Below are 101,637 nucleotides of genomic sequence, written 5' to 3' on the forward strand. Positions count from 1 at the left end.
TCCTCATTCCGCGCCTGCGCCAGTTCACCGAGGCCTACCCCGAGATCGACCTGGCGCTGCAGGTGTCCATCCCGCTGCTGGACGTGGTGGCCGAGGACGCCGACCTGATGGTGCGCTTTGGCCCCGGCCACTACGCCGACGTGGAGCATGTAGAGCTGGCCCGCGACGTGGTCACGCCCCTGGCCTCGCCCGCGTTCGTGCGCGAACACGGCCCGTTCGACCGGCCGGAGGACCTGGAGGGCGTGCCCCTGCTGCGCAGCCCGCTGGAGCCCTGGCGCACCTGGTTTGCCGCCACGGGCCTGGACTGGGCCGAGCCCAGCGAGGGCTCGCAGTTCAACGACATCGGCCTGATGTGCGACGGCGCCGCCGCCGGCATGGGCGTGGCGCTGGTGCGCCTGAAGCTCGGGGCCCCGTGGCTGGAGAACGGCACGCTGGTGCGCCTGTTCGACACCGATACGACCAGCCCCCACGCACACTACCTGTGCTGGCGCACGGGCACCATGGACCGCTGGGAGTGCGCGGCGTTCGCCGAGTGGCTGCGCAAGACCATGGCCTGAGCCCTCGCCGCATTCAAGGCCATTCTGGCCTCCAGCGCTTACCTACAAAGCGTCAATAGCTATACATTTTATAGCACACCGGATCCACCCCGCCCTCCCCTGTGGCGCGCAGGGTCCCAGATTCACGCAGCCCGCCTGACGCCGTCACCCGGCACGCGCCTCTCGCCTGTCCTGTCTCTTGACCTCTCCACCATCTCACCACGCCGTGCCACAAGACACCCACTTCAAGAAGAGATACCCCACGCTGGAGCAGAACGCGGTGCTCAACGCCACGGCGAGCGCGGTGCTGGTCAACGCGCTCGCGGGCACGGGCAAGACCACCACCCTGGCCATCAAGGCCGCCGACCTCCTGCGCACCCAGGGCGCAAGCCGCATCCTGATGCTCGCGTATTCGGAGGCCGGGCTGGCCGCCATTGCGCAGCGCCTGGAAAAGCTCGTTCCGGCCATTCCGCGCCAGGTGCAGATCATGACCGTGGAGCAGCTGTGCGCCACCGTGCTCAAGGAACAGGGCGACGAGCTGGTGCGTGTCACCGAGCCCCTGCAAAAGAACCTGCTGGTCCGCCAGGCCCACACCGCGCTGCTCCAGGACCCGGCGCTGGACAGGGCGCCCGAGGCCGGCGACTTCCTGTCGCGTGAACTGGACGTGCAGGCCTTCGCCGACTTCGAGGCCCGGGCCAAGCAGCAACTGCTGCTGCGCGACATGGACCGCTCGGACCTCGGCGCCCTGCCCTACTGCCGCGAGCACCAGCTCGACTACGGGCTCTACCAGCTGCTGGCGAAGTACGAACGCCTGCGCCGGGGGCTGAACCACGAGCCGCATTTCTACGCACCGGGCGACTGCACGTATGAAGTGGCCACGCAGCTCGGGGAGCTGGATTTCGGCGATGCCTTCGCGCCGCTGCAGGGGCGCTTCGATGCGGTGCTGTTCGATGAGCTGCAGGACCTGGACGAAGCCGCCATGCTGGTGCTGCGGCATCTGGTGCAGGGCGGCAACGGTCTGTTCGTCGGCGCGGGAGACTTCAACCAGCACATCCTGCCCGGCGCGTTCTCCGTCTTCGGCGACAGCCTGGCCCGCATCCGGCAGGAGCTGCCCGCGGACACCCAGGTGGTCGCCCTCAACACCACCTACCGCTTCGGCAACGCCATCTGCCAGGGGCTGAACCCCCTGTTCGGCGTGGAATTTGCCGCGCACTACCCCACCAAGCCCTCCGCGTTCGAGCGGCGCAGCTACACCGACGACGAGGATTGCGCCCGGCAACTGCTGGCGATCCACGACGCCGTGCTGCACCAGCAGCCCCCCGCGCCCGGCGGCACCACGCCCCCTCCTTGCCTGAACGTGGTGCTGCGGTCGCCGGAAGACTCCATCCTGCTGGAATGGATGTTCGCCCACGAAGGCGTGCACTACGCCTGCTTGGGGCTGAAGCGCTTCTACCAGCGCCGCGAGATCGCCCTGGTGCTGGCCATCATGGGGGCCATGCAGGGCTGCGGCACTGGCGTGCGGCTCACGCAGGGCATTCTGAGCAGCGCCATGGAAGGCCTGCTGCGCTACGTGCGGCGCGGCAGCCAGCCGGACCAGGACGTGCTGGCCAACGGCGCGTTCGACATGCAAGCGCTGGTGGAGGACTCCCCCGTCGAAATGGACACCCGCGCCGTGGCGGCGGAACTCATCGGCAGGCAGGACCTGGTGCGCCGGTTCCTGGTGCGCGCCAGCTTCAACCCCCAGGCCCCGGTGGCGTCCCCCGTGTGCGAACAGTTGCTGGCCTTGCCCCCCGAGGCCTGCGCCGACGCCGGGCAGCTGTGCGCGCACCCGCTGGTGCACCGCTTCTTCGCGCAGGCGCCCATCAGCCCGCAGGAGCTGCGCTACTGCAGGGACAGCCTGGCGGCGCTGGCCCGCATCTGCGCCGGCTTGTCCGTGGACGAGTTCCTGGGCCGGCTCACGCTCATGGTGCAGGCCAGCATCCACCAGCACACCCAGCAGGAAGCCTCCAGCCTGCAGCTGCTGACGGTGGAGCGCTGCAAGGGGCATGAATACGACCATGTGGCCGTGCCCCTGGTGGAGCGCGGGCGCTTTCCGCGCAGTGCCGCCCGGCAGGAGGCCTATCGCGAACGCAACATGCTGTATGTCGCCATGACGCGCGCCAGCAAACGCCTGTGGCTTCTGGAAGGCAGCCAACGCCCGGTGAGCCCCGGGCCAGTGTGAGGAGGAGGAGGAAGAGGAGGGGGGGCTGCGGGCCGCCCACCGGCCCAATTCAAGACAAAGGAGCCTCCAGCGCTTTGCCCACATGCGCCAGCCGCTCATTGATTGATAGCAAACGGCCACACCCAGGCCATTTCACAGACCGCTGCAAGAAAACTCACGCTCCCGCGCGCGGGCTTCCTCTACAGTGGCGGCCATGAACACTGCCGCCGAACCCACCACAGCCCTGTCCGAACGCGCCGCACGCCAGGCCGAGGTTGTCCAGGCCCTGAGCCGCGTGGTGCCCGCGCACGCGCTGCTGTGGCACGCCGAAGACACCACCCCCTACGAATGCGACGGCCTCACCGCCTACCGCCAGCGCCCGCTGGTGGTGTGCCTGCCCGAAACATACGAGCAGGTGCAGGCCGTGCTCAAGGCCTGCCACCACCTGCAGGTGCCCGTGGTGGCGCGCGGCGCGGGCACGGGCCTGTCGGGCGGCGCCATGCCGCATGCCCTGGGCGTCACGCTCTCGCTCGCCAAGTTCAACCGCATCCTCGACCTCGACCCGGTGAGCCGCACGGCCGTGGTGCAGTGCGGCGTGCGCAACCTGGCCATCAGCGAGGCCGCCGCGCCCTACGGCCTGTACTACGCGCCCGACCCCAGCAGCCAGATCGCCTGCACCATCGGCGGCAACGTGGCAGAGAACTCGGGCGGCGTGCACTGCCTGAAATACGGCCTCACGGTGCACAACGTGCTCAAGGTGAAGGGCTTCACGGTGGAAGGCGAGCCGGTGGAGTTCGGCAGCGATGCGCTGGACACCCCTGGCTACGACCTGCTGGCCGCCGTGATCGGCAGCGAAGGCATGCTCGCGGTGATCACCGAGGTGACGGTGCGCATCATCCCCAAGCCCATGCTGGCGCGCTGCATCATGGCCAGCTTCGACGACGTGCGCAAAGCGGGCGACGCCGTGGCGGCCGTGATCGCCGCCGGCATCATCCCCGCCGGCCTGGAGATGATGGACAAGCCCATGACCGCCGCCGTGGAAGACTTTGTGCACGCAGGCTACGACCTCACGGCCGAAGCCATCCTGCTGTGCGAAAGCGACGGCACGCCGGAAGAGGTGGAAGAAGAAATCGGCCGCATGAGCGACGTGCTGCGCGCGGCGGGTGCCACCGCCATCTCGGTCAGCCAGGACGAGGCCGAACGCCTGCGCTTCTGGAGCGGCCGCAAGAACGCCTTCCCCGCCAGCGGCCGCATCAGCCCCGACTACATGTGCATGGACTCGACCATCCCGCGCAAGCGCCTGGCGGACATCCTGCTCGCCATCCAGGAGATGGAAAAGAAATACCAGCTGCGCTGCGCCAACGTGTTCCACGCGGGCGACGGCAACCTGCACCCGCTGATCCTGTTCGATGCGAACGATGCCGACCAGCTGCACCGCTGCGAACTGTTTGGCGCGGACATCCTGGAGACCAGCGTGGCCATGGGCGGCACGGTGACGGGCGAGCATGGCGTGGGCGTGGAGAAGCTCAACAGCATGTGCGTGCAGTTCACGGCCGAGGAGAACGCGCAGATGTTCGGGCTCAAGCACGCGTTCGACCCGGCGGGGCTGTTGAACCCGGGGAAGGTGATTCCCACGCTGAACCGGTGTGCGGAGTACGGGAAGATGCTGGTGCGCGGGGGGGCGATCAAGCATCCGGATTTGCCGAGGTTTTGAAGGCTGAAACAAGCACAGCCGATTTCTGAACAAGAAGAGGACGCCCCCCAGTTCAATTCTGGGAAGATTGCCCAAAGCACCCCCACCGCCCAAATACTGCGGCCCACGTTACTCTAGGTCGACCATGACAGATGACTCCCGAACCGAAGCTCTCCGCGAATGGAATAGCCTGGCGCGTGAAAATACGGAAAACGCCGTCGTTTCCTCGATGCTTGAAGCCGCGCTCACGGCCAGTGAGCCGGTCGAGACATTCAGCACTTGGCTACTCGTCGCGACCGCTGCTGTCGCGTCCTTTCTGATCGCCAATGCGGAGACACTCATGCCTTTTATCTCGAGGGCTGGGTTCGTCACATGTGGTGTGTTCCTGTGCGTCTCCTGCATCTTCGGTCTGTTCTCAAAGGTGTTTGCCGTGCGCTGCAAGATCGGCGTCGAAACGGGCAATGCAGTGCGCAAGACCTTTAGCGAGCACTTAGCCAAATACCAGGCTGAGGAAGAGAGAATTCAGAAGGGGGCCGCATTTTGGGGAATTGATCTGCAGTCGGGCATTCGCATTGAGCGAGTTCTCGAAGAATTCTTGCAACCATTCCCGAGATGGGTTCGCTGCATCGCGCAGCGTTACTTGAAAAAACATGCTGGCAATCCACAGATCGGCTACATCTCTCAAATGAGAAGTCTCTACGTACAAGGAGCTGCAGCATTCTTACAGGCACTGTGCTTTCTTGGTTTTTTGGGGACGGGGTTTATCTTTGCGGCAGCAGCTTAGCCTTCCATCGAGAAGACATTCAGCACTCATCTGTGCGGGCTATTGGCCGCTTCACATTTAAAACGTCGACGTCAGCAACGCAACCCGTTTTACGGCAACTCGGTGGTTATCGATTGCGATTCAAATCGGGCGTTCTGTGACGGTTTTTCTCGCGTCCGCCGCCAACTCGTGGTTGATGGCGGCAAACAAACCCCAGCAATCCACATCCCCAACATCCTTCTTTCCAAGCCCCATGATCTGCGACTCTCCTACCACCCTCCTCCAATCCGGCAACGCCCTCGTCGCCCAGGCACAGGCCGTAGCGACGCAAGACTTTGCCGCAGCGCGGGCGCTGTGGCGGGAGGCAGGCGTGTTGTTTCAACGAGCGCATGACGCCGACCCTTCGCAGCACGCTGCCGCATTTCGCCTGGGGCAGGCATTTGTGGCCGAGGCCCATGCGCTGCAGAAAGAAGGATCAGAGGATGCGACGGCGATGTGGCGCCAGGCGGCTCTGCAGTGCGAAGTGGCCTTTGCGCTCGACCCGCACCATGCGGTGACGGCCATGCACATCGCCAGTTGCTATGCCTGGGCACAAGACGCCGAGGCCAAGCAAGCCTGGGCGCAGATTGCGCAGCATCTGCAGGAAGAACACGCGGCCTACATGGCGGCGGATGAGGCGGCACGCTAGCAGCGCAGCCCCGCCGCGGCCGAGCAACGCGATGGCCCGTGTGGCTGTTCGGCTGTCTGGATGTTCGGCTCCCCACCCCTGCTGGCTGCGCCTGCGGCGGGGCGGTTGCGGGGTGGCACGCGCGTCGGAGCGCGCGTGCTTCGTGAACTGACTCGCCGTGGCTGTCCGAGCGGCGCGCGCCAGCGCAAAGCGAGTTCCACGGCGCACCCCGCAACCGCCCCGCCGCAGGTTTGCCCCGTAGCGAAGCGCAGGGGTCGCAGACTGGGGGTCGCCTTTTCTTTGGTGACTTTCTTTTGGCGAAGCAAAAGAAAGTTACTCGCACGCCGGGCGACTCCCGGCCTCCGCCCCCAACACCAGCAAGCTTGCCAACCAGTACGCCCCGGCTTCGACAAGCTCAGCCCGAACGGATGGAGTGGCGCCCTGGCTTCGGCAGGCTCAGCCACCCACCACCGCCCGCCAAATCTCCCCCGCGTGCGACACCGCAAACAGCACCAGCCCGATCAACCCACCCACCACCGTCCCGTTGATCCGGATGTACTGCAGGTCCTTGCCGATGTTCAGCTCGATCAGCCGCGTCATCTCTTCGGTGTCCCAGCGCCGCACCGTGTCCTCGATGTGCTGCGCCACGAACTGCGACACCTCCGGCGCCAGGCCCCGCACCCACTCCTCCAGCCGCGCATTGAGCGACTGCCGCAGCGCCGCATCCCCCGCCAGCGACTGGCCCAGCCACTGCCCCAGGTTGCGCACCTGCCGCGCCAGCACCGAATCCGCGTCGGACAGATCGCGCTGCAGCGCCCCGCGCAGGTCCTGCCACAGCGCCTGCACATAGCCACCCACCGTGGCATCGGTCTGCAGCCAGGCGCGGATCTCTTCGCCCTTGCGCGCCCAGTCGGGGTCGCCGCGCAGGCGCCCGATGAAGCGCTGCACCGCCGCGTCGAACTGCGCGCGCAAGGCGTGCTGCGGGTTGGCGGCCACATCGGCCATCACGCTCTCCAGCGCGCGCGCCAGCAGGGCCGAGCCCTTGTCGCCCAGCCAGTCGCTGGGCAATAGCCTCTCGGTGCGCGGGTGGTCCTTCTTGAGCCAGGCCACGATGGTCTGCGCCACCCAAGCGCGGGTCTGCTCGTTCTGCAGCAGCTCGATGAGCTTGCCCAGCACGTCGTCCAGCAGCGCCTGGTGGCGGCCGTTGTGCGTGAGGGTGCCGAGCACCGCCGCCAGGGCCCGCGACATGTCCACCTGCCCGATCAATGCGCGCGCCGCCTTCTGGATAAAGCGCTCCACCTGCGCGTCCTGCACCGTCTCGAGCGCGGCCGACGCCAGGCGGGTGGCCTGGTGGCCCAGGAGCGCGGCGTTGCCGGGTGCCGTGAGCCACTGCGCCAGCCGCTCGGCGGGGTCGTGCCGGCGGATCAGTGCCACCAGCGAGGGCACGTCCAGGAACTTGTCGCGCACGAAGACCGCCAGGTTGCGGCCGATGCGCGCCTGGTTGCGCGCGATGACCGCCGTGTGCGGGATCGGCAGGCCCAGCGGGCGGCGAAACAGCGCCACCACCGCGAACCAGTCGGCCAGCGCGCCCACCATCGCGGCCTCGGCCACGGCCTTCAGGCAGTTCAGCCACAGGCCGCGCTCCACCACGCTGGTGGCCACGAACACGGCCGACACCAGCACCAGCAGCCCGAGGGCGTGGCGCCTCGCACGTTGCAGGGCAAGGGCTTGTGGCAGCGGTTCGGACTCCTGGGTCATGGCATCGGACAGGCAGCATGCGGGCGGGCGGGGGATTCAAGATGCATTCACCCTACCATGCCCGGCCCCGGCGCATGCCCCGTCTCCACTCGCGCCCCGGCCGTCCAGGCGCACCCACTGTCATTCGCGGGGCGCGGGCTCCCTGGCCAGGATGCCGCGCGCGGCGCGCTCCTCCTCCCGCAGCTCCCGCAACCGCCGCACGTTCACCAGGATCATCTGCCGCTGGGCGGGCGTCAGGATGAGCCGCTGGCGTTCACGGTCGTCCACGGGCGGGGCGGGCACCACTGCCGCCACCGCCGCCACCGGCCGGGCGCCGTCCTGCGGGCAGCCCCCCACGGGGTGGTCCCGCCCTGCGCAGGGCGGCAGCGATCCTTCGCGGGGGTGGCGGGGGCCGCTGCTGCACACGTCCCGGCCCCCTGTCAGTGCGGCAGCCCGCGCACCGCGGACGTCACCGCCACGCAAGTACATGGGTGACTGTGGCGCAATGCAGAACCCCGCACAATGGGCCGGCGGCCGGGCCACCCGCGCGGCCGCCGCCCGCCCGGCAGGGCTGCCGCGCGCATGCAGGCACCGGGAAACCAGCCCACCCGCTCCCGCCGGGCTTCCCAGGTTTCCATCCTTCGGTGTTCGACAGCCACGCCACCCTCCTTGCAAGGCCGCTCGTTGCCCCTGAATTGGCGGGCAGACCCGCTACGTAACCAACGAGCAAATTGATTGCGTGACTATATACAAGAATCACCGCGGCTCCTGCGCGCCTTTTTAGTGTGACTGCATGCAGGATGCAAAAAGACAGTTTGCGGACCGGTTACGCAAGGCGATGATGGACGCAGGCTATGAACCCAGGCCGGCGGTGCTGGAGCGCGAGTTCAACACCCGCCACTGGGGCAAGCCCATGACGCTGCACGGCGTGCGCCGCTGGCTGCTGGGCGAGACCATGCCCGACCACAAGAAGCTCACCACCCTGGCCGAATGGCTGCAGGTGCCGGTGCAGCAGCTGGGCTACGGCGATGCAGAGCCCCTGCGCGTGCGGGAGCGGCAGGCGCAGTGGCATGCGGGCCTGGGCTACCAGGACCGCGAGCTGTTCGACATCTACCTGCGCCTGCCCGTGCCCAAGCGGCGCCTCGCGCGCGACGTGATCCTGGCGATCGCGCGCGCCCACGCGGCCGAAGAGGCCGAGCGCGAAACCCAGGCCCCCTAGGGATTCTCTGCACAAGCGAATCACCGCGCCGTGTGCATCCGCGGTCTCGGGCGGTCCGCGGCGCGCACTTGCCGCCCGGTGCGTGCCGAGCCCCCAGGCACCGCCACCGCGCCCGCCACCACGAAAAAAAGCCACCCGCGGGTGGCTTTTTTCAAGAGGCCCGCGAAACACGGGCGGCGGCCCGGTTCAGCCGCGCGGGGCCACCTGGTCGAGCGCGGTGCTCAGGTGGCCCACCGTGCGGTCCACGTTGTGCCACTTCTCCAGGCCGAACAGGCCGATGCGGAAGGTCTTGAAGTCCGGCCCCTCGTCGCACTGCAGCGGCACGCCGGCGGCGGTCTGCAGACCCACCTCCATGAACTTCTTGCCGTTCTGGATGCCGGGGTCGGTGGTGTAGCTCACCACCACGCCGGGGGCCTTGAAGCCCTCGGCCGCCACGCTCGGGAAGCCGCGCGACTCGAGCAGCGCGCGCACCTTGGCGCCCAGCTCGATCTGCTCGTCGCGCACCTTGGCAAAACCGTATTCACGCGTCTCGGCCATCACTTCGGAGAGGCGCACCAGCGCGTCGGTGGGCATGGTGGTGTGGTACGCGTGCTGGCCCTTTTCGTAGCCCTCGGCGATCTGCATCCACTTCTTGAGGTCGCACGAGAAGCTGCTGCTCGTGGTGCCGTCGATGGCCTGGCGCGCGCGCTCGCTGAGCATCACCATGGCGCAGCAGGGCGAGCCGCTCCAGCCCTTTTGCGGGGCCGAGATCAGCACGTCCACGCCGGTGGCCTGCATGTCCACCCACATCGCGCCCGAGGCCACGCAGTCGAGCACGAACAGCGCGCCCACCTCGTGGGCCGCGGCCGTCAGGGTGCGCAGGTAGTCGTCGCTCAAGATGATGCCGCTGGCCGTTTCCACATGGGGCGCGAACACGACCTTGGGCTTTTCGGCGCGGATGGTGGCCGCCACTTCCTCGGCCGGGCACGGCGCCCAGGGCGCCTGCGGGCCGCTGCCCTGCGGGCGCGCCTTGCACACCACGGAGCCGCCGCCCAGGCCCTTGTCGGCGTCGAAGATCTGCGTCCAGCGGTAGCTGAACCAGCCGTTGCGCACGATGAGCACCTTCTCGCGATTGGCGAACTGGCGCGCCACGGCCTCCATGCCGAAGGTGCCGCTGCCGGGCACCAGCACGGCGGTGTGGGCGCGGTAGACCTCCTTGAGCGTGGCCAGGATGTCCTGCATCACGCCGGTGAAGCGCTTGGACATGTGGTTGAGCGCGCGGTCGGTGTAGACCACCGAAAACTCGAGCAAACCATCGGGATCGATATCGGGCAGCAGTCCGGGCATGGTGAAAAGTCTCCGTCAAACAGGGGCGCCGCCCCGGCGTGGGGCGGGCAAGGCGGGCCAGCTTAGCATGCAGCGCGCGGCCCGCGCGCTGCCCTACCAGGTGTCCACGAACCGGTGCCCGGGCGGCGCCACCTGCGCCGATGCCAGGCCCCGTGCCAGCCATGCGCGCGTGTCGGCCGGGTCGATCACCGCGTCGATCTCCAGCGTGGTCGCCATGTGCAGCGCCTCGCCGTTGGCGTACGACCTGGCCAGCAGCTTGGCGAACAGCGCGTCGCGCTCGGCGCCCTCGGGCAAGGCCTCCAGCTCCTTGCGGAAGCCCAGGCGCACCGCGCCTTCGAGCCCCATGGCGCCGAACTCGCCCGTGGGCCAGGCCACGGTGAACACCGGCGCGTGAAAGCCCCCGGCCGTCATGCCCATGGCGCCCAGGCCGTAGCCCTTGCGCAGCACCACGCTGAAATACGGCACGCGCAGGCTGGCGGCGGTGACGAACAGGCGGCTCACGTGGCGCACCTGGGCCGTGGCCTCCACCTCGGGGCCGACCATGAAGCCGGGCGTGTCCACCAGGCTCACGATGGGCAGGCCGTGCGCGTTGCACAGCTGCATGAAGCGCGCGCCCTTGTCGGCCGCGTCGGCGTCGATGGCGCCGCCCAGGTGCAGCGGGTTGTTGGCCAGGATGCCCACGGGGCGGCCCTCGATGCGCGCCAGCGCCGTGTGGATGCCCGCGCCGAAGCCGGTGCGCAGCGGCAGCAGGCTGCCGTCGTCCACCAGGCCGCCCATCGCCGCGCGGGTGTCGTACACGCGCAGTCGGTTCTCGGGCACCACGGAGCGCAGGGCCCGTGCGTCCGGCGCCGTCCAGGCACCGGTGCGTCCCTGGAAGAACGACAGGTAGTGCCGCGCGGCCGCCACGGCCCCGGCTTCGTCATCGACCAGCACGTCGATCACGCCGTTGGCATGCTGCACGCGGCTGGGGCCGATGTGCTCGGGCTTGAACACGCCCAGGCCGCCGCCCTCGATCATGGCCGGGCCGCCCATGCCGATGTTGCTGCCGCGCGTGGCGATGATCACGTCGCTGCAGCCCAGCAGGGCCGCGTTGCCCGCAAAGCAGCGCCCCGCCGCGATGCCGATCACCGGCACCTGGCCCGAGAGCGCGGCGTAGCTGGCGAAGGTGTGCACGTGCAGGCCGGCCACCACGGGCATGTCGGTGTCGCCCGGGCGGCCGCCGCCGCCTTCGGCGAACAGCACCACGGGCAGCTTCTGCGCCAGCGCCACGCCCAGCATGCGGTCGGTCTTGGCGTGGTTGCGCGCGCCCTGGGTGCCCGCGAGCACGGTCGCGTCGTAGGACATGACCACGGCGCGGGACTTCTCGGGCCCGAACAGCGCGCCGTTGATGCCGCCGATGCCCGTGACCATGCCGTCGGCGGGCGTGTTGGCGATGAGGTCATCCAGGCTGCGGCGGCGCGTCTGCGCGGCGATGGCCAGCGTGCCGTATTCGATGAAGCTGTCCGCGTCGCACAGGTCGGCGATGTTCTCGCGCGCGGTGCGCCCGCCCTGGGCGTGGCGCCTGGCGATGGCCTCGGGCCGCGCGGCGTCGAGCGTGAAGGCGTGGCGGTCCCGCACGCGCTGCAGGTCGGGGCGAATGGCATCCAGGTCCTGCTGCGCGCCCTGTGCGTCCTGGGCGGCGTCCGCCCCCTCCACGGCATCGAGCACCAGCAGCGGCTGGCCCTGCACGAGGTAGCCGCCCGGCACCGCGAGCAGCGCGCGCACACGGCCCGCATGCGGCGCCAGCAGCATGTGCTCCATCTTCATGGACTCGAGCACGGCCAGTTCAGCACCCGCGGCCACCACGTCGCCCTCGGACACGCTCAGTTGCACGAGGCGCGCGGGCATGGGAGCGAGCACGGCGCCTTCGGGTGCGGGCGCTGACGGATTTTGGGGGTCTTGAGCGCTAGCGCCCGAATCACATGCACCAGCAGCTATATTTTTGGTAGCAACCAGCAGTTCTGGCAGCACCGACTCCAGCCAGCGCGTATGCACCTGCTGGCTTTCCATTTCGGGCCGCGCGGCCAGGGCCTGCAGCAGCGCCAGATTGGTGGCCACGCCCTCAATGCGGCACTCGGCCAGCGCGCGTTGCGAGCGGCGCAGCGCATCGGCAAAACGTGGGCCGCCCGTGTGCACGATGAGCTTGGCCAGCAGCGTGTCGTAGTGCGGCGAGGGCGTGGCGCCCGCTGCGCCGTGCGTGTCCACGCGCACGCCGGGGCCGGTGGGAAGGTCGAAGCGGGTGAGCGTGCCGCTGCCGGGGGTGGCACCGCCCTGCGCGTCCAGCGTCTCGGCGTTGATGCGCCACTGCACCGCAAAGCCGCGCACGGCGGGCGGCGCGGCGGGGTCGAGCCCGATGTCTTGCAGCCTGCGGCCGGCCGCCAGCGCGATCTGCGCCTGTACCAGGTCCACGCCGGTCACCTCTTCGGTGATGGTGTGCTCCACCTGCAGGCGCGGGTTGCATTCGATGAACACGAAGGGCACGTCGCTGGAGGCCAGGTCCACCAGGAACTCGAAGGTGCCCAGGCCCTCGTAGGCCACCGCGCGCGCCATGGCCAGCGCGGCGGCGATGATGCGTTCACGCAGCGGCGCGGGCAGCGAAGGGCTGGGCGCGATCTCCACCACCTTCTGAAAGCGCCGCTGCAGCGTGCACTCGCGCTCGCCCAGCGCGACCACGTCCTGGCCGTCGCCCAGCACCTGCACCTCGGTGTGGCGCGCGTTGGACATGAGCCGCTCCACATACACGCCGTCCACGCCAAACGCGGCCTGCGCCTCGCTGCGGCAGCGCGCGTAGGCGGCGGGCAGGTCGTCCTGCGCCTGCACGGCGCGCATGCCGCGCCCGCCGCCGCCGCCAATCGCCTTGATCACGATGCCGGCGCCGCCCTGCTGCGCGAAGAAGGCCTGGGCCTCCTCCAGCGACACCGCCGCCTGGGTGCCCGGCATGAGCGGCACGCCCTGCTGCAGCGCCAGCGCGCGGGCCTGCGCCTTGTCGCCGAACAGCGCGAGCTGCGCGGGCGTGGGACCGATGAAACGCAGGCCGGCCCCGGCGCAGGCGCGCGCGAAGTCGGCGCGTTCGCTCAGGAAGCCGTAGCCGGGGTGCACGGCGTCGCAGCCCTGCGCCTGCGCGATGGCGATGATGCGCGCGCCGTCCAGGTACGCGGCGGGCCCGGTGGCGCCCAGGGCGACGGCGGTGCCCGCGGCCTGCACGTGCGGGCTGGCCGCATCGTCATCGGCAAACACGGCCACGCTGGCGATGCCCAGGTCATGAAGGCCGCGCACGGTGCGCAGCGCAATCTCCCCCCGATTGGCGACAAGAACTTTGGTGAACAGAGCGGGCGATGGCATGGGGTGTTGCTATGGTTGGTGGAGCTGCCAGCGCAGGATGGGCAAGCGCTGGAATCGTTTCTGGTTCAGAGGTCGCGCAGCAGGCGGCGCAGCACCTTGCCGGCGCCCGTGGCCGGCAGCGCGTCGATGAAGCGCACCTCGCGCGGGGCCTTGTAGGGCGCCATGTTCTCGCGGCACCAGGCCACCAGGGCAGCGGCGTCCACGTCCTGGCCGGGTTTCTTCACGATGAAGGCACGCACCACCTCGCCCTTTTCCGCGTCGGGCACGCCGATGACGGCGGCCTGGGCCACGGCGGGATGCTTGATGAGCAGGGTCTCCACCTCTTCCGGGAACACGCTGTAGCCGGAGACCTTGATCATCTCCTTGAAGCGGCCGATGAAGGTGACGTAGCCGTCGGCATCGATCTTGCCCATGTCGCCGGTGTAGACCCAGCCCTCCCGCAGGGTCTTGGCCGTGGCCTCGGGCTTGTTCCAGTAGCCCTTGAAGTTGCCGGGGCCGTGGATGGTGATCTCGCCCACCTCGCCCGTGGCCAGCGGCGCGCCGGTGTCGGGGTCGACGATGCGCAAGGTGTTGCCCGGCACCGGCTTGCCCTGGGTGCCCCAGCGGATCGCGTCCACCGGCATGGCGGTATCCACCGTGTGGGTTTCGCTCAAGCCGTAGGCGGCCTCGTGCGCGATGCAATGGGGCGCGAACTGCCGCCACTGCTGGGCGAGCGCCTCGGTGAAGGTGATGCCGAAGCTCGTGACCGGGTTGCGGCGCAGCGCGCTCCAGTCCATGGCGCGCGCGCCCGGCACCTGCATGAGCGCGCCGTTCATGGGCGCGATGCTGTACCACCAGGTGATGCGGTGGCGCTCCAGCGCCTGGGCCACACCCAGCGGATCGAAGCGGTACAGCAGCACGGCCGTGGCGCCGGTGTAAACGGGCAGGTTCACGCCCATCACCATGCCGGCGATGTGGTACAGCGGCGCCACCGCGAGCAGCGTCTCCTGCTGCGTCATGCCATTGCAGTCGGCCGACGCGGCGGTCTTGAAGGTGGCGTTGCCGTAGCTCAGCATCGCGCCCTTGGGCAACCCCGTGGTGCCCGAGGTGTAGGTCATGAGCGAGACATCGTCCATGGACAGCGCCACGGGCGCGGGCCGCTGCCCGGTGCGCGTGGCGGCCAGGAAGTCCTCGCAACCCGCGGGGGCTGGCGCCATGGCGGCACGCATGGCCAGCAGCTCGGCGGGCGCGTCGATGCTGAGCGCGCCGTCGGGCAGCAGCTCGGCATAGCGCACCACGAACACGTGCCGCAGCGCCGTGCTGGCGCGCACCTTGTCCACCACGGGCAGCAGCACGTCGGCCGCGACGATCACGCGCGCCTGCAGGTCGGTGAGCTGGTATTCCAGCTCGTGCTCCTTGTTCAGCGGCCCGCAGGGGCAGACGATGGCGCCGATCTTCTGGATGCCGTAGTGCGCCATCACGTACTGCGGGCAGTTGTTCATGAACAGCGCCACGGGCTCGCCCTTGCCCACGCCCAGCGCCTGCAGGCGCGCGGCGAAGGCGTCGCTGGCCGCGTCGAGCTCTGCCCAGGTGACGGGCTGGCCGTACCAGAGGTACGCGGTGCGGTCGGGCGTTTCGCGCGCGTGGCGGCGCAGGTGTTCGTGCAGCGGCAGCTGCGGTGCGGTCTGTGGCATGGCGTTGTCTCCGAGGTGTCTGGAATCGCTGGTTCTAAGGGCTTGCTAAGGGTTTGCGATAGGCACCCCTGCCCGCCAGCGTCTTGCCAATATATACCGACTGGTAGAACAATGCTACCCATGGGTATAAATCAACCGTCACACAAAGGACAGCCTGCCATGGGCCAGCAGCTCCCCATGCAGGCCAGCGGCCGGCAGAAAGCCGCCACGGCCGGGTCGGACGAGAAGCGCGAGCGCATCCTGCGCGCAGCAGAGGCGCTGTTCGATGCGCAGGGCTACGCCAACACCACCATCGAGCAGATCGTGCAGAAGCTGGGGGTGACCAAGCCCTTCGTCTACTACTACTTCCGCAACAAGCAGGAGATCTTCGAGACCCTGTCGTGGGCACCCGCCGTGGCGTGCTTCACGGCCATGGACTTCGCCGAGGACGACCCGCGCCCCGCGCACGTGAAGGTGGCCGAGGGCATCGACCGCCTGATCCGCGCCACGCTCGCGCACCACCCGTCGGCGTTCTTTCCGTACCGCGAACCCCAGGTGTACCGCCCCGAATACCTGGCCACCCAGAAGCAGCTGGCCAACCATTTCTACGACAAGCTCTGCGCCCTGCTCGAGGAAGGCCGCGAGGACGGCATGTTCGAGTTCCACGACACCAAGATCACCGCCCTGGCGGCCTGCAGCCTGCCGGGCTTTCTCTACAACTGGTACCGACCGGACGGCCGCCTGTCGGCCGACGAAGTGGCGCAGGAACTGTCCACGCTGGCCTACCGGGTGCTGGGCCTGCGCGCCCGGCGCCGGCCCGCGCGCTGAGCGCGGCGAGAGTCTTTCGTCCCCACACACCCCTCAAGGAAACCTAGCCACCATGCTGCTGTCACGACGATCCACACTGGCGCTGCTCGGCGCCACATCGCTCGGCCTGAGCCGCGCGCTGCACGCCTCCGCCCCGTTCCCGGCCAAGCCGCTGCGCTGGATCGTGCCCTACCCCGCGGGCGGCGGCTCCGATTTCATGGCGCGCACGGTGGGCCAGCCCATGTCGGCCGCCGTGGGCCAGAGCGTGGTGGTGGACAACAAGCCCGGCGGCAATGGCGCCATCGCCGTGGCCGATGTGCTGCGCGGCCCGGCCGACGGGCACACGCTCATCAACGTGGACAACGGCACGCTGGTCTTCAACCCGGTGCTGTACCGCAAGCTCGGCTACGCGCCCGACAAGGACCTCAAGCTCGTGACGCTGCTGGCGCGCGCCCCGATGATCCTGGTCGTGGGCCCCGCCTGCGACGCCAAGGACGCGAAGGAGTTCATCGAGCAGGCGCGGCGCCAGCCCGGCACGCTCAACTTTGGCTCGGCGGGCGCGGGCACGCCGCAGCACATGGCGATGGAGATGCTCATGCACCACGCCCGACTGAAGATGACGCACATCCCCTACAAGGGATCGTCGCCCGCGCTCGCCGACCTGGCGGGCGGGCAGATCCCGGCGGTGATGAGCGACTACGCGGCCGCGGGCGGCTTCCTGCAGGCGGGCAAGCTGCGCGCGCTGGCGGTGGCCGACAGCCGGCGCCACCCGCGCCTGCCCGATGTCCCCACGTTCGAGGAACTGGGACTCAAGGGCGTGGAGGCCACGGCGCTGGTGGGCGTGGCGGTGCATGCGTCCACGCCGGATGCCACCGTGCAGGCGCTGCAGAAAGCCATCGCCCAGGCCCTGCTGTCGCCGCAGACCAGCGCCCGGTACCGCGAGGTGGGGATCGAGCCCGTGGGCAACACGCCGCAGGAGTTCACGCAGATGATCACGGCCGAGGTGTCGCGCTGGCACCCGCTGATACGCAGCCTGGGCATCGCGCTCGACTGACGGGCCCAGCCTTCTCCCTCCCGCCGGGGTGGCAAGCCCGCCCCGGTCTCACCACGACAAGAAAGCGAGACAAGCACCATGCTGCGCCACCCCCTGACGCGTTCCCTCACGCCCCTGGCCGCCTGTGCGGCCCTGCTGTGCACCGCCGCCGCCTCCACGGCCTGGTCGCAGGAGACCTTCAAGGTCGCCTACATCGACCCGCTCTCGGGCCCCTTCGCCAACGTGGGCGAGCTCATGCTCACGCACACGCAGTACGCCATCGAGGACATCAACGCCAAGGGCGGCGTGCTCAAGGGCACGAAGCTGCAGTTGCTGCAGTTCGACAGCAAGCTCTCGGCCCAGGAGAGCCAGAGCGCGCTGCAGGCGGCCATCGACCAGGGGGCCAAGGCCATCGTGACGGGCGGCTCGGGCTCGTCGGTGGTCACGGCGCTGGTGCAGGCGGCGGCGCGCCACAACCAGCGCAACCCGGGCAAGGAGATCCTGGTGCTCAACCACTCCTCCATCGACCCCGAGCTCACCGGCAAGGCCTGCAACTTCTGGCACTTCCAGTTCGAGGCCAACACGGCCATGAAGATGAAGGCCATCGCCAACTACATCAAGAAGCAGCCGGACATCAAGAAGGTGTACCTGCTCAACCAGGACTACGCGCATGGCAAGCAGTGGGCGCACTACGGCCGCGAGATGGTGGGCCTGGCGCGCCCCGACATCCAGTTCGTGGGCGAGGCGCTGCACCCCATCGGCCGCGTGAAGGACTTCGCGCCCTATCTCGCCAAGGTCAAGAGCACCGAGGCCGACTCGGTCATCACCGGCAACTGGGGGCAGGACATGACACTGCTGCTCAAGGCGGCGGGTGACGCGGGCTACAACCTGCGCTACTTCAACCACAGCGCGGGCTCCATTCCCGGCACGGTACTGGCGGTGTCGCAGGCCAAGCAGGGCCAGCTGACATGGGTGGCCGAATGGCACCCGGGCCAGGCCGACACCCCCAAGGTGGACGCGCTCGCCAAGGCCTACCAGGCCAAGACGGGCAAGGACTTCCTCGCGCCGCGCATCGAGATGACGCCGCGCTTTCTGGCCGCGGCCATCAACAAGGCACAGTCCACCGACCCGGTGAAGGTGGCCCGCGCGCTGGAAGACCTGACCATCGACTCGGTGGTGGGCCCCGTGCGCATGCGCGGCGAGGACCACCAGCTGCTGCTGCCGCAGGTGGTCAACACCATCGCGCCGGTGGACGGCAAGACCGTGAAGGTGGGCTGGGAAGGCACGAACTATGGCTTCCGCACCGATGCCGCCTACACCGGCAATGAGCTGGCGCAAGGCACGGACTGCAAGATGACCAGACCGTAGCCCCCCTGAGTCGCCTTCGGCGCCTTCCCCCCAGGGGGACGACGCCCTCGCTGCGGGGCGGCCCTGGCTCGGCGTCCCTGGCCTCGGCAGCGCCCATGTCGCCGGCCGAGCGCCTTGCGGCCGCAGGGGAGGCCAACGCGACTAACATGGCCGGTCTTTGCATTCATTGACCCGACCCACGAGGACCGCGCCCATGCCCGACTTTCGCAGCGACACCGTCACCCAGCCCACGCCCGCCATGCGCGAGGCCATGTTCAAGGCCCCGCTGGGCGACGATGTGTTTGCCGACGACCCTTCCGTGAACGCACTGCAGGAGCATGCGGCGCAGTTGCTGGGCTTCGAGGCCGCGCTGCTCGCACCCTCGGGCACGCAGACCAACCTGATCGCGCTGTGGGGCCACTGCCAGCGCGGCGACGAGGCCATCGTGGGCCAGAGCTGGCACACCTACCGCTGGGAGGCCGGTGGCATGGCGGTGCTGGGCTCCATCCAGCCGCAGCCGGTGGAGACGCAGCCCGACGGCACCTTGCGCATTGCCGACATCACCGCCGCCATCAAGCCCGACGACCCGCACTTTGCCCGCACCCGCCTGGTGGTGCTGGAGAACACGACCGGCGGCCAGGTGCTGCCGCCCGCCTACATCGCCGAGGTGGCCCATCTGGCGCGCAGCCGGGGGCTGGCGATGCACCTGGACGGCGCGCGCCTGTTCAACGCCGCCACGGCCAACGCGGCGCGCCACGGCACCGATGTGTACGACGAGGCGCGTTCGCTGTGCAGCCATTTCGATTCGGTGTCGCTGTGCCTGAGCAAGGGCCTGGGCGCCCCCGTGGGCTCGCTGGTGCTGGGCTCGCGCGACTTCATCCGCCAGGCGCGCCGCACCCGCAAGATCCTGGGCGGCGGCATGCGCCAGGCCGGCGTGCTGGCCGCAGCAGGCCACCATGCGCTGGAGCACCACGTGCGCCGACTGGCCGACGACCATGCGAACCTGGCACGGCTGGCCCAGGGGCTGAGCGATATCAACCAGCGCCATCCGGTGCTGCAGGGCAAGATCACGGTCCACCCCTGGCAGACCAACATCCTGTTCACCGACCTGCATGCGGATGTGGCCCCGGCCTTCACCGCCTGGCTGGCCGAGCACGGCGTGCGGGTGACGAGCAGCCTGTACGGCGTCGCCACGCGCCTGCGCTGGGTGGCGCATCTGGACGTGAGCGAGGCCGATGTGACAGCGGCGCTGGACTGCGTGGGGCGGTTCCAGCTGCCGGGCTGATCGACCGGCTCATGCTTCAGGCGGGGTAAGTCCGACCTCCAAAAATGCCGGTGCCCACGCGCACCATCGTGCTGCCGGCGTGGATGGCGGCCTCCAGGTCGGCCGTCATGCCCATCGAGAGCGTGTCAAAACGAGCCAAGCCTGGCTCGTTCAGGGCGCATATCTCGTCAAAAAGCGCTCGGGCGCGGGTGTGGATGGCCAACTGTGCTTCGAATTCAGGAGCATGGTCCGGGATGCTCATGATCCCGCGCACCACCAGCCGTGGCAGTTTCGCGACAGCACGCACCAGTTCCAGCGCGTCGGCCGGCGCCACGCCCGACTTGGTGGCCCCGCCGTCGATGTTCACCTGCACGCATATTTGTAACGGCGCCAGGTGCTCCGGCCGCTGCGCCGACAGGCGCTCGGCGATCTTCAGGCGGTCCACCGTGTGCACCCAGTCGAAGTGCTCGGCCACCAGGCGCGTCTTGTTGCTCTGGATGGGCCCGATGCAGTGCCACTGCAGCGCCACGCCGGGCGCGGCGGCGCGCAGGGCGATGATCTTGTCCACCCCTTCCTGGATGTAGTTCTCGCCGAAGTCGCGCTGCCCGGCGGCCACGGCCTCGGCCACGGCGTCGGCGCCAAAGGTCTTGGAAACCGCCAGCAAGGACACGCTGGCCGGGTCGCGCGAGGCGGCTGTGCACGCCCGCGCCATCCTGCCCAGAACCTGTTGGAGGTTGTTAGCAATCGTGGTCATAATGTTTGACAGCGTATCAAACGATAGAGGGATTCCGTGGACATTACCCAACTGCTCGCTTTCAGCGTCAAGAACAAGGCCTCCGACCTGCACCTTTCCGCAGGCCTGCCGCCCATGATCCGGGTCCACGGGGATGTCCGCCGCATCAATGTCGATGCGCTCGACCACAAGACGGTGCATGCCATGGTGTACGACATCATGAGCGACTCGCAGCGCAAGACATATGAAGAGTTCCTGGAGGTCGACTTCTCGTTCGAGATCGAAGGCCTGGCCCGCTTTCGCGTCAACGCCTTCAACCAGAACCGTGGCGCGGCCGCCGTGTTCCGGACCATTCCCTCCAAGATCCTCACGCTCGAGCAGCTCAATGCGCCCAAGATCTTCGGCGACCTGGCCCTGAAGCCTCGCGGCCTGGTGCTGGTGACCGGCCCCACGGGCTCGGGCAAGTCCACCACGCTGGCCGCCATGGTCAACTACCTGAACGAAACCGAGTACGGCCACATCCTCACGGTGGAGGACCCGATCGAGTTCGTGCACGAATCCAAGAAGTGCCTGATCAACCAGCGTGAAGTCGGCCCGATGACGCTGTCGTTCGCCGCCGCGCTGAAGTCCGCGCTGCGCGAAGACCCGGACGCCATCCTGGTGGGTGAAATGCGCGACCTGGAAACCATCCGCCTGGCCATGACGGCGGCGGAAACGGGCCATTTGGTGTTCGGCACGCTGCACACTTCCAGCGCCGCCAAGACCATCGACCGGATCATCGACGTGTTCCCCGCCGAAGAAAAGGAAATGGTCCGTGCGATGTTGTCCGAATCGCTGCAGGCCGTGATCTCGCAGACGCTGTGCAAGACCAAGGACGGCTCGGGCCGCGTGGCAGCGCACGAGATCATGCTGGGCACCAGCGCCATCCGCAACCTGATCCGCGAGGCCAAGGTGGCGCAGATGTATTCCACCATCCAGACCAGCAACAGCGTGGGCATGCAGACGCTGGACCAGAATCTCACCGACCTCGTTCGCCGCAACATCATCAGCCCGGCCGAGGCGCGCGCCAAGGCCAAGATCCCCGAAAACTTCCCGGGCTGATCCGCGCGAGGCACCCATGTACCCTGCGGCCCGACGAGCTGCCGCACACCGGAGCACTGTATGAAAGGCATTCTGAGCCTTCTGAAAATGAAAACCCGCGGCGGCAAGCCCATGGAGGACAACACGGATTCGGTGCTGTTTTCCACGGCCTTCGCCGGCCAGGGCGTGGACGATTCGATGCTCGTGCCCTGGGAGGCGCGTGCGGTGGAAGTGGGCGCCAAGCGCTTGCCCACCAGCCGTGGCGGCAAGCTGCTGCAGGGCCTGTGGGCCAAGGACAAGTACATGGCGCACCTGGACAAGGACGCCGTGGAGCGCATGGAGCGTTTCTTCGAATTCGCGGCCATCCCGTCCAACCGCGACGTGATCCGCCAGGACGAATACGGCAACTTCATGGTGGTGCTGCTCACCGGCACCATCGCGGTGGACCGCGTGCAGCCCTGGGGCGAACAGCTGCGCCTGGCCGAGACCCGGCCCGGCGACATCCTGGGCGAGATGTCGCTGCTCGACAGCGGCATCCGCTTTTCGGCCTGCACCACGCTCACCGACTGCGAGATCGCCGTGCTGAGCGCCGAGGCCATGGACGACATGATGACCAAGGACCCGCAGCTCGCCGCCAGCCTGATCGCGCTGCTGGCCCGCAAGCTGTCGCTGCGCCTGCGCGTGGTGAGCGCCCGCCTGAGCGACAACCAGAAATGATGATGCGCGGATACCACCTGCACAACGACCACCCGACAGACGAACACCCCCGGGAGAAATTCTGATGGAACGCGATCAGGCCAGTAAATTCATCAATGACCTGCTCAAGTTGATGGTGAGCCGCAATGGCAGCGACTTGTTCATCACGGCGGAATTCCCCCCCGCGATCAAGGTCGATGGCAAGGTGACCAAGGTGTCGCCCCAGCCGCTCACGCCCAACCACACGCTCACGCTGGCGCGCGCCATCATGAGCGACAAGCAGGTGGCCGATTTCGAACGCACCAAGGAGTGCAACTTCGCGATCTCGCCCGCCGGCATCGGGCGGTTTCGCGTCAACGCGTTCATCCAGCAGGGCAAGGTCGGCATGGTGCTGCGCACGATTCCGCTCACGCTGCCCACCATCGACGGCCTGGGCGTGCCGCAGGTGCTGAAAGAAGTGACGATGACCAAGCGCGGCCTGTGCATCCTGGTGGGTGCCACGGGCTCGGGCAAATCGACCACGCTGGCCGCCATGGTGGACTGGCGCAACGAGAACTCGTTCGGCCACATCATCACGGTGGAAGACCCCATCGAATTCGTGCACCCGCACAAGAACTGCGTGGTGACGCAGCGCGAGGTGGGCCTGGACACCGACAGCTGGGAAGCAGCCCTGAAGAACACGCTGCGCCAGGCGCCCGACGTGATCCTGATGGGCGAAATCCGCGACCGCGAGACCATGGAGCATGCCGTGGCCTTTGCGGAAACCGGCCACCTGTGCCTGGCCACGCTGCACGCCAACAGCGCCAACCAGGCGCTGGACCGGATCATCAACTTCTTCCCTGAAGAGCGCCGCGCGCAGCTGCTGATGGACCTGTCGCTCAACCTGCGCGGCATGGTGTCCCAGCGCCTGATCCCCAAGCAGGACGGCAAGGGCCGTGCTGCGGCCGTGGAAATCATGCTGAACACCCCGCTGATCTCCGACCTGATCTTCAAGGGCGATGTCTCCGAGATCAAGGAGATCATGAAGAAGAGCCGCAACCTGGGCATGCAGACCTTCGACCAGGCACTGTTCGACCTGTACGAGGCCAACGTGATCAGCTATGAAGACGCGCTGCGCAACGCCGATTCGCTCAACGACCTGCGCCTGCAGATCAAGCTCAACAGCCAGCGCGCCAAATCGCCGGACCTTGCCTCGGGCACCGAGCATTTCGCGATTGTGTGACAACCCCCTGAGCGGCTGCGCCGCTTCCCCCTTCTCTCGCGCTGCGCTCGGGAAGGGGGACGACGCTGGTGGCCTGGCAAAGCCAGTTCCACGGCGTCCGCTGGCCTGGGCCGCGCCAGTTTCAAACGCTGCCCCCGTGGCGGCCTTTTTTTGCAAGAACCACTCCCATGCCAAGCACCAATCCCCGCAACTACGACGCAACCCCATCCCGCAAGGTCGCCTTCCTGGGCCTGGGCGTGATGGGCTATCCGATGGCCGGCCACCTCGCGCTGGCCGGGCATGAGGTCACGGTCTACAACCGAACCGCTACAAAATCCATAGCTTGGTGCGCGGAGTACGCCAGCGCCAAGGCGCCAGGGCATGCCGCAACGCCGCGCGAGGCCGCGGCTGGTGCCGACATCGTGTTCTGCTGCGTGGGCAACGACGATGACCTGCGCTCCGTCACCCTGGGGGCCGACGGCGCCTTTGCCGGGATGAAGCCGGGCGCGATCTTCGTGGACCACACCACCGCGTCGGCCGAGGTGGCGCGCGAGCTGTACGCAGCCGCCCATGCCCTGGGCCTGCACTTCGTGGATGCCCCCGTCTCCGGCGGCCAGGCCGGCGCGCAGAACGGCCTGCTCACCGTGATGTGCGGCGGCGACGCGGCGGCCTTCGAGGCGGCCCAGCCCGTGGCCATGGCGTTCTCGCGCGCCTTCACGCTGCTGGGTGACAGCGGCGCGGGCCAGCTGGCCAAGATGGTCAACCAGATCTGCATCGCCGGGCTGGTGCAGGGGCTGTCCGAGGCGGTGGCGTTTGGCCAGAACGCGGGCCTGGACATGAAACAGGTGCTGGAGGTGATCGGCAAGGGCGCGGCCCAGAGCTGGCAGATGGACAACCGTGGCAAGACCATGGTGGACGGCAAGTTCGACTTCGGCTTTGCGGTGGACTGGATGCGCAAGGACCTGGGCCTGGTGCTCGACGAAGCCAAGCGCAATGGCTCGCGCGTGCCCGTGACGGCGCTGGTGGACCAGTTCTACGCCGATGTGCAGAAGATGGGCGGCAACCGCTGGGACACGTCGAGCCTGATCAAAAGGCTGACATAGCCCCCTGGGTCGCCTGTGGCGCCCCGGGGTGGCACGCGCCAGAGGCGCTCGCGGCCTCTTCGGCCTGGCGAAGCCGGCTCTGCGGGTGCACTCGCTTGTGCCGTGCCAGCTTCATGCCGCAACGCGCGATGCAGGGTCTCCAAGAAAAAATCCCGGTCCGCGTCATGCGAACCGGGATGTTTCCACTCAGGGGCTGTGCAGGCTATCGAGCCTGACCGCCCGCTTTCAACCGCCGGGCGATGCGCTGTTGTCGGTGGTCACTGGCGCGGGCTGCGGCGCGATGCGGCGCAGCTCTTCTTCCGAGACGATCTCGAACACGCGCACGACCTTGCTCACGCCGCTCACGCCCCGGGCGATCTCGGTGGCGCGGTTGGCCTCGCGCTGCGACACGCGGCCCATCAGGTAGACGATGTTGCGCTCGGTCACCACCTTGAAGGAATTCGCCGAGATGTCCTGGGCGTCCACCAGGCTGGCGCGCACCTTGCCGGTGATGAAGGTGTCGTTGGAGCGCTGGCTCAGGCTGCTGGCGGGCATCACGGCCAGGTCATTGACGACCGAGCGCGTGTTCTCCACCTGCGACACGATCTGCTCGACGGTCTGGCGGTCCTGGGCGTTCGGCACCTCGCCGGTCAGCAGGGCCTGGCGGTTGTAGCTGGTCACGTTGACATGGGCGCGGTCGCCCAGGGTTTCGCGGATGCGGTTGGCGGCGCGCAGCTCGATGCCTTCGTCCTCGATCTGCGTGCCGGTCGTGCGGCGGTCCACGGCCATCACGCCGCCCACGACAGCGCCGCCCACGATCAACGGCGCGCAGGCCGACAGGCCCGTGACCAGCGCGGCGGAGGCCAGCACCGTGCACACGGTGCGCCGGGTACGTTTCAGGGTGGTTTGCTTCATAGGGGAATCTCCTGTTCGCCAAGTAACTGGGCGTCCACGCCATCGCTCAGGCAATGCAGCACCAGGGCATGGACTTCGCGCACGCGCGCGGCGCGGTCGTGCGGAACGCTGATCAACACATCGGTCTCGCGCAGCAGGGCGGCCAGCTTGCCGCCCGTGCGGCCGGTCAGCACCACCACGGTCATGTCACGCTCGTGGGCGGCCTCGGCGGCGGCCAGCAGGTTGGCGTCATTGCCGGTGACCGACAGCGCCAGCAGCACGTCGCCCGCCTGGCCCAGCGCTCGCACCTGGCGCGCAAACTGCTGCGCCGCATCGTGGCTGCCACCCGTGGCGGCCGTGAGCAGCGTGCTGTCGGAGGTGAGGGCCAGCGCGGCCAGCTCGGGCCGGTCGCGCTCGAAACCGGCCACGCAGAACGCGGCGAACTGCTGCGCCTCGGCGGCCGAGGGGCCGTTGCCGCAGGCCAGCACCTTGCCGCCGCTGGTCACGCAGGCCAGCACGGCCTGCACGGCGGCGGCGATGGGGTGGCTCAGAACCTGCGCGGCCTGGTACTTCAGGTCGGCGCTGTCGATGAAATGCTGTTGGATGCGTTGCTCAAGCATGAGGGCCCGATGATACCCGCCGCGTGTTACAGCTTTTGTAGCAAACCGTAGTTCCCTGCATGGCGCCGGCGCCAGGGATGGCGGCCACCGGGCGCGCGCCTACTGCGCATCGAAGGCGGCCTGCAGCCACTGCACGGACTCCTCGACCAGCACCACGTCGAAGCGGCAGGGCGGCGGGGAAGGCAGGCGCAGCAGGTAGTGCCGGGCCGCGAAAATGATGCGCTGCTGCTTGGTGGCGCCGATGCTGGCCCCTGCGCCGCCAAACGCGCGGCCCGCGCGGCTGCGCACCTCGACGAACACGAGCGTGCCGTCCCGTGCACGCATCACCAGGTCGATCTCGCCCCCGCCGCGCCCGGGCGTCCGATAATTGCGCTGCACCAGTTGCAGGCCCGCCGCCTGCAGGTGGGCCAGGGCCTGGTCTTCCGCCGCATTGCCGCGCTCGCGCGTGGTGGCGGGTTTGGCGGCCGGGCCAGGGGCTTCCGCCGGTTTTCTCTTTCCAAGGAATTTCATTGAGCGCATCTTTCGCTTCAGCCCAGGGCGCCGCGCGTGAAGCGGCGGCTGCGCAGCATTATCCCGAGGGCGCCCTGTACGTGGTGGCCACGCCCATCGGCAACCTGGCCGATATCACCCTGCGCGCGCTGCATGTGCTGCAGATGGCCGACACCGTGGCCTGCGAGGACACGCGCCATACGCAATCCCTGCTGCGCGCCTATGGCATCGACAAGGGGGCCTCGCAGCTGCTGGCCGTGCACCAACACAACGAGGCCGAAGCCGCGCAGAACGTGGTGCAGCGGCTGCAGCAGGGCCAGCGCGTGGCGTACGTGAGCGACGCGGGCACGCCCGGCGTGAGCGACCCCGGCGCCCGGCTGGTGGCCGCCGTGCAGGCGGCCGGCCTGCGCGCCGTGCCCCTGCCCGGCGCCAGCAGCATCACCACCGCGCTGAGCGTGGCTGGCGCCGTGGCCCACAGCACCGAACACGGCGGCTTCGTGTTTGCGGGCTTCCTGCCCGTCAAGAACGCTGAACGCGCCACGGTGATTGCGCAGCAGCTGGCCCATGAGCCCCGCTGCGTGGTGCTGCTCGAAGCCCCGCACCGCATCGGCGAACTGGCCCAGGCCCTGGCGGTGCTGGGCGATCGCCCGGTGACGCTGGCGCGGGAATTGACCAAGCAGTTCGAGGAAGTGACCACGCGGCCCGCCCATGAGCTGGCGGCGTGGCTGGACGGCGCCCCCCAGCGTTCGCGCGGCGAGTTCGTGGTGCTGCTGCACCCCGTGGCGGTGGCCAGCGACGATGGCTCCAGCCTGCGGGTGCTGCGCCTGCTGGTGCAGGAGCTGCCACTGAAAACCGCCGTGCGCCTGGCCGCCGAGATCACCGGCGCATCGCGCAATGTGCTGTACGACACGGCCCTGGCATGGAAGCGCAGCGGTGCGGACGACGGGGGTGCAGACAGCGGCACCGCGGACTGATTCCGGCCCGAATTTCATGCTAATTGGCCGCAGACCCTTGGCAAAAAAGCGCCAACAGCTACATTTTCAATAGCAAACCAACCCGCCACGGCGAGTACCGGCACCGGCCAGGGTGCGCGGCACCTCCCGCCGGACTCTCACCCCGACACCGCCAGCCCGGCCGCCACGCCGCCGAACAGGTCGCCTTCCACCTGGGGGGTGCCGGGAAATGCCGCCTTGAGGGCCTGGCGCAGCGGCCGCAGGGCCGACGAGCCGCCCGTGAGATAGATCGCATCGACCCCCTGCTGCCCCAGGCCCGCCAGCTGCACACATTCCTGCGCGCAGGCCACCACCTGTTCGAGGGGCTGCGACAGGAACCGCGCCAGCCCCTCGGGGGTGACGGATTCAGCCAGCCCGGCCTCGATCCAGTCCAGCGGCATGGGCGCATCGGCATCGCCCAGGGACGCGGCGATCTTGGCCTGCTCCACGGTGTTGGCCATGCGGTGCCCCAGGCGCTCGTGCAGCACCCGCATGAGCCGCGCGTGCAGCCGGGCATCTGAATAGTCGGTGCGCAGGTTCTGCGCGTCGCGCAGCGCGCGCGGCGAGTACAGCCACTGGATCAGGTGCCAGGTGGACAGGTCGAAGAACACCCGGCTGGGCACCTCGCGCCCCGCGGGGCCGGTGTGCCGAAATCCGAGCAGGGGCATCAGCAGGTCCAGGCTCAGCCGCCGGTCGAAGTCGGTGCCGCCCACGTGCACGCCGGTGGTGGCCAGCACATCGCTGCCGCGCTCGGCGCGCGCCATGCGCTGCGGCCCCAGCCGTACCACCGTGAAGTCCGACGTGCCCCCGCCGATGTCCACCACCAGCACCAGCGACTCGTGCGTGATGCGCTGCTCGTGGTCCAGCGCGGCGGCGATGGGCTCCAGCTGGAACGACACCTCGGCGAACCCCGCGTCCACCGCGGCCTGGCGCAGCGCATCTTCCGCCTGCTGGTCGCGGCCAGCGTCCCCGTCCACGAAATGCACCGGGCGCCCCATCACCACCCGGGCCGGCATGCCGCCCAGCTCATCGCGCGCCTTTTGCACCAGCATGCGCAAGAAGAGGCTGATGATGTCCTGGTAGCTCACCAGCTTGTTGTGCACCGCCGTCTTGTCCTGCAGCAGCGCGCTGCCCAGCAGGCTCTTGAGCGAGCGCATCAGGCGCCCCTCCGTGCCCGCCAGGTACTGCCCCACGGCATCCCGGCCAAAATGGGTGCGGTGGTCTTCCGCATTGAAGAACAGCGCGGTGGGCAGTGTGGGGGCGCCTCCTTCGAGCGCGATCATCCGCGCGGGCCCGGTGCCCTGGCGCACGGCCATCGCGGAGTTGGAAGTGCCAAAGTCGATGCCGAGGGTGGTGTCCTTCAGGAAGGGTGTCATGGGAGGTCAGAGAATCGGTGGCGAAGTCACTCTGCACGGCCGAACTGTCGTGCCCGGGCCGGCGAGTGGCGGCGGTGGCCGCGTGGAACAGGGTGAATGGCATGCCGCGAGGCATGCCGGGGGAAACCGTCCGGCGCCCAGGGCGCCCATTGAAAAGAAAAGGCCCTTGATTCCTTCATCAAATCAAGGGCCTTCGGCGGTGCAGGCGGGTACCGGCACATCGGCCGCGCATTCACACGCCGTTGCCTGGCGTTGCCGCCGGGCCTGGTGCCTGCCACGGCATGGCGCCCTCGGATCGGCAGCGGCAGTGGGGCTCCCGTGGAGCCGCTGCGCAGGGCGGCATTGTCTCACGCTCCGCGCGCCCTCGGCCCGAAGCGGCATGCCGCCCCCGGCAGGTGCGCATGGAAACCGGCGACCGCCCGCCGCGGCCACCGGCGGGCACGGGAAAGGCAGGCCGTCAGCCCCGGGTGAGGCCCCGGCGCGCCGGGGCCGGCGCCTTCTTCGCCGGCGGCGGGGGCTGGCAATCGCTGCACTGGCCGTACAAGGTGATGTCGTGGCCGTCCACGGTGAAGCCCGGCGGGGCCAGGTGCGCGAAGCCGCCGGGGCATGCATGGATATCGAACACGCGGTGGCAGACCCGGCACAGGAAATGGTGATGGTGGTCCTGCCCCGCCATCTCGTAGCGGGCGCTGCTGCCGGGCAGGGTCACCGGCTCGATCGTGCCGTCCTCCATCAGCGCGCGAAGATTCCGGTAGACGGTTGCCACCCCCAGCGAGGGGATGTCGGCGCGTGCTGCCTCCAGGACCTCCTGCGGCGACAAGGGACGCCCTGCGGTGGCTATCGCGGCGTGGATTGCCGCACGCTGGCGGGTTGCTCGTTCCATGGTCGTGTTTCTTGGGGGGTCGGTGGGCTCCCGCGATTCTAGGGACTCGCCGTGCCCCCCGGGACCGGCGGGCGGCGCGCCCCGAGGGGCCCACAGAGCTCCACCATGCCATCTATTGGTTCCCCGCAAGGCCTCCAGTCGGTATATTCGAACTGGCCGATAGCAGCCAGCCAACGGATTCCTGATGTGCTGCACGATGCAGCAGGCATGGCGAACCCCGTCCTTCCGGTGCCGGCGTACTGTTCGATCCGGGTCCATCCGGCCGGGTCTCCTCACGGAAAGGTCAATACGGTGGCACGCTGGTCCAGTTTCGAAAGCAAGGTCGCCATTGCATTCGGCGCCGCCGTGCTGGTGGTGGCGGCGCTGGTGGCGGCCACCTGGCGGGTGGCGAACGATGCGTCCCAGACCGCGCTGATGCTCGCGCATACCCATGAGGTGCTCAACAACCTGGCCCGCACCCGTGGCTACACCCTGCAGATCGAGCTGGCCACGCAGAACTTCCGGCTCAGCGGAGACCCCGCCCACATCGCCGAACGCGACGACACCATCGCGCAGAGAGAGCGCACGCTGGAGAGGATCCAGTTGCTGACCGCCAGCAACCCCGACCAGCACCAGCGCTGGGGCCAGCTGCGGGAAATCGTGAACCAGCGGATGGTGATCTCCCGGCAGGTCGAGATGCTGCGCAAGACCCAGGGCCAGGAGGCCGCCAATGCCTTCGTGGCCACGGCGCCGCTGCGGGCCACGCGCGCACGCACCTACGAGCTGCTCGGCGACATGGACACGGCGGAGCGCCACCTGCTCACGCTGCGTGCCAACGCGCATGCCCAGGCACGGCAGAAACTGGTGGTGGCGGGCTCCATCGCCGCCGCGATGCTGGTGGCCCTGCTGGGCGCGACCTACCTGCTGATCCGCCGGCAGCTGCGCGAAACCGAAACCAGCCAGCGCGCGCTGGCGGACAGCGAAGAGAGCCTGTCGACCACGCTGCACTCCATCGGAGATGCCGTGCTGGCCACCGACACCGAGGGCCGCATCCTGCGCATGAACCCCGTGGCCGAGCAGTTGACGGGCTGGCCCATCGCGCTGGCCCGGGGGCTGCCGGTGGAAGCGGTGTTTCGCATCGTCAACGAACAGACCCGCGAGCCCGCCCTGGTGCCCGTGGCCGCCGCGCTTGCCACCGGCGAGATTCAAGCCCTCGCCAACCACACGTCGCTGCTCGCGCGCGACGGCGCGGAATGCCCCATCGCGGACAGCGCGGCCCCCATCCGGGATGCCAACGGCCAGCTGCATGGCGTGGTCCTCGTCTTCCGTGACGTCACGGCGGAGCGCCAGGCCGAGCAGACCATTCGCGCGCAGAACATCCTGCTGGAGTCGCACGTCCGGGAGCGGACGACGCAGCTCAAAGAAAGCGAAGACCACCTGCGCAGCGTCATTGGCGCGGTTCCCGCGCTGATCGCGTTCGTGAGCGCCGAGCGGCGCTATGTGTACGTGAACGACCAGTACCGCCAGAGCTTCGCCCCGGAACGCGCGGACATCACGGGGTGCACGGTGCAGGAAATACTCGGCGACGAACGCTACGGCCAGGCCGCCCCGATGATCGACGGCGTGCTGGCGGGCACTCCGCAGGCCTATGACTGGCAGCCCTTCCCCGGGGTCTGGCAGGCCATCCGCTACCTGCCCAGGTTCGAGGCGCACGACAAGGTGGGCGGCTACTACGTGCTGGGCACCGACATCACGGACCGCAAGCACTTCGAGAACCGCATACAGACGCTCAACACCGAACTGGAGCAGCGCATCCGGCAGCTGGAGCACGCGACCCGCGCCCTGCGCACCCTGAGTGCCGGCAACCGCACCATGCTGCGGGCCAGCGAGGAACAGGATCTGCTGGACAGCATGTGCCAGGCCATCGTCACGGCCGGCGGCTATGGCATGGCCGTGGTCTGGTACTGCGGCAGCCGCCCGGAGCTGCCCCTTGAACCCATGGCCGAATGCGGCTACCCCGGCGGCATGGACGCGCTGCGGCAGCTGGGGCTGGACCTGAGCGGCACGGCCCTGGGCCAGGGGGTCACCTCCAGCGCCATCCGGACCGAGGAGGTCTGCCTGGTGCGCAACATGAACACCGACCCCGGCCATGCCCCCTGGCACGGCAGGCCCCACGGGCCGAGATCCGGCATCTCGTGCCCGCTGCGGGTGGCAGGCCGGGTCATTGGCGCCTTGTCCATCTACGACCCGGAACCCGACACCTTTGGCGAGGACGAAATCGCGCTGCTCACGGAGTCCAGCGATGACCTTGCCTATGGCATCGCGACCTTGCGCTCGCGCGTCGAACAGGAGCGCGTGCAGGCCGCCATGCACCACTTCACCCGGCATGACCCGTTGACGGGCCTGCCCAATGCCCTCCAGTTCGAAGAGGCGCTGGCCGCCGCCATCCACGAAGGCGGTGAACAGCCGCGCTCGCTGGCGGTGCTGCAATTCAATATCGAGCGCCTGAGCGAAATCAACGAAGCGCTGGGCTTTGCGCACGGTGACGACATCCTGCGCGAGTTCGCACGGCGGCTGCAGCGCAGCGCCCCGCCATCGGCCCTGGTGGCCCGCCTGCGCGGCGATGAGTTCGCGGCCCTCTTGCCGGACAGCGACCTGCACGCCGCCCGCCACACGGTGAACATGCTGGAGCAGAACTTGTCACAGCCGATTTCGGTGGCCGGCATCGCGCTGGATGTGGTGGCCAAGGCCGGCATCGCGCTGTTCCCGGAGCACGGGCGAACCGTGCACGACCTGCTGCGCCGCATGGACAAGGCGGTTCACCAGGCCAAGAGAATGGGCGTGGACCACGTCGTTTTCATTCCTCAGCAGGAACAGGACCAGGCCGAGCGCCTGAACATGGCGGGCGAGCTGCGCCACGCGATCGACGCCGGCCAGCTGCGGGTCTACCTGCAGCCCAAGGTCGATTTCGCCAGCGGCCGCGTCTGCGGCGCCGAGGCACTGGTGCGCTGGCTCCACCCCCAGCGCGGCCTGCTGGCGCCCGGGGTCTTCATCGAACTGGCGGAGCACACGGGGCTCATCAAGCCGCTGACGGAATGGATGCTGGTGTCCGTGCTCGACATACTCCAGGCCTGGCAGCGCCAGGACTGCGCCCTGCCCATCGCCGTCAACCTCTCGGCGCGCAACCTGCGCGATGAGCAGCTGTTCGCCAAGTTCCGCCACTGGCAGCGCGAGCGCGGCGTGGCACGCGGGCTGCTGGAGGTGGAGATCACCGAGAGCACCGTCATGGAGGATGCGCAATACGCCATGGGCGTGCTCCACGCCCTGCGGGAGGAAGGCATTCCGCTGTACATCGACGACTTTGGCACCGGCTACTCGTCCCTGGCATACCTGCAGAAGCTCCCCGTGGACTGCATCAAGATCGACCAGTCTTTCGTCGCCGCCATGACACACGACAAGAGCTCCGCCAAGATCGTGCGCTCCACCATCGACCTGGTCCATGACCTGGACCGCAAGACAGTGGCCGAGGGCATAGAGACCCGCGAGCACTGGGAGCAGCTCTTGCATCTGGGGTGCGACATAGCGCAGGGCTACTTCATTGCCAGGCCCATGCCGGCGGACGAGTTCCCGGCGTGGGCCGCCAGCTTCAGGGCTCCGGCTCCCCCGCCCGGGGGATGACCGCGTTCCCGCGCCGGGCAGAGGCCGTGCGCCGTGAGGGCCCCTGCACCCCCATCAGCCCCGGCGGCGGCGCAACCCCAGCAAGGCCATGGCGGCCAGCATGGCCCCCGTCAGCACCACGCCCCATTCGCTCAGCGTGGGAATGGCGGTGGCCAGGCCCGCGGCGGCCAGTGGCATCACCGGGTCCACGATCACGCCGTTCTGGGCCCAATCGTCGTCCCCCAGCTGGCCGTCGGTCAGGTCGAAACTCACGGCGTTGCCGTCGATGGTGAGATTCCTCGGCGCAAAGAAGCTGGCGCTGGCGGCGCCGCTGCTGGCCCTGCCGTACTTGGTGAAGCCGGCGACCGGCTGCGGCCACAGGGTGGTCACGCGAACCGTGGCGCCCGGGGTGCAGTCCACCAGCCGGACGCGGAACGCGCCCTGCGGCGCGCTCTGCCCCGGCGGGGCGGCGCTGGCGGCCATGAAGCCGGTGGCGGCGGGGTCGAACCGGCAGCCGGCGCCTCCACCCGTGAAGCTGGCGCTGGCCGGGCCGCCCGCACCCGTGGTGGGCACGGTGGTGCCGCTGTAGGTGACAGGGATGGCGATGGTCTGCTGCACCTGGGCGGCAGCGGCGTAGTTCGCGTCGCCTGCCTGGTTGGCATTGACGGTGCAGGTGCCCGCGCCGGCAAATGTCACCACGCTGCCCGCGACCGAGCAGGCCCCGGCCGTCGAGGCGGCATCGATGGTGAACACGACCGGGTTGCCCGAGCCGCCGCCGAGGGCTGACACCGCATAGGCCCCGCCCACGACGGGGTACGCCGGTGGCGTGGAGGTGAACGTGATCGCCTGGCCGGGCAGGACCACCTGGTTGACGAGGACGTTCATCGTCGCCTTGATCGTGCCGTCGCCCTTGCTCGTCGCCGTGAGCGTGCGCGAGCCGGGCCCGGCAAACGTCGCCGCGAACGCCGCGCTGCCTTCGCTTTGCTGGATCTCGCCCGGCATCGTGTCGCCCGGGTTGCTGCTCGTGATCGCCCAGCGTGTCGTATCGTCGATGTTCGCATTGACCGGGTCGGCCACGGTCAGCCGGAACGGGATCGGCGCATTGGCCGCGACCGTCACCGACGCGGCGCCGGGCACCATGTCGATGGTGCCCGGGCCACCGAGCGACGGCGCGGGCAGCGGCAGGTTCTCGAAGTGGATGACGGCGCGCAGGTTGTGCCCCGGCATGCTGATGATTCCCTGGTACTGGCCCGCGACGCGGTTGGCCCGGGCGTCGTAGATGTAGTAGCCGGTGCCGCCATCGCCCATGAAGCCCTGCTCCGCCGGATCGGGATCACTCTGAATGATCGCGCTGGCGCCGCTGGACGGCACCGCGACGTTGATCGGGGTCGCATAGGGCAGGTAGGAACCTTCGGGGGTCGATGCCCTTGGGTCGATGACGATGGGGTTTCTCGTGAAGAGCTGCCCCAGGCGCGCGCGCAGCGACAGCGACGGGTTGCACATCCCATCGCCCAGCGCAAGGCAGTAGTTGCGGGTGTGTTCGCTGTCGTCCCTGTCGAACTTCATGAAATTGCGCATCCTGTCCGACACGGGCGTGATCGCGGCGACGAAACGCGGCATGTGCCCGGTCCGGGTGTTGTTGTCGCTGTCCAGCGTCAGCGGAGCCTGCAGGTTCGTCGAGCCGGCGATGGCGAAGTTCTCGCGGCGATCCGCGTTGTAGGCACCCGCGAGCGCGGAGACATAGCCCTCACTGGCATCGACGAACAGGGACTGGTTCTGCGCATCCCGGTCGAGCGGTGCGGTGGCGAACAAGGCTGCTGCGGATGGTTCGGTCCAGCCCCCGTTCCAGGAGGTGACCTGCTGGTTCTGCGAGGTGAATCCCGGCCTGGTGTAGAAATTCGCCTGCGGCTGTGCCGTGGCCTGTTCCGGCACCGGCGCATTCACGAACGCCACCATGGTTTGCTTGACCCCCACGGAACCCATCTCGTTCAGGGCGGTGCGCAAGGTGAAGGCGCCCGTGGGCAATGATTGCGGCTGTATCAGCGCATATGCCCGGTTGCCCGGGACGCCGCTCAGCCACAGATTTTCGTCCTGGGCAAAATTCCGTGAAGCCACGGAGGGGTCGATGGACGACTGGCGCACGCTGGTCGCGGCATAGGCGTTCCTGGTGGCGCCCACCGCATCGCTGAGCGTGATCAGCAGCTGGGGCTGGTGCAGTACATGGGCCTGCCCCGCTGGCAGCTCCTTGCTCGCGAACTCGAAACTGCCAAAGGTGTTGTCGTTGGGATCGGGGGCCGCGCCCACACTCATCATCGACTCGACGTTGTTGGCCAACCGGTATTTGACCAGCTTGGTGACATCGAAGCTGTAGAAACCCGGCGTGGTGATGCGCAGGGGCTGCGCGGGACTGTCCGCATCGGTGGCGGCCGCATCGGCGCTGGCCACGGACTGGCCGCAGTGGGGTGCCGTGTCCTCGCGCTCGAAGCAATCGGCACCGTCCTGATGGGCGCTGAATATCGCGATATAGCCAGGCGCGGTCACTTTCTCCACATAGAGCACCAGGCGCGCGCGCGCGACCTTGTCGGCATTCAGCGTGTAGGCTTCCTGCCCCACGGAGGCCGTCGTGCTCGCCTTGTCCACGACCAGCTTGGTCAACGTTCCGCTCGGCAACGTGGCGTACGAGAACTTCAGCTGCGCATTCGCGTCGGGGTTCACGAGCAGCGTGGGCTCGAAGGGGAAATAGTCCGCGTTGCGGGTGTAGCCGTCGGCGACAAGCGGCGCCTCGATCCACGACGACAAGGTCGCTCCGCCGCAGGCCTGCAGCAAGACCACCGCCGCCGCAAGCGCGAGCCCCCGGACCGCCCGGGACCTTTCCAGGGATGCGCCCGCGCTGCGCCCTGGCCGGGAGCTGTGGCGCGCCGTTGCGCCCGGCCGCATCGCGGCCTCTACCATCCGAATCATGTATTCCTCACTCCGTGGTGCGTTCGAGAAAAGCCGCTCGGGCTTGCCCTGGATGGAACGGTGTCGGCCACCGTGTTCTTGTGGATTCAGGCGCAGGCCCCTGCTTGCGGGACCGGAAGTTACCGGATGGGCACGGTTTTGTATGTCCCCCGTTTGGGCGACATGACAAGGGCCCCGGGGGATGGCAGCATGGACAGAGCACCCGCCGAATGGGCGCGCATTGACGACCTTGAACCCATGCAGAAACCCACCGACCCCGCATGCAGCCCGAAGAACCGAACATGATCCGCCGCTTGCCACCGTACCGGCTTGCGCAGCCGGTCTGCCGAGCACAGCAGCCCCGCCAGGCCCGGCGCTTTTGACCTGGGCCTGTGGCAGCATCGGCGCATGGTTTCCCTTCCTCGCACAACTCCCTGGGCGCCGGATGCGGCGCCTGCGCCCCCTGCCATTCGCGTGGCGGTGGTGGAGGACGACTTCGTCTGCCGCAACGCGCTGGCGCATGCCTTGCAAGGCGCGGCCGACATGCATCTGCAGTGGGTGGCGGCCAGCCGCGCCGAAGCGCTGGCGGCGCTGCAGGCGGACGATGCGCCGCTGGACGTGCTGCTGCTGGACCTGGGGCTGCCCGATGGCAGCGGGCTCGACGTGCTGGCCGTGCTGCGCGCGCGCTGGCCCGGGGCGGCGGCCATGGTGAGCACGATCTTTGGCGATGAGGCGCATGTTCTGGGCGCCATCGAGGCCGGTGCGATGGGCTACCTGCTCAAGGACCTGCCACCCAGCGCCGTCGTGGACGAAGTGCGCAGCCTGCATGCGGGGGGCAGCCCCATCAATCCGATGGTGGCGCGCAAGCTGCTGCTGCGCCGCGCGCAGTCTCCCGTGACAGCCAAGCCGTCAGCGGGCCTGGAGCCGGGGTTGGCGGCGGCGGAGATCACGGAGGTGGCACCTTCGGCGCGCGAGGCCGAGTTGCTGCGCATGGTGGCACGCGGCTACACACTGGACGAGGTGGCGCGGGCGATGGGCGTGTCGCGCCACACGGTGCGTACCTTCGTGCGGCGCGTGTACGCCAAGCTGCAGGTGACGACCCAGGCCGAAGCGGTGAGCGCCGCGGCGCGCAAAGGGTGGATCGATGTGGCTTGATCTCGCGCGCCTGGCGCTGCGGTTCTTGCTGGCCGGTGCCGCCGCCGGGGGCGCGGCGCTGGCAGGCGTGCTGCCCGCGCACCTGGTGCAGGCGCAGGCGTGGAATCCCGCCAGCGGGGGCTGGGCGCCGCCGCCCTCGCTGCACGAATCACCCGATGCAGTGCTTTCGAGCACCATACCGTGGAGCACGGTGGACCTGCCACATGCCCGCGCACGCAGCACGGTCTCGACAGCCGCGCAGGCCGATGCGCCGCCCGAGGTGTGGTGGTACCGCCTGCGGGTGCCGGGCGAGGCACTCGCCGCCACGCCCCAGGGCGCGCGCCTGTACATCCCGCGCTGGCAGACAGTGGGCACGGTGGCGGTGTATGCCGATGGGCACCTCGTCTGGCAGTCGCACGGCAGCCGGGTCTGGAACAGCTTCAACCGCCCGGTGTGGGTGGACCTGGCGGGCCATGCTGCGCCCGGCGTTCCCCTGGAGGTGCATGTGCGCATGGCCAACCTGCCCGGCGTGGGCGGCGCGCTGTCCAGCGTGTGGGCCGGGCCGGCCGAGGCGCTCTGGCCGGGGTGGCGGCTGCGCAGCCTGCTGCAGACCGACCTGGTGGCCTACCTGCGCGGTGCCTACCTCGTGCTGGGTGTGTTCGCGCTGGCGGTGTGGCTGGTGCGGCGCGGCCGGGGCGAGGCGGGCTACCTGCTGTTCTTCCTGCTGTCGGTGGGGCACTTGCTGGCCACGCTGTTCTACCTGGTCGATGCCGAGGGCTTCGGCGTGCCCGACGAATGGTTCTCCTGGCTCACGCTCGTGGGCTCGCTGGGGTCGTCGGCCTGCTCCTTCTTCCTGTTGTGCCGGATGCAGGGCCGGGGCTATCCGCGGCTGGCGCGCGCCGTGGTCGCCTATTGCGGCTTGGTGGCGCTGGCGGCCCTGCCACTGTGGGACCTGCGGCACGAGGCGATGCTGCCGCTGTTGCGCCTGGCGCTGTTTCCTCCGGCCCTGGTGGTGCTGTGCGTGGCGGCGCTGGGCGCGTGGCGCGAACGCTCCTGGTCCAGCGTGCTGCTGGCCGGGGCCGTGGCGCTCTCGTTTCCCCTGGCCATCCACGACCTGGCGATGCAGCGCTACCGCATCAGCATCGAGCACATCTACCTCACGCCCTACGTGTACATGGGCGTGTTCACCATGTTCCTGCTGGTCGGGTTCACGCGCTACCACCGCGCGCTGGAAGTCGCCGAGCAAGCCAATGCCGTGCAGGCCGAGCGCCTGGCCGCGCAGGAATTGCAGCTGCGCGAAACACACGAGCTGCTGCGCGCCGCCGAGCGCGAGCAGACGCTGCTGCACGAGCGCCAGCGCCTGATGCGGGAGATGCACGACGGCGTGGGTTCCTCGCTGATGAGCGCGCTGCGGCTGGTAGAGACTGCGCCGGCGGCACCCGTGGACGTGGCGCAGGTGCTGCGGGAGTGCATCGACGACCTGAAGATCTCCATCGACTCGCTGGAGCCCGTGAATGCGGATCTGCTGGCACTGCTGGCCGGCCTGCGCTATCGGCTCGGGTTGCGGCTGGAGGGCGCGGGACTGGTCATGCACTGGCAGGTGGACGACCTGCCGCCGCTGCCCTGGCTGGACGCGCAAAACGCGCTGCACGTGCTGCGCATCCTGCAGGAGATCCTCACCAACATCCTCAAGCACAGTGGCGCGACGGAGATCGTGCTGAGCACGGCCGAGGCCGTCTGGCCCCCGCCAGAGGGCGGCGGCGATGGCACGCGCGGCGTGCAGGTGTGCATACGGGACAACGGCCGTCCATTCACCCCCCCGGCGTCCGAGGCGCTGGCGCCCGCCCGCCGGGGCCTGCCCAACGTGCACAGCCGCGCGCTGGTGCTGGGCGCGCATTGCACCTGGAGCACCAGTGACGGCGCCCAGGCGCAAGGTTCCACCTTCACGCTGTGGCTGCCGCTGCACAAGCAGGGCTGACACCCCGCCCTCCGCGCGAGCCAGCCGCCACGGGATCGTTGGCACCGGTTCAGGGCCGATGGCGCCAGCACAAGGCATCCACCGCAGCGACAGCGGTGGCGATCCAGAGGGCATGAAGTGCCGCCATCGAGCGAAGAAGACTGTGCGATGGGGACTTCCGTGCGCAGCGGGACCCTAGCCGCGCAGGAAGTCTCTTGCCACCAGGCCATGCCGGCGCAACTTGTCGTACAGCGTCTTTCGGGGGAGATGGAGCTGCTCGGCGGCCTGGGCCACGCGGCCCCGTGCCTGGCGAAGCGCTTCACGTATCAGCGCGGCCTCTGTTTCGTCCACGCGCGCGGTGAGCGACGTAGAAACCGGCGGCGGATCGGCTTGCGAAAGCCCGTCGGGCAGGCCCAGGCAAAGCCTCTCGGCAACGTTGCGCAGCTCGCGGATATTGCCGGGCCACCGGTGGGCCTTCCAGCGGCGCAGGTCGTCATCGCTCCATTCCGGTTGCGCCATGCCGTGGTGTTGGGCGAACTCGCGCAGGAAGTGGGCCATGAGCAGCGGGATGTCCGGCATGCGATCGCGCAATGGCGGGACGTCGATCGTCACCACATTGAGCCGGTAGAACAAATCCTCGCGGAATCGGCCTGCCGCCGTCATGGCCTTGAGGTCCCCCTTGACGGCGGCGAGCACGCGGCAATCGACGGGTATGGAGACATTGCTGCCCAGCCGTTCGATCTCGCGCTCCTGCAGCACCCGCAGCAGCTTCAGTTGAACGGAGAGCGGCATCGACTCGATTTCATCGAGGAACAATGTGCCTTTGTTGGCGAACTCGATGCGCCCCACGCGCCGCTTGGCGGCGCCGGTGAAGGCACCCACCTCGTGGCCGAAGATTTCACTCTCGATGACGCTCTCTGGCAGGGCGCTGCAGTTGAGCGCAACAAAGGGACCGCTGCGGCCGCTGGCGGCATGAATCGCCCGTGCCACGACCTCCTTGCCCGCGCCCGTCTCTCCGGCGATCAGGACATCCACGTTGGTCGCCGCCAGTGCGCGAACCAGTTGGCGGACACGCTGCATGGCGGGTGTCTGGCCAATGAGCGGACGCCCCTCTTCGCAAGGCAAGCGCTCACGCAGGCGCCGGTTCTCTTCCAGCAGCACGCGCCGCTCGACGGCCCGGCGCACGACGCCGACCAGCGTTTCCGAGGAAAACGGCTTCTCTATGAAATCGTAGGCGCCTTCGCGCATTGCCTGCACCGCCATGGCGACGTGCCCGTGCCCGGTGATGAGAACCATCGCGACTTCACGATCATGCTGGCGCAATCTGTTGAGCAGCTCCAGGCCATCCATGCCGGGCAACTTGACGTCACTCACGACGGCCCACGGCTGCACGTCCTCGAAAACATCCAGCGCGGCCTCCGCGCTGCCGACCGCCTTCACGGCGATGCCGGCAAGCACCATGGCTTGCTCGAGGCCGCGCCGCACGGCGGGCTCGTCATCCACGAGGAGAACTCGCGGCCTTTCGTCGGCGGGGATGGGTGGCACGGGCATCAATAGACCTCCAGCGTGATGGTGAAGAGCGCGCCCTGCCGGTCCAGGTTGCGCGCTTCGATGCGCCCGCCGAAGCTCTCGACGATGCTTTGCGAAAGGGCGAGCCCAAGACCCAGCCCCGCGCCCGCGGGCTTGGTGGTGTAGAACGGTTCGAACAGCCGTTGCATGGCCTCTGGCGCGATGCCGCCGCCCGTGTCGCTGACGGAGATGACGGCATGGCGCCCTTTTTGCCGGACCGCCACCCTCACCAGGCGCTCCGCCCGGAACTCGACCGCGTCGAGCGCATTGCGCATCAAGTTCACGAGCACCTGTTCGAGCCGGATGGCGTCGGCCCGCACCGGGCGGGTCGCCAGCGTTGAGCTGACCAGGATATCCGCTCGCACCTCGCACCGCCGAGACTCTACGAGCATGAGCGCATGATGGATCGCCATGTCCATGGCCACGGGTTCGAGGCTGGTGCTGTCGGCGCGGGCAAAGGCCTTGAGCAGCGCCATGATGCGCCCCATGCGGGCGGTGAGTTCGCTGATGAGGTGAAGGTTCTCGCGCACCTCTTCCAGGCGCGCGCCGTCAAGCAGCGTGATCGCGTTGTCCGACAGGGTCCGCAGCGCGGTGAGCGGCTGGCTGAGCTCGTGGCCCATGCCCGCAGACATCTGCCCGAGCACGGCGAGCTTGCCCGCGTGCACCGCACCGTCCCGCGTCTCATGAAGAATCGCCTCGGTACGGCGCAGTTCTTCGATCTTGCGTTCCAGCGAGGCATTGGCTTGGCTGATATCCGCCGTGCGCTCGATGATGCGCTGCTCGAGCCGGGCACTCGCTTCCACCAGCGCGCGCTTGGCTTTGCGCATCTCCTCACGGCGATACCGGCCTTCCTGAAAGCCGACGGTGAGCGCCCCCAGGAAGGCGGCGACGGAGGTGGCGGCCAGTGCGGCCAGGACGGCGGCGCGGCGCGAGGGTGCCTGGTCCACCAGAAGTGCGGCACGCCAACCCAGATCTTCGCTCGCATGGGTCGCCATGGTGTAGTGCGTGATGCCCCCTTCAAGCGCGAGCGTTGCGTGGGACCGGGTGAAATCCAGCCCCGGCCCGGGCAGCGCGAGCAGTGGCAGGTCCCCATACTGCCGCGATTGCCGGATGCGCTCGCGCGCGGCCGGTGCGAGCGCGGCGACGGTGCGGTACCGCCACTCGGGAACGGAGCTGAGAATGACCACGCCCTCGCGGTCCGTGAGGATCACCACGTCGGTGCTCTGCCGCATGGCTTCCTCGAACTTTTCGAGCGAGAGCTTGACCGCGATCACACCGCGGGCGCCGCCCGGCGCCACCACGCCGGCCGCCAGGAAGTAGCCGGCTTCGCCGGTGGTGGATCCGATGCCGTAGAAGCGCCCGGTGCGGCCCGCCATCGCATCCTTGAAGTAAGGCCGATAGGCGTAGTTCTCGCCAACGAAGGTCAGCACCTGGTTCCAGTTGCTCGAAGCCAGCGTCGTCCCGCCGGCATCCAGCAGGTAGACGGCAGAAATGCCGGAGGCCTTCGCCACTGTTTCAAGATACGCGTTGGCGGCGGCCTGGGCCGCCAGCGTGTTCGTGTCCAGCAGCGAGCCAAGCGTTGACTTGAGTCCGATGATGCCTGGCAGGGCTTCGTTGCGATGGACGAGCGCCTGCAGGCTGAGCACGACAAACTCGAGGCGTTTCGCGGCGCTCCGGGCCTGCTCTTCCCGATAGAAAGTGAAGGTGGCCACATAGGCGACCGCGCCGCACAGCGCGCATGCCGCCAGCACGACAACGTGGCGCCACCGCCAGCGGAGCGTCGTGCCCGCCCGGGCGGGTATCGAGAGATCGCCCGAGGATGCATCGCGCGCCGGATCCGCCGCAGGCAAGACCCGCAGCGAAGAGGCATTGCGGGATGTCGTCATGGGCGATCCGTGGGGTCAACCTGCCTGCACGGCGCAGGCCCATTCTTCCATCAGCGCCGTCCCCGGCGCGATGCAGGGGGCTCGGGCTCCAGCTCCCCGGGGGTGGTGTCGGTGGCATCCCTGAGCTGCCCTTCATGGTCGTGGTGAACCAGCAGCTGCCGCGTGCGCTGCCAGGACGACAGGCGGGCGGGCGGCACGTCAATGTAGGAGGCCAATGCGGACAGCGACGATGGCTCATGGGTGGATGGCGCCTCGCGTTCATGCTGGCGGCGGCGCCACGGTGCCACCACCAGCATCGATACAAGGATCGCGGCGATCACTGCCGCGTACAGGCCAAGCAGATGTAGCACTTCGGGCTGCGAGCGGGCATTGAGCACATAGGGCCAAGCGTACCAGACCGCACAGAACCAGATCGCAAGGGTGAGCGCAGGGCGCAGCACGCGCAGCCAGAGGTACATGGCGAGCGTGCGCCGCGGCGACCGGCCCGCGCCGAACGCCTGCAGCGAAACCCGGGCCGCATCGATGATCGGCTCCTCGCCCACTGGCTGCCCCCAGGAATGCCGCCGGCTCGGTGGGCGCACGTCGGCGTGCGGCGCGGGCGGCAGGGAATGGTCGTCGGGCTCATGAGACATCGGAGACTCCTCGGTCGGGGCTCGTCCACACCGCGCGCTTGCCGCGGCGGCGCATCAGAGCGTTGGGAAGCGCGACCACGGTGGTGGTCATCGTGATGGTCCAGAATGCGATCGGATACCAAATCGTTCCGGCGAAATAGCGCATGAGATCGCGGTCGTAGCGCCGGTCGATCCACAGGCTCAGCAGCATCTGCAGGATGCAGGTCATGGCCAGCAGCGTGCCTTGCCAGTGCGGAAGGAGCGTGGAGTGCCAGACCGACTCCTGCGGCAGCAGCGGACGCATCGCGCTGATCAGCAGCACGATCGCCATCGCGTAGGCCCACACCACGCTCGCCATGTATTCGCCATAGATGAGCCACAGGCGCCAGCTGCGCAGACGCAGGATGGATGGCGTGATGCGCAGCATGGTCTGGATACCGCCCACCGCCCAGCGCAGGCGTTGTTTCCAGAGGCCGCGCAGCGTTTCCGGCATCAGAATCCAGCACAGCGCGCGCGGCTCGAACCGCAGCCGCCAGCCAAGGAGCTGCAACTTCCAGCTGATGTCGATGTCTTCGGTGAGAACATCCGGGCTCCAGAAGCCCACCTCGAGTACCGCGCGGCGGCGGAACATGGCGAGCACGCCGGACACCGTGAACAGCGTGCCGACAAGCTGCTGCGAGCGCTTGATGAGACCGATGATCGAGGAGAACTCACCCACCTGCATGCGCCCGAGCAGCGTGGTGCGCGTACGGATGCGCGGGTTGCCCGTGACGGCGCCAATGCGGTCCGAGACCAGCATGCGCCGCAGCATCCAGGCGATGGCGTTGGGGTCCACCAGCGCGTCCCCGTCGATGCCGAGAATGTACTCGCCGCGCGCGAGCTGGCTCGCGGTGTTGAGACCGACGGCCTTGCCCTGGTTGCTGGCGTTGTGGATCACGCGCAGGCGGCTGAATTCCAGCGTCATCGCGTCGAGCAGTTCGCCAGTTCCATCGGTGCTGCCATCATTGACGGCGATCACTTCATAGTTCGGGTAGCGCGTGCGCATCAGCTGCTCGATCACTTCTCGCAGGTGAGGCGCCTCATTGAAACACGGGACCACCACCGTGACGAACGGCCGCGAGGGCAATGCCAGCAAAGGGTCGGTCTCTACGTCGTCCTTGCGTTCGAACGCCCACGCGTGCGAAAGGCCGCCGGCCATCCACACCCACGCCATGAAGAACGGGTAGTAGAAAACGAAACCGAAGAGCAGCGAGGGCAGCGCCTGGACGAGCCACGGGCCGGAGGTCATCGGGATTCCCCGGCCTGCGCAGGCACCGCAGGCGCTGCCTGTGGAGGGACCGTCGCCGCGGCACCCGCCGGCGAGCCCAGCGCGCGCGGCAGCAGCTTGCGCACCGAGATCGCGCGGCGCACCGTGTCGAGCGAGGGATGGTTGCCAAGAAAATCATCCGGGTAGTACCCCAGGTGCCGCACGCCTGCGCGCTGCAGCTGCGCCCACTGGCGCGTGAGCTCGTCGTTGGGCACGGGCTTTCCGGTATGCCAGTCGCGGGCCTGCAATTCGAACACGGTGCCGTCCAGGCCACGGGGGGTGTCGGCTGCGCGGCGTGCCAGCCGGGCAAGCCAGCCCTGGGCATCGCTCTCGCGCTCCATGCGCGGCATGGCCATCAGCGCAACATAGTCGTAGGCCGCGAGCGATGCTTCGTAGTTTTGCGCGAACCATTGCTCCGCCTCGGGTTCGAGCACGGGCCGGGCGTACAGGTTGCGCGCGGTTTCGAGCGTTGGCCGCCAGGCGCCCACCCGGCCCAGGAGCTCCTGGGTGAACTCGATGAGGTGGCGGGTCTTGGCGGTGGTCCAGCGGGACCGCAGCGCCGGATCGGCGTGGATGGCGCCCACGTCGGGCGGCAGCCCCCAGCGGGCGTAGGCGGACAGCGCGTCGGGAGAGGCGTCCTCGTCGTCGGCCAGCATTGCGTCGTCGTGGAACAGCAGGCCATCGAAGAAGGTGTAGCGGCCCAGGTCTTCATAGATGTCGCCGATCAGCGTGCGCACCGCCGGATGGAAGGGCGTGACCCGGTGATAGCGGTCGGCCGGCGCCTTGCCGCCCCGCGTCATCACCGTATGGGCAGACAGCGGATGCGAAGCCGGCAGACGGTAGGCCATCACCGGCATCCAGGCATAGACCTTCACGCCGGCGCGGCTGCGCAGCTGCCAGGCAGCGCGGCCGAACAGGTCGGCGCGCACGGGCAGATGGCGGTTCGGGAAGTACATGGCATCGGCCACGCCGTCGCCATCGGGGTCGGCGTAGGCCTGCAGGAACACCGAGCGCGGCCGCACGGCGGCCACACGCTCGATCAGTGCCGAAAGGTTGCGCTCCTGCTGTCCCGGATCGGGGTCGTACACATAGTCAAGGTCCACGTGCATCACGCGGTTGACAGGCCGCGTCTCGCCGCCCGCAGGGCTGCGCAGGAGCTGGGCGTATTCGGGCGCAGCATTGTCGTAGACGGCCAGCGCGCGGCGGATGCGCGCGAGCGGCACGGCGGCCGTATTGGGGCCATCGTCCAGCGTGAAGGTGATTGGCATGCCCGCGCGCTCGGAGGCCCGCAGCGCCATCGCGTTGTAGGCGCCATAAGGCCAGACGGTGGCGCGGACCCTGGCGCCGGTGCGCGCCTCGATGATCTCCCGGCTGCGGCGCAGGTCGGTCTCGATGCGGTGCAGGTAGGCGGCATCTTCTTCGTAGCGGCCGGTCCCGGGATCGTAGCGATGCGTGGCGGCGGCCGCCAGCATGTTCCCCTGCGGGTTGGCCTGGATTCCCATGTGCATGGCATCGCTGTGGCTGGCGAACTCGACCAGGCCCGAGCGCGCCATTTCGGCGGCCTCGCGCCAGAGCAGGAAGTTCTCGCGCGGCGCCGGTCTGTCGCCCCAGTGCACCGGCTGGCCTTCGGGCACCTCGAGCCAGCTCGTCACCAGCGCGAACAGCGCCGGGTACCCGTAGCGCTTGAGCAGCGGAAACACCTTGGTGTAGGCGCTGCGGTAGCCGTCGTCGAAGGTCAACAGCACGGGCCGGACGGGCAGGGGCCGGCCGCCCGCACGCGCGTCGATGATCTGCTGCAGGCTCACCGGGTGGTAGCCGCTGTACTGCAGCCAGGCGAACACCTCCACGAGCGTGCGGTCGTCAATGGCGGTGGCATCGGGCGAGCTCTCGAAACTGGCGCGCACGCCGGTGCGCACGTCATGGAACGAGATCACGCGAAAGCTCACGCCATCGTCGGGGTCAGCCGGCGGCAGCGGTTGGGCGGGCGCAAGCCGGGACAGCGCGCACAGCGCAAGCCCGATCAGCAGCCATGGCATGGCGGCCCGCAGGAAGGGGAAGGTGTTCTTTGCGGACATCACTGCAGGGGCATCGAGAAGTTCAGAAAGACGCTGCGCTGTCGTTCGCGCACGCCGTCGTAGGGATGGCTGGCGATGCCCAGGCCGTAGCGCAGCGTGAGCCACTGGCCCAGGCTCCAGCTGTGTTCATAGCGCAGGCTCCACAGCGGGCCGCTGCCGAAGCCGCGCTGATGATAGTTGCCGCCACCGACCTCGATGGCCTGGAAGAACTGCCGGTCGTCGCTCTTCCACGTGAGCCATTGGGCCCGCGCCGCAAGCCGCACGCTGGCATCGCGCGGCGGGTTGAAGTACGGCGTGTCCAGCACGCGGCCACGGCCCGTGCCGGCCTCGAGCCGGGTCTCGGCCTGGACGCGCGGCGTGCTGACCCAGCGCTCGGTCCAGCCCAGGCCCAGGCCGCTGCGCACATTGCCGTCGCTGAAATCCAGGCGCTGCCACTGCAGGTTGAAGCGGCGCGCCTCGTTCACCACATGGCCCACGCCGCCCGCCATCTCGCGCGCGCCTGTGCCAGCTACCCGCGCCTTCCAGGGCAGTTCCTTGCTGTCGCCATCGTAGGCAGCCCACAGCCGCCAGGTATCGCTGGCGCGGTAGTCGACGCGAGCGGCCATCCCGTTGCGGTAAGGGCCGGCAGCGGCATGCTGCAGAGCACCTTCGGCCACCCAGGGACCGCGCTGCCAGCGCAGGCCGAGGCCACCACGGACCCTTTTGGCGTTGCCGGCCTCGGTGCTGCCCTGGGCGAGCGACTGGTCGTAGAACACGCGCCACTGGTCTGCGATGAGTCCCGAACTCAGACGGCTGTCGATGCGCCACTCGCTGCTGGCGATCACGGCGCCACCACGCGACGCCGCGGCGTCGACCTCAAGCCGCGCACCGGTGAGGGTATCGCGCTTGCGTTCCATGTCGCGCACCTGCAGGCTGTCGGGAACATCGGCCACCAGCGATGCGGCGCGCTGGCGGGCTTCGCCGAACCAGCCCGCACCGAGCAGCGCCTCGACATGGCCGACGCGCATGCCGACGTCGTCGGGATGGTCCGCCATCTGCGCCTCAAGGCGCGCGAGCCCGGCCTCGGGGCGTTCGCGCAAGCGCTCGGTGAGGCTGGCGCCAAGGGCATAGCCCGCGTTGAGCGGCGCGTCCAGGGTCAGCGCCGTGAAGCTCTGCTGAGCAAGCGCGAGCCGGTCGGTGTAGAGCTGCATCAGCGCACGCATGCCAATCACCTCGGTGTATTGGCTGTTGGGCCGGCCAGGTTCGGGCGCCAGGCGCGTGAGCGCCGGCGTGCTCTCCTCGAGCCGCTTGAGCAGGGCTTCAGCCTGTTCGAAGCGGCCGGTGTCCAGATAGGCATAGACCAGGCCGAAGTGGATTTCGCCCGGCATCGGCACGTCCGCCCCGCCCTTCGCGATGGCGGCTTCATACAGGGGCACGGCCTCGGCCGAACGGCGCTCCTGCGCGAAAGCGCGGGCCGCCGCGGCGAGTCCGTGGAACGGCAGGTCGATGCCCGCCAAGCTCAGGGTTTCGTAGAGCGCGACGGCGTCCCCGGGACGGCCGCGCTCCACCAGCGCGAGCAGCCGATCGGACTCAAGATTCCTGCGCAGCACGCGCCAGGCCTCGGCGTCCGCGCCGTGGGCCTGCTGCGCCGCGGCTTCGAGCCGGACCAGGGCGGCCTCCTGGCCGGCCAGCACCTTGTCGAGTGCGACCACGCGCGCCACGCCCCGGCGTTGGTCGCGCTCCTGGAGGGCCCAGCGCAGCCGCTGGGCCAGTGCCTTCTGCTGCAGCATGGACAGCGCCAGCGCGGAAAAGGCGCCGGGGTTTTTCCCTGCGGCCGCTTCGGCGTTGTCGAAGGCGGTAGGCGCCGCGCCGTTGTCGGCGAGCAGAAAGTCGGCCTCGCGGCGAATGTCCAGGCGCTCGGGGCGCAGCGCACCGGCCTCGGCGTAGGCGGCCATCGCGATCAGTGGCTGGTCTTCGGCGCGGGCCACGGCAGCGCGCAACTCCAGCAGCGCGACACGGACTTCGATGTGCTCTGCCGCTTTCCGCATGAGCGCCTCGCTGATTGTTTTCGCGCCCACGACATCTCCGCTGTCGAGGCGCCAGAAAGCTTCGTGGATGCGGGGTCCGAGCGCCTGCGGCTGCCGCGCGCGCCAGATGCTGATGGTGTCGCCTTGCAGCGCGGTGTCCTGCACGCGCCGCGCGGCCACGGCGAGCGCCTCCAGCGCGTAGTCGCTCAACCCCGCCGGGGTTTGCTGGCGTCCCAATGTCACGGCTTCGGCGAACTGGCCGCCGGCGGTCGCCATCACGACGGCGTCGGAGACCAGACGCTGGCGCACGCTGTCGCTCAATGGCACGTCGAGCCAGTCCTTCAACTGCTGCAGCGCTTGGGCCGGGGGGACATGCCCCCCGCGGTGCGCCAGGATCAAGGCATCATGCCGCTGCGGGTCATAGGCCATGGAACTGCGGTCCGTGGCAGCTGGGGTGGAGTCCGCCGGGTTCGCGAATGCCACCGAGGCACCCAGCATCAATGCGCAGGCGATGGGAGGGAAAGCCGTTGACCACCCTCGATGCCGCAGCGGAACTGCCCCGACAGCCCCGGATGGCCGTTCCGCGGCAAACGATCCGCCGTCTTGTTGGAGGACTGGCACTCGGCAATCCGGCTATCGATGGAATTTGGCAGCAGTGCGCGGCGCCCATGCACGCCCCAGGCGCTCGCCGTCATCGCCGATGACTGCCTGGCAAGACGGGTGGAGGCAGGGTGGAGGGGCGTGCGGATTGGGGTGTGACAGCATGGAGATGGGGGTTCCTGAACCTGTGTTGGACGAAGCCGCCTTGTTCATGGCGGCTTGAAATCACGCAAGAAGATGGTTCACACGGCATCCATTTCTGCAATCGATGAACCGATCAACGAATGTCCATCTAGCAACGCATGTGCCACACGGCGCCATCCTTGTAAGCCATTGATTTCAAAGAGATTTTCATCTCCATGGCGGCACCTTTCCCGCATTCCTGGATGAAAATCCATCCCAAAAAACCGGAGAGGCTGGAAATCCGCACATGCCGCGCAGTGATGCCCTGCGCCCGCGTTCACTCCAGACGCGGCATGTGCCTGAAGGAAAGACAACCCCGGGGCTTGTCCGGCCTGTGCCGGTGGCCAATGAGCCGACAGATCGCCCCCATACGCTGGGCGCCTTGCGGCTGGGGGGTGTCGCTGCGGGTGGATGGCCGCGCTGCGCATCCACAGAATGGCCATGGGGCTTCGGCAGCAACCTCGACGGATCCGAAATCTTCCCAGCCACGGACTGGGCGGCCGCCTTCAACGATCCAGCGTGCGCAACACCTGCGCGAGCTTCTTCACAGCGGTCTCCAGTTCCTTCGGCGCATACGCGGCAAACCCCATGAGGAATCCGGCCCGGCTCGTGCCCGCTGCATGCAATGGCGTCAGTCCCAGCAGATCGATACCGGCACGCTGCGCTGCGCCCATGGCTTCCAGCTCGGGAATGTCGCGAATGAACCGGCAGGGCATTTGCATGCCGCCGTCCGGCACTTCAGGCTCGACGAAGTCCGCCAGGTGCCTGCGCACGAGCAGTTCCAGGGCATCGCGCCGCTCACAATAGACGGCACGCATGGTCCGCACGTGGGCCCCGAAATGGCCACCCTCCATGAAGCGCGCCAGGGTCAGTTGCGGAATCGGCGCGCTGTGCCCATCCAGCAGGGTGCGTGCGGCGGTCATCGGAGCCACGAGTTCGGGCGGCAGCACCATGAAGGCAATGCGCAAGCCCGGAAACATCGACTTGGTGAATGTGCCGATGTAGATCGTTCGCTGGTTCGGGTCCAGGCCCTGCACGCAGGCCGTGGGCTTGCCCGCGTAATGGAACTCGCTGTCGTAGTCATCCTCGATGATCCAGGCCTGGTGCTGCCGGGCCCATTCGATGATGTCCAGCCGCCGGTCCAGCGCCAGGGTGGCTCCGGTCGGAAATTGATGCGAAGGCGTGAGAAACACCGCCTTGCCCGGTTGCCGCGCCTTGCGCAGAGGCTCCACCCGCATTCCCTCCCCATCCAGCGGCACGGGCACACATTCCAGCCCCGCGGCGTCGAACGCCTTGCGCGCGCCGTGGTACACGGGGTCTTCAACGAAGATGCGGTCGCCAGCGTCCAGCAGCACGGTAGCGCACAGGGTCAGGGCCTGCTGGGAGCTGGTGAGCACCAGCACACGCTCGGCCGTGGCATGCGCGCCGCGTTCGAGATTGACGTAGTTCGCAATCGCACGCCGTAGCGGCTCCATCCCTTGCGGTGGGCTGTGCAGCAGTGCCGTGGTGCCCCAGTCCTTCAGCACCTGCCGCTCCAGCCGCTCCCAGGTGGCCAGCGGGAAGCCGCGCGTTTCCGGCACGCCGGGAGCGAACGGGCGGGGAGCCAGAAAGTCCCGCACCCCACCGCCGCGGAACATGGCCGATCCGCGCTGGCTCAGCCGCAGAGGTTCCCGCAGTGCCGCAGGGCGCCGCCCCGTGCCCCGCCCCCGCAAACGCTGAGCCCTCTCCGAAACGAAGCTGCCGCGGCCCACGCGCCGTTCGATAAACCCCTCGGCATGCAGCTGGCTGTATGCCGCCTCCACCGTGTCGCGGGACAGGCCCAGCGACTTTGCCAGTGCGCGCGACGCAGGCAGTGGCGCCCCCACCTCCAGCGCACCGTCGAGGATGAGTTGCCGGATGGCGCGCTGAATGCGCGCGTGCAGGGGCAAAGCGCCATGCGCTGGATCGAGCACCCAGGCTTTCACGGATTCGAGTTGCGCATGCTTGAACAATTGGCCGGTATCTCATTGCAAAATTGGCTAGGCACAGTATGCCATTTCAAGCCTATAAATCAGCACCATGGCCCGCTCCATGGGGCCACTTTCAGGAGCCCCGATCCCACATGCCGTCCCCACCGCCCGCCTCCTCTTCCCGCTGGTCCGATCTCGCCCATCCCATTGTCGCGGGCCTCATTTCCGTCATCGTCAACTACGGCGGTACCTTCATTCTCGTGTTCCAGGCGGCCAGGGTGGCAGGCCTGAGCCCGGAGCTGACGGCATCGTGGGTGTGGTCGATTTCGATTGGCGTGGGCGTCACGGGGCTCATGCTCAGCTGGCGGACGCGCGAGCCGATCATTACCGCCTGGTCCACGCCGGCAGCGGCGTTCCTGGTGACTGCACTGGCCACCACGCCCTATGCCGAAGCGGTGGGCGCGTACCTGATCTCCGCCGCGGCCTTTGTGGCGCTGGGGCTGTCAGGCTGGTTCGAGCGCTTGATCCGGCTGATTCCTCCGGGCGTGGCCGCAGGCTTGCTCGCGGGCATCCTGCTGCAATTCGGCATCCAGGCTTTCGGCGGCATGGGCATCGATCCGGTGCTGGCTGGCTTGCTGATCGTGACGTATGTGGTGCTCAAGCGCTTCAGCGCACGCTATGCCGTCGTGGGCATCCTGGTGCTGGGCCTGCTCTTTCTGCTCATGCAGGACCGGGTGGACCTGTCGGGACTGGCGTTGAGACTCGCCGCCCCGGTCTTCACCATGCCGGCGTTCTCGCTCAATGCCTTGCTGAGCGTCGCCTTGCCCCTGTTCCTCATCACGCTGACCGGCCAGTACATGCCCGGCATGCTGGTGCTGCGCAATGACGGGTTCAGGACCAGCGCCAATCCCATCGTGGCGCTGACCGGGCTCGGCTCGCTGCTGATGGCGCCATTCGGTTCGCATGCCTTCAACATCGCTGCCATCACGGCCGCCATCGCCACGGGCCGGGAGGCGCACGAAGATCCGTCCAAGCGCTGGATCGCGGGCATCGCCGCAGGCGTGTGCTACATCCTCGTGGGCGTGTTCGGCGTGACGCTGGCGGCTGTCTTCATGGCCTTCCCGGCGACCTTCATCACCACGCTGGCGGGGCTGGCGCTGCTGGGCACCATCGGCGGCAGTTTGGCCACCGCCCTGGCCGATGCCAAGACCCGTGAAGCGTCGCTGATCACCTTCCTGGCCGCCGCGGCCAACATCACGCTGCTGGGCATCGGTGGTGCGTTCTGGGGCCTGGTGGTGGGCCTGGCGGCGCACGCCGTGCTCAATGGCACGCTGCCGCGCCGCGGGCGCCCCGCCACCGCGGCACCGGCCGCAGAGCCCGCGATCATCAAGAGGGAAAGGAACCAGGCCAATGCCTGAGCCATCGGACACCCAGACCCGCCACGACCAGCACGGCCGCTATCCGCAGGCAGCTTCCGTCGACGACTTCCGGCACAACCTGGCGGCGGTGCGCGCCCGCATGGATGCCGCCTGCCGCCGCGCGGGGCGCGACCCGGCCGGGGTGCGCCTGCTGCCGGTGAGCAAGACCAAGCCCGAGTCCAGCCTGCGCCTGGCCTACGCGGCGGGTTGCCGCCTGCTGGGTGAAAACAAGGTGCAGGAAGCCTTCGGCAAATGGGAAGCCATGCAGGACCTGGCCGATCTGCGCTGGTCGGTCATCGGCCATCTGCAGACGAACAAGACCAGGCTGGTGGCACGCTTCGCCAGCGAGTTCCAGGCACTGGACAGTCTGCGCGTGGCCGAGGCGCTGGAGCGCCGCCTGCAGGCCGAGGGCCGCGCGCTGGATGTGCTCGTGCAGGTCAACACCTCGGGCGAGGCCAGCAAGTACGGCCTGTCGCCCGATGACGTTCCGGCGTTCCTGCGCGCGCTGCCCGCTTTCCCCGCGCTGCGCGTGCGCGGGCTGATGACGCTCGCGCTGTTTTCGCCAGAGGCGGAGCGGGTGCGGCAGTGCTTCATTCTGCTGCGCACTTTGCGCGACCGCTTGCGCCAGAGTGCGCCCGCCCACATCGCCCTGGAGGAACTGTCCATGGGCATGTCCGGCGATTTCGAGATCGCCATCGAGGAAGGCGCCACGGTGGTGCGTGTCGGCCAGGCCATCTTTGGCGCCCGCCCCCTGCCCGACAGCTACTACTGGCCCGGCGAGCCCAGCACCCAGGAGCCACGTCCATGAAAACCGCCATCGCCCTGCGCCATCTGCATTTTGAAGACCTGGGCACGCTCGAGCCGCTGCTGGCGGCGCGTGGCTATGCCGTGCGCTATCTGGACGCCACCACGGATGATCTGCACGCCGTGGACACGACCGCGGCGGATCTGCTGGTGGTGCTGGGCGGCCCCATCGGCGCTTTCGATAACCACATCTACCCCTTCATCCACGACGAGCTGGCGGTGATACGTCAGCGGCTGCAAAGCCGGCGACCGCTGCTGGGCATCTGCCTGGGCGCGCAGCTGATTGCCCGCGCGCTGGGTGCGGGTGTTGCCAGCATGGGCATCAAGGAAATCGGCTTTGCGCGCCTGGTGCTGACCCCGGAAGGCGAGGCATCGCCGCTGGCGGCGCTGGCCCACATGCCCGTGCTGCACTGGCATGGCGACCGCTTCGACATTCCCGAGGGGGCAACGCGACTGGCGGGTACACCCACCTGCGCCAACCAGGCCTTCCGCATGGGACGCCACGTGCTGGCGCTGCAATGCCATCTGGAAGCCGACCCCCGCCAGATCGAGCGATGGCTGGTCGGCCATGCCTGCGAACTCGCGCAGGCGGGCATCGATCCGCGCGCATTGCGCGCCGAAGCGCAAGCCTTGCAACCCGGTTTGCCGCTGGCGGCACGGGCGGCTTTCACCGCCTGGCTGGACGGGATCAAGGCAGGCCTTCAGGAGGAGACTCCGTGAGAAAAACCCGGCATTCCACCGCATCTCGACCGCCATGAACCGGCCCGGCCTGGACCGACCCCGGGCCAGAAATGGATAGCCCCATTTCTGGCCCGGGACGCACGACGCCGTCGCATGCGCTGAGGGCTGCGGGGCCCCTCAGTGCCTGTGCGAATGATGGGCATCCGGCACGTGGGCGTGGCGGTGCCGCACCGGACCGTGGACGTGCGCATGGCTGTGCGGCCCCGCGGGCATGGGCTCATGGGCGTGCCCATGGTGACCGTCGTCATGGGTGTGGGCGTGCTCATGTTCCAGGAACTCGTGCGCATGCTCGTGGTGATGGGACTCCATCAAATGAACGGCCACCCCCAGCAGCATCAGCACGCCCCCCGGCAGCATGCCCCACCCCCCGGGGCGATCCCCCAGCATGAGCGCCAGCGCCGCGCCCATGAACGGGGCAAAGGCAAATACCGATCCCGTGCGTGCCGCCCCGAACGCGCGCTGTGCGAGCAGGTAGAAACGCAGGCTCAGGCCATAGCCGCTCGCACCCACGGCCAGAAGCCCCAGGGCGGGCCCCGCCGCGGGAGCGGGCTCGTCCGTCAGCCAGGCCAGCGCCAGCGTGGCGGTGACGCCCAGCACGGCCTTCGCCACCACGACCTGCCCCGGGTCACGCTCCGCCAGCGCACGTGACAGCGTGTTGTCCAGGCCCCAGGCTGCCGTGGCGCCCACAACGGCCATCAGTCCCCAGAACTGGCTGCTGTTTCCGCTCTGCCCCTGGTCCAGCACGAGGGCGATCCCGCCGGCCAGCAGCAGTGCCACGGCCAGTCCCACTCTGCGGTCCATGGTTTCGCCGTAGAGGCGCCATGCCAGCAAGGCCGTGAACAGCGCCTCCAGGGTCAGCATCAGCGACGCGCCGGTGCCGCTCGTGCGCTGCAGACCCCAGGCCAGGGCCACGGGGCCGATGCTGGCGCCCAGCAAGGCCATCGCCAGCAGGCGCGGAAAGTCTGAACGCCGCAGGCGCGCCTCCCGCTCGGCGGGCTGGCGCAGCAGCGCGCCGATGAAGGCGGCGCCTGCATAGAGCAGCGCCGCCGTGGTGAACGGGCCAACGCCCAGGCCGAGTTTCTGCACCAGCGGCGTGCTGATGCCAAACAGGACGGCCGCCAGCAACGCAAGCAGGCCGCCCCGCAGGGCGGGAAGGGTGTGGGTCGGATCTTTCATCAGCGCTCCATTCTTGCCCATCGGCCCGATCGGCGCCCCCGCCCTGCTGGCATTCTTCTTTCTTTCCCGCCTCCAAAAAAGCTCCGGCCAGGGCGCTGTTCGCACCCGCAGCGCTGGCCCTTGCCTGCCATGTGTGGCTACAAGCTCGAGCCCCCATCGACGACCAACTGGACCCCGGTGATGTAGGACGAATCGTCCGAGGCAAGAAACAGCGCGGCCTTGGCGATGTCCCAGGGCGAACCCTGGCGCCCCATCGGGCATCGCGCATCACGGGCCCGGTGGCCGGCTGCAGCCTCTTCCGCGCCGCCGTACAGAGCGTCGGCATGGGGGGTGCGGATCATGCCGGGGATGATGCAGTTGCAACGCACCTGGTCCGCGGCATATTGCCGGGCAATGACACGGGTCATGTGGTTCAGGCCGGCTTTGGACGTGCTGTACGACAGAAACTGCATGGGGCTCCACTTCAGGCTTGCCGTGGACGAGACATTGATGATGGAGCCCGACTTGCGGGCGCGCATCCCCGGCACCACAGCACGTGACGTGGCCATCGCTCCGCGAAGGTTGATCTCCATGACCCGGTCCCAGTCCTCATCCTTCACCTCCAGGAGGTCGCCCTGCATTTCAATGCCCACGTTGTTGTGCAACACGTCGATGCGCCCGTGCTGCGACAGAAGCTGGCGCACGACATCGTTCACTTGCGCCGTGTCGGTGACGTCCATCTGCACGGCCTGGGCGCGGCCGGATTCCCCGTGAATCATCTTTGCAGCGAGCCCGGCGGCGTCCAGCGAGCGGTCTGCACAAACCACGATCGCGCCTTCCCGCGCGAAGGTGAGCGCACACGCGGTCCCATTGCCCACCTGCCCTGCGTCCGTGAAGTCCTTGCGCAGGGTACCGGCACCCGTGACGAGCACCACCTTGTCTTTCAGTTTCATAGCCCAGCCTTTGAGGAAACGTTTCCTCTCATGCTATGCCAACCTCGTCACGGAGCGGATGGGGATAACCCCACGGTCTCGCGGTTCGTCGGGTGAATCTGCGCAACGGGCCTATTGCCGTGGGGGGAATTTCAGAGACCAATAGCTGGCGACATGGCAGGGTAAACCCCGGTCAACCCTTTGGCAGAATCTGCGCAAAATAGCGCAAACGTTTCCACAACGAGGAAAAGGACCCATGACCAACGAAGAGTTGCGCCAGGCGCGCATCCAGACCGTGCGAGACCACATGGCGCTGGAGTGCACCCAGGACTGGGACGGTGTCATCGACACCTTCGAGCACCCGCGGTATGAGATGTATGGCAATGGCGCTGTCTACGACGGCGAAGAGCAGGTTCGCGCCTACTTCCACGCTTCGCGCCAGGCCTTCCCGGACCAAGCCAACGAAGTCATCGCCATCGCCGCCGACGATGCACAGAACACCGTGCTGGTGGAGTTCTTCCTTTTCGGAACTCACCTGGGCGAGTTCCGCGTGCGCGACAGGACGTTTGCGCCGACCGGCAAGAGCTTCAAGGTGCGCATGGCGGCCACGTTCCTGTTCAAGCCGGGCTCGGCGAAAATCATCTGCGAGCGCCCCTACACCTCGCCGGACCTCAAGCTTCAGCAACTCGGGCTCCTGTAGGTGCAACACCCACCCCTTCAGGCCGGCGCGCTAGATGGTCGCGCACGACTCCCGCTCGATGAGCCGCATCTCCACAACGGCCGAACGGGGGCCTGTGGATTCGTCTCGCATCTGGGAGAGCAGCAGCGAGGAGATGTCGCCCGACAACGCCTTGATGTCCCAGGCCAGCGAGGTGATGGACGGGCTGTGCAGTTCCGAGAAGTCCGAGTCGCCGATGGATATCACGCTCACGTCTTTCGGGATGGCCCGCCGAGCGCTGCGTATCGCGGCCAGGACGCCCGCCAGAATCTTCGTGCCCAGGCACAGGAAGGCCGTGGGCCGCTCTCCCGGCATGTTCAGGAGCATCTGGGCCCGCTCGGGAGGAAAGTTCATCGACGAATCCGCCAGGCAAATCAGGCTGGGGTCGAAGCCTATGGACGCTTCCACGAGGCAGTCCTGATAGGCCCGGATCCGGTCCTTGATGGGCTGGATCTGGCTGCCCGGTGTCAGAAGGGCGATGCGCCGGTGGCCCCTGGCAATCAGATAGCGCATCGCGGAGCACGTGCCCTGGTAGTGGTCGACCTTCACCGAACTCAGTGCGTTTCCTCCATCGCGGTCGAACAGAATTGTTGGCGTGCCTTTGATTTCAGACACCAGGTGCGCGATGGAGTCGGTTTGGCACGGGCCAAGAATGATGCCGTCGACCTCTCGGCTCTTGAACAGGCGCACGAGGTTGACTTCGGTCGAGATGTCGTTGTTGGAACTGGCGACAAAGCAGGCGTAGCCACTTTCGGACAGGCTGCGCTCGAGTGTCTTGACCAGGCGGCCGTAGAACGGATTGGAGATGTCGCTCACGATAACGCCCACCGCATGGCTCTGCTTGGAACGCATGGCCCGCGCAATCGCATTGGGCTGGTAACCCAGGCGCGCCGCAACCTCCTGAACCTTTTTCACAGTGTCTTCACTGACACGGCCCGCCCGGTTCATGGCCCGAGATGCGGTGCTAATCGAAACGCCCGCCACGCGAGCCACATCGTGAATGCTAACTGCTGCCATCGAATCCGCCGTCCGTTCAAATCATTCAATCGCCGCAATTTTACGCCTATTTTTAGTTTTTGCGGAAACGTTTCTTCATATTAACGCGGACAGGATACCCCATGGCAACCCCCACCTCGCTGACCCCACAAGATGAGCTGCTCACGGTCAATATCAGGAACATGGACTATTTCCCGGGCGGAGCACCGGGCTCGGAAATCATTCCGCTCTTTCTCGACCGGGAAAATGGAATATGGGTGCTTTATGGGAAATTCGCCCCTGGCACCAGGCTTCCAAAGCACTTCCACACGGGTACGGTGCACTTTTTCACCACCAAGGGGCAATGGAACTACGTCGAGTACCCCCAAAACCCGCAGACCGCCGGGAGCTACCTCTATGAGCCGGCGGGCTCCATCCACACTTTTTGCGTGCCTGACGACGCACCGGAGCCGGCGGAAGGATTCATGGTCGTTCACGGAGCCAATGTGAATTTCGATGGCGAGGCCTTCATGAATGTCCGCGATGCAGGGGCCATCGAAGACGGGATATTGAATTATGCAAGGACACAAGGGCATTCCATACCCGCATATATCTCACCCAGGGCTGCCGGATACAAAAACAGATAATCCCGGCCTGATTTTCAACCGCAAAAGGAGACATGATATGAAGTCGCGCAGAAACGTTCTGAAAACCACTGCGGCGGTCGCCGCCTCGGTGTTTGCTCCTGCCCTGTCATGGGCACAAGCCAAATGGACGGCGAAAAAGCCGATTCAATTGATTGTTCCTGGCCAGGCGGGAGGCAACTCCGACATCTTTGCCCGACTGATCTCCAACGCCATCGGCAATGCCCTGGGCCAACCCATCGTGGTGGACAACAAGCCTGGCGCCTCGGGAACCTTGGCATCGGGCATTCTGAGCAAGTCGCCAGGAGACGGCCACTACCTGCTGGCCGCCAGCAGCGACACCCATACCATCTACCCGCACTTCTTCAACAATCCGAACTTCCGCCCCGAAGGCCACGTCCCCGTGGCCGTGCTGTGCTTCGTGCCGTTCGCGCTGGCCGTGCGCAAGGACCTGGACGTGAAGGACGTTGGCGAATTCATCGCGCTCGCCAAGCGCCAGCAGGTGAGCTTCTCGACCTGGGGCGTGGGCACCACCGGCCAGGCCGCCATGATGCTCTTCGGCCGCGCCGCCGGCACCAGGGAGATGCTGCACGTGCCGTTTACCGGCAGCGCTCCGGCTATTCAGGCGCTGATGGCTGGCCAGGTGGATGCCATGATGGGCGCCATTCCGCTGATTTCATCGGCACGCGCACACCTGAAGCCGCTGGCGGTCATGTCCAGGAACCGATCGCCGGCCATGCGCGATGTCCCCACGATGGACGAGGCAGGACTGGTCATCAACGAGACCAAGGAGTTCTGGGTGGGCATCATGGCGCCGCCCGGAACCCCCGCCGATGCCGTGCACACCATCGCCGACGAGGTGCGCAAGGCGATGGCCCTTGCGGCCGTGAAGAGCCGCATCGAAGAGCTCGGTGCCATCGCCGAATTCGTCGGGCCAGAGGACTTCAAGAAGGTCATCTCCCACGAGTTCGCCCAGTGGGCCCGGATTGCCCGTGAAGCGGGTGTGACGCGCCAGAACATTGGCTAGGTGCCCGCATGTCGTCATCCGTGCTTTTCCTGCGATGAAACAGCTCCACCTGGGCAACACCACGGTCGACAAGGTCGTGGAAATCGACAATTTCTGGGTAGACCCCACTTGGCTCTATCCCAACATTGAACCGTCAGCGGTCTTGAAACACCAGGAGGCCTTGGGCCCGACGTTGATTCACCCAGAGACGAAGAAACTCAACCTGAGCTTTCACAGCTATCTGGTGCGCACGGGGACGGCCAATATCCTGGTGGACACCTGCAACGGAAATCACAAGGACCGGCCCCGCGCGAAGTGGCAGCACATGTTCAAGTCGCAGGAGTACTTGCGCAATCTGGCACGCCTGGGCCTGGGCCCCGAGGACATCGACATGGTTCTGTGCACCCACCTCCACACCGACCATGTGGGGTGGAACACCGTGCTCAGTGATGGCCGATGGATGCCGACTTTTCCCCGCGCAAAGTACATCTTTGCACGGGAAGAGTTCGAACATTTCCTTCGGCAGCACCAAAGCGGGCCGGAATTTCCGGTGGGCCAGGGCTCCTTCCTGGACAGCGTGCTGCCGGTCGTGGAGGCCGGGCAGGCCCTCTTGGTCGACTCCAACCACAGGGTGGATGGAGACCTGGCCAAAGGCGTCTGGCTCGAGGATGCCAAAGGGCATACGCCAGGCCACGTCACGGTCCATGTGAAGGACAACGGACAGCACGGGGTCATGACGGGCGACATCTTCCATCACCCCATCATCTTCCTGGAGCCCGGGCTCATCAACACCGGCGACTGGAACCCCACGCTGGCGCGGGAGACGCGGCAACGGCTTTGTGAGCGATTTGCCGACACATCGTCCGTCCTGCTGACGATGCACTTCCCCGCGCCGACCGCCGGCCGCATCCATTCATGCAGTCACGGCTTCAAGTTCAAGTACCTCAGCTGACGGGCCAGTGCAACCCCAAAAAGGAGACAACCGATGACGAAGACATTCAAGCTATCTCGCGTTCTTGCCGGCCTCGTGATGCTGGCGAGCGTGGCGGCCCTTGCGCAAGGCAAGGACTATCCCCACCGTCCCATCAAGCTCTTGCTTCCCTTGTCCGCGGGCAGCGGCGGCGACGCCCTGGGCCGCCTGGTCGCCGAAGCGATGGGCAAGCGCTTGAACGGATCGTTCTTCGTTGAAAACAGGGTGGGGGCCGGCGGCACCATCGGGGCCGCCCAGGCGGCCAAGTCGCCGAGCGACGGATACACCATCACGATGGGAGGCATGACGTCCCACATCATTGCGCCGGCCGTCTATGCGAAGCTGCCCTACGACCCCGTGAAGGACTTCACTCAAATTGGCCGCATCGGTACCGCAGGGGTCGTGGTGGTTTCCACGATGGCATTTCCCGCCAAGGACCTCAAGGGGCTGGTCGCGCACTCCAAGACCCTCGACAAACCGCTTCAGTACGCGACCTGGGGTCATGGTTCCACCGGTCACCTGTGTGGCGAAGTCATGGTTCAGAAAGCGGGAGCGAAATTCGACCACATCCCCTTCAAGTCTTCGTCCGACCTGGTCACAGGCCTTCTGGGCAACCACATCAACGTGGCGGTGCTCGACATGGGCACCGCGTCGCCCCTCGTGAAAGCAGGCAAGATCCGGGCGCTGGGCATCTGCGGAACACGCTCGCCCAGCATGCCGGACGTGGGGACCTACCCGGACCAAGGCATTGATTTCAAGAGCGAGCTCAGCTGGGTGCTGTTGGCCCCCGGGGGGTTGCCGGCGGAGTTGACGCTCAAGCTCACGGAGGCGCTGAAAGAATCGTTGGCGGACAAAGGCGTTGCGGACCGGATGCTGGAACTCGGAATACAGCCGGCCTACCTGCCGCCAGCGCAACTGCGCCAGCTGATGGCCGAAGACGTGGCAACCTGGAAGCAGGTGGCGGAAGCCGCGAACGTGCTGCCAAACTGAGCGCCACGCCCACATTCCTGCCAAGGCGGCGGATGCGGGCCGATTCTGCGAGTTGGCTCACTCGCGGGAAGCTGGGGACCACGGCGCAGGAGCGGTCACCGCACTCGCGGCCTATCGCCGCTGGCAAGGATGCGCTGCACCAACAAAAAGGGCTCCCAAAGGGAACCCAGTTTGCTTGTCATCAGTGCGGGTCTGTTCAAAACACTCCCCATGGCAGCGGCACCCGCGAAGTGCCGCCACCATGGGAAGGCCCGCAACTGCGTCAATTCAATTACATGGCGCTGAATTCGCCCGAAGGGATCTGGCCGGTGCGCACGGCTTCGGCAGCCTGGGCACGCACGGCGGCGCGGTCGGCAGTGGACTTGTAGGTCACCACACGCGAACCGGCGGGCTCGATGGAGCGGGTCTGTGCCACGGTGGCGGCTTCGGCGGCCACTTCGGCGCGCGTGCGGTTCGTCTCGAACTTGGTGGCGAACTGCGAAGCATCGGCTTCATCGGCCTGGGCACCGAAAGAAGCGAAAGCAGCCACAGCGGCGATGGAGAGGAAACGTGCGGTCGTGTTCATGATGAAAATCCTTGAAGTTAAAAAAGCGTCTCAAAAAAGCCGGGACAAAAACCATTTCTGAACCGGGTTCGGTGAGTCGCCTTGCGGGTTCGGCTCATCGATGGGTTGAACTGTACGCCTGGGGTATCCAAAGAAAAACCACCTGGTCGCGAACTAACTGTTCCAGTATTGAGAACAATCGAAAAGGAGCGCAGCTCCCCAGACCATTCTCAACAGCAAGCCGAACATCAACGCCTCGCCCTCCCATGTCCAGGCCCGCCTCAGTCGAGGGACACACTGGCGCTCTTGACGATGGCCTGCCAGCTTTTCAGGTCGTTGGCCAACAAGGTGGCCAGTTCTGCCGGCGTGGAGGCGACGGGCTCCGCACCTTGTTCTTTCAAACTCCGCACGACGGCGGGGTCTACCAGCACTTCGTGAAGCGCCTGGTTCAGGCGGCCAAGGATCGGGGCAGGCAGCCCCTTGGGCGCAAAGACGCCGAACCAGGAGTCCACGACCATGTCTTTCAGGCCGCCCTCCCTGGCGGTGGGCAACTGAGAAAAGACAGGGGATCGCTGAGCGCCGGTGACGGCGATCGCTCGCAACTGGCCCGATTTGATGAAAGGCAGCGCGGTGGGTATGGTCGAAAACATGACCTGTGTCTGGCCCGCCATCAGATCCGTGAGCGCGGGAGCGGCGCCTTTGTAAGGCACATGGGTCATGGAAATGCCGGCCTGCTGCGACAGCATTTCCCCCGCGAGGTGAAAGATGCTGCCGGGCCCGGCCGAACCATAGTTCACCTTGCCCGGATGGGCCTTCGCATAGGCCACCAGTTCAGGCAAGGTCTTGATCGGAAGTGTCGGGTTGACGACCACCACGTTGTTGACACGCGCCACGAGCGACACCGGATCGAAGCTGTTCACGGGATTCCAGGACAGCTTTTTATACAGCGATGGATTGATCGCATTCGTTCCGTTGTAGCCCATCAGCAAGGTGTAGCCATCGGCCTTGGCGTTGGCGACTGCCGCCGCGCCGATGTTGCCGCCAGCACCGCCACGGTTGTCGACGATCACGGGTTGGCCCAGCTTCTTGCCCAAACCATCCGCCACGATGCGGCCGAGGATGTCGGTGGTCCCACCCGCCACGAAGGGCACCACGAGGGTGATGGGCTTGGTGGGGTAGTCCTGCGCACAGGCAAGTTGCGTGGCGAGCGGCAGTGCAACTGCCAGAGCGGCCTTGGCAGTCGCGGCGAGAACGGATCGGCGAGATGTAGCGGGCATGGTTGTCTCCTATGGATGTGTATGGATGTGTATGGATGTGGCGAGTCCTCGGGCCGCCAGGGGCGGCCCGTGCTCGGGTTTTCGCGAAAGTGGGAAAGGTCGCCTAGAACGACGCCTCGGCCTGCATGGACACCGCGCCGTCCGGCTGCGCAGTCCACAGCGTCAGGCCGTCGCCGCTGGGCGCCGCATTGACGGTCAGCGGGGTGCCAAGCAGGTTGGGCTGCACGCCGCGGTAGCGGAATTGCCGGAGCGGCCGTGTCCCCAGTCGTGCCGCCAGCTCCGCCAGGAGGGTGGCCTGCAGCGGTCCGTGCACGACCAGGTTGGCGTAGCCCTCGATGTTGCGGCAGTAGTCCAGGTCGTAGTGGATGCGATGGCCGTTGAAGGTGAGTGCCGAGTAGCGGAACAGCACCGTGGAGGTCGCCTCGAAAGGTTCGCTGTGGCTCGGTGCCGGCATGGCCACCGCGGCGGCGCGCGTCGTGCCAGGCGGCGTGGGTTGCTTGTAGACGATGTCGTGGTCTTCGGTGATCGCCACCGTTTGGCCATCGAGAATCTCGTGCCGCACCGTGACGAAAACCAGGTCGCCGCTGCGGCCGCGCTTGTGCTCGACCGAGGTGATGGCGGAGCGCTTGCGCACCGTAGTGCCCAGCGCCACCGGTGCGTGGAACGCGAGGCGACCGCCTGCCCACATCCGGTTCGCCAGGGGCACCGGAGGCAAGAACCCGCCCCGGGCCGGATGGCCATCGCGGCCGAGTTCGCTGGCGGGAAGCCCTTCCAGGAAATACAGCCAATGCCACAACGGCGGCAGCGGCGTGCCTTCGGCGAATTGCGCCTGCGGCAGCCCCAGCGTTGCGGCCATGAGGCGGGCATGGCGTACCGACAGCGTGTCTTCTGCGACAGACTCCCGGCCCATCCAGGTTCGAAGGAAATCCAGATCGATGGCGCTGCCATCCGAGGTGTTCAGTGTGCTCATGGAGTGATCTCGTGTCATGCGGCAAGGAATTCGGCGCGCACGGCGGCGCCGTGCTGGTCCAGACCTGGCGCGGCCGTGAAGCGCCCGCTGTCCCAGGGGGCGCGGACGGGCGGTGCGACCAGGTCGAGTTCCTTGTCGCCGACAGCCATGGGCCAGGTGCGCAACGCGGGGTGCCGGGCCATATCGGCAACGGATCGCACCTGGCCGTAGGCGGTGTTGGCGACCTGCAACTGCTGCAAGGCCTGCGCAAGATCCAGTTCAGCGAACCTCTGGGCGATGAGTGCGTTGAGTTCCAGGCGGTTCTGCACACGCAGGTAGTTGCTGCTGAAACGCTCGTCCTGCGCCAGCGCGCCCTGCCCCAGGAAGGATTCGCAGAAGTTGCGCCATTCGCGCTCGTTCTGGATGCTGATGACCACGCTGCCACCATCGCGCGTGGCGTAGGCCCCGTAGGGGGCAATGGAGGGGTGCTGCAAACCCTGGCGCGTGGGAGCGCCGGCACCGTAGATCGCGTGCACGTAAGGCACCGTCATCCAGTCGGCGGCGCCATCGAAGAGCGAGACGGAGATGCCGCAACCCTTGCCGGTGCGTGCGCGTGAAGCCAGGGCGGAGAGGATGCCGATCGTCGCATTGAGGCCGGCACCGATGTCGCAGATCGACACGCCAATGCGACCGCACGCCTCGGGGGAGCCAGTGATGCCCGCCAGGCCGCTCTCGCATTGCACCAGCAGGTCATAGGCCTTGAGCGTGCTGGCGGGCCCCTCGGCGCCATAGCCGCTGATGTCGCAGGTGATGAGCCGGGGGTGGCGCACGCGCAGTGCGTCGCTGTCGAGCCCGGCGCGGGCCAGCGCCCCCGGAGCGAGGTTCTGCACGAAGACATCGGCCTTCGCCAGCAAGGCGTCGAGCACCGCGCGGTCATGCGGCTGCTTGAAGTCCAGCGCCACGGATTCCTTCCCGCGGTTGGTCCAGACGAAGTACGAGGCCTCGCCGTTGGCCGCACGGTCGTAGCCACGCGCGAAGTCGCCTTCGGGGCGTTCGATCTTGATGACCCGTGCGCCCATCTCGGCCAGCCTGCACGTTGCGAGCGGTGCCGCCAGGGCTTGCTCCATGGCCACGACAAGAAGACCTTCGAACGGTTTTTTTGAAGGGGCGGTCGACGCCAAGGAGGTTGAAAGCAGTTCGGTGTTCATAGGCCGAAGTTTCAAACTCTGCGCCTCTGCCAACAAGCGAGTTTTTCCAAACCCAGCCTTCGTCTCGCGCGAACGCTCTTTGTACATACTAGGCGCTACTGAAGCTCCTGTGCGGGATCAATTCATGCGCTACGACTTGATGGATCTGAGAGTGTTTCTGGCCGTGGCCGATGCACAGAATCTCTCCCGCGGCGCCGCCCGCTGTTTTCTGGCACCGTCTTCAGCCAGCCTGCGCCTCAGGGAGCTTGAGGAAGCCGTCGGGACACCACTCTTCAAACGCCATGCCCGCGGAATGGAACTCACGCCGGCTGGAGCCGTCATGCTGGAACACGCCCGCCGGTGTATTGCTCAGCTCGAACAGATGCATGCCGACCTGGCGCCATTCGCTGATGGAATTCGAGGCCACATCACCCTGTTCGCCAACAACAATGCCATCAGCAGTCACCTGCCTGGCGATCTGGCGCGATTCTTCGCGCGCCATCCATCGGTGCGCATCACCCTGGAGGAGCGGCCGAGCCTGGACATCGTGACAGCCGTCATGGCAGGGCGCGCCGATCTCGGGGTCGTGGCCGTCGAACAACCGCACTCGGAACTGCGCTACCTGCCTTACCGAGAAGACGAACTGATTTTGCTCGTGCCACGTTCCAGCCCGCTGGCGGGACGCGGCAGCATCAATTTCGGCGCGTGCCTGAGTGAGCCTTTCGTCAGCCTTCAGTCCGGCATGGCCCTGCACACATTTCTGGCCAATCACGCGGTGGCGCTGGGCGGCAAATTGGATATCCGGGTGCAGGTATCGGGCTACCGCGCCATCGCGCAGCTCGTGGCCTCCGGGGCTGGCATCGGCGTCGTGCCACGCTCAGCGCTCCAGGATGCTGACCTGCAGCACCTGGCAGTGCTTGATATCAAGGAAACCTGGGCCATGCGCCATCTGCAGATATGCCTTCGGGAGCAGACCCTGCGCAGCCCTTTCGTTGCGCAGTTCATCGACACACTGTGCGAAGGAAACGCAAGCTCCTGATCACGGGCACCCGGCGGCCACGGGTTCATGCATGCTGGACACTGTCCAAGCGACTGCTCAATGTGACCTGGCGGTGGCCAGCCCGGCCGCAGTTCTCATGGATGTTGCCGGAAGGCCTTGGCGCAGACACGGCGTCAGCGACCATCTGGTCCAGTTTCACGAGCAGCTCTTGCGAAGTGGTTGCGACGATGTGCCCGGCATCGGTCGGTACCAGCCCCCCCTTGCGGCGATAGAAGAGCACAACGCCCAGGCGCTCCTCAAGAATCCTCAAGCGACGGCTGGCACACATGACCGACATGTGGCACAGCGGAGACGCATGCCTCAACGAACCTGTTTGCGCGCAGGCGACCACCAGCCGCAGGGACAACAGGTCCAGCCGAGCCATGTTGGTGGAGGGCGCCGACACCTTCTTCACCGATGCGACTTCATTCGCATTGCGCGACATTCACGCCGCATCCAGGGCTGTTTCGCGGGCAGCGCGCATGCATGGCGCCTGGCGCGCGCCCCACGCCGAAAATGCGGATGGCATATCTCATGGCTCCGTTCAACGGGAAAGGGCACTCCAGGACCTCTACAGAATCAACAACGCTCGGAAGTCATTGACATTGGTATGGGTGGGCCCGGTGACGAAAAGATCCCCGAGCGCCGAGAAGTAGCCGTACGCGTCATTTCTCTCCAGGTGATCGGCCAGCGTGAGGCCAGCCCCGCGGCCACGGGCGATCGTGTCGGGCATCACGAAGGCCCCCGCGTTGTCTTCAACACCATCGATTCCATCGGTGTCGGCTGCCAGCGCCCAAACGCCTGGCTCCCCCTGAAGAGCGTGGGCTAGCCCCATGCAGAACTCTCCCGCTCTCCCACCTCGGCCACGCAGGCTGCCAGCAGGTTGGGACCTGACCGTGACCGTGGTCTCTCCGCCAGAGAGCAGCAGCAACGGGCTCGTTCTGGAGTTGCCATCGCGCAGGGCATATCTTGCCAACGCAGCATGCACTTTGCCTACCTCCCGCGACTCGCCCTCGATGTCGTCGGAGAGGATGCGCGTCTCCATGCCCAGGCGGCGCGCTTCCTCGGCGGCTGCCAGCAATGATTCGTGGGGCGTGGCAATGAGGTGCACGCTGTTCCGCGCAAAACGCTTGTCTCCCGGCTTTGGGGTTTCCAGCTTTCCCTCGGCCAGGGCTGCGTGGACCGCCTCAGGCACCGCGATGGAGTAGCGGGCCAGGATGTCGAGTGCGTCACGACAGGAGGTGGCGTCCTCCACCGTGGGGCCGCTGGCGATGACCGAAACGTCGTCGCCGGGCACGTCGCTGATCGCGAGGGTGACGACCTGCGCGGGCCAGCATGCCGCAGCCAGCTGCCCGCCCTTGAGGCGCGACAGGTGTTTGCGGACACAGTTCATCTCCCGGATGTCGGCGCCACTTTCCAGCAGCTCCTTGTTGATGCGTTGCTTGTCGGCCAGATCGAGTCCGGCGACCGGGAGGGTGAGCAGCGCCGAGCCACCACCCGATATCAGGCAGACCACGAGGTCGTCCTCGCAGAGGCCCCGGGTCATTGCATGGATGCGCACGGCGGCGGTCCGGCTTGCTTCGTCAGGTACGGGATGAGAGGCTTCCATGATCTCTATGCGTTCCGGCAATCCCTTCGGGCGCGGCGGGGTGTGGCCATATCGCGTGACCACCAGCCCGCTCATTGGCGCACCCTCGGGCCACGCCGCCTCCAACGCGTGCGCCATCGCCCCTGCTGCCTTTCCGGCTCCCAACACCAGCGTGCGGCCTTTCGGGGCAGGAGGTAGATGGGCCGCCAAGGTCTCCGACGGCTGTGCGCGCCGCACCGCCACCCTGAAGAGGCGCTCAAGAAGCGCTCGGGGGTCGGCAATCGGGTTCACGCTGCAGTCCCCACCACGTTGACGGGCTCACCACGGACAAACGCCTCCAGGTTGTCGACGAGCTGGTCTGCAAGGCCCTGGATGGCTTCCTGGGAAGCCCAGGCGACGTGCGGGGTCAGGATGAAGTTCGGCAGGTCCAGGAGCGCCATGAAGGGGTGGTCGGCTGGCGGCGGCTCGGCGGAGACGACGTCGAACGCCGCTCCGGAAATCTGCCCGCCGCGCAGGGCGGCGGCCAACGCTGCCTCGTCCACCAGGCCGCCCCGTGCCGTGTTGACGATGAGCGGCTTGCGCGCCATCTTGGCGAACTCTTCGGCGCCCAGCATGTTGTGGCTCTGAGCGTTCAGCGGGCAATGGAGCGTGATGATGTCGGAACGCGCAAGGACGTCGTCGAATGGGGTGTAGAGGCTGCCCTGGCCAGAACGGCCCTTGAAGGCCGAGAAGAGCACCTTCATGCCGAGCGCGCGCCCGATGGCCGCCACCGCATTGCCAAGCACGCCGTCGCCCACGATGCCCAACGTGGAGCCGGCGAGGTCGCGCACGGGGTAGTCGAAGTAGCAGAACTGGCCTGACTGCTGCCACCGGCCAGCCTTCACCGATTCCCGGTAGGCACAGATGCTCCGCCGGAGCGCGAACATCAGCGCAAAGGTGTGCTCGGGAACTGTGTTTCCAGCGTAGTTGCGGATGTTGGTGACCGTGATGCCATGCTGGGCGCATGCCTTCAAGTCGATGTTGTCGGTTCCGGTGGCCGCCACGGCCACCAGCTTCAGCCTGGATGCCTGCTGCAGGGCCTGGGCGCCGAGCTTCACCTTGTTGGTGATGACGATGTCGGCGTCCGCGATGCGCTGCGCCACCTCGCCAGGCTGCGTGTTTTCGTAGCTCACGAGCTCATGCTCGAACAAAGGTGCGCGCAGAGTGGTGTCAGGGGACAGCGTGGAACGGTCAAGGAATGCAATCTTCATGGCGGTCCTGGCAGCGGCCAGCTTAGTAGTGGAGGCGAATAGGAATGTGGAAACGCAAAAATCAGCTGTCCCCCATTGCAGGGACAGCTGACGAGAGGGTCTACGTCGAGAGAGGCAAAGGTCTAGTCAACAACCGCCCCCGACGCCTTGACGATGGGTGCCCATCGGGCAATGTCTTCCTGCAGCAGCTGCGCAAGCCGTGTCGCCCCCCCGCTCAGCGGCTCGACGCCTGCAACCTTGAATCGCTCCAGCACATCGGGGGCGGCGACCGCGGCGGTGACCCATTGGGTCAGCTGGGATACCACGGGTGCTGGCGTGCCACGTGCCGCGAACAGGCCTACCCAGAGGTCTCCGACGTAGCCAGGAACCACTTCGCTGATGGAGGGCACGTCGGGAAGCGCGGGAGACCGCTTGGCGGAACTCACGCCCAGGGCGCGCAGCTTGCCGCTCTTGATGAACTCGATGCACGAGGGCAGGCTGGCGAAGGCCACGGGGACCTGTCCACCCATGACGTCGGTCAACGCAGGTGCCACACCGCGGTACGGAACATGCTGCAGCGGCACGCCCGTGCTCGTGGAAAGCATGGCCCCCAGGAGGTGGTTCAGCGAGCCGTTGCCCGCGGAGGCGTACTGAATCTCTTCCTTGCTGGCGCGAGCCACCTTGATGAAATCGGCCAGGTTCCTGGCGGGAAAGGATGCATTCACCACCAACACGTTGGGCACGACGCCCACGGGGGCGATGGGCTCGAAGTCCTTGACCGGGTCGAATGGCACCTTTTTATACAAGGCAGGGTTGATGGCCTGTGTGCTGCTGATGGTCAACAGCAAGGTGTAGCCATCCTTGGGCGCGCGCGCAGCGAAATCGGTGCCGATGTTCCCGCCGGCGCCGGGACGGTTGTCCACGATGATCCGCTGGTTGCTCAGCTCGCTCAGCTTCTGGGCCAGGATGCGGCCGACCGTGTCGTTGGTGCCACCGGGCGCCTGCGGCACGACGATGGTCACCGGCTTGGACGGGTATGTATCGGCAAAGGCATTCAAGCCCAGCAGGCCCGTTGCGGCCAGGACGCTGAACTCGCGGCGTGTTGGATTCATGGTTGTCTCCTGTATTTCTGGTGTGGGGAACGGGGTTCCTAGAGCTGCGCGAGCAGCTCCTGGGCACGGAGGTACACGGGCTTGTCGACCATGGCTTCATCGAGCTTGATGGCTCCTTCTCCGCGGGCGAACGCCTCGTCAAAGGCATCCACCACTCGCTGGGCCCGCTGGATTTCGTCGGCGGTCGGCGTGTAGCACTCGTTGACCACATCGACGAACTTGGGGTGCACGACGACGGCCCCCCGAAATCCCAGCCCGCGGGCACGCAGCACCACGGCACTGAAGTCCTCGGGAGTACCAAGCTCGGCAATCGATGCAATGAAGCCGATGGGTTGGATCCGGGCCGCACGTGCCGCGGTCAGGACGGCCATGCTGGGATAGAGCAATGCGTCGGCGGTCGGGAGGCCTCTGCAATCGAGCGAGTAGTCCTCACTGCCGAGCATCATCCCCATCACGCGGGGCGAAGACGCCGCGATGTCGTGGAGATGCGGCAAGGCCGCCGCGCTTTCAATCTGCAGGAGAAAGCGCACATGCCCCGGTGGCACCGACGCCGCTGCTTCCAGGTCCGTGACCATCTGCGCGATGATCTGAACGTCGCGTGCATGCTCCACCTTCGGGAGCACGATGATGTCCAGGCCGGGCAACACCGCGGATTTCAGGTCCACGACCGCGGTGAGCCAGTCGCCGTTGATGCGCACGGCGGCCAGCTTGTTCACCGCCTTCAGACGGCCCATCGAATCCGCGAGCCGCTCACGGGCAACCGGTCGCTGGGAAGGGTGGGTTCCATCCTCGAGGTCCAGGATGACAGCGTCGCTGGACTTGGTGACGGCGCTCCGCAGCAGCTTCTCATTGGCTGCCGGAACGAAGAGGAAAGAGCGGACAGTTTTCATGGCATCAAGTGGGTTGTGCGGCTGCAGCGGGACCTGCTTCGGCAGACGGCTTGGCGGCGCCAAACCAGGCGGTGTTGTCTTGGCCGAGCGCAGGCGCGCCGCGGCGAATAGGGGGGCGCTGCCCATTGATGCGGTAAGGCGCCGCATGGACGGATACCGTCCGGCCATCTGGAGCGACCTGGTCGACCAGAAGCTGGCTTTCGGCGATATAGGGATGCTCCAGCAGGTCCGCGATGTCACAGACCGGGCCGGCAGTGATGTCCCGCACCGCGAAGAACTCCAGCGCCTCCGGCAGCGTGAGTTGGGTGATGTGCCCCTGGATGAGCGCATCCAGGGCGTCTATGTTCTTCAGCCGCGCCTCATGGGAGGAAAACCGCGGGTCCTGAAGGCCTTGCGGGTAGCCGATGCCTTCGAACAAGCGGGCCAGCGTGCCCTCCATGCCGGCCGACAAGGCCACCCACTTCTCGTCGCGGGTCTTGTAGACGTTGCGCGGTGCATGGGTGGGCGAACGGCTGCCCGACCGCGGCGTCGACTTGCCCGTCAGCTGGAACTCCGCTGCCTGGGGCCCGAGGATGGAGAACAGCGGTTCGAACAACGACAGGTCAATCTCCTGGACCGATGCGTTCGCATTGCCACGCTGGCCATGGAGCGCGGCGAGCGCCAGCGCGGCGCCGTAGATGCCGGCCACGGAATCGGCCATGGCAAAGGGTGGAAGCACCGGCGGCAGGTCGGCGAAGCCATTCATGGCCGCGAAGCCGCTCATGGCTTCAATCAGCGAGCCGAAACCACCCTTGCTTGCAAACTGGCCCGTCTGGCCCCAGCCGGAGATGCGAACCACCACCAGCTTCGGGTTCAAGGCATTGAGCCGGTCCTTGCCGAGTCCCATGCGCTCCAGCGTGCCAGGGCGGAAGTTCTCGACCAGGATGTCGGCATCGGCCAGGAGAACCGTCAGCCTGGCCATGTCGTCCCCGGTGCGCAGGTTGAGCTCGACGCTGTCCTTGTTGCGGCTGTACGCGAGCCAGTAGGTGCTCATGCCTTCGCGCTGCCAGGCGCGCAGCTCGTCGCCCTTGCGCGGCGGCTCCACCTTGATGACCGTGGCGCCGAGGTCTGCGAGCACGTGGGTCAGCATGTTTCCAGACACCAGGCGCGAGAGGTCGACGACTTTCACCCCCGACAGGGGTTGCGTGCCGCCACGGGCCGAAGAGTGGTTTTGTGGGTTCATCAGTAGCTCCTGGGGCAAGTCTCTGTTTTCAGCTGATATCTGTAAAATACATTCGACATCTACTGGATATCGCAAAAATCAATATCAATGGAACTGCGCCAACTTCGGTACCTGATTGGGGTCTGTGAGGCGGGGGGCGTGCTGGCTGCGTCCAAGACCTTGCACGTGGCGCAGCCAGCGCTGAGCCAGAGCATTTCCTCGCTGGAGGGCGAGCTGGGGGTGCAGCTGTTCGTGCGGACGAACCGGGGAATGACCCTCACGGATGCGGGCCGCACCATGCTTGAACACGCGCGGGTTGTGCTTGCCGACATCGAGCGGGCCCGCAGTGCCGTTCAGCATTCGGCACTGGACATCCAGGGTGAGATGGCCGTGGGGTTGCCGACGACCGTGGCGCTGGTGGCAACGCTGCCCATCCTGCGCGCCACCAGGACGCGGTACCCGAAGCTGAAGCTCAAGATCATCGAGAGCCACAGCGGCTTTCTGGGCGAGTGGCTGCGCGCCGGACGGCTGGACCTGTCGGTTCTGTTCGTATCCGGCAATGAGCCGGCTTTCGAGTACCGCCTGCTTCTTGAAGAACGGCTCGCGCTGGTGACCACGCCCCAGGACACACCTGCCACCAGGGAGATTTCCTTGAAGTCTCTGGCCTCCCGCCCGCTCGTGCTTCCCGCCCAGGAACACGGGTTGCGCAGGATCATCGACAGGGTGTGCGCGGAGCATGGAGTGGAGCTGGAAGTGATTGCGGAGATTGACTCGCTGCCGAACATCAAGAAGGCGGTGCAGGAAGGCATGGCCAGCACCATCCTGTCGCCGGGCGCGGTTGCCGACGAGGTGCAGGCGGGCCACCTGGCGGTCACCACCATCACCCGGCCGCACATCCCGCGCCAAGTGGCATGTGCGACCTCGATGACGCGCCCCGTGACGCCGGCGACCGCGGCCATGATTTCGCTGGTGACCGAGGAAATGCGCTCGCTGGTTGAGCAAGGGCTCTGGCCAGCGGAGTGGATTGGCGACGCGCCTGCCTAGGCGGCCAGACAGCGGTGGGGATACCCCTTGCGCAGGTGCATCAGCGCCCCGCTGAGCTGAAGTGGTCGCGCACGAAGTCGATGCCCTTGCCGTTGTAGCCTGCGCGCAGGGCCGGACTGGCTCCAAACTCCATGTACGACTGCTCTTGGGCGCTGTACGGCTTCCAGGCACTCAAGCCCTGGCCGTTGGGGTCGCCGGTCTTTGCGAACTGCACCCAGGCATCCGCCATCGTTCTTGCGACGGTTGCATCGACAGCATTGAAGGGGCGGTTCTTCCCGCGGTGCGGTGACTGCAGGTTGTCGAAGACGAACTGCAGCTCATCCCCGTGGATGGGCATTGCCGCCGCCTCATTGCGATGGCGGGTGAACACGTAGCGGTAGCTTTTCAGTCCATGGTCCTGGTAACGCGCCAGCAGTTCCCGCGTGCCAAAGAGGTACTCCGTATCAGCGTAGAGGTCGGCCAGCGCCTGAGGAACCTTGTCGTCGCTGGCCACGGCGTACGCGGCCCAGGCTGCCTGCTCCCTGCCCTTGAAGGACTGCTGGACGAAGCCCTGGAAATCCGCCACGGTCTTGATGGACCAGTTGCGGGTGGCCCCGCCCCCCTCGTTCTCGTTGTTTCCAACAAGGATGGGGACCTTGGCGAACTTGCCGGTGGCGTACGCCTGGTAGTCGGGCGTCTTCACGGCGTAGCCATCGTTGATGATGCTCACCGGCCTTCCGGTGGCGAGAGACCGGCCAGAGGGCTGCTTTTTGAACAATTCCACGAAGTCGGTAGCAGGGAGCTTGCGCAGCGCGCCCAGGTCGCTGCCGAAACGCAGCCCGTACAGCTCCGCATCCTTCAGCGCCATCGTCGGGCGCATCACACCCACGCTCTGCATGATCGCCTTCTGGAACGTGCCCTGGGCCATGTCCGTGGTCATGAGCGTGCTGATGGCATGGGCGCCGGCGGATTGGCCCATCACGGTCACCCTGGCCGGGTCGCCACCAAAGGCCGCGATGTTCCGCTGCACCCACTTGAGCGCGGCCGCCTGGTCCATCAGGCCGTAGTTGCCCGAGGCCCGCTGGGGCGACTCCGCAGTGAGGTGGGGGTGGGCCATGAAGCCCAGCAGGCCGAGGCGGTAGTTCAGTGTGACGACGACCACGCCGCGGCGGGCAAGGGCTTCGCCATCGTAGGAGGGATGGGAGCCTGCGCCGTACGCGAACCCGCCACCATGGATCCAGACGATGACCGCCAGGCGTTCATCTTTGCGCCGGGCCGGTGTCCAGACATTCAGGTTCAGGCAGTCCTCGCTCATGCCACCGCGCTGCTCAGGGTACTCCTGCGGCTGGACGCAGTAGTCGCCGAACGAGGTGCTGTCGCGCACACCGGTCCATGGGGCGGCTGGCTGCGGCGGCTTCCAGCGCAGGTCGCCGGCGGGCGCGGCGGCGTAGGGAATGCCGTAGAACTTCTTCACGTCCGTGCCGTGGCCACGGACAACGCCCGACTCGGTCCGTACCGTGGCAAGGCCGGTGTCAGCGCCACCACCGGGGGATGCGCAGGAAATCAGGAGGCCCATGGACAGACCCGTCGTCAGTAGACGTAGTGCGAATTTCATGCCCTTGCCCCCTCACTCGGCTTTGATGTTGCCTTCGCGAACCACCTTGGCCCACGCGGCTGTTTCCTGGTCCACGAACTTGCCCAGTTCTGCGGGGCCCATGTAGGCGGCGAAGGCGCCCTGGTCTTCGATCTTTTTCTTGTAGTTGTCGCTCTCGACGATGGTCTTGATGGCTGCGGCGAGGCGGGCCGTGATGGCGGAGGGTGTCTTGGCGGGGGCGAAGACGGCGAACCAGCTTTCAACTTCGTAGCCGGGCAGCCCCGCCTCGGCAGCGGTCGGCACATTCGCAAGGGATGGATGGCGCTTGGGTCCCGCATACGCCAGGGCCTTCAACTTGCCCGCTTGCACCTGGCCAATGACGGATGGCGGCGTCGTGATGAACATGTCGACCTGGCCGCTGATGAGGTCGGTGATGACCGGACCAGCGCCCTTGTAGGGCACATGGGTCACAGGGACCTTGGACTGCTTGCCGAACATCTCGCCGGCAATGTGCTGAATCGAGCCATTGCCAGAAGATGCGTAGAACAGGCCCTTGGGATTCTTCTGGCCGTAGGCGATGAACTCCTTCAGGCTGTTGACCGGAAGGGTGGCACTGACCGCCACGACGTGCGGTGCGCGCATCACCAGCGCGATGGGCACAAAGTCAGAGGTCTTCCAGCGAATCTGCGAGAACAGCGCGGGGTTGCCCACGTGATAGCCCGAGTACTGGACCAGCAGCGTATGGCCATCGGCCGGTGCGCGGGCCGCAAACTCGGTGCCGATGTTCCCACTGCCGCCGGGCCTGTTGTCAACCACGACGGCCTGGCCAAGCGCCGTCTGCAGCTGCTCGCCAATCAGGCGGGCCACGATGTCGGTGGAACCCGCCGGGGCACTGGGCACCACGAGCGTGATGGGTTTGGAGGGGTAGGTTTCCGCGTGCGCAGCCCCGAACGCCGCGCACACCGCGATGCCCAGCAATGCATTTCTACGAATCATGTCTGTCTCCTTTTTTTGTGGAAAAAGCATCCCCATCCCGGGTGCCGTGAGGCCATCCGGGCTGAGAGGATCGGGGGAAGTGTTCGGCGGCTAGCCCGCAGGCGCCAGCTCAGAAATCTCGATGAGGTTCAAGTCGGGGTCGCGCAGGTAAATCGAGCGAATCCTGGAAGTGGCGCCCGTGCGCAGGACCGGGCCCTCGGCGATGGGAATCGAATGCTGCCGCAGGTGCTCGATGACCTGGTCGAGCGGAACCGATGCCAGGAAGCACAGGTCTAGCGCGCCGGGTACAGGCGTGTGGGCCTTGGGCTCGAATTCCCGCCCCTTCACATGCAGGTTGATTTTCTGGCTGCCGAACTTGAAGGCCCGGCGCTCCACCGGGGGCGTGCCACCGATGAAGGACTCCAGCTTCATCCCCAGTACTTCGGTGTAGAAGCGAACGCACTCTGTCTCGTTGGCAGTGGTAAGGACCAGGTGGTCGAGGTGGCTGATCATGGTGTGGACTACTTTGCAGATGCCGTGTTGCGAGCGATGGCACGCTCCCGGATTTCATCGAAGCCCGCCGGAGGCGCATGGCGCTTGAGGCGTTCACCGGCGCGGCTCACCTGGGCGGGGAGCTCGTGACCAATCAGCCGCTCCAGCTCGTGGGCCGCCTGGATGAGACCAGGAACATCGACACCCGTGTCGTAGCCCATCCACTGCAGCATGTGGACCACGTCCTCCGTGGCCACATTGCCGGACGCACCTGGGGCATAGGGGCAGCCACCGATACCGCCCAGCGACATGTCGAACTGGCGGATGCCAGCCTCGACCGCCGCAAGTGTGTTGACCAGGCCCATCCCCCGCGTGTTGTGGAAGTGGCCGGTGATGTTCAGTTGGGGATAGGCCTTGGCGACTGATTCGCAGATGCCATGGACCTGGGTGGGGTATGCCATCCCCGTCGTGTCGCAAAGCGTGACGCCCGTTGCACCCAGACCAACGAACTGACCCACCAGGTCCAGCACGGTGGCCTGCGGCACCTCTCCCTCCATGGGGCAACCGAACACGCAGGACAGCGAAATGTTCACAGGCACCTTGGCCGACAAGGCAACGGCAGCCACATCACCCAGCTGGCGCAGCGACTGTGGACGGGTCATCCTCAGGTTGGCCAGGTTGTGGGTTTCGCTGGCCGACATCACCAGGTTGAATTCGTCGACCCGGCACTCCAGGGCGCGCTCGCCGCCACGGACATTGGGAATCAACGCGGTGTACACAACACCGGGCTCGCGCCGAATGCGGTGCATGACGGCCTCGGCATCCCTGAGCGCAGGGATTGCGGTCGGCGAGGTGAACGAGGTCACTTCGATCTTGGAGTACCCCAGTCCACTCAGATGGTCCACCAACCGCACCTTGTCGTCGGTCTCTACGAACGCGGCCTCGTTCTGAAGGCCGTCGCGGGGGCCGACCTCATTGATCTTGAGCTTGATCGCCCTGCCCTCAAACATGGTGGGCCTCCTTCTCGCTGCGTGCTGGCCATCCTGAGGTTTCCGACAGGACGTGGGTGTGTTCTCCCAGCAGAGGCGCTGGATATGAAACACGTCCGGGTGTGGCGCTGAGCTTGGGAACGATGCCGGGTACCTTCACTCGCGTTCCGTCGGCGGTTTCCTGCTCGACAATCATTTCCCGGGCGATGTACTGGGGGTCGTGCACGATGTCCTCCACCGTGTAGACCTTGCCTGCAGGCACCTTGGCCTCGTCGAGCACGTTGAGCACTTCGGCCAGCGACTTGGTGAGTGTCCATGCCTCGATGGCGGCGTCAATTTCCTGAACCCGTGCGACACGGCCGTCGTTCTGGGCAAGTGCCGGTTCATGCTCCAGGTCATGCCGGCCTATGGCAGCCATGAGCCGTTTGAAGATGCTGTCGCCATTGCCCGCAATCAGCGCATAGCCACCATCAGAACACCGATAGGCATTGGTCGGCGCGATTCCTGGCAGCGCGCTGCCCGAGCGCTCACGCACAGCGCCGAAGGCGTCGTATTCGGGCACCAGGCTCTCCATCATGTTGAAGACACTCTCATAGAGGGCGACGTCAATCACCTGGCCTTCGCCGCCCCGGGCATCACGGTGGTAGAGAGCCAGCATGACGCCGAGGGCTCCGTGCATGGCGGACAGACTGTCCCCAATGGAGATGCCGCAGCGCACCGGCACCCGCCCAGGCTCGCCCGTCAGGTGGCGCAGGCCGCCCATGGCCTCGCCGAGAACGCCGAAGCCGGGCTTCTGCCTGTAGGGCCCCGTCTGCCCATACCCAGAGATACGCAGCATGATGAGCCTGGGATTGAGCGCATGCAGCGTCTCCCAACCCAGACCCCAGGCCTCCATGGTTCCGGGCTTGAAGTTCTCGATGACCACGTCTGCCTCGGTGAGCAGCGCACGGGTTGCGTCCTGGCCTTCGGGCGTGCGAAGGTCCAGTGCGACCGACCTCTTGTTGCGGGATTGGACCTCCCACCAGACCGAGGTGCCCTCCCGGAGCAGGCGCCATTTTCGCAGCGGGTCGCCAACCCCTGGCGGCTCTACCTTGATGACATCCGCGCCGAAGTCGGCCAGAGTCTTGCCAGCAAACGGGCCCGCAATCAGCTGCCCGAGTTCCAGTACCTTGATTCCGTGGAGTGCTTGCACGTTCGCCTTATCCGTTGTCTGTGGGGCAACTGTAGGAGGATCATTGCTGTCGTGGAATTGCTCATTTATGGCACGGTATTCGCGTTTTGCGAAACCTTCCTAGAATTGACCCATGCCCACGCTCATCAACCCCGCACGCGTTGACTTCGTCACCCTCAGGCTTTTTTGCGCAGTCGCGCAGGCGGGCAGCGTTACACGGGGGGCTGAAGCCTGCAGTCTCGCGGTCTCGGCCGCGAGCCGGCGGCTATCGGACTTTGAAAACGCTTCGGGAACAAGGCTCTTCGATAGAACATCCCGTGGAGTCCAACTGACACCTGCTGGCCACTTGGCAATGCAGCATGCACTTCGGCTTTTCCAGGGGTTCGAACAGTTCAGCAGCGAGATCCGGGACTACACCAAAGGGATACGCGGCCATGTCCGCCTGTGGGCCAACATGTCCGCACTGACGGAGTTCCTGCCTGGCTGCCTCTCCACGTTCATGGCCGAGTACCCCGACATCCATGTGGAGCTCGAAGAGCAACTGAGCGGTGACATCGTCCGCGCGGTGGTCGAAGGCGTTGCGGACATTGGCATATTCGCCGAGAACACGGCGGTCGGCGACTTGAACGTGGAGCGATTCCAGCAAGACCTTCTTGTGGCCGTTTGTGCGCACAACCATCCATTGGGAAAGCGGAAGCGGGTCAGCTTCAGGGAATGCCTGAAGTACGACTTTGTGGGCCTGAATCGTGGGAGCTCTTTGCTTGAATTGACCTCGCGAGCCGCAGAGCAATATGGCGAAGTGATGCGCGTTCGCGTGCAGGTCCGCAGTTTCGACGCGATGTGCCAGATGATCAACGCGAACCTCGGGATTGGAGTCTTGCCAGTTGCTGTCTTGAGAAATACGCAACCTCATCCACTCAAGACGGTCCATTTGAGTGAGCCGTGGGCCAGGCGCAACCTTCTCCTCGGAGTGTCGCCGTCCTGTTCAGCCGCGGCGGGACTTCTGCGAGACCACCTGAGGCTGTCCGCCGCGAGTTCCTCTTGAGAGCCGGCAGTGTGCACAAACCGCGGGACAGCTCAGTGCCAGTCCACTGGTTCTTGGGAACGTCTATGCAAGGATAGCTAGCCTAGGCGACATGGAAGTCGAGACGCCTGGCGAAGTGTTCCCGTTCAAGGCCATGGCAGCTACCGGGCCTTGTCTTCTTCAGTTTTTTGATCGTCGGACCCACGATACCGGCTGCCTGGGGCTTGCGGCCGACAGCGCATCCCAAAGATGCCGGGCAGCCAGGCTGTGATGCCGGCTGCGTGAGCGCACCAGGCAGGCTTGCCTGCGTAGATTCTTGTCAGCCAAAGGGGTGGCGTCGTTCACATCCAGGCTCAGCGCGGCAGCGCCGTTGAGCAGTGCAACCATGCTGTTTTCACGCGCCGCATGCACAAGATCTTCAAGCGCATCGGACTCAAGTTGGACGTTTGGCTTCAGCCCCAGCGCGGCAAAGGCGTTGTCGAGCTGGCGGCGCATTGAATACTCGGCGGGAAGCAATGCCAGAGGGTGCTTCGCGACGTCGGCGAGGCTCAGCGAGCGCCTTCTGGCCCCCAACCCGACAGCAACAGCAGACTCCTCGAAACATGCCAGGACTTCAAGATCCGCATGTGGTTCCGGGTCGAAACTGACAGCAAGATCAAGATCACCGCGCAAAACGCCTTCGATCAAGGCTTGTGCAGTCCGTCTGCGCAGCGCAATCGAAAGCTCCGGCCACTGAGCTTGCGCGGTGCGCACCACGGGGAGCACCCAGCATCCAGCGTAAGACTGCACCAGCCCGACGCGGACCAGCCCTGCCACGGTGTTCGCACGTTGGCGCGCATCGCGCAGGGCCGACTGCAGTTCCATCAGACAGGCCGAAACCCGGCGGTCAAGCTCCTGCCCAGAGACCGTCGCAATGGCGCGCCCGCTCGTACGGTCGAACAGATGCACATCGAGAGTCGATTCCAACAAGGCGATTTGCTCCGACAGGGCCGCCTGAGAGATCGAGGCATCGCGCGAAGCTGCATTGAAGCTGCGCGCACGCATCGCTGCCGCGAAGTAGCGCAACTGGCGCAAGGAGACAAGATCAAGTGGATCGCGGTCGCGTGTGCCCATCGTTATCGGATTATCCGATAGATACGACCAGAAAATGCAAATTGCGCAGACCTGCTGCACTGTCGACACTACAACACGAGATAACTCCAACCAACTGTGCACCGATGAAAAGACGCAACTTCCTTCAGTACGCTGGCGCGGCCACGGCACTTCCCGCTCTCGGCGTGACGCCCTGCGCTCACGCGCAGGCTTTTCCCTCAAAGCCGATCCGGATCGTGTGTCCCTATCCAGCAGGCGCTACTACGGATGCGGTTTCGCGCCTGATGGCGAATGCCTTGCAAACGCACAGCGGTGCCACGGTGATGGTCGACAACCGCAGTGGTGCGGGCGGGAACATCGGCACCGAGGCGGTCGCACGCGGTGAGGCCGACGGATATACGCTGCTGCTGGGTGCGCTCGGCCCGTTGGCCGCCAACCCAGCGCTGTATCCCAAGCTCAACTTCGATGCAGCAAAGGACTTCACACCGCTGGCATGGGCCGCTTCGGTGCCGTTGCTCTGGGCCGTGCACCCCACCTTTGCAGCGACGACGGTCAACGAAGCCCTCAAACTGCTGCGCAAGAGCCCCGGCAAGTACTTCTACGCGTCTGCTGGCAATGGCACACCTCAACACTTGGCGGGCGAACTGTTCAAGCAGCAGACCCGTACGTCCATCCTCCACATTCCGTACCGCGGCTCCGCCCCTGCACTCAACGATGTACTGGGAGGGACAGCTCACATGGTGTTCGAGGCCATGCCGGCCATCTTGCAGCATGTGCACAGCGGGCGCCTGAAGGCGCTTGCGGTGACGGCAGCCCAGCGCATTCCCTCCTTGCCCAATGTGCCAACGCTCAAGGAATCGGGTGTGGATGCCGAAATTGGCGGCTGGTACGGTTTCCTGGCCCCCGCTGCCACGCCGGCCGACCGCACGGACTGGTTGGTCAAACACATGGGCGCAGTGCTCGCAACCAAGACCACTCAAGACAAGCTGGCCGCACTCGGCTCGGTACCTGTCGATAGCTCCCCCCAGGCTTTCGCGCGGCTGATGGCGAGCGAGCGAACACGCTGGCAGAAGCTGATCCGCGATGTCGGCATCAAGATCGACTGAACACGGAGCCCCCCATGCCGCATATTGCCATCCAGGTTTCACCGCCGCTGCTTGCAGCGATTGAATGGGAGCCTGTATTGCGGGCTCTGCACCATGCGCTGGCGGAGCGCGGATGGGCAGTGCTCGCAGACCTGAAGTCGCGCGTGACTCCCATCGCCGCCGAGTTGTGCGGAGTAGATCCGCAAGCGCAGCAACTGATCGCGACCCTCATGCTGACCAACCCGCGCCCGCCGGATACCTGCGCCGCGATGGCCGCGATGGTGTTGGATCATCTTTCTCACGCAATCGACGCCCACCCGGCGACCATGGACTGGGTGCAATGCTGCGTGTTTCTGCGTGAGCATCCGAAGACACACTACCTCAAGCGGGAGTGGAATGGACCACTTCCAACCGCAAGACAACGACCTGATCTTGCCGAACGGCAACCAGCTTAGGAGCAGCGTCCTGCCCAACGTCCCAGACTATGTCTCCCCCGGAAAGGGATACAGGCATCGTTGCAATGCCCGCAGAGTTCCACCGGTCGCCTTTAGGCGCCGCTATCGAAGACCGCAAGCCGCACGCAGCGCGAAGGGCTACCGTGAGCGAGATCGAACGCCATGCTCGCTCCGTCCAATGCTGATCTGAGCTGAGCGGCAGTCCGTCTGCGGGATTCGAATGCCCTGGTCCAGCTTGAAGCACGCCAATCGGACCAAAGGGCTGATCCGCAGCGGCATTGGCGGATCGTCTCGATCCATCACTGCGCTCAATGGTGAATGAAAGCGCGTCGCCCGGACATATTGCTCCCGAGCCCAGCAGTTGCCCCCAAAGTTGCCCCCACTTTGTGCTGGCTTGGGGCGGATAACTATGGACGGGCCTGGAATGAAAAAAGCCCTAAGTCGTTGATTTACTTAGGGCTTTTTAACTTCTGCGGACGTCTATGGACGACTACAAAATGAGTAGTGGTGGCCTGGGGCGGAATCGAACCACCGACACAAGGATTTTCAATCCTCTGCTCTACCGACTGAGCTACCGGGCCTGAGCCTCAAATTATAACCAGAAAAATCGAGGCATCTGAAGAACCTGAAGGAATTTTTGCGGTGCTGCTAGGTGCGCTTGCCTCGCCCCAGGTCCACGCCCAACTGGCGCAACTTGCGGTACAGGTGAGTGCGCTCCAGGCCGGTTTTTTCGGCTACCCGCGTCATCGAGCCGCCCTCGCGGGCAAGGTGGAATTCGAAATAGGCTTTCTCGAAGCCATCACGCGCTTCGCGCAGGGGGCGGTCCAGATCAAACCCCTGGTGGGCGTGCGGGCCGGCGTCCACGCTGGCCATCACGGCCGATACGGCCGGCAGTTGCGAGAACGTGGGGTCGGCGGGAGCGTGAACGGGCGCCTGGGTGGCGGCCGCCGGGGCCGATTGGTGGGCGGCATTGCGCGCCAGGCCCTGCTCCACCGCCTTGAGCAGCTTTTGCAGGGTGATGGGCTTTTCAAGGAAAGAGAACGCGCCGATGCGCGTGGCCTCCACGGCGGTGTCGATGGTGGCGTGGCCGCTCATCATGATCACGGGCATGGTGAGCACGCCGGCCGTTGCCCATTCCTTGAGCAGCGAGACACCGTCGGTATCGGGCATCCAGATATCAAGCAGCACCAGGTCGTAAGTATTGCCCGACCGGGCAGCACGCGCCTGGGTTGCGTTTTCTGCGAGGTCTACGCTGTGACCTTCGTCGTTCAGGATTTCCGACAACAGATCACGAATGCCGAGCTCATCGTCGACCACCAGAATGTTTGCCATGTGTGTTGAAGCGCCTTGGGTACTGCGGGGCGGTGTTGTTATGACGCCACCGCTGGTTCAGGGGCGAATGATAACGACACTTGGGCTCCCCGCACCACGCCATCTTCGATGCGATTCGACAAGTCGATGCGTGCGCCGTGCTCGTCGGCAATCTTTTTGACCACGGCCAGCCCCAGGCCAGTACCCCGCGGCTTGGTGGTGACGTAGGGTTCGAAGGCCCGCTGAAGGATGTGCGCGGGGAAGCCGGCGCCGCTGTCCGATACCGTGAGCCGCACGCGCCGCGAGGACTCGCTCCAGCGCGTGCTGATGCGCACCGCGGGCACGGGCTCGGAGGTGCTGGCGCGGGCCTGTTCGGTGGAATCCTGCGCGTTTTGCAGCAGGTTGTGCACGACCTGGCGCAGTTGCTGCGCGTCGCCCGCGATGCTGGGGCAGCGCGGGTCCAGTTCGGCTTCCACACGCACGGTGGCGTTCTCTTCCCCATACAGGTGGAGCACATCCGCGACCAGCGCATTGAGGTCCAGCGCATGCAGTTCTGCGGCGGGCAACCGTGCGTAGTCACGGAATTCGTTGACCAGCCGCTTCATGGCGTCCACCTGGTCCACGATGGTCTTGACGGACTTGGCCAGGATGGCTTGCTCTGGATCCGGCAGCTTGCCCGAGAGCTTCATTTCCAGCCGCTCGGCGGACAGCTGGATGGGCGTCAGCGGATTCTTGATTTCATGCGCCAGGCGCCGTGCCACCTCGCCCCAGGCCTGCGCACGCTGTGCTGAAACAATTTCCGATATGTCGTCAAAAACCAACAATCGGGCCGAATCAGGCAGTTCGGCCCCCCGGGCCACGAGGCTGGTGGCGTGCTGCCCCACGCCGCCGGACGACGCATGCAGTTCAAACGGTTGCTGCCAGTGGTCCAGCCCATGGCGTTCGGTGTCCCCCAGGAAGGCGTCGAAATGGCCCTGGATCGATGCCGCAAACTCGGCAAGGCCGGGCACCTCGGACAGCGGACGCCCTTCGTACACCGCCATGGGTGCGCGCAGGATCCGCGTGGCGCCGGGGTTGGACGACCGGATCAGCCCCTGCGCATCCAGGACGATGACCCCCGCTGTCAGGTTGTCCAGAATGGTCTGGAGATTGGCGCGGGCGGCATCGACCTCACCCATGCTCTGTTCCACGGCCTGCCGGGCATCCGCCAGTTGCTGGGTCATCAAGGCGAAGGACCGCGTGAGGCCGCCCAGTTCGTCCTTGCCCTGCAGCACGGCCTTGGGGCTGAGGTTGCCCGCCGCCACCTCGCGCACCCCTTCGGCCAGCACGAGCAGGGGGCGTGCCAGCTGATTGCCCAGCAGCACCGCCAGCAGCACGGCTCCAAATACCGCCAGGAAAAGGCTCAGCGTGAGCGTGCCCACGTACATGCGCCGCAGGCCTCCCCGCGCCAGCGCGCGCTCCTGGTATTCACGGTTGGCCTCCTGCACGGCGATGGCGTTCGCCACCAGCGCGGGCGGCAGCGGGAGCGTGGCTTGCAGGTACCGGGGCTCCACGAGCAAGCCCACACTGGGACTGCTCACCAGGGCCAGCACCTTGACCCGCGCGTTCTGCGCGGCGGCAGGGTCCGATATATCGTCCAGCCCCTCGATCTGCGCGGTGGCGCGCTGCTGGCGCACGGTGCGCAGCAGGGGCACCCCGGGGCGGTCGGGGTTCAGGCTGAAGCGCGACTGGCCGGCGCTGGCCACCGCCTGCCCTGCAGCGTTCCAGAGCACGACATCGGTGGCGCCCAGCTGCTCGCGGATGCGTTCGAGCACCAGCCCGGCGGCGGCATCGGGCACCTGGGCCACCTGCGCACCCGCGTTGCGCGTCTTGGCGGCCATGTCGGTGGCCAGCGAGTCGAGTGAAACCCGGGCCAAATTCACCCCCGCCGACAGGGCCCCTTCCACCTTCACATCGAACCAGCTCTCGATGGAGCGGGTGACGAACTGGTAGGACACCACGTAGATCAGCAGCCCCGGCATCAGGCCCACCAGCGCGAAAATGGCCGCCAGCTTGACGAGCAGCCGGCTGCCAAAGCGCCCCTTGCGCAGGCGCATGCCCAGGCGCACCGCCACCCAGACCAGCACGGCCAGCAGCAGCAGCGCCACCAGCACGTTCACGCCAAAGAGCCAGGCGTAGTTGCGCTCGTACAGCGCGCGGTTGTTGGTCGCCAGGGTAAGCAGGAACATCAGCACCAAGCCGATGGCAGACATGGCGGCGGCGCCCACCCCCACCGCCCAGCGCACGGCGCGCGACTGGCGTGCGGCGGCGTGGGCTGATGCGGAGGCCGCCGCCGGCCGGGGAGCGCCGGGGTGGCTCACTTCGCAGGCTCCGCTGCCAGGCGCTGGCTGCGCGAAACCAGCAGATTCCATCCGGATCGCCCCACGGCCCCGATCTGAAACGGGCGGGGCAGCTGGGACATGTCGAGCCTGAACCGGAAGTTGACCGTGTGCACGACATCTGCCTCGATCACCTCGTTTTCAGCGATCTTCCAACGCGAAATCCGCTGAATGGCAGACAACGCGTCGGCATAGTCGTCAAAGTTCTGCCCCAGCACCACGCCCAGGCCGCTGTTGGTGAACGGCACGGGGGAGATGTTCAATCGCCATCTTCGCGTCAATGGCTGATAACTTAGGCGCAGATAGCGGGTGGTTTCCGCCACTTGGCGGTCAGACCAGTACCAACGGTCGCGCAGCACCTGGGCCTCCGCCACGAAGAACATGGGAATGCCTTTGTTCAATGCGTCTTCTGCGAGTTCCGGCAGCATGAACTGCAGGTTGGTGCTGAGGTACAGGCCGTCTTCGGCCCGCTCGAGCCGCAGTTCGCCCACCTCGGGCGCGGCGGCTTGCCCTGCCGCAACCAGCCCCGGCAGCAGGGCGGCACATCCCATGAGCACAAAAATTGCGCAAACCACCATCCACCGAGCCATCACGGACTCATTGCGGCGATTTTTGCAACAGTGCGTAAAAAAATCCGTCGTGGTCACCCGGTTGATTGTCCGGGACAGCCCCGGGCTTGTCCCCGTTGCCGGGAATTAAATGCCCCGGCGACGGCAGCAATTGCGCATCGGTGTTGTGTGCAAGAAACGTTTGCACCTGGTCGTCGCCTTCGGCGCGGAACACGGAACAGGTGCAATACAGCAGCCGCCCGCCTGGGCGCAGAAGGGGCCAGAGCGTCTTCAGCAGGCGGGCCTGCAGGGCGGCCAACTGGGCAATGTCGCTCTCGCGGCGCAGCCAGCGCACGTCGGGGTGGCGCCGCACGATGCCCGAGGCGGTGCATGGCGCATCGAGCAAGATGGCATCGAACAGTTCACCCCCGCAGTGCTGCTGCCACCAGTCCTGGGGGCGTGCGGCGTCGGCCACGACCACCTGCGCACGAAGCCCCAGGCGCTGCATGGTGTCACCGATGCGGGCGCTGCGGGCGGCGTCGATCTCCAGCGCGGTGACCTGTACAGGGGCGCCAGCACCGGCCAGCTCCAGAAGGTGGGCCGTCTTGCCCCCCGGTGCGGCGCAGGCGTCGAGCACACGCAGGGGCTGTGCGAGGTCCAGGCCGTCCAGCAGCAGGGGCGCCGCCATCTGCGCGGCGGCATCCTGCACCGACACCCAGCCCTGGTCAAAGCCCGGCAGGGATTGCACAGGTACGGGGTGCCGCAGCACCAGCCCGGCCTCGCCCCACGAAGACGCTTCCAAATCAATAGCATCTAGCGCTTGCTGGTATTGCGCCGGAGTGCATTTTTGCTTGTTAACCCGCAACGTCATTGGCGCGTGGGCGTTGTTGGCCTGAAGGATCTGCTCCCAATGCTGGGGATGGTCCTTGCGCAGCCGTGCGATCCACCACTGGGGATGGTTCCAGCGGGCCAGCGGGTCGTCGCCGGTGCGGGCGACCAGCGCATCGCGCTCGCGCAGAAAGCGTCGCAGGCACCCATTGATGAACGAGGCCTGCGCGCGGGTGGATGCGCTCCGCTTGGCCGCCTCCACCGCCTGATTCACCAGCGTGAAGGCCTCATACGGCGATTCGTCCGGGTTCCAGCACAGCGCCAGGGCCGTGCACAGCAAGGCATCCGCCGCCGGCGGCGGCGTGCGGGCGACCATCTGACGGCGCAATGCCTCGGCGCGCCCGGCCTGGCGCAGCACCTGGAACAGCAGAGACTGCACGCCCGGGCGCAGACCCACGTCCACCGCCGCCATGGCGGCGGTTCCGGACTGGCCCCCGCGAATGGCCAGCAAGGCGCCGGCCACGGCATCCAGCTGCTGCCACAGCGCCACCGGCTGTCCGCCCCCGGACGGCGGGTGGGCGGGGCCGCGGGGCGAAGGAGGTTGCACCCCGGAAGAAGACGTGGGGCGGCGCGCAGGGGGTTGGGTCATGGTGGTCCTGAAAACGGTCTACAGGCCCCGGGCGGCCTTGAATCCGAACACCCAGGCCAGCAGGTTCGCGGGAAACTGGGCAATGGCGGCGTTGTAGTGCAACACCGCATCGTTGAAGACGCGCATGGCCTGGTCGTTCTGCTGGACATGTTCATCCCACCGGATTTGCCAGGGCGACGGCAAGGCGTCCCGCGCGTCAGTCGCTGTGGGCGGTGGGTCGCCCTGCCCTTCCCTGCGCCCCGCCTTCTGCCAGCAAGCCTGCAGCACATCGCGTGCGGCCGTCAAAGCGGCGATTGCATCTGCCTGCAGGGGACGGGCACGCGCCATTGCGAGCGACGCACTCAATTGGGTGGTGGCGCCCTGCAGTGCTGCCATCTCCTGTTCCGGGGCACTCAAGGTGGAGGGCTGGACAGCATGCGCGGCTCCAAACTCTCCCAGCAGCGCCACCAGCCGCACCATGTGCGCGTCAAAACTGCCGAACGCCTGCACGACGGCAGAGCGCAGCCGCATCAGGCGGTTGTAGGCGCCCAGGGCCCAGAAGACGGCGATGGCAAAAACAATCCAGAAAAGAGGCGATGACCACATGCACAGCTGCCGTCTCCGCGTGCACCACGCGTTCCGGCCCGAAAAGTAAATGGAGAAAGGAAAAGAAGAAAGGTGCGCAGACGATGTCCAAAAAAAAGCTCCCGGCCTGCCAGGGACAGGGCGGGAGCTCTTCAGTGACAGCCCTCGGGCTTAGTCAGCAGCTGCGTCGGTGGCCGTGGAGGCACTGCCCTCGACTTCGGTGGCATCCGCCTGGGCTTCCATCTCGGCCGCTTCGGCTTCGGCGATGGCGCGGCGCTCGGCGTCGTCCATGGCATCCTTGGCCTTGCGTGCCTGGTGGTAAGCCAGACCCGTACCAGCCGGGATCAGGCGGCCCACGATCACGTTTTCCTTCAGGCCGCGCAGCTCGTCGCGCTTGCCCATGATGGCAGCCTCGGTGAGCACGCGGGTGGTTTCCTGGAAGGAAGCCGCCGAGATGAAGGAGTCGGTCGACAGCGAAGCCTTCGTGATACCCAAGAGCAGGTTGCTGTAGGTCGCGGGAATCTTGCCCTCGGCCTGCAGCGCCTCGTTGGTGTTGAGGATCTCGGAGCGCTCAACCTGCTCACCGGCGATGTAGTTCGACTCGCCGACGTTCTCGACCACGACACGGCGCAGCATCTGGCGAACGATCACCTCGATGTGCTTGTCGTTGATCTTCACGCCCTGCAAGCGGTACACGTCCTGCACTTCGTCCACGATGTAGCGCGACAGTTCCTCGATGCCCAAGAGGCGCAGGATGTCCTGCGGATCGGCGGGGCCGTCCACAATCGACTCGCCCTTGTTCACCACCTGGCCTTCGTGCACCAGGATGTTCTTTTCCTTGGGCACGAGCTCTTCGAACACGTGGCCTTCAGGATCGGTGATCTGCAGGCGGACCTTGCCCTTGGTTTCCTTGCCGAACGACACGGTACCGGTCATCTCGGCCAGCGTGCCCTTGTCCTTCGGAGTGCGGGCTTCGAACAGCTCAGCCACGCGGGGCAGACCGCCGGTAATGTCGCGGGTCTTCTGGCCTTCGACCGGAATACGCGCCAGCACTTCGCCGGGGCCCACGTCCTGGCCGTCGCGCACCTGGATCAGCGCGCCGACCTGGAAGCCGATGGTCACCGAGTGGTCGGTGCCAGGGATCTTCACTTCGTTGCCCTGCGCGTCGATCAGCTTCACCTGTGGACGAACGACCTTGGCAGCGCCGCGGCGCTTCGGATCGATCACCACCAGCGTGGACAGGCCGGTCACTTCGTCGACCTGCTTGGCCACCGTGAGACCTTCTTCGACGTTCTCGAACTTGGTCTGGCCGGCGAACTCGGTGATGATGGGGCGCGTCAGCGGATCCCAGTTGGCCAGGATGGTGCCGGCCTTGATCTGCTGGTCGGCCTTGACCGTCAGCGTCGCGCCGTAAGGCACCTTGTGGCGCTCGCGCTCGCGGCCATGCTCGTCGTGGATGATGATCTCACCCGAACGCGCAATCACCACCAGCTCGCCCTTGGTGTTGCTCACGTAGCGCATCGTGGCATTGAAGCCGATCACGCCGTTGGACTTGGCTTCCACGCTGGACGCAATGGCCGCACGCGAAGCGGCACCACCGATGTGGAACGTGCGCATGGTCAGCTGCGTGCCGGGCTCGCCGATGGACTGGGCAGCGATCACGCCCACGGCTTCGCCGAGGTTGATCAGGCCGCCACGGCCCAGGTCGCGTCCGTAGCACTTGGCGCACAGGCCATAGCGGGTCTCGCAAGTCAGCGCCGTGCGCACCTTCACTTCGTCGACGCCAGCGGCTTCGAGTTCCTCGATGAGATCTTCCTCGAGCATGACGCCCGCCTGGACCAGCACCGCCCGGGTTTCCGGATGCAGCACGTCTTCTGCGGCCGTGCGGCCCAGGATACGGTCGCGCAGCGATTCGATCACTTCGCCGCCTTCGACGATGGCGCGCATCAGCGAACCATTGGAGGTTTCGCAATCCTCCTCGGTCACGACCAGATCCTGCGTCACGTCCACCAGGCGGCGGGTCAGGTAACCGGAGTTGGCGGTCTTGAGCGCCGTGTCGGCCAGACCCTTACGGGCACCGTGGGTGGAGATGAAGTACTCCAGCACGTTCAGGCCTTCGCGGAAGTTCGCGGTGATGGGCGTTTCGATGATCGAGCCATCAGGCTTGGCCATCAGGCCCCGCATGCCGGCCACCTGGCGGATCTGGGCGGCGGAACCGCGGGCACCGGAGTCGGCCATCATGTAGATGGAGTTGAACGACTCCTGGTCCACTTCCTTGCCGTGGCGGTCCATGACCTTCTCTTTGGAGAGCCGGGCCATCATCACCTTGGACACTTCGTCGCCGGCCTTGCCCCAGATGTCCACCACCTTGTTGTAGCGTTCGCCAGAGGTGACCAGACCGGACACGTACTGCTGTTCGATCTCCTTCACTTCCTTCTCGGAGCGCTCGATGATGCCGGCCTTCTGTGGAGGCACCAGCATGTCGTCGATGGCGATGGAGATACCGGCGCGCGTGGCCAGACGGAAGCCGTTTTGCAGCAGCTTGTCGGCGAACACGACCGTTTCCTTCAGGCCGCACTTGCGGAAGGACACGTTGATCAGGCGCGAGATTTCCTTCTTCTTGAGCGCCTTGTTCATGTTGGAGAACGGCAGGCCCTTGGGAAGGATCTCGGACAGCAGTGCGCGGCCAGCGGTGGTTTCCACGAGCGAGGTGGACGGAACGAATTCGCCCGTTTCCTTGTTCTTGGTCCACTCGGTCATGCGCACCGTGATCCTGGCGGCGAGTTCGACCTCGCCGGCGTCCAGAGCACGTTGCACTTCACCGGTGTCGGCGAACACCAGGCCTTCGCCCTTGCCGTTGATACGGTCACGGGTGGCGTAGTACAGGCCCAGCACCACGTCCTGCGAAGGAACGATGGAGGGCTCGCCCGAGGCGGGGAACAGCACGTTGTTGGAGGCCAGCATCAGCGTGCGGGCTTCCATCTGCGCTTCCACCGACAGCGGGACGTGGACAGCCATCTGGTCACCGTCGAAGTCGGCGTTGAAGGCCGCGCAGACGAGTGGGTGCAGCTGGATGGCCTTGCCTTCGATCAGGATGGGCTCGAAGGCCTGGATACCCAGACGGTGCAGCGTAGGCGCACGGTTGAGCATCACGGGGTGTTCCTTGATGACCTCTTCCAGGATGTCCCACACCACCGGCGTGCCGGATTCGACTTCCTTCTTGGCGGCCTTGATCGTCGTCGCGATGCCCATGGCTTCCAGGCGCGAGAAGATGAAAGGCTTGAACAGCTCCAGGGCCATCAGCTTGGGCAGGCCGCACTGGTGCAGCTTGAGCGTTGGGCCCACGGTGATCACGGAACGGCCCGAGTAGTCCACCCGCTTGCCCAGCAAGTTCTGGCGGAAACGGCCCGACTTGCCCTTGATCATGTCGGCCAGCGACTTCAGGGCGCGCTTGTTGGCACCCGTCATGGCCTTGCCGCGGCGGCCGTTGTCCAGCAGCGAGTCGACGGCTTCCTGCAGCATCCGCTTTTCGTTGCGGGCGATGATTTCAGGGGCCTTCAGCTCCAGCAGGCGGCGCAGGCGCGAGTTGCGGTTGATGACGCGGCGGTACAGGTCGTTCAGGTCGGAGGTCGCGAAGCGGCCGCCGTCCAGCGGCACCAGCGGACGCAGGTCCGGTGGCAGCACGGGCAGCACTTCGAGCACCATCCACTCGGGCTTGATGCCCGACTTCTTGAACGCTTCCAGCACCTTCAGGCGCTTGGCGTTCTTCTTGACCTTGACTTCGGATCCGGTCAGGTCGCCGCGCAGGCGTTCGATCGACAGGTCGATGTCGATGGATTCCAGCAGGTCCTTGATACCTTCAGCGCCCATCTTGGCGATGAATTCGTCGCCGTATTCCTTGCGCTTGGCGTCGTAGTCGTCCTCGGACATGATGCTGAACTTCTTCAGCGGGGTCATGCCGGGGTCGGTCACCACGTAGGCTTCAAAGTACAGCACGCGTTCGATGTCGCGCAGCGTCATGTCCAGCACCAGGCCCAGGCGCGATGGCAGCGACTTCAGGAACCAGATGTGCGCGCAGGGCGCGGCCAGGTCGATGTGGCCCATGCGCTCGCGGCGCACCTTGGTCTGCGTGACTTCAACGCCGCACTTCTCGCAGATCACGCCACGGTGCTTGAGGCGCTTGTACTTGCCGCACAGGCACTCGTAATCCTTGATGGGGCCGAAGATCTTGGCGCAGAACAGGCCGTCGCGCTCGGGCTTGAACGTGCGGTAGTTGATGGTCTCGGGCTTCTTCACTTCGCCGAAAGACCACGAGCGGATCTTTTCGGGCGAAGCCATGCCGATGCGGATGGCATCGAAGTGCTCATCCGGCGTGAATTGCTTGAACAGGTCGAGTAGCGATTTCATAGTGACTCTTTCCTTTTCTGCTTAGGAGCGTTCCAGCTCGATGTCCAGGCCCAGCGAACGGATTTCCTTGACCAGCACGTTGAACGATTCCGGCATGCCGGCTTCGATGGCGTGTTCGCCCTTGACGATGGATTCGTACACCTTGGTACGGCCCACCACGTCGTCGGACTTCACGGTCAGCATTTCCTGCAGCACGTAGGCGGCGCCGTAAGCTTCCAGCGCCCACACTTCCATTTCCCCGAAACGCTGGCCGCCGAACTGCGCCTTGCCGCCCAGCGGCTGCTGCGTGACGAGCGAGTAAGGACCGGTCGAACGGGCATGCATCTTGTCGTCCACCAAGTGGTGCAGCTTCAGGTAGTGCATGTAGCCGATGGTCGTCGGACGCTCGAAACGCTCGCCGGTGCGGCCGTCGAACAGGTATGCCTGGGTGCGGGTGGGCGTGAGGCCCTTGCGCTCGGCAATGTCGTCCGGGTAGGCGATCTTCAGCATGTCCTTGATTTCTTCTTCCGAAGCACCATCGAACACCGGAGTGGCATAAGGCACGCCGCTGGTGAGGTTGGCCGCCATGTTCAGCACATCCTCATCGCTCAGTTGCGAGAGGTCTTCGGTACGGCCGCGGGAGTTGTACACCTCTTCCAGGAACTTGCGCAGCTCGGAGGCCTTGGCCTGCTGCTGCAGCATGTCGCCAATGCGCTGGCCGATGCCCTTGCCGGCCCAGCCCAGATGGACCTCGAGCACCTGCCCGATGTTCATCCGCGAGGGCACGCCCAGGGGGTTCAGCACGATGTCGGCAGGGGTGCCGTCGGCCATGTAGGGCATGTCTTCGACCGGAACGATCTTGGAGACCACACCCTTGTTGCCGTGGCGGCCGGCCATCTTGTCGCCGGGCTGCAGGCGGCGCTTGACGGCCAGGTAGACCTTGACCATCTTGAGCACGCCCGCTGGCAGCTCGTCGCCTTGCGTGAGCTTCTTGCGCTTTTCTTCAAAGGCCAGGTCGAAGCTGTGGCGCGTCTGCTCCAGAGCGTTCTTGATGGACTCGAGTTGCGTGGCGACTTCGTCTTCGGCGGGGCGGATGTCGAACCAGTGGAACTTCTCCACCGAGGCCAGGTAGGCCTTGTCGATCTTCGTGCCCTTGGCGAGCTTCTGCGGGCCGCCATTGGCCACGCGGCCGTTGAGCAGCTTTTCGATACGGTCAAAGGCGTCGGCCTCGACGATGCGCAGCTGGTCGTTCAGGTCCAGGCGGAAGCGCTTGAGTTCATCGTCGATGATCTGCTGGGCGCGCTTGTCGCGCTGGATGCCTTCGCGGGTGAACACCTGCACGTCGATCACGGTGCCTTGCGAGCCCTGGTCCACGCGCAGCGAGGTGTCCTTCACGTCGGAAGCCTTTTCGCCGAAGATGGCGCGCAGGAGCTTCTCTTCAGGCGTCAGCGTGGTCTCGCCCTTGGGCGTGACCTTGCCTACCAGCGTGTCGCCGGGCTGCACTTCGGCGCCCACGTAGATGATGCCGGACTCGTCCAGGCGGTTCAGCTGCTGTTCCGACAGGTTCGGAATGTCGCGCGTGATTTCTTCGGCGCCCAGCTTCGTGTCGCGGGCCATGACCACCAGTTCCTCGATGTGGATCGAGGTGTAGCGGTCTTCGGCCACCACGCGTTCGGAGATCAGGATCGAGTCTTCAAAGTTGTAGCCGTTCCAGGGCATGAAGGCGATCAGCATGTTCTGGCCGATGGCGATCTCGCCGAAGTCCGTCGATGCGCCGTCGGCGATCACGTCACCCTTGACCAGCTTGTCACCCTTCTGGACGATGGGGCGCTGGTGGATGTTGGTGTTCTGGTTGGAACGCTGGTACTTGATGAGGTTGTAGATGTCCACGCCCACTTCACCGGCCACGGCCTCGTCGTCGTTCACGCGCACCACGATGCGGGTGGCATCGACATAGTCGACGATACCGCCACGGGTCGCGGTGACCACGGTGCCCGAGTCCACGGCGGCCACACGCTCGATGCCCGTGCCCACCAGGGGCTTCTCGGGACGCAGCACGGGCACGGCCTGGCGCGACATGTTGGCGCCCATCAATGCGCGGTTCGCATCGTCATGCTCCAGGAATGGAACCAGCGAGGCGGCCACCGACACGATCTGCGCGGGCGACACGTCCATGTACTGCACACGGTCTGCACCGCACAGGATGGATTCACCCTTTTCGCGGGCAGAGACCAGTTCGCCCGTCAAGCGGCCGTCCTTGTCGAGCACGGCGTTGGCCTGCGCGATCACGTACTTGCCTTCCTCGATGGCCGACAGGTAGTCGATCTCGTTCGTGACCTTGCCTTCCACCACGCGGCGGTACGGGGTTTCGATGAAACCATATTCGTTCAGGCGTGCGTACAGGGCCAGCGAGTTGATCAGGCCGATGTTCGGGCCTTCAGGCGTTTCGATAGGGCAGACGCGGCCGTAATGGGTCACGTGCACGTCGCGCACTTCGAAGCCTGCGCGTTCGCGGGTCAGACCGCCCGGGCCCAGTGCGGAAACACGGCGCTTGTGCGTGATTTCAGCCAGGGGGTTGGTCTGGTCCATGAACTGCGACAGCTGCGAGGCGCCGAAGAATTCCTTCAGGGCCGCCGAGATCGGCTTGCTGTTGATCAGGTCGTGGGGCATCAGCGGCTCTTGCTCAGCCTGGCCCAGACGCTCCTTCACAGCCTTCTCGATACGTGCCAGGCCGGTGCGGTACTGGTTCTCGGCCAGTTCGCCCACGCAGCGCACGCGGCGGTTGCCCAGGTGATCGATGTCATCGACTTCGCCGTTGCCGTTGCGCAGGTCCACCAGGATCTTGACCACGGCCAGGATGTCCTCGTTGGACAACACCATGGGGCCGGTGGATTCGTCGCGGCCGATCTTGGCGTTGAACTTCATGCGGCCCACGCGCGACAGGTCGTAGGTGTCGGGGTTGTAGAACAGGCGCTGGAACAGGGCCTGCACGGCGTCTTCCGTTGGCGGCTCGCCGGGGCGCATCATGCGGTAGATGGCGACGCGGGCTGCGAACTCGTCCACCGTTTCGTCGATGCGCAGGGTCTGCGACATGTACGCGCCCTGGTCGAGTTCATTGGTGTAGATGCACTGCACGTCCTGCACGCCGGCACTGCGCAGCTTCTTGAGCAGTGCCTCGGTCAGTTCGTCATTGGCCTTGGCGATGATCTCACCGGTGTCCGCATCCACGATGTTGCGGGCCACCACGCGGCCGATCAGGAAGTCTTCGGGCACGCTGATGTGCGTGGTGCCGGACTGCTCCAGTTCACGAGTGTGGCGCGCGGTCACGCGCTTGTCCTTGGCCACGACGACCTTGCCGGACTTGTCGGTGATGTCGAAGCGCGCCACTTCGCCGCGCAGGCGCTCGGAGACGAACTCCATCTGCGCGCCGCTGTCCATCAGGCGGAAATTGTCGTTGACGAAGAAGTTCGCCAGGATGGATTCCGGGTTCAGGCCGATGGCCTTGAGCAGGATCGTGACCGGCATCTTGCGGCGGCGGTCCACACGGAAATACAGGATGTCCTTCGGGTCGAACTCGAAGTCGAGCCAGGAACCGCGGTAGGGAATGATGCGCGCCGAGAACAGCAGCTTGCCCGAGCTGTGCGTCTTGCCCTTGTCGTGCTCGAAGAACACGCCGGGCGAGCGGTGCAACTGGGACACGATCACGCGCTCGGTGCCATTGATGATGAACGAGCCCTTGTCGGTCATGAGCGGCACTTCGCCCATGTAGACCTCTTGCTCCTTCACTTCCTTGACCACCTTGGACTGCGACGTCGAGGACTCGCGGTCATAGATGATCAGCTGCACCTTGGCCCGCACGGCCGACGCGAACGTCAGGCCACGCGTCTGGCACTCGCGCACGTCGAAGGCGGGCTTGGCCAGGTTGTACTCGATGAATTTCATCTCCACGAAACCGTTGTGGGAGACGATAGGAAAGGCAGCGTCGAATGCAGCCTGAAGGCCTTCGATGGTTCTTTTCTGGGGTGCTTTATCAGCCTGCAGGAAAGCGGTGTATGCGTCCTTCTGCATCTGCAGCAGATAAGGAACTTCGAGCACGCTATCGCGGGTGCCGAAGCTTTTGCGAATTCGCTTGCGTTCGGTGTAGGAATAGGCCATGAGATCTCCGGGCAAAGACATGAGTCCTGGGTCTTCGACGACTGACCCGCAAGGAGCGGTGTCCTTACGGGCTTGGCGGTTGGCCACTACCAACCATGGCGGACGGTGATGCATTGCACATCACCCGAACCAAGGCGTCTTCTGCTGTCGGGGTTGTCAGAAGACACTCGAAAGACTCGTGGAAGACGAGGCTTGCGGGTGCGCTCTGAAAGCACCAAAGGCTGGAGGCCCTTTGAGGAGCACTCCAGCCCTTGAACGAGACCGAATTACTTGAGTTCGGCCTTGGCGCCGGCTTCCACCAGCTTCTTGACGGCAGCTTCGGCGTCGGCCTTGGCAATGCCTTCCTTGACGTTCTTGGGAGCGCCGTCCACCAGGTCCTTGGCTTCCTTGAGGCCCAGGCCGGTGATTTCGCGCACTGCCTTGATGACAGACACCTTGTTGGCGCCGGCTTCCGTCAGCACCACGTTGAATTCCGTCTTTTCTTCAGCAGCAGCAGCGCCAGCACCGCCACCAGCGGCAGCAGGAGCAGCCATGGCTGCAGCGCTCACGCCAAACTTCTCTTCAATGGCCTTCACCAGGTCATTGAGTTCCAGGACCGTCATGCTGTCCAGCGCGGTCAAGAATGCGTCTTTATCGAATGCCATTTTGATTTCCTAACAATTGTGTTGGTTGACTGCCCGGCTATCAAGCCGCGGCAGGTTCGGCGGCCGGTGCGGCTGCGCCTTCGCCTTTTTTCGCCGCCAGTGCGCCCAGCACAACGGCCGTACGCGACATGGGGGACATAAGCAAGCCACAAATCTGAGCCAGCAGCACTTCCTTGGAAGGAATGTTGGCCAGTTGCTTAACGCCGTTGACATCCAGGGCCTTGCCACCGAAAGCGCCACCACGAATCACCAGCTTGTCGTTGGTTTTCGCGAAATCGGCCACCACCTTGGCGGCGGCCACAGCGTCTTCGGAGAAGCCATAGATCAGCGGACCGGTCATCTGGTCAGCCACCACGTCAAACGCGCTGCCAGCTACAGCACGGCGAGCCAGGGTGTTCTTCAGAACACTCAGGTTCACGCCCTTGCTGCGAGCTTCCACACGCAGTTTGGTCATGTCGGCGACCGTGATGCCGCGGTACTCCGCGATCACAAGCGTTTGAGCTTTAGCGGCGAGGCTGGTCACTTCACTGATGACCGCTTCTTTCTCACTGCGATTAAGACTCAAGGTCTACTCCTTAAATTGCACATTCAGGCTTGCACCCTCCTGCGCGCTCTTGTTGCAGCGACCAACTGTTTCGGAACGGATTCCATCTGCAGCGGGATCGCCATCTGCGTTGGCCCCAGGGGGATTAAGTGCGAACTTGCACACCAACGGTCTTGGATGGCCTGAAGGCAGCTTGAATGCCAGCTTCAGCCCACCACATCGGCCCCTTTGACAGGTCCGAAGATTTCTTTTCGCAATTACGCTGCGATGGATTGCGTATCCACGCGGACGCCCAGACCCATCGTGGAAGACACGGCGACCTTGCGCAGGTACAGACCCTTGCTCGAAGCAGGCTTGGCCTTGTTCAGTGCATCGATCAGCGCAGCCAGATTGCCTTGCAGCTTCTCGTTGTCGAACGAGCGGCGGCCAATCGTGCTGTGCACGATACCGGCCTTGTCCACGCGGAACTGCACTTGACCAGCCTTGGCGTTCTTCACGGCCGTGGCAACGTCAGGCGTCACTGTGCCCACCTTGGGGTTGGGCATCAGGCCACGCGGGCCCAGGATCTGGCCCAGCGTACCCACGACGCGCATCGCGTCAGGGGCAGCAATCACCACGTCGAAAGGCATGTCGCCAGCCTTGACCATGGCGGCCAGGTCGTCCATGCCGACGATGTCGGCACCCGCGGCCTTGGCTTCTTCAGCCTTGGCACCCTGGGCGAACACGGCGACGCGCGTCGTCTTGCCGGTACCGTTGGGCAGCACCACGGCGCCACGCACCACTTGGTCGGACTTCTTGGCATCAATGCCGAGCTGCACAGCCACGTCGATGGATTCATCGAACTTGGCGGTGGCGGCTTCCTTCACCAGGGCCACTGCATCCGCAAAGGCGTACAGCTTCGTGCTGTCAACCTTGCCCTGCAGGGCTTTTTGCTTTTTCGTCAACTTGGCCATTTACAAACCCTCCACCGTCACGCCCATCGAGCGTGCGGAACCAGCCAGCGTACGGACAGCAGCGTCAACATTCGCGGCATTCATGTCCTTCATCTTGGTCTTGGCGATTTCTTCGAGCTGTTCGCGCGTGATCTTGCCGACCTTGATCTTCAGCGCATTGGCCGAACCCTTTTCGAGCTTGATGGCCTTCTTGATCAGAGTCGTCGCAGGCGGCGTCTTGATGATGAAGGTAAAGCTCTTGTCTGCGAAAGCCGTGATGACCACGGGCAATGGCAGGCCTGGCTCCACACCTTGGGTCTGCGCATTGAATGCCTTGCAGAACTCCATGATGTTGAGGCCACGCTGACCCAGTGCCGGGCCGATGGGTGGGGATGGATTGGCCTTACCAGCTGGGACTTGCAGCTTGATAAAACCGACGATTTTTTTCGCCATGTTTTACTCCTTACGGGTCATAACGCCTGCGCTGCACCATGCAGCAACCGGCTCCCCGGGGTTAACGACTCGCTATCACGATGTTCGCACCGAGCCGAAAAGCGCGACATCCAATTGCTTGCCCTGGCGTGCCAGGGCGATCAGGGTTTTTATCGAAGACGTTCTTACGTCTTTTCGACCTGACCGAATTCCAGCTCGACCGGCGTGGAGCGGCCGAAGATCATCACGGAGACGCGCACGCGGCTCTTTTCGTAATTGACTTCTTCGACGGAGCCATTGAAATCCGTGAACGGACCTTCCTTGACGCGAACCAGTTCGCCCACCATGAATTCGATCTTGTGACGCGGCTTGTCCGTGCCTTCCTGCATCTGGCTGACGATCTTCTGGACTTCCTCTTCGGAAATAGGGGCGGGGCGGTTCTTGGCCCCCCCCACGAAACCGGTCACCTTGTTGGTGTGCTTCACCAAGTGCCAGGTATCGTCGTCCATCACCATCTCGACGAATACATAGCCAGGGAACAAGCGACGCTCCGTCGTCTTGCGCTGGCCGTTTTTCATCTCCACCACTTCTTCGGTCGGCACCAGAATGCGACCGAACTTGTCTTGCATGCCAGAGCGACCAATGCGTTCCTGGATATTGCGCTCCACCGCCTTTTCCATGCCCGAATAGGCATGGACGATGTACCAGCGCAGATCCGGATTTGCCGAAGCAGAAGCGCCTGCAGGAGCTTCTGCTCCAGTGATTTCCGCAGCGGTCGTCATGACTTTCTCCAACCCAAAACCAAGTCGTACAAGACCCATTCCAGCGTCTTGTCCGTGAACCACAGGAAAAGCGCCATGATCACGACGAAGGCAAACACATACGCCGTCATCTGCAAGGTTTCCTTGCGGGTAGGCCAGACGACCTTTTTCACCTCGCGCCATGCATCCTTTGCGAAGGCAACGAACTGACGGCCAGACTCCGACACCAGGAACACGCCCGCAGCCGCCACCAGACCGACGATCAGCGCAGCCCATTGGACGAGAGCACCCTGCTTGCTCAGCAAATAAAAGCCCGCAACCGAGGCGATGACCAAAGCCACCACCGCTGCGAGCTTGGCCTTGTCTGCGCCTGTATTGACAGTTTCAACCTGTGAAGTGGCCATCTTTGAGTATTTCCTGCTTCCGATTCACGGCATCACTTAAGACACCGAAGCCCGCCAGGGCCTGGCGGGCTTGTTCTGAGCCACATTCAAGTGGCAGGGGCAGTAGGAATCGAACCTACAACCTTCGGTTTTGGAGACCGACGCTCTGCCAATTGAGCTATACCCCTGTATACCTTTGCCAGTTAAGCAATGATCTTGGCCACGACGCCAGCGCCGACCGTACGGCCGCCTTCGCGGATGGCGAAGCGCAGGCCTTCTTCCATGGCGATGGGGTTGATCAGCTTGACGGTGATCGACACGTTGTCGCCA

82 protein-coding genes, 2 tRNA genes and 1 pseudogene (1 of these 85 cut by a window edge) are annotated in these 101,637 nt (G+C 66.2%); 31 read left to right on the forward strand and 54 right to left on the reverse strand.

Annotation, left to right across the window (positions count from 1 at the left end; translation table 11 throughout):
* From KW843_RS22150 to KW843_RS22170, 5 genes are all read left to right on the forward strand, one after another.
* On the forward strand, positions 1 to 557 hold the 3' portion of the coding sequence (locus KW843_RS22150) for a LysR substrate-binding domain-containing protein (protein ID WP_218297316.1). 349 nt of this gene lie to the left of the window's left edge; the window shows 557 of its 906 coding nt (coding positions 350-906); its start codon lies off the left edge, out of view; it ends in the stop codon at positions 555 to 557.
* A 205-nt stretch (positions 558 to 762) separates the two neighbouring features.
* Positions 763 to 2,757, forward strand: coding sequence for an ATP-dependent helicase (locus KW843_RS22155; RefSeq protein ID WP_218297317.1), 1,995 nt, complete (start codon positions 763 to 765; stop codon positions 2,755 to 2,757).
* Between the two features lie 193 nt (positions 2,758 to 2,950).
* Positions 2,951 to 4,450 (forward strand): FAD-linked oxidase C-terminal domain-containing protein, encoded by a 1,500-nt coding sequence (locus KW843_RS22160; RefSeq protein ID WP_218297318.1) that lies wholly within the window; start codon positions 2,951 to 2,953, stop codon positions 4,448 to 4,450.
* Positions 4,451 to 4,574: 124 nt separating this feature from the next.
* Positions 4,575 to 5,213 carry a hypothetical protein gene (locus KW843_RS22165; RefSeq protein WP_218297319.1) on the forward strand — a complete coding sequence of 213 codons (639 nt, stop codon included), beginning with the start codon at positions 4,575 to 4,577 and terminating at the stop codon, positions 5,211 to 5,213.
* A gap of 349 nt (positions 5,214 to 5,562) precedes the next feature.
* A complete protein-coding gene (locus KW843_RS22170; protein ID WP_255594874.1) occupies positions 5,563 to 5,880 on the forward strand; it encodes a hypothetical protein in 318 nt (105 codons plus the stop codon).
* 435 nt (positions 5,881 to 6,315) lie between these two features.
* Here the strand turns inward: KW843_RS22170 and KW843_RS22175 are convergent, their stop codons facing one another.
* Positions 6,316 to 7,617 (reverse strand): DUF445 domain-containing protein, encoded by a 1,302-nt coding sequence (locus tag KW843_RS22175; RefSeq protein WP_218297321.1) that lies wholly within the window; start codon positions 7,615 to 7,617, stop codon positions 6,316 to 6,318.
* A 120-nt stretch (positions 7,618 to 7,737) separates the two neighbouring features.
* Positions 7,738 to 8,085: a hypothetical protein gene (locus KW843_RS22180; protein ID WP_218297322.1), complete on the reverse strand. Its 348-nt coding sequence runs from the start codon at positions 8,083 to 8,085 to the stop codon at positions 7,738 to 7,740.
* 304 nt (positions 8,086 to 8,389) lie between these two features.
* Here KW843_RS22180 and KW843_RS22185 point away from each other — a divergent pair, with 304 nt between their 5' ends.
* Positions 8,390 to 8,815: an XRE family transcriptional regulator gene (locus KW843_RS22185; protein WP_218297323.1), complete on the forward strand. Its 426-nt coding sequence runs from the start codon at positions 8,390 to 8,392 to the stop codon at positions 8,813 to 8,815.
* Between the two features lie 186 nt (positions 8,816 to 9,001).
* Here KW843_RS22185 and KW843_RS22190 read toward each other — a convergent pair whose 3' ends face one another.
* The 3 genes from KW843_RS22190 to KW843_RS22200 form a co-directional block, all read right to left on the reverse strand.
* Positions 9,002 to 10,141 carry an aminotransferase class V-fold PLP-dependent enzyme gene (locus tag KW843_RS22190; protein WP_218297324.1) on the reverse strand — a complete coding sequence of 380 codons (1,140 nt, stop codon included), beginning with the start codon at positions 10,139 to 10,141 and terminating at the stop codon, positions 9,002 to 9,004.
* A gap of 93 nt (positions 10,142 to 10,234) precedes the next feature.
* Complete coding sequence (locus KW843_RS22195; RefSeq protein WP_370628531.1) at positions 10,235 to 13,522, reverse strand: carboxyl transferase domain-containing protein; 3,288 nt, start codon at positions 13,520 to 13,522, stop codon at positions 10,235 to 10,237.
* 65 nt (positions 13,523 to 13,587) lie between these two features.
* Complete coding sequence (locus KW843_RS22200) at positions 13,588 to 15,195, reverse strand: AMP-binding protein (RefSeq protein ID WP_218297325.1); 1,608 nt, start codon at positions 15,193 to 15,195, stop codon at positions 13,588 to 13,590.
* Positions 15,196 to 15,354: 159 nt separating this feature from the next.
* Here KW843_RS22200 and KW843_RS22205 point away from each other — a divergent pair, with 159 nt between their 5' ends.
* The 4 genes from KW843_RS22205 (at position 15,355) to ltaE (ending at position 19,646) form a co-directional block, all read left to right on the forward strand.
* Entirely contained in the window at positions 15,355 to 16,002 is a 648-nt protein-coding gene (locus KW843_RS22205) for a TetR/AcrR family transcriptional regulator (RefSeq protein ID WP_218297326.1), read from the forward strand.
* Between the two features lie 52 nt (positions 16,003 to 16,054).
* Complete coding sequence (locus KW843_RS22210) at positions 16,055 to 17,035, forward strand: tripartite tricarboxylate transporter substrate binding protein (RefSeq protein WP_218297327.1); 981 nt, start codon at positions 16,055 to 16,057, stop codon at positions 17,033 to 17,035.
* A gap of 78 nt (positions 17,036 to 17,113) precedes the next feature.
* Positions 17,114 to 18,382 (forward strand): branched-chain amino acid ABC transporter substrate-binding protein, encoded by a 1,269-nt coding sequence (locus KW843_RS22215; RefSeq protein WP_218297328.1) that lies wholly within the window; start codon positions 17,114 to 17,116, stop codon positions 18,380 to 18,382.
* A 193-nt stretch (positions 18,383 to 18,575) separates the two neighbouring features.
* A complete protein-coding gene (ltaE, locus tag KW843_RS22220; protein WP_218297329.1) occupies positions 18,576 to 19,646 on the forward strand; it encodes a low-specificity L-threonine aldolase in 1,071 nt (356 codons plus the stop codon).
* Positions 19,647 to 19,662: 16 nt separating this feature from the next.
* On the opposite strand, the gene KW843_RS22225 is transcribed toward ltaE, so the two are convergent.
* Positions 19,663 to 20,379 (reverse strand): YggS family pyridoxal phosphate-dependent enzyme, encoded by a 717-nt coding sequence (locus KW843_RS22225; RefSeq protein WP_218297330.1) that lies wholly within the window; start codon positions 20,377 to 20,379, stop codon positions 19,663 to 19,665.
* Positions 20,380 to 20,415: 36 nt separating this feature from the next.
* On the opposite strand from KW843_RS22225, the gene KW843_RS22230 reads away from it, so the two are divergent.
* The 4 genes from KW843_RS22230 (at position 20,416) to KW843_RS22245 (ending at position 24,438) form a co-directional block, all read left to right on the forward strand.
* Entirely contained in the window at positions 20,416 to 21,459 is a 1,044-nt protein-coding gene (locus KW843_RS22230; protein ID WP_010463046.1) for a type IV pilus twitching motility protein PilT, read from the forward strand.
* 60 nt (positions 21,460 to 21,519) lie between these two features.
* Positions 21,520 to 22,155 carry a Crp/Fnr family transcriptional regulator gene (locus tag KW843_RS22235; protein ID WP_218297331.1) on the forward strand — a complete coding sequence of 212 codons (636 nt, stop codon included), beginning with the start codon at positions 21,520 to 21,522 and terminating at the stop codon, positions 22,153 to 22,155.
* 64 nt (positions 22,156 to 22,219) lie between these two features.
* Positions 22,220 to 23,356 (forward strand): PilT/PilU family type 4a pilus ATPase, encoded by a 1,137-nt coding sequence (locus tag KW843_RS22240; protein ID WP_218297332.1) that lies wholly within the window; start codon positions 22,220 to 22,222, stop codon positions 23,354 to 23,356.
* A gap of 167 nt (positions 23,357 to 23,523) precedes the next feature.
* On the forward strand, positions 23,524 to 24,438 hold the full coding sequence (locus tag KW843_RS22245; protein WP_218297333.1) for an NAD(P)-dependent oxidoreductase: 915 nt from the start codon (positions 23,524 to 23,526) through the stop codon (positions 24,436 to 24,438).
* 225 nt (positions 24,439 to 24,663) lie between these two features.
* On the opposite strand, the gene KW843_RS22250 is transcribed toward KW843_RS22245, so the two are convergent.
* The 3 genes from KW843_RS22250 to KW843_RS22260 form a co-directional block, all read right to left on the reverse strand.
* Positions 24,664 to 25,332 carry a BON domain-containing protein gene (locus KW843_RS22250; protein ID WP_218297334.1) on the reverse strand — a complete coding sequence of 223 codons (669 nt, stop codon included), beginning with the start codon at positions 25,330 to 25,332 and terminating at the stop codon, positions 24,664 to 24,666.
* Entirely contained in the window at positions 25,329 to 25,931 is a 603-nt protein-coding gene (locus KW843_RS22255; protein WP_218297335.1) for an SIS domain-containing protein, read from the reverse strand. Before KW843_RS22255 ends, KW843_RS22250 begins: the two co-directional genes overlap by 4 nt.
* A 99-nt stretch (positions 25,932 to 26,030) precedes the next feature.
* A complete protein-coding gene (locus tag KW843_RS22260; RefSeq protein ID WP_218297336.1) occupies positions 26,031 to 26,441 on the reverse strand; it encodes a YraN family protein in 411 nt (136 codons plus the stop codon).
* Here KW843_RS22260 and rsmI point away from each other — a divergent pair.
* A complete protein-coding gene (rsmI, locus tag KW843_RS22265; RefSeq protein ID WP_218297337.1) occupies positions 26,441 to 27,394 on the forward strand; it encodes a 16S rRNA (cytidine(1402)-2'-O)-methyltransferase in 954 nt (317 codons plus the stop codon). The two genes, KW843_RS22260 and rsmI, sit on opposite strands and share 1 nt — an antisense overlap.
* Before the next feature lie 137 nt (positions 27,395 to 27,531).
* On the opposite strand, the gene KW843_RS22270 is transcribed toward rsmI, so the two are convergent.
* On the reverse strand, positions 27,532 to 28,788 hold the full coding sequence (locus KW843_RS22270) for an Hsp70 family protein (RefSeq protein ID WP_218297338.1): 1,257 nt from the start codon (positions 28,786 to 28,788) through the stop codon (positions 27,532 to 27,534).
* 457 nt (positions 28,789 to 29,245) lie between these two features.
* Positions 29,246 to 29,671: a Fur family transcriptional regulator gene (locus KW843_RS22275; RefSeq protein ID WP_218297339.1), complete on the reverse strand. Its 426-nt coding sequence runs from the start codon at positions 29,669 to 29,671 to the stop codon at positions 29,246 to 29,248.
* A gap of 291 nt (positions 29,672 to 29,962) precedes the next feature.
* Between KW843_RS22275 and KW843_RS22280 the strand changes: the two genes are divergently transcribed.
* A complete protein-coding gene (locus KW843_RS22280; protein WP_218297340.1) occupies positions 29,963 to 33,328 on the forward strand; it encodes an EAL domain-containing protein in 3,366 nt (1,121 codons plus the stop codon).
* A gap of 54 nt (positions 33,329 to 33,382) precedes the next feature.
* Here KW843_RS22280 and KW843_RS22285 read toward each other — a convergent pair whose 3' ends face one another.
* Positions 33,383 to 36,268, reverse strand: coding sequence for an IPTL-CTERM sorting domain-containing protein (locus KW843_RS22285; RefSeq protein ID WP_218297341.1), 2,886 nt, complete (start codon positions 36,266 to 36,268; stop codon positions 33,383 to 33,385).
* Between the two features lie 387 nt (positions 36,269 to 36,655).
* Here KW843_RS22285 and KW843_RS22290 point away from each other — a divergent pair, with 387 nt between their 5' ends.
* Both KW843_RS22290 and KW843_RS22295 read left to right on the forward strand, forming a co-directional pair.
* On the forward strand, positions 36,656 to 37,402 hold the full coding sequence (locus tag KW843_RS22290; RefSeq protein ID WP_218297342.1) for a response regulator transcription factor: 747 nt from the start codon (positions 36,656 to 36,658) through the stop codon (positions 37,400 to 37,402).
* Entirely contained in the window at positions 37,392 to 39,359 is a 1,968-nt protein-coding gene (locus KW843_RS22295) for an ATP-binding protein (protein WP_218297343.1), read from the forward strand. The genes KW843_RS22290 and KW843_RS22295 overlap by 11 nt, the downstream gene beginning before the upstream one ends.
* Positions 39,360 to 39,533: 174 nt before the next feature.
* Here KW843_RS22295 and KW843_RS22300 read toward each other — a convergent pair whose 3' ends face one another.
* The 7 genes from KW843_RS22300 to KW843_RS22330 all read right to left on the reverse strand — a co-directional run bounded on the left by KW843_RS22300 (position 39,534) and on the right by KW843_RS22330 (position 51,565).
* Positions 39,534 to 40,889: a sigma-54 dependent transcriptional regulator gene (locus tag KW843_RS22300; RefSeq protein ID WP_218297344.1), complete on the reverse strand. Its 1,356-nt coding sequence runs from the start codon at positions 40,887 to 40,889 to the stop codon at positions 39,534 to 39,536.
* On the reverse strand, positions 40,889 to 42,793 hold the full coding sequence (locus KW843_RS22305; RefSeq protein ID WP_218297345.1) for an ATP-binding protein: 1,905 nt from the start codon (positions 42,791 to 42,793) through the stop codon (positions 40,889 to 40,891). The genes KW843_RS22300 and KW843_RS22305 overlap by 1 nt, the downstream gene beginning before the upstream one ends.
* A gap of 50 nt (positions 42,794 to 42,843) precedes the next feature.
* Positions 42,844 to 43,425, reverse strand: coding sequence for a poly-beta-1,6-N-acetyl-D-glucosamine biosynthesis protein PgaD (gene pgaD, locus KW843_RS22310; protein ID WP_218297346.1), 582 nt, complete (start codon positions 43,423 to 43,425; stop codon positions 42,844 to 42,846).
* Positions 43,415 to 44,692 (reverse strand): poly-beta-1,6-N-acetyl-D-glucosamine synthase, encoded by a 1,278-nt coding sequence (gene pgaC, locus KW843_RS22315; RefSeq protein ID WP_218297347.1) that lies wholly within the window; start codon positions 44,690 to 44,692, stop codon positions 43,415 to 43,417. The genes pgaD and pgaC overlap by 11 nt, the downstream gene beginning before the upstream one ends.
* Entirely contained in the window at positions 44,689 to 46,785 is a 2,097-nt protein-coding gene (gene pgaB / locus KW843_RS22320) for a poly-beta-1,6-N-acetyl-D-glucosamine N-deacetylase PgaB (protein ID WP_255594876.1), read from the reverse strand. The genes pgaC and pgaB overlap by 4 nt, the downstream gene beginning before the upstream one ends.
* Positions 46,785 to 49,220, reverse strand: coding sequence for a poly-beta-1,6 N-acetyl-D-glucosamine export porin PgaA (gene pgaA, locus KW843_RS22325; protein WP_218297349.1), 2,436 nt, complete (start codon positions 49,218 to 49,220; stop codon positions 46,785 to 46,787). Before pgaA ends, pgaB begins: the two co-directional genes overlap by 1 nt.
* An 860-nt stretch (positions 49,221 to 50,080) precedes the next feature.
* Positions 50,081 to 51,565: a PLP-dependent aminotransferase family protein gene (locus tag KW843_RS22330; RefSeq protein ID WP_218297350.1), complete on the reverse strand. Its 1,485-nt coding sequence runs from the start codon at positions 51,563 to 51,565 to the stop codon at positions 50,081 to 50,083.
* 110 nt (positions 51,566 to 51,675) lie between these two features.
* On the opposite strand from KW843_RS22330, the gene KW843_RS22335 reads away from it, so the two are divergent.
* Genes KW843_RS22335 through KW843_RS22345 form a run of 3 tightly spaced genes read left to right on the forward strand, consistent with a single transcriptional unit; the run spans position 51,676 to position 54,465 of the window.
* Positions 51,676 to 52,941, forward strand: a complete 1,266-nt coding sequence (locus KW843_RS22335; RefSeq protein ID WP_218297351.1) for a benzoate/H(+) symporter BenE family transporter — start codon at positions 51,676 to 51,678, stop codon at positions 52,939 to 52,941.
* Complete coding sequence (locus tag KW843_RS22340) at positions 52,934 to 53,749, forward strand: YggS family pyridoxal phosphate-dependent enzyme (protein ID WP_218297352.1); 816 nt, start codon at positions 52,934 to 52,936, stop codon at positions 53,747 to 53,749. Before KW843_RS22335 ends, KW843_RS22340 begins: the two co-directional genes overlap by 8 nt.
* Entirely contained in the window at positions 53,746 to 54,465 is a 720-nt protein-coding gene (locus KW843_RS22345) for a glutamine amidotransferase (RefSeq protein ID WP_218297353.1), read from the forward strand. Before KW843_RS22340 ends, KW843_RS22345 begins: the two co-directional genes overlap by 4 nt.
* A 138-nt stretch (positions 54,466 to 54,603) precedes the next feature.
* Here KW843_RS22345 and KW843_RS22350 read toward each other — a convergent pair whose 3' ends face one another.
* Together KW843_RS22350 and KW843_RS22355 are read right to left on the reverse strand one after the other, a co-directional pair.
* Positions 54,604 to 55,662 (reverse strand): DMT family transporter, encoded by a 1,059-nt coding sequence (locus KW843_RS22350; protein WP_218297354.1) that lies wholly within the window; start codon positions 55,660 to 55,662, stop codon positions 54,604 to 54,606.
* Positions 55,663 to 55,799: 137 nt separating this feature from the next.
* Positions 55,800 to 56,594: an SDR family NAD(P)-dependent oxidoreductase gene (locus KW843_RS22355; protein ID WP_218297355.1), complete on the reverse strand. Its 795-nt coding sequence runs from the start codon at positions 56,592 to 56,594 to the stop codon at positions 55,800 to 55,802.
* 235 nt (positions 56,595 to 56,829) lie between these two features.
* Between KW843_RS22355 and KW843_RS22360 the strand changes: the two genes are divergently transcribed.
* A complete protein-coding gene (locus KW843_RS22360; RefSeq protein WP_218297356.1) occupies positions 56,830 to 57,273 on the forward strand; it encodes an ester cyclase in 444 nt (147 codons plus the stop codon).
* 30 nt (positions 57,274 to 57,303) lie between these two features.
* On the opposite strand, the gene KW843_RS22365 is transcribed toward KW843_RS22360, so the two are convergent.
* Positions 57,304 to 58,308: a LacI family DNA-binding transcriptional regulator gene (locus tag KW843_RS22365; RefSeq protein WP_218297357.1), complete on the reverse strand. Its 1,005-nt coding sequence runs from the start codon at positions 58,306 to 58,308 to the stop codon at positions 57,304 to 57,306.
* A 101-nt stretch (positions 58,309 to 58,409) separates the two neighbouring features.
* On the opposite strand from KW843_RS22365, the gene KW843_RS22370 reads away from it, so the two are divergent.
* From KW843_RS22370 to KW843_RS22385, 4 genes are read left to right on the forward strand one after another with little or no spacing between them, the layout of a single operon-like run.
* A complete protein-coding gene (locus tag KW843_RS22370; RefSeq protein WP_218297358.1) occupies positions 58,410 to 58,913 on the forward strand; it encodes a 2,4'-dihydroxyacetophenone dioxygenase family protein in 504 nt (167 codons plus the stop codon).
* Between the two features lie 37 nt (positions 58,914 to 58,950).
* Positions 58,951 to 59,937: a tripartite tricarboxylate transporter substrate binding protein gene (locus KW843_RS22375; protein ID WP_218297359.1), complete on the forward strand. Its 987-nt coding sequence runs from the start codon at positions 58,951 to 58,953 to the stop codon at positions 59,935 to 59,937.
* A 34-nt stretch (positions 59,938 to 59,971) separates the two neighbouring features.
* The gene (locus tag KW843_RS22380) at positions 59,972 to 60,868 is read left to right on the forward strand and encodes an MBL fold metallo-hydrolase (protein ID WP_218297360.1); all 897 of its coding nucleotides are present in this window, start codon (positions 59,972 to 59,974) and stop codon (positions 60,866 to 60,868) included.
* Between the two features lie 33 nt (positions 60,869 to 60,901).
* Positions 60,902 to 61,876: a tripartite tricarboxylate transporter substrate binding protein gene (locus KW843_RS22385; RefSeq protein WP_218297361.1), complete on the forward strand. Its 975-nt coding sequence runs from the start codon at positions 60,902 to 60,904 to the stop codon at positions 61,874 to 61,876.
* A gap of 271 nt (positions 61,877 to 62,147) precedes the next feature.
* Here KW843_RS22385 and KW843_RS22390 read toward each other — a convergent pair whose 3' ends face one another.
* The 4 genes from KW843_RS22390 to KW843_RS22405 all read right to left on the reverse strand — a co-directional run bounded on the left by KW843_RS22390 (position 62,148) and on the right by KW843_RS22405 (position 65,854).
* Positions 62,148 to 62,441: a DUF4148 domain-containing protein gene (locus KW843_RS22390; RefSeq protein WP_218296161.1), complete on the reverse strand. Its 294-nt coding sequence runs from the start codon at positions 62,439 to 62,441 to the stop codon at positions 62,148 to 62,150.
* A 260-nt stretch (positions 62,442 to 62,701) separates the two neighbouring features.
* Positions 62,702 to 63,697, reverse strand: coding sequence for a tripartite tricarboxylate transporter substrate binding protein (locus KW843_RS22395; protein WP_218297362.1), 996 nt, complete (start codon positions 63,695 to 63,697; stop codon positions 62,702 to 62,704).
* Between the two features lie 103 nt (positions 63,698 to 63,800).
* Entirely contained in the window at positions 63,801 to 64,667 is an 867-nt protein-coding gene (locus tag KW843_RS22400; protein WP_218297363.1) for a MaoC family dehydratase N-terminal domain-containing protein, read from the reverse strand.
* A gap of 14 nt (positions 64,668 to 64,681) precedes the next feature.
* Positions 64,682 to 65,854, reverse strand: a complete 1,173-nt coding sequence (locus KW843_RS22405) for a CaiB/BaiF CoA-transferase family protein (protein WP_218297364.1) — start codon at positions 65,852 to 65,854, stop codon at positions 64,682 to 64,684.
* Positions 65,855 to 65,978: 124 nt separating this feature from the next.
* Here KW843_RS22405 and KW843_RS22410 point away from each other — a divergent pair, with 124 nt between their 5' ends.
* Positions 65,979 to 66,872, forward strand: coding sequence for a LysR family transcriptional regulator (locus tag KW843_RS22410; RefSeq protein WP_218297365.1), 894 nt, complete (start codon positions 65,979 to 65,981; stop codon positions 66,870 to 66,872).
* Between the two features lie 25 nt (positions 66,873 to 66,897).
* Here KW843_RS22410 and KW843_RS22415 read toward each other — a convergent pair whose 3' ends face one another.
* The 6 genes from KW843_RS22415 to KW843_RS22440 form a co-directional block, all read right to left on the reverse strand.
* Positions 66,898 to 67,317 (reverse strand): LysR family transcriptional regulator, encoded by a 420-nt coding sequence (locus tag KW843_RS22415; protein ID WP_218297366.1) that lies wholly within the window; start codon positions 67,315 to 67,317, stop codon positions 66,898 to 66,900.
* Positions 67,318 to 67,443: 126 nt separating this feature from the next.
* The gene (locus KW843_RS22420; protein ID WP_218297367.1) at positions 67,444 to 68,751 is read right to left on the reverse strand and encodes a glycerate kinase; all 1,308 of its coding nucleotides are present in this window, start codon (positions 68,749 to 68,751) and stop codon (positions 67,444 to 67,446) included.
* The gene (locus tag KW843_RS22425; RefSeq protein WP_218297368.1) at positions 68,748 to 69,710 is read right to left on the reverse strand and encodes a D-2-hydroxyacid dehydrogenase; all 963 of its coding nucleotides are present in this window, start codon (positions 69,708 to 69,710) and stop codon (positions 68,748 to 68,750) included. Before KW843_RS22425 ends, KW843_RS22420 begins: the two co-directional genes overlap by 4 nt.
* 122 nt (positions 69,711 to 69,832) lie before the next feature.
* A complete protein-coding gene (locus tag KW843_RS22430; protein WP_218297369.1) occupies positions 69,833 to 70,801 on the reverse strand; it encodes a tripartite tricarboxylate transporter substrate binding protein in 969 nt (322 codons plus the stop codon).
* A 38-nt stretch (positions 70,802 to 70,839) separates the two neighbouring features.
* A complete protein-coding gene (locus tag KW843_RS22435) occupies positions 70,840 to 71,691 on the reverse strand; it encodes a CoA ester lyase (RefSeq protein ID WP_218297370.1) in 852 nt (283 codons plus the stop codon).
* Positions 71,692 to 71,695: 4 nt separating this feature from the next.
* Positions 71,696 to 72,913, reverse strand: a complete 1,218-nt coding sequence (locus KW843_RS22440; RefSeq protein ID WP_218297371.1) for a CaiB/BaiF CoA-transferase family protein — start codon at positions 72,911 to 72,913, stop codon at positions 71,696 to 71,698.
* Positions 72,914 to 73,000: 87 nt separating this feature from the next.
* Here KW843_RS22440 and KW843_RS22445 point away from each other — a divergent pair, with 87 nt between their 5' ends.
* Complete coding sequence (locus KW843_RS22445) at positions 73,001 to 73,936, forward strand: LysR family transcriptional regulator (protein ID WP_218297372.1); 936 nt, start codon at positions 73,001 to 73,003, stop codon at positions 73,934 to 73,936.
* Positions 73,937 to 73,976: 40 nt separating this feature from the next.
* Here KW843_RS22445 and KW843_RS22450 read toward each other — a convergent pair whose 3' ends face one another.
* From KW843_RS22450 to KW843_RS22470, 5 genes are all read right to left on the reverse strand, one after another.
* Positions 73,977 to 75,491 (reverse strand): carboxylesterase/lipase family protein, encoded by a 1,515-nt coding sequence (locus tag KW843_RS22450; protein WP_218297373.1) that lies wholly within the window; start codon positions 75,489 to 75,491, stop codon positions 73,977 to 73,979.
* A 51-nt stretch (positions 75,492 to 75,542) separates the two neighbouring features.
* Positions 75,543 to 76,505 carry a tripartite tricarboxylate transporter substrate binding protein gene (locus tag KW843_RS22455; RefSeq protein WP_218297374.1) on the reverse strand — a complete coding sequence of 321 codons (963 nt, stop codon included), beginning with the start codon at positions 76,503 to 76,505 and terminating at the stop codon, positions 75,543 to 75,545.
* Between the two features lie 90 nt (positions 76,506 to 76,595).
* Positions 76,596 to 76,997 carry a VOC family protein gene (locus KW843_RS22460; RefSeq protein ID WP_218297375.1) on the reverse strand — a complete coding sequence of 134 codons (402 nt, stop codon included), beginning with the start codon at positions 76,995 to 76,997 and terminating at the stop codon, positions 76,596 to 76,598.
* 8 nt (positions 76,998 to 77,005) lie between these two features.
* The gene (locus KW843_RS22465; protein WP_218297376.1) at positions 77,006 to 77,986 is read right to left on the reverse strand and encodes a hydroxymethylglutaryl-CoA lyase; all 981 of its coding nucleotides are present in this window, start codon (positions 77,984 to 77,986) and stop codon (positions 77,006 to 77,008) included.
* Positions 77,979 to 79,157 (reverse strand): CoA transferase, encoded by a 1,179-nt coding sequence (locus KW843_RS22470; RefSeq protein WP_218297377.1) that lies wholly within the window; start codon positions 79,155 to 79,157, stop codon positions 77,979 to 77,981. The genes KW843_RS22465 and KW843_RS22470 overlap by 8 nt, the downstream gene beginning before the upstream one ends.
* Before the next feature lie 112 nt (positions 79,158 to 79,269).
* Here KW843_RS22470 and KW843_RS22475 point away from each other — a divergent pair, with 112 nt between their 5' ends.
* On the forward strand, positions 79,270 to 80,181 hold the full coding sequence (locus tag KW843_RS22475) for a LysR family transcriptional regulator (protein WP_218297378.1): 912 nt from the start codon (positions 79,270 to 79,272) through the stop codon (positions 80,179 to 80,181).
* A gap of 159 nt (positions 80,182 to 80,340) precedes the next feature.
* On the opposite strand, the gene KW843_RS22480 is transcribed toward KW843_RS22475, so the two are convergent.
* Positions 80,341 to 81,273, reverse strand: coding sequence for a LysR substrate-binding domain-containing protein (locus KW843_RS22480; protein ID WP_218297379.1), 933 nt, complete (start codon positions 81,271 to 81,273; stop codon positions 80,341 to 80,343).
* A gap of 104 nt (positions 81,274 to 81,377) precedes the next feature.
* On the opposite strand from KW843_RS22480, the gene KW843_RS22485 reads away from it, so the two are divergent.
* Both KW843_RS22485 and KW843_RS22490 read left to right on the forward strand, forming a co-directional pair.
* The gene (locus KW843_RS22485) at positions 81,378 to 82,358 is read left to right on the forward strand and encodes a tripartite tricarboxylate transporter substrate binding protein (protein WP_218297380.1); all 981 of its coding nucleotides are present in this window, start codon (positions 81,378 to 81,380) and stop codon (positions 82,356 to 82,358) included.
* Positions 82,359 to 82,372: 14 nt separating this feature from the next.
* On the forward strand, positions 82,373 to 82,792 hold the full coding sequence (locus tag KW843_RS22490) for a 5-carboxymethyl-2-hydroxymuconate Delta-isomerase (RefSeq protein WP_218297381.1): 420 nt from the start codon (positions 82,373 to 82,375) through the stop codon (positions 82,790 to 82,792).
* 505 nt (positions 82,793 to 83,297) lie between these two features.
* Here KW843_RS22490 and KW843_RS22495 read toward each other — a convergent pair.
* The 16 genes and pseudogenes from KW843_RS22495 to KW843_RS22570 all read right to left on the reverse strand — a co-directional run.
* A tRNA-Phe gene (locus tag KW843_RS22495) sits at positions 83,298 to 83,373 on the reverse strand.
* Between the two features lie 67 nt (positions 83,374 to 83,440).
* Complete coding sequence (locus tag KW843_RS22500) at positions 83,441 to 84,124, reverse strand: response regulator (RefSeq protein ID WP_218297382.1); 684 nt, start codon at positions 84,122 to 84,124, stop codon at positions 83,441 to 83,443.
* A gap of 38 nt (positions 84,125 to 84,162) precedes the next feature.
* Entirely contained in the window at positions 84,163 to 86,463 is a 2,301-nt protein-coding gene (locus tag KW843_RS22505) for an ATP-binding protein (RefSeq protein ID WP_218297383.1), read from the reverse strand.
* Complete coding sequence (locus tag KW843_RS22510) at positions 86,460 to 87,032, reverse strand: DUF4390 domain-containing protein (protein WP_218297403.1); 573 nt, start codon at positions 87,030 to 87,032, stop codon at positions 86,460 to 86,462. Before KW843_RS22510 ends, KW843_RS22505 begins: the two co-directional genes overlap by 4 nt.
* 46 nt (positions 87,033 to 87,078) lie before the next feature.
* Positions 87,079 to 88,506 carry a 16S rRNA (cytosine(967)-C(5))-methyltransferase RsmB gene (rsmB, locus tag KW843_RS22515; protein WP_255594878.1) on the reverse strand — a complete coding sequence of 476 codons (1,428 nt, stop codon included), beginning with the start codon at positions 88,504 to 88,506 and terminating at the stop codon, positions 87,079 to 87,081.
* Between the two features lie 18 nt (positions 88,507 to 88,524).
* A complete protein-coding gene (locus KW843_RS22520; RefSeq protein WP_218297384.1) occupies positions 88,525 to 89,091 on the reverse strand; it encodes a LemA family protein in 567 nt (188 codons plus the stop codon).
* A gap of 150 nt (positions 89,092 to 89,241) precedes the next feature.
* Positions 89,242 to 93,477: a DNA-directed RNA polymerase subunit beta' gene (rpoC, locus tag KW843_RS22525; protein ID WP_218297385.1), complete on the reverse strand. Its 4,236-nt coding sequence runs from the start codon at positions 93,475 to 93,477 to the stop codon at positions 89,242 to 89,244.
* Positions 93,478 to 93,498: 21 nt separating this feature from the next.
* Positions 93,499 to 97,611, reverse strand: a complete 4,113-nt coding sequence (rpoB, locus tag KW843_RS22530) for a DNA-directed RNA polymerase subunit beta (RefSeq protein WP_218297386.1) — start codon at positions 97,609 to 97,611, stop codon at positions 93,499 to 93,501.
* Positions 97,612 to 97,877: 266 nt separating this feature from the next.
* Positions 97,878 to 98,255 carry a 50S ribosomal protein L7/L12 gene (gene rplL, locus KW843_RS22535; RefSeq protein WP_008907085.1) on the reverse strand — a complete coding sequence of 126 codons (378 nt, stop codon included), beginning with the start codon at positions 98,253 to 98,255 and terminating at the stop codon, positions 97,878 to 97,880.
* A 40-nt stretch (positions 98,256 to 98,295) separates the two neighbouring features.
* Entirely contained in the window at positions 98,296 to 98,820 is a 525-nt protein-coding gene (gene rplJ, locus KW843_RS22540; RefSeq protein WP_218297387.1) for a 50S ribosomal protein L10, read from the reverse strand.
* A 236-nt stretch (positions 98,821 to 99,056) separates the two neighbouring features.
* Entirely contained in the window at positions 99,057 to 99,752 is a 696-nt protein-coding gene (gene rplA, locus KW843_RS22545) for a 50S ribosomal protein L1 (protein ID WP_218297388.1), read from the reverse strand.
* The gene (gene rplK / locus KW843_RS22550; RefSeq protein WP_063459212.1) at positions 99,753 to 100,184 is read right to left on the reverse strand and encodes a 50S ribosomal protein L11; all 432 of its coding nucleotides are present in this window, start codon (positions 100,182 to 100,184) and stop codon (positions 99,753 to 99,755) included.
* Positions 100,185 to 100,348: 164 nt separating this feature from the next.
* Complete coding sequence (gene nusG, locus KW843_RS22555) at positions 100,349 to 100,945, reverse strand: transcription termination/antitermination protein NusG (RefSeq protein ID WP_082437456.1); 597 nt, start codon at positions 100,943 to 100,945, stop codon at positions 100,349 to 100,351.
* The gene (gene secE / locus KW843_RS22560; RefSeq protein WP_218297389.1) at positions 100,942 to 101,328 is read right to left on the reverse strand and encodes a preprotein translocase subunit SecE; all 387 of its coding nucleotides are present in this window, start codon (positions 101,326 to 101,328) and stop codon (positions 100,942 to 100,944) included. Before secE ends, nusG begins: the two co-directional genes overlap by 4 nt.
* Before the next feature lie 91 nt (positions 101,329 to 101,419).
* Positions 101,420 to 101,495: transfer RNA gene (locus KW843_RS22565), tRNA-Trp, on the reverse strand.
* 15 nt (positions 101,496 to 101,510) lie between these two features.
* Positions 101,511 to 101,637, reverse strand: a pseudogene (locus tag KW843_RS22570) (elongation factor Tu); the annotation flags it as partial.

Source organism: Acidovorax sp. sif1233, from assembly GCF_019218755.1.
In the GTDB taxonomy this organism is placed as follows: Bacteria; Pseudomonadota; Gammaproteobacteria; order Burkholderiales; family Burkholderiaceae_C; genus Acidovorax.

What these genes read in the sequence shown, in the direction of transcription:
- KW843_RS22365 (WP_218297357.1), bottom strand. Translation starts at nt 58,308, where the DNA reads ATGGCAGCAGTTAGCATTCACGATGTGGCTCGCGTGGCGGGCGTTTCG.
- KW843_RS22490 (WP_218297381.1), top strand. Translation starts at nt 82,373, where the DNA reads ATGCCGCATATTGCCATCCAGGTTTCACCGCCGCTGCTTGCAGCGATT.
- KW843_RS22210 (WP_218297327.1), top strand. Translation starts at nt 16,055, where the DNA reads ATGCTGCTGTCACGACGATCCACACTGGCGCTGCTCGGCGCCACATCG.
- KW843_RS22255 (WP_218297335.1), bottom strand. Translation starts at nt 25,931, where the DNA reads ATGCTTGAGCAACGCATCCAACAGCATTTCATCGACAGCGCCGACCTG.
- KW843_RS22405 (WP_218297364.1), bottom strand. Translation starts at nt 65,854, where the DNA reads ATGAACACCGAACTGCTTTCAACCTCCTTGGCGTCGACCGCCCCTTCA.
- KW843_RS22380 (WP_218297360.1), top strand. Translation starts at nt 59,972, where the DNA reads ATGAAACAGCTCCACCTGGGCAACACCACGGTCGACAAGGTCGTGGAA.
- KW843_RS22300 (WP_218297344.1), bottom strand. Translation starts at nt 40,889, where the DNA reads ATGCCCGTGCCACCCATCCCCGCCGACGAAAGGCCGCGAGTTCTCCTC.
- rplK (WP_063459212.1), bottom strand. Translation starts at nt 100,184, where the DNA reads ATGGCGAAAAAAATCGTCGGTTTTATCAAGCTGCAAGTCCCAGCTGGT.
- KW843_RS22475 (WP_218297378.1), top strand. Translation starts at nt 79,270, where the DNA reads ATGCCCACGCTCATCAACCCCGCACGCGTTGACTTCGTCACCCTCAGG.
- KW843_RS22415 (WP_218297366.1), bottom strand. Translation starts at nt 67,317, where the DNA reads ATGTCGCGCAATGCGAATGAAGTCGCATCGGTGAAGAAGGTGTCGGCG.
- ltaE (WP_218297329.1), top strand. Translation starts at nt 18,576, where the DNA reads ATGCCCGACTTTCGCAGCGACACCGTCACCCAGCCCACGCCCGCCATG.
- KW843_RS22295 (WP_218297343.1), top strand. Translation starts at nt 37,392, where the DNA reads ATGTGGCTTGATCTCGCGCGCCTGGCGCTGCGGTTCTTGCTGGCCGGT.
- KW843_RS22430 (WP_218297369.1), bottom strand. Translation starts at nt 70,801, where the DNA reads ATGAATCCAACACGCCGCGAGTTCAGCGTCCTGGCCGCAACGGGCCTG.
- KW843_RS22235 (WP_218297331.1), top strand. Translation starts at nt 21,520, where the DNA reads ATGAAAGGCATTCTGAGCCTTCTGAAAATGAAAACCCGCGGCGGCAAG.
- KW843_RS22215 (WP_218297328.1), top strand. Translation starts at nt 17,114, where the DNA reads ATGCTGCGCCACCCCCTGACGCGTTCCCTCACGCCCCTGGCCGCCTGT.
- KW843_RS22180 (WP_218297322.1), bottom strand. Translation starts at nt 8,085, where the DNA reads ATGTACTTGCGTGGCGGTGACGTCCGCGGTGCGCGGGCTGCCGCACTG.
- KW843_RS22370 (WP_218297358.1), top strand. Translation starts at nt 58,410, where the DNA reads ATGGCAACCCCCACCTCGCTGACCCCACAAGATGAGCTGCTCACGGTC.
- rplL (WP_008907085.1), bottom strand. Translation starts at nt 98,255, where the DNA reads ATGGCATTCGATAAAGACGCATTCTTGACCGCGCTGGACAGCATGACG.
- KW843_RS22270 (WP_218297338.1), bottom strand. Translation starts at nt 28,788, where the DNA reads ATGACACCCTTCCTGAAGGACACCACCCTCGGCATCGACTTTGGCACT.
- KW843_RS22395 (WP_218297362.1), bottom strand. Translation starts at nt 63,697, where the DNA reads ATGCCCGCTACATCTCGCCGATCCGTTCTCGCCGCGACTGCCAAGGCC.
- secE (WP_218297389.1), bottom strand. Translation starts at nt 101,328, where the DNA reads ATGGCCACTTCACAGGTTGAAACTGTCAATACAGGCGCAGACAAGGCC.
- KW843_RS22375 (WP_218297359.1), top strand. Translation starts at nt 58,951, where the DNA reads ATGAAGTCGCGCAGAAACGTTCTGAAAACCACTGCGGCGGTCGCCGCC.
- KW843_RS22345 (WP_218297353.1), top strand. Translation starts at nt 53,746, where the DNA reads ATGAAAACCGCCATCGCCCTGCGCCATCTGCATTTTGAAGACCTGGGC.
- KW843_RS22450 (WP_218297373.1), bottom strand. Translation starts at nt 75,491, where the DNA reads ATGGGCCTCCTGATTTCCTGCGCATCCCCCGGTGGTGGCGCTGACACC.
- KW843_RS22400 (WP_218297363.1), bottom strand. Translation starts at nt 64,667, where the DNA reads ATGAGCACACTGAACACCTCGGATGGCAGCGCCATCGATCTGGATTTC.
- pgaA (WP_218297349.1), bottom strand. Translation starts at nt 49,220, where the DNA reads ATGGCCTATGACCCGCAGCGGCATGATGCCTTGATCCTGGCGCACCGC.
- KW843_RS22205 (WP_218297326.1), top strand. Translation starts at nt 15,355, where the DNA reads ATGGGCCAGCAGCTCCCCATGCAGGCCAGCGGCCGGCAGAAAGCCGCC.
- KW843_RS22165 (WP_218297319.1), top strand. Translation starts at nt 4,575, where the DNA reads ATGACAGATGACTCCCGAACCGAAGCTCTCCGCGAATGGAATAGCCTG.
- KW843_RS22195 (WP_370628531.1), bottom strand. Translation starts at nt 13,522, where the DNA reads ATGCCATCGCCCGCTCTGTTCACCAAAGTTCTTGTCGCCAATCGGGGG.
- KW843_RS22520 (WP_218297384.1), bottom strand. Translation starts at nt 89,091, where the DNA reads ATGTGGTCATCGCCTCTTTTCTGGATTGTTTTTGCCATCGCCGTCTTC.
- rsmB (WP_255594878.1), bottom strand. Translation starts at nt 88,506, where the DNA reads ATGACCCAACCCCCTGCGCGCCGCCCCACGTCTTCTTCCGGGGTGCAA.
- KW843_RS22260 (WP_218297336.1), bottom strand. Translation starts at nt 26,441, where the DNA reads ATGAAATTCCTTGGAAAGAGAAAACCGGCGGAAGCCCCTGGCCCGGCC.
- KW843_RS22290 (WP_218297342.1), top strand. Translation starts at nt 36,656, where the DNA reads ATGGTTTCCCTTCCTCGCACAACTCCCTGGGCGCCGGATGCGGCGCCT.
- KW843_RS22275 (WP_218297339.1), bottom strand. Translation starts at nt 29,671, where the DNA reads ATGGAACGAGCAACCCGCCAGCGTGCGGCAATCCACGCCGCGATAGCC.
- KW843_RS22390 (WP_218296161.1), bottom strand. Translation starts at nt 62,441, where the DNA reads ATGAACACGACCGCACGTTTCCTCTCCATCGCCGCTGTGGCTGCTTTC.
- KW843_RS22340 (WP_218297352.1), top strand. Translation starts at nt 52,934, where the DNA reads ATGCCTGAGCCATCGGACACCCAGACCCGCCACGACCAGCACGGCCGC.
- KW843_RS22480 (WP_218297379.1), bottom strand. Translation starts at nt 81,273, where the DNA reads ATGGGCACACGCGACCGCGATCCACTTGATCTTGTCTCCTTGCGCCAG.
- KW843_RS22250 (WP_218297334.1), bottom strand. Translation starts at nt 25,332, where the DNA reads ATGAAGCAAACCACCCTGAAACGTACCCGGCGCACCGTGTGCACGGTG.
- KW843_RS22225 (WP_218297330.1), bottom strand. Translation starts at nt 20,379, where the DNA reads ATGACCACGATTGCTAACAACCTCCAACAGGTTCTGGGCAGGATGGCG.
- KW843_RS22460 (WP_218297375.1), bottom strand. Translation starts at nt 76,997, where the DNA reads ATGATCAGCCACCTCGACCACCTGGTCCTTACCACTGCCAACGAGACA.
- KW843_RS22160 (WP_218297318.1), top strand. Translation starts at nt 2,951, where the DNA reads ATGAACACTGCCGCCGAACCCACCACAGCCCTGTCCGAACGCGCCGCA.
- KW843_RS22200 (WP_218297325.1), bottom strand. Translation starts at nt 15,195, where the DNA reads ATGCCACAGACCGCACCGCAGCTGCCGCTGCACGAACACCTGCGCCGC.
- KW843_RS22435 (WP_218297370.1), bottom strand. Translation starts at nt 71,691, where the DNA reads ATGAAAACTGTCCGCTCTTTCCTCTTCGTTCCGGCAGCCAATGAGAAG.
- KW843_RS22360 (WP_218297356.1), top strand. Translation starts at nt 56,830, where the DNA reads ATGACCAACGAAGAGTTGCGCCAGGCGCGCATCCAGACCGTGCGAGAC.
- KW843_RS22245 (WP_218297333.1), top strand. Translation starts at nt 23,524, where the DNA reads ATGCCAAGCACCAATCCCCGCAACTACGACGCAACCCCATCCCGCAAG.
- rpoB (WP_218297386.1), bottom strand. Translation starts at nt 97,611, where the DNA reads ATGGCCTATTCCTACACCGAACGCAAGCGAATTCGCAAAAGCTTCGGC.
- rplA (WP_218297388.1), bottom strand. Translation starts at nt 99,752, where the DNA reads ATGGCCAAGTTGACGAAAAAGCAAAAAGCCCTGCAGGGCAAGGTTGAC.
- KW843_RS22185 (WP_218297323.1), top strand. Translation starts at nt 8,390, where the DNA reads ATGCAGGATGCAAAAAGACAGTTTGCGGACCGGTTACGCAAGGCGATG.
- KW843_RS22385 (WP_218297361.1), top strand. Translation starts at nt 60,902, where the DNA reads ATGACGAAGACATTCAAGCTATCTCGCGTTCTTGCCGGCCTCGTGATG.
- nusG (WP_082437456.1), bottom strand. Translation starts at nt 100,945, where the DNA reads ATGACGACCGCTGCGGAAATCACTGGAGCAGAAGCTCCTGCAGGCGCT.
- KW843_RS22485 (WP_218297380.1), top strand. Translation starts at nt 81,378, where the DNA reads ATGAAAAGACGCAACTTCCTTCAGTACGCTGGCGCGGCCACGGCACTT.
- pgaB (WP_255594876.1), bottom strand. Translation starts at nt 46,785, where the DNA reads ATGTCCGCAAAGAACACCTTCCCCTTCCTGCGGGCCGCCATGCCATGG.
- KW843_RS22500 (WP_218297382.1), bottom strand. Translation starts at nt 84,124, where the DNA reads ATGGCAAACATTCTGGTGGTCGACGATGAGCTCGGCATTCGTGATCTG.
- KW843_RS22455 (WP_218297374.1), bottom strand. Translation starts at nt 76,505, where the DNA reads ATGATTCGTAGAAATGCATTGCTGGGCATCGCGGTGTGCGCGGCGTTC.
- rpoC (WP_218297385.1), bottom strand. Translation starts at nt 93,477, where the DNA reads ATGAAATCGCTACTCGACCTGTTCAAGCAATTCACGCCGGATGAGCAC.
- KW843_RS22190 (WP_218297324.1), bottom strand. Translation starts at nt 10,141, where the DNA reads ATGCCCGGACTGCTGCCCGATATCGATCCCGATGGTTTGCTCGAGTTT.
- pgaD (WP_218297346.1), bottom strand. Translation starts at nt 43,425, where the DNA reads ATGTCTCATGAGCCCGACGACCATTCCCTGCCGCCCGCGCCGCACGCC.
- KW843_RS22440 (WP_218297371.1), bottom strand. Translation starts at nt 72,913, where the DNA reads ATGAACCCACAAAACCACTCTTCGGCCCGTGGCGGCACGCAACCCCTG.
- KW843_RS22445 (WP_218297372.1), top strand. Translation starts at nt 73,001, where the DNA reads ATGGAACTGCGCCAACTTCGGTACCTGATTGGGGTCTGTGAGGCGGGG.
- KW843_RS22465 (WP_218297376.1), bottom strand. Translation starts at nt 77,986, where the DNA reads ATGTTTGAGGGCAGGGCGATCAAGCTCAAGATCAATGAGGTCGGCCCC.
- KW843_RS22510 (WP_218297403.1), bottom strand. Translation starts at nt 87,032, where the DNA reads ATGGGATGTGCCGCCCTGCTGCCGGGGCTGGTTGCGGCAGGGCAAGCC.
- KW843_RS22410 (WP_218297365.1), top strand. Translation starts at nt 65,979, where the DNA reads ATGCGCTACGACTTGATGGATCTGAGAGTGTTTCTGGCCGTGGCCGAT.
- KW843_RS22350 (WP_218297354.1), bottom strand. Translation starts at nt 55,662, where the DNA reads ATGAAAGATCCGACCCACACCCTTCCCGCCCTGCGGGGCGGCCTGCTT.
- KW843_RS22305 (WP_218297345.1), bottom strand. Translation starts at nt 42,793, where the DNA reads ATGACGACATCCCGCAATGCCTCTTCGCTGCGGGTCTTGCCTGCGGCG.
- KW843_RS22355 (WP_218297355.1), bottom strand. Translation starts at nt 56,594, where the DNA reads ATGAAACTGAAAGACAAGGTGGTGCTCGTCACGGGTGCCGGTACCCTG.
- pgaC (WP_218297347.1), bottom strand. Translation starts at nt 44,692, where the DNA reads ATGACCTCCGGCCCGTGGCTCGTCCAGGCGCTGCCCTCGCTGCTCTTC.
- KW843_RS22425 (WP_218297368.1), bottom strand. Translation starts at nt 69,710, where the DNA reads ATGAAGATTGCATTCCTTGACCGTTCCACGCTGTCCCCTGACACCACT.
- KW843_RS22285 (WP_218297341.1), bottom strand. Translation starts at nt 36,268, where the DNA reads ATGATTCGGATGGTAGAGGCCGCGATGCGGCCGGGCGCAACGGCGCGC.
- KW843_RS22175 (WP_218297321.1), bottom strand. Translation starts at nt 7,617, where the DNA reads ATGACCCAGGAGTCCGAACCGCTGCCACAAGCCCTTGCCCTGCAACGT.
- KW843_RS22335 (WP_218297351.1), top strand. Translation starts at nt 51,676, where the DNA reads ATGCCGTCCCCACCGCCCGCCTCCTCTTCCCGCTGGTCCGATCTCGCC.
- KW843_RS22240 (WP_218297332.1), top strand. Translation starts at nt 22,220, where the DNA reads ATGGAACGCGATCAGGCCAGTAAATTCATCAATGACCTGCTCAAGTTG.